The organism is Pseudorhizobium halotolerans (assembly GCF_902153235.2).
Lineage (GTDB): Bacteria > Pseudomonadota > Alphaproteobacteria > Rhizobiales > Rhizobiaceae > Neorhizobium > Neorhizobium flavum.
In genome coordinates this window covers 253,175-367,361 of record NZ_CABFWE030000011.1, presented here as the reverse complement: position 1 = coordinate 367,361, position 114,187 = coordinate 253,175, and the positions used below count along the sequence as shown (strand labels likewise).

The 114,187-nt window shown below is 62.5% G+C and carries 103 protein-coding genes, 1 pseudogene and 1 riboswitch (2 of these 105 cut by a window edge); of the genes and pseudogenes, 50 read left to right on the top strand and 54 right to left on the bottom strand.

The features are described from left to right. Window positions 1-54 carry the 5' end (the start) of a sugar ABC transporter ATP-binding protein gene (locus FN060_RS17130; protein ID WP_142589140.1) on the bottom strand. It extends 1,497 nt beyond the left edge of the window, so 54 of the gene's 1,551 nt are visible here — the first part of the coding sequence; the start codon lies at window positions 52-54; the stop codon falls past the left edge of the window. 722 nt (window positions 55-776) lie between these two features. Between FN060_RS17130 and FN060_RS17125 the strand changes: the two genes are divergently transcribed. The 5 genes from FN060_RS17125 to FN060_RS17105 all read left to right on the top strand — a co-directional run bounded on the left by FN060_RS17125 (window position 777) and on the right by FN060_RS17105 (window position 6,452). Continuing rightward, the gene (locus FN060_RS17125) at window positions 777-1,700 is read left to right on the top strand and encodes an ArsR/SmtB family transcription factor (protein WP_142589139.1); all 924 of its coding nucleotides are present in this window, start codon (window positions 777-779) and stop codon (window positions 1,698-1,700) included. Window positions 1,701-1,798: 98 nt separating this feature from the next. Further along, window positions 1,799-3,310: an arabinosylfuranosidase ArfA gene (arfA, locus tag FN060_RS17120; protein WP_142589138.1), complete on the top strand. Its 1,512-nt coding sequence runs from the start codon at window positions 1,799-1,801 to the stop codon at window positions 3,308-3,310. A 53-nt stretch (window positions 3,311-3,363) separates the two neighbouring features. Continuing rightward, window positions 3,364-4,638 carry an extracellular solute-binding protein gene (locus tag FN060_RS17115; protein WP_142589137.1) on the top strand — a complete coding sequence of 425 codons (1,275 nt, stop codon included), beginning with the start codon at window positions 3,364-3,366 and terminating at the stop codon, window positions 4,636-4,638. A 90-nt stretch (window positions 4,639-4,728) separates the two neighbouring features. Further along, complete coding sequence (locus FN060_RS17110) at window positions 4,729-5,613, top strand: carbohydrate ABC transporter permease (RefSeq protein ID WP_142589136.1); 885 nt, start codon at window positions 4,729-4,731, stop codon at window positions 5,611-5,613. Beyond that, window positions 5,610-6,452: a carbohydrate ABC transporter permease gene (locus tag FN060_RS17105; RefSeq protein ID WP_142589135.1), complete on the top strand. Its 843-nt coding sequence runs from the start codon at window positions 5,610-5,612 to the stop codon at window positions 6,450-6,452. The genes FN060_RS17110 and FN060_RS17105 overlap by 4 nt, the downstream gene beginning before the upstream one ends. Window positions 6,453-6,498: 46 nt before the next feature. Here FN060_RS17105 and FN060_RS17100 read toward each other — a convergent pair whose 3' ends face one another. The 4 genes from FN060_RS17100 to FN060_RS17085 all read right to left on the bottom strand — a co-directional run bounded on the left by FN060_RS17100 (window position 6,499) and on the right by FN060_RS17085 (window position 10,770). Next, window positions 6,499-7,584 carry an ABC transporter ATP-binding protein gene (locus FN060_RS17100; protein ID WP_142589134.1) on the bottom strand — a complete coding sequence of 362 codons (1,086 nt, stop codon included), beginning with the start codon at window positions 7,582-7,584 and terminating at the stop codon, window positions 6,499-6,501. 164 nt (window positions 7,585-7,748) lie between these two features. Next, a complete protein-coding gene (locus tag FN060_RS17095; RefSeq protein WP_142589133.1) occupies window positions 7,749-8,390 on the bottom strand; it encodes a ThuA domain-containing protein in 642 nt (213 codons plus the stop codon). Between the two features lie 31 nt (window positions 8,391-8,421). Then, complete coding sequence (locus FN060_RS17090) at window positions 8,422-9,522, bottom strand: Gfo/Idh/MocA family protein (protein ID WP_142589132.1); 1,101 nt, start codon at window positions 9,520-9,522, stop codon at window positions 8,422-8,424. A 36-nt stretch (window positions 9,523-9,558) separates the two neighbouring features. Continuing rightward, complete coding sequence (locus FN060_RS17085; RefSeq protein WP_142589131.1) at window positions 9,559-10,770, bottom strand: ROK family transcriptional regulator; 1,212 nt, start codon at window positions 10,768-10,770, stop codon at window positions 9,559-9,561. Between the two features lie 179 nt (window positions 10,771-10,949). Here FN060_RS17085 and FN060_RS17080 point away from each other — a divergent pair, with 179 nt between their 5' ends. The 4 genes from FN060_RS17080 to FN060_RS17065 all read left to right on the top strand — a co-directional run bounded on the left by FN060_RS17080 (window position 10,950) and on the right by FN060_RS17065 (window position 15,200). After that, window positions 10,950-12,254 (top strand): ABC transporter substrate-binding protein, encoded by a 1,305-nt coding sequence (locus FN060_RS17080; RefSeq protein WP_142589130.1) that lies wholly within the window; start codon window positions 10,950-10,952, stop codon window positions 12,252-12,254. 79 nt (window positions 12,255-12,333) lie between these two features. Then, window positions 12,334-13,269: a carbohydrate ABC transporter permease gene (locus tag FN060_RS17075; RefSeq protein ID WP_142589129.1), complete on the top strand. Its 936-nt coding sequence runs from the start codon at window positions 12,334-12,336 to the stop codon at window positions 13,267-13,269. After that, window positions 13,262-14,110, top strand: coding sequence for a carbohydrate ABC transporter permease (locus tag FN060_RS17070; protein ID WP_142589128.1), 849 nt, complete (start codon window positions 13,262-13,264; stop codon window positions 14,108-14,110). The genes FN060_RS17075 and FN060_RS17070 overlap by 8 nt, the downstream gene beginning before the upstream one ends. A gap of 13 nt (window positions 14,111-14,123) precedes the next feature. Then, on the top strand, window positions 14,124-15,200 hold the full coding sequence (locus FN060_RS17065) for an ABC transporter ATP-binding protein (RefSeq protein ID WP_142589127.1): 1,077 nt from the start codon (window positions 14,124-14,126) through the stop codon (window positions 15,198-15,200). Here FN060_RS17065 and FN060_RS17060 read toward each other — a convergent pair. Continuing rightward, a complete protein-coding gene (locus FN060_RS17060) occupies window positions 15,197-15,556 on the bottom strand; it encodes a DUF4174 domain-containing protein (RefSeq protein ID WP_280514342.1) in 360 nt (119 codons plus the stop codon). The genes FN060_RS17065 and FN060_RS17060 overlap by 4 nt on opposite strands. A 264-nt stretch (window positions 15,557-15,820) precedes the next feature. On the opposite strand from FN060_RS17060, the pseudogene FN060_RS17055 reads away from it, so the two are divergent. Beyond that, window positions 15,821-16,072: pseudogene (locus FN060_RS17055) on the top strand (mandelate racemase/muconate lactonizing enzyme family protein); the annotation flags it as partial. Between the two features lie 420 nt (window positions 16,073-16,492). On the opposite strand, the gene FN060_RS17050 reads toward FN060_RS17055, so the two are convergent. The 4 genes from FN060_RS17050 to FN060_RS17035 form a co-directional block, all read right to left on the bottom strand. Then, the gene (locus FN060_RS17050) at window positions 16,493-17,113 is read right to left on the bottom strand and encodes a nucleoside/nucleotide kinase family protein (protein ID WP_142589125.1); all 621 of its coding nucleotides are present in this window, start codon (window positions 17,111-17,113) and stop codon (window positions 16,493-16,495) included. Continuing rightward, window positions 17,110-17,892, bottom strand: a complete 783-nt coding sequence (locus tag FN060_RS17045) for an ATP-binding cassette domain-containing protein (protein ID WP_142589124.1) — start codon at window positions 17,890-17,892, stop codon at window positions 17,110-17,112. The genes FN060_RS17050 and FN060_RS17045 overlap by 4 nt, the downstream gene beginning before the upstream one ends. Further along, window positions 17,892-18,974 (bottom strand): ABC transporter permease, encoded by a 1,083-nt coding sequence (locus FN060_RS17040; RefSeq protein WP_142589123.1) that lies wholly within the window; start codon window positions 18,972-18,974, stop codon window positions 17,892-17,894. Before FN060_RS17040 ends, FN060_RS17045 begins: the two co-directional genes overlap by 1 nt. 160 nt (window positions 18,975-19,134) lie before the next feature. Beyond that, complete coding sequence (locus tag FN060_RS17035) at window positions 19,135-20,160, bottom strand: sugar ABC transporter substrate-binding protein (protein ID WP_142589122.1); 1,026 nt, start codon at window positions 20,158-20,160, stop codon at window positions 19,135-19,137. 199 nt (window positions 20,161-20,359) lie between these two features. On the opposite strand from FN060_RS17035, the gene FN060_RS17030 reads away from it, so the two are divergent. Then, window positions 20,360-21,598, top strand: coding sequence for an ROK family transcriptional regulator (locus FN060_RS17030; RefSeq protein ID WP_142589121.1), 1,239 nt, complete (start codon window positions 20,360-20,362; stop codon window positions 21,596-21,598). 83 nt (window positions 21,599-21,681) lie between these two features. Here FN060_RS17030 and ehuA read toward each other — a convergent pair whose 3' ends face one another. From ehuA to FN060_RS16975, 11 genes are all read right to left on the bottom strand, one after another. Continuing rightward, entirely contained in the window at window positions 21,682-22,461 is a 780-nt protein-coding gene (gene ehuA, locus FN060_RS17025) for an ectoine/hydroxyectoine ABC transporter ATP-binding protein EhuA (RefSeq protein WP_142589120.1), read from the bottom strand. Continuing rightward, a complete protein-coding gene (gene ehuD / locus FN060_RS17020; RefSeq protein WP_142589119.1) occupies window positions 22,458-23,150 on the bottom strand; it encodes an ectoine/hydroxyectoine ABC transporter permease subunit EhuD in 693 nt (230 codons plus the stop codon). The genes ehuA and ehuD overlap by 4 nt, the downstream gene beginning before the upstream one ends. Window positions 23,151-23,162: 12 nt before the next feature. After that, a complete protein-coding gene (gene ehuC, locus FN060_RS17015; protein ID WP_142589118.1) occupies window positions 23,163-23,828 on the bottom strand; it encodes an ectoine/hydroxyectoine ABC transporter permease subunit EhuC in 666 nt (221 codons plus the stop codon). A 55-nt stretch (window positions 23,829-23,883) separates the two neighbouring features. Next, window positions 23,884-24,735 (bottom strand): ectoine/hydroxyectoine ABC transporter substrate-binding protein EhuB, encoded by an 852-nt coding sequence (gene ehuB / locus FN060_RS17010; RefSeq protein ID WP_052640923.1) that lies wholly within the window; start codon window positions 24,733-24,735, stop codon window positions 23,884-23,886. Between the two features lie 69 nt (window positions 24,736-24,804). Then, the gene (gene doeB, locus FN060_RS17005; protein WP_142589117.1) at window positions 24,805-25,812 is read right to left on the bottom strand and encodes a N(2)-acetyl-L-2,4-diaminobutanoate deacetylase DoeB; all 1,008 of its coding nucleotides are present in this window, start codon (window positions 25,810-25,812) and stop codon (window positions 24,805-24,807) included. Between the two features lie 4 nt (window positions 25,813-25,816). Continuing rightward, window positions 25,817-26,995, bottom strand: a complete 1,179-nt coding sequence (gene doeA, locus FN060_RS17000; protein WP_142589116.1) for an ectoine hydrolase DoeA — start codon at window positions 26,993-26,995, stop codon at window positions 25,817-25,819. Next, window positions 26,992-28,005 carry an ectoine utilization protein EutC gene (gene eutC, locus FN060_RS16995; RefSeq protein ID WP_142589115.1) on the bottom strand — a complete coding sequence of 338 codons (1,014 nt, stop codon included), beginning with the start codon at window positions 28,003-28,005 and terminating at the stop codon, window positions 26,992-26,994. Before eutC ends, doeA begins: the two co-directional genes overlap by 4 nt. After that, window positions 28,002-29,021, bottom strand: coding sequence for a hydroxyectoine utilization dehydratase EutB (eutB, locus tag FN060_RS16990; RefSeq protein WP_183949767.1), 1,020 nt, complete (start codon window positions 29,019-29,021; stop codon window positions 28,002-28,004). The genes eutC and eutB overlap by 4 nt, the downstream gene beginning before the upstream one ends. A gap of 66 nt (window positions 29,022-29,087) precedes the next feature. After that, entirely contained in the window at window positions 29,088-30,536 is a 1,449-nt protein-coding gene (gene ehuR, locus FN060_RS16985; RefSeq protein ID WP_142589113.1) for a MocR-like ectoine utilization transcription factor EhuR, read from the bottom strand. Between the two features lie 166 nt (window positions 30,537-30,702). Next, entirely contained in the window at window positions 30,703-32,106 is a 1,404-nt protein-coding gene (locus FN060_RS16980) for an aspartate aminotransferase family protein (RefSeq protein ID WP_142589112.1), read from the bottom strand. A 13-nt stretch (window positions 32,107-32,119) separates the two neighbouring features. Continuing rightward, on the bottom strand, window positions 32,120-33,598 hold the full coding sequence (locus FN060_RS16975) for an NAD-dependent succinate-semialdehyde dehydrogenase (RefSeq protein ID WP_142589111.1): 1,479 nt from the start codon (window positions 33,596-33,598) through the stop codon (window positions 32,120-32,122). A gap of 117 nt (window positions 33,599-33,715) precedes the next feature. Here FN060_RS16975 and FN060_RS16970 point away from each other — a divergent pair, with 117 nt between their 5' ends. Further along, a complete protein-coding gene (locus FN060_RS16970) occupies window positions 33,716-34,183 on the top strand; it encodes an Lrp/AsnC family transcriptional regulator (RefSeq protein WP_142589110.1) in 468 nt (155 codons plus the stop codon). A 52-nt stretch (window positions 34,184-34,235) separates the two neighbouring features. Here the strand turns inward: FN060_RS16970 and FN060_RS16965 are convergent, their stop codons facing one another. Beyond that, window positions 34,236-34,985: an IclR family transcriptional regulator gene (locus FN060_RS16965; protein ID WP_142589109.1), complete on the bottom strand. Its 750-nt coding sequence runs from the start codon at window positions 34,983-34,985 to the stop codon at window positions 34,236-34,238. A gap of 117 nt (window positions 34,986-35,102) precedes the next feature. On the opposite strand from FN060_RS16965, the gene FN060_RS16960 reads away from it, so the two are divergent. The 9 genes from FN060_RS16960 (at window position 35,103) to FN060_RS16920 (ending at window position 45,821) form a co-directional block, all read left to right on the top strand. Next, a complete protein-coding gene (locus tag FN060_RS16960) occupies window positions 35,103-36,818 on the top strand; it encodes a thiamine pyrophosphate-requiring protein (protein ID WP_244665840.1) in 1,716 nt (571 codons plus the stop codon). Between the two features lie 52 nt (window positions 36,819-36,870). Continuing rightward, complete coding sequence (locus FN060_RS16955) at window positions 36,871-37,905, top strand: TRAP transporter substrate-binding protein (protein ID WP_142589108.1); 1,035 nt, start codon at window positions 36,871-36,873, stop codon at window positions 37,903-37,905. A 4-nt stretch (window positions 37,906-37,909) separates the two neighbouring features. Continuing rightward, the gene (locus FN060_RS16950; protein WP_127601199.1) at window positions 37,910-38,437 is read left to right on the top strand and encodes a TRAP transporter small permease; all 528 of its coding nucleotides are present in this window, start codon (window positions 37,910-37,912) and stop codon (window positions 38,435-38,437) included. Between the two features lie 3 nt (window positions 38,438-38,440). Then, the gene (locus tag FN060_RS16945; protein WP_142589107.1) at window positions 38,441-39,766 is read left to right on the top strand and encodes a TRAP transporter large permease; all 1,326 of its coding nucleotides are present in this window, start codon (window positions 38,441-38,443) and stop codon (window positions 39,764-39,766) included. Between the two features lie 177 nt (window positions 39,767-39,943). Then, window positions 39,944-40,450, top strand: a complete 507-nt coding sequence (locus FN060_RS16940; protein WP_142589106.1) for a DUF4142 domain-containing protein — start codon at window positions 39,944-39,946, stop codon at window positions 40,448-40,450. Window positions 40,451-40,667: 217 nt separating this feature from the next. Then, the gene (locus FN060_RS16935) at window positions 40,668-42,221 is read left to right on the top strand and encodes an ABC transporter substrate-binding protein (RefSeq protein ID WP_142589105.1); all 1,554 of its coding nucleotides are present in this window, start codon (window positions 40,668-40,670) and stop codon (window positions 42,219-42,221) included. Window positions 42,222-42,280: 59 nt separating this feature from the next. Further along, window positions 42,281-43,228, top strand: a complete 948-nt coding sequence (locus FN060_RS16930; protein ID WP_142589104.1) for an ABC transporter permease — start codon at window positions 42,281-42,283, stop codon at window positions 43,226-43,228. Further along, complete coding sequence (locus FN060_RS16925; protein ID WP_244665839.1) at window positions 43,225-45,021, top strand: dipeptide/oligopeptide/nickel ABC transporter permease/ATP-binding protein; 1,797 nt, start codon at window positions 43,225-43,227, stop codon at window positions 45,019-45,021. The genes FN060_RS16930 and FN060_RS16925 overlap by 4 nt, the downstream gene beginning before the upstream one ends. Beyond that, the gene (locus FN060_RS16920) at window positions 45,018-45,821 is read left to right on the top strand and encodes an ATP-binding cassette domain-containing protein (protein WP_142589103.1); all 804 of its coding nucleotides are present in this window, start codon (window positions 45,018-45,020) and stop codon (window positions 45,819-45,821) included. Before FN060_RS16925 ends, FN060_RS16920 begins: the two co-directional genes overlap by 4 nt. 53 nt (window positions 45,822-45,874) lie before the next feature. Here the strand turns inward: FN060_RS16920 and FN060_RS16915 are convergent, their stop codons facing one another. The 3 genes from FN060_RS16915 to FN060_RS16905 form a co-directional block, all read right to left on the bottom strand. Beyond that, window positions 45,875-47,659, bottom strand: a complete 1,785-nt coding sequence (locus FN060_RS16915) for a gamma-glutamyltransferase family protein (protein WP_142589102.1) — start codon at window positions 47,657-47,659, stop codon at window positions 45,875-45,877. A gap of 181 nt (window positions 47,660-47,840) precedes the next feature. Then, window positions 47,841-48,926: an FAD-binding oxidoreductase gene (locus tag FN060_RS16910; protein ID WP_142589101.1), complete on the bottom strand. Its 1,086-nt coding sequence runs from the start codon at window positions 48,924-48,926 to the stop codon at window positions 47,841-47,843. Between the two features lies 1 nt (window position 48,927). After that, window positions 48,928-50,172, bottom strand: a complete 1,245-nt coding sequence (locus tag FN060_RS16905; protein WP_142589100.1) for an aromatic ring-hydroxylating oxygenase subunit alpha — start codon at window positions 50,170-50,172, stop codon at window positions 48,928-48,930. Window positions 50,173-50,529: 357 nt separating this feature from the next. On the opposite strand from FN060_RS16905, the gene FN060_RS16900 reads away from it, so the two are divergent. The 5 genes from FN060_RS16900 (at window position 50,530) to FN060_RS16880 (ending at window position 56,597) form a co-directional block, all read left to right on the top strand. Next, entirely contained in the window at window positions 50,530-51,624 is a 1,095-nt protein-coding gene (locus FN060_RS16900) for a 5-methyltetrahydropteroyltriglutamate--homocysteine S-methyltransferase (RefSeq protein WP_142589098.1), read from the top strand. Between the two features lie 136 nt (window positions 51,625-51,760). Next, a riboswitch (TPP riboswitch) is annotated at window positions 51,761-51,864 on the top strand. A 133-nt stretch (window positions 51,865-51,997) separates the two neighbouring features. Continuing rightward, window positions 51,998-52,756, top strand: a complete 759-nt coding sequence (locus FN060_RS16895; RefSeq protein WP_142589097.1) for an ABC transporter permease — start codon at window positions 51,998-52,000, stop codon at window positions 52,754-52,756. Window positions 52,757-52,774: 18 nt separating this feature from the next. Beyond that, on the top strand, window positions 52,775-53,719 hold the full coding sequence (locus FN060_RS16890; RefSeq protein ID WP_142589096.1) for an ABC transporter substrate-binding protein: 945 nt from the start codon (window positions 52,775-52,777) through the stop codon (window positions 53,717-53,719). A gap of 101 nt (window positions 53,720-53,820) precedes the next feature. Next, window positions 53,821-55,587, top strand: a complete 1,767-nt coding sequence (locus tag FN060_RS16885; RefSeq protein ID WP_142589564.1) for a TRAP transporter large permease subunit — start codon at window positions 53,821-53,823, stop codon at window positions 55,585-55,587. Window positions 55,588-55,598: 11 nt separating this feature from the next. After that, complete coding sequence (locus FN060_RS16880) at window positions 55,599-56,597, top strand: TRAP transporter substrate-binding protein (RefSeq protein ID WP_142589095.1); 999 nt, start codon at window positions 55,599-55,601, stop codon at window positions 56,595-56,597. Between the two features lie 17 nt (window positions 56,598-56,614). Here the strand turns inward: FN060_RS16880 and FN060_RS16875 are convergent, their stop codons facing one another. Continuing rightward, complete coding sequence (locus tag FN060_RS16875) at window positions 56,615-58,780, bottom strand: DUF294 nucleotidyltransferase-like domain-containing protein (RefSeq protein WP_210310697.1); 2,166 nt, start codon at window positions 58,778-58,780, stop codon at window positions 56,615-56,617. Window positions 58,781-58,993: 213 nt separating this feature from the next. Between FN060_RS16875 and FN060_RS16870 the strand changes: the two genes are divergently transcribed. Beyond that, window positions 58,994-60,100 (top strand): NAD(P)/FAD-dependent oxidoreductase, encoded by a 1,107-nt coding sequence (locus tag FN060_RS16870; protein ID WP_142589094.1) that lies wholly within the window; start codon window positions 58,994-58,996, stop codon window positions 60,098-60,100. Window positions 60,101-60,163: 63 nt separating this feature from the next. Continuing rightward, the gene (locus tag FN060_RS16865; protein WP_142589093.1) at window positions 60,164-60,520 is read left to right on the top strand and encodes a hypothetical protein; all 357 of its coding nucleotides are present in this window, start codon (window positions 60,164-60,166) and stop codon (window positions 60,518-60,520) included. 31 nt (window positions 60,521-60,551) lie between these two features. Here the strand turns inward: FN060_RS16865 and scpA are convergent, their stop codons facing one another. The 5 genes from scpA to FN060_RS16840 form a co-directional block, all read right to left on the bottom strand. Further along, window positions 60,552-62,687, bottom strand: coding sequence for a methylmalonyl-CoA mutase (gene scpA / locus FN060_RS16860; protein WP_077548434.1), 2,136 nt, complete (start codon window positions 62,685-62,687; stop codon window positions 60,552-60,554). 639 nt (window positions 62,688-63,326) lie between these two features. After that, window positions 63,327-65,333, bottom strand: coding sequence for an acetyl-CoA carboxylase biotin carboxylase subunit (locus tag FN060_RS16855; RefSeq protein WP_183949765.1), 2,007 nt, complete (start codon window positions 65,331-65,333; stop codon window positions 63,327-63,329). Window positions 65,334-65,335: 2 nt separating this feature from the next. Continuing rightward, entirely contained in the window at window positions 65,336-65,713 is a 378-nt protein-coding gene (locus FN060_RS16850; protein ID WP_142589091.1) for a ferritin-like domain-containing protein, read from the bottom strand. A gap of 11 nt (window positions 65,714-65,724) precedes the next feature. Further along, complete coding sequence (gene yghU, locus FN060_RS16845; protein WP_142589090.1) at window positions 65,725-66,654, bottom strand: glutathione-dependent disulfide-bond oxidoreductase; 930 nt, start codon at window positions 66,652-66,654, stop codon at window positions 65,725-65,727. A 139-nt stretch (window positions 66,655-66,793) separates the two neighbouring features. Beyond that, window positions 66,794-68,326 (bottom strand): acyl-CoA carboxylase subunit beta, encoded by a 1,533-nt coding sequence (locus tag FN060_RS16840; protein WP_142589089.1) that lies wholly within the window; start codon window positions 68,324-68,326, stop codon window positions 66,794-66,796. Window positions 68,327-68,444: 118 nt separating this feature from the next. Here FN060_RS16840 and FN060_RS16835 point away from each other — a divergent pair, with 118 nt between their 5' ends. From FN060_RS16835 to FN060_RS16825, 3 genes are all read left to right on the top strand, one after another. Then, window positions 68,445-69,854: a helix-turn-helix domain-containing protein gene (locus FN060_RS16835; RefSeq protein ID WP_142589088.1), complete on the top strand. Its 1,410-nt coding sequence runs from the start codon at window positions 68,445-68,447 to the stop codon at window positions 69,852-69,854. Between the two features lie 31 nt (window positions 69,855-69,885). Further along, a complete protein-coding gene (locus FN060_RS16830; RefSeq protein ID WP_142589087.1) occupies window positions 69,886-70,929 on the top strand; it encodes an NAD(P)-dependent alcohol dehydrogenase in 1,044 nt (347 codons plus the stop codon). Between the two features lie 188 nt (window positions 70,930-71,117). After that, entirely contained in the window at window positions 71,118-71,684 is a 567-nt protein-coding gene (locus FN060_RS16825) for a transglutaminase-like cysteine peptidase (protein ID WP_183949763.1), read from the top strand. Window positions 71,685-71,728: 44 nt separating this feature from the next. On the opposite strand, the gene FN060_RS16820 is transcribed toward FN060_RS16825, so the two are convergent. From FN060_RS16820 to FN060_RS16795, 6 genes are all read right to left on the bottom strand, one after another. Beyond that, window positions 71,729-72,130 (bottom strand): hypothetical protein, encoded by a 402-nt coding sequence (locus FN060_RS16820; RefSeq protein ID WP_142589085.1) that lies wholly within the window; start codon window positions 72,128-72,130, stop codon window positions 71,729-71,731. Window positions 72,131-72,393: 263 nt separating this feature from the next. Next, complete coding sequence (locus FN060_RS16815) at window positions 72,394-73,677, bottom strand: TRAP transporter large permease (protein WP_142589084.1); 1,284 nt, start codon at window positions 73,675-73,677, stop codon at window positions 72,394-72,396. Between the two features lie 9 nt (window positions 73,678-73,686). After that, on the bottom strand, window positions 73,687-74,172 hold the full coding sequence (locus FN060_RS16810) for a TRAP transporter small permease (protein ID WP_142589083.1): 486 nt from the start codon (window positions 74,170-74,172) through the stop codon (window positions 73,687-73,689). 30 nt (window positions 74,173-74,202) lie between these two features. Next, on the bottom strand, window positions 74,203-75,195 hold the full coding sequence (locus tag FN060_RS16805) for a C4-dicarboxylate TRAP transporter substrate-binding protein (protein WP_142589082.1): 993 nt from the start codon (window positions 75,193-75,195) through the stop codon (window positions 74,203-74,205). Between the two features lie 89 nt (window positions 75,196-75,284). Then, window positions 75,285-76,322, bottom strand: coding sequence for an Ldh family oxidoreductase (locus FN060_RS16800; protein WP_425312191.1), 1,038 nt, complete (start codon window positions 76,320-76,322; stop codon window positions 75,285-75,287). A gap of 44 nt (window positions 76,323-76,366) precedes the next feature. Next, window positions 76,367-77,110, bottom strand: coding sequence for an SDR family oxidoreductase (locus tag FN060_RS16795; protein WP_142589080.1), 744 nt, complete (start codon window positions 77,108-77,110; stop codon window positions 76,367-76,369). Window positions 77,111-77,271: 161 nt separating this feature from the next. On the opposite strand from FN060_RS16795, the gene FN060_RS16790 reads away from it, so the two are divergent. After that, a complete protein-coding gene (locus FN060_RS16790) occupies window positions 77,272-78,291 on the top strand; it encodes a GntR family transcriptional regulator (RefSeq protein ID WP_142589079.1) in 1,020 nt (339 codons plus the stop codon). Here the strand turns inward: FN060_RS16790 and FN060_RS16785 are convergent. The 4 genes from FN060_RS16785 to FN060_RS16770 all read right to left on the bottom strand — a co-directional run bounded on the left by FN060_RS16785 (window position 78,288) and on the right by FN060_RS16770 (window position 83,171). Beyond that, window positions 78,288-80,417: a Wzz/FepE/Etk N-terminal domain-containing protein gene (locus FN060_RS16785; RefSeq protein ID WP_142589078.1), complete on the bottom strand. Its 2,130-nt coding sequence runs from the start codon at window positions 80,415-80,417 to the stop codon at window positions 78,288-78,290. The two genes, FN060_RS16790 and FN060_RS16785, sit on opposite strands and share 4 nt — an antisense overlap. Before the next feature lie 108 nt (window positions 80,418-80,525). Further along, entirely contained in the window at window positions 80,526-81,293 is a 768-nt protein-coding gene (locus FN060_RS16780; RefSeq protein ID WP_142589077.1) for a metallophosphoesterase family protein, read from the bottom strand. A 14-nt stretch (window positions 81,294-81,307) separates the two neighbouring features. Continuing rightward, window positions 81,308-81,964: a tetratricopeptide repeat protein gene (locus tag FN060_RS16775; RefSeq protein ID WP_142589076.1), complete on the bottom strand. Its 657-nt coding sequence runs from the start codon at window positions 81,962-81,964 to the stop codon at window positions 81,308-81,310. A gap of 121 nt (window positions 81,965-82,085) precedes the next feature. Further along, window positions 82,086-83,171, bottom strand: a complete 1,086-nt coding sequence (locus FN060_RS16770) for a DUF475 domain-containing protein (RefSeq protein WP_142589075.1) — start codon at window positions 83,169-83,171, stop codon at window positions 82,086-82,088. Between the two features lie 376 nt (window positions 83,172-83,547). Between FN060_RS16770 and rbfA the strand changes: the two genes are divergently transcribed. The 5 genes from rbfA (at window position 83,548) to FN060_RS16745 (ending at window position 88,870) form a co-directional block, all read left to right on the top strand. Further along, the gene (rbfA, locus tag FN060_RS16765; RefSeq protein WP_142589074.1) at window positions 83,548-83,958 is read left to right on the top strand and encodes a 30S ribosome-binding factor RbfA; all 411 of its coding nucleotides are present in this window, start codon (window positions 83,548-83,550) and stop codon (window positions 83,956-83,958) included. A gap of 12 nt (window positions 83,959-83,970) precedes the next feature. Next, complete coding sequence (truB, locus tag FN060_RS16760) at window positions 83,971-84,903, top strand: tRNA pseudouridine(55) synthase TruB (RefSeq protein WP_142589073.1); 933 nt, start codon at window positions 83,971-83,973, stop codon at window positions 84,901-84,903. Window positions 84,904-85,057: 154 nt separating this feature from the next. Continuing rightward, complete coding sequence (rpsO, locus tag FN060_RS16755; RefSeq protein ID WP_052641016.1) at window positions 85,058-85,327, top strand: 30S ribosomal protein S15; 270 nt, start codon at window positions 85,058-85,060, stop codon at window positions 85,325-85,327. A 303-nt stretch (window positions 85,328-85,630) separates the two neighbouring features. Continuing rightward, on the top strand, window positions 85,631-87,784 hold the full coding sequence (gene pnp, locus FN060_RS16750) for a polyribonucleotide nucleotidyltransferase (protein WP_142589072.1): 2,154 nt from the start codon (window positions 85,631-85,633) through the stop codon (window positions 87,782-87,784). Window positions 87,785-87,862: 78 nt separating this feature from the next. Next, the gene (locus FN060_RS16745; RefSeq protein ID WP_142589071.1) at window positions 87,863-88,870 is read left to right on the top strand and encodes a class I SAM-dependent methyltransferase; all 1,008 of its coding nucleotides are present in this window, start codon (window positions 87,863-87,865) and stop codon (window positions 88,868-88,870) included. 7 nt (window positions 88,871-88,877) lie between these two features. Here FN060_RS16745 and FN060_RS16740 read toward each other — a convergent pair whose 3' ends face one another. From FN060_RS16740 to fabA, 5 genes are all read right to left on the bottom strand, one after another. Then, the gene (locus FN060_RS16740) at window positions 88,878-89,273 is read right to left on the bottom strand and encodes a type II toxin-antitoxin system HicB family antitoxin (RefSeq protein ID WP_142589070.1); all 396 of its coding nucleotides are present in this window, start codon (window positions 89,271-89,273) and stop codon (window positions 88,878-88,880) included. A 10-nt stretch (window positions 89,274-89,283) separates the two neighbouring features. Next, window positions 89,284-89,466, bottom strand: coding sequence for a type II toxin-antitoxin system HicA family toxin (locus FN060_RS16735; protein ID WP_052641024.1), 183 nt, complete (start codon window positions 89,464-89,466; stop codon window positions 89,284-89,286). A gap of 77 nt (window positions 89,467-89,543) precedes the next feature. After that, entirely contained in the window at window positions 89,544-90,350 is an 807-nt protein-coding gene (gene fabI, locus FN060_RS16730) for an enoyl-ACP reductase FabI (RefSeq protein WP_142589069.1), read from the bottom strand. A gap of 6 nt (window positions 90,351-90,356) precedes the next feature. Then, window positions 90,357-91,580: a beta-ketoacyl-ACP synthase I gene (gene fabB / locus FN060_RS16725; RefSeq protein WP_077548457.1), complete on the bottom strand. Its 1,224-nt coding sequence runs from the start codon at window positions 91,578-91,580 to the stop codon at window positions 90,357-90,359. Window positions 91,581-91,622: 42 nt separating this feature from the next. Then, complete coding sequence (fabA, locus tag FN060_RS16720; protein ID WP_052641030.1) at window positions 91,623-92,138, bottom strand: 3-hydroxyacyl-[acyl-carrier-protein] dehydratase FabA; 516 nt, start codon at window positions 92,136-92,138, stop codon at window positions 91,623-91,625. A gap of 302 nt (window positions 92,139-92,440) precedes the next feature. On the opposite strand from fabA, the gene irrA reads away from it, so the two are divergent. After that, window positions 92,441-92,857 carry an iron response transcriptional regulator IrrA gene (irrA, locus tag FN060_RS16715; protein ID WP_077548614.1) on the top strand — a complete coding sequence of 139 codons (417 nt, stop codon included), beginning with the start codon at window positions 92,441-92,443 and terminating at the stop codon, window positions 92,855-92,857. A gap of 5 nt (window positions 92,858-92,862) precedes the next feature. On the opposite strand, the gene FN060_RS16710 is transcribed toward irrA, so the two are convergent. After that, window positions 92,863-93,501, bottom strand: a complete 639-nt coding sequence (locus FN060_RS16710; protein ID WP_142589068.1) for a trimeric intracellular cation channel family protein — start codon at window positions 93,499-93,501, stop codon at window positions 92,863-92,865. Window positions 93,502-93,609: 108 nt separating this feature from the next. Here FN060_RS16710 and FN060_RS16705 point away from each other — a divergent pair, with 108 nt between their 5' ends. After that, window positions 93,610-94,083: a hypothetical protein gene (locus FN060_RS16705; RefSeq protein ID WP_281977804.1), complete on the top strand. Its 474-nt coding sequence runs from the start codon at window positions 93,610-93,612 to the stop codon at window positions 94,081-94,083. Window positions 94,084-94,087: 4 nt separating this feature from the next. Here FN060_RS16705 and FN060_RS16700 read toward each other — a convergent pair whose 3' ends face one another. From FN060_RS16700 to FN060_RS16675, 6 genes are all read right to left on the bottom strand, one after another. Beyond that, window positions 94,088-94,879, bottom strand: a complete 792-nt coding sequence (locus FN060_RS16700; protein WP_142589067.1) for a YdcF family protein — start codon at window positions 94,877-94,879, stop codon at window positions 94,088-94,090. A 33-nt stretch (window positions 94,880-94,912) separates the two neighbouring features. After that, complete coding sequence (locus FN060_RS16695) at window positions 94,913-95,632, bottom strand: YoaK family protein (protein WP_077548461.1); 720 nt, start codon at window positions 95,630-95,632, stop codon at window positions 94,913-94,915. A gap of 114 nt (window positions 95,633-95,746) precedes the next feature. Next, a complete protein-coding gene (locus FN060_RS16690) occupies window positions 95,747-96,958 on the bottom strand; it encodes a TIGR03862 family flavoprotein (protein WP_142589066.1) in 1,212 nt (403 codons plus the stop codon). Between the two features lie 44 nt (window positions 96,959-97,002). Then, a complete protein-coding gene (locus FN060_RS16685; RefSeq protein ID WP_142589065.1) occupies window positions 97,003-97,185 on the bottom strand; it encodes a hypothetical protein in 183 nt (60 codons plus the stop codon). A gap of 55 nt (window positions 97,186-97,240) precedes the next feature. Next, complete coding sequence (locus tag FN060_RS16680) at window positions 97,241-98,944, bottom strand: catalase (RefSeq protein WP_142589064.1); 1,704 nt, start codon at window positions 98,942-98,944, stop codon at window positions 97,241-97,243. A gap of 149 nt (window positions 98,945-99,093) precedes the next feature. Next, entirely contained in the window at window positions 99,094-102,708 is a 3,615-nt protein-coding gene (locus tag FN060_RS16675) for a hydantoinase B/oxoprolinase family protein (protein WP_142589063.1), read from the bottom strand. Between the two features lie 199 nt (window positions 102,709-102,907). Between FN060_RS16675 and FN060_RS16670 the strand changes: the two genes are divergently transcribed. From FN060_RS16670 to FN060_RS16650, 5 genes are all read left to right on the top strand, one after another. Beyond that, window positions 102,908-103,492, top strand: a complete 585-nt coding sequence (locus FN060_RS16670) for a TRAP transporter small permease (RefSeq protein ID WP_244665837.1) — start codon at window positions 102,908-102,910, stop codon at window positions 103,490-103,492. Between the two features lie 2 nt (window positions 103,493-103,494). Next, window positions 103,495-104,811 (top strand): TRAP transporter large permease, encoded by a 1,317-nt coding sequence (locus FN060_RS16665; RefSeq protein WP_142589061.1) that lies wholly within the window; start codon window positions 103,495-103,497, stop codon window positions 104,809-104,811. A gap of 17 nt (window positions 104,812-104,828) precedes the next feature. Next, window positions 104,829-105,818: a TRAP transporter substrate-binding protein gene (locus FN060_RS16660; protein WP_244665836.1), complete on the top strand. Its 990-nt coding sequence runs from the start codon at window positions 104,829-104,831 to the stop codon at window positions 105,816-105,818. Window positions 105,819-105,872: 54 nt separating this feature from the next. Then, entirely contained in the window at window positions 105,873-106,394 is a 522-nt protein-coding gene (locus FN060_RS16655) for a winged helix DNA-binding protein (protein WP_142589060.1), read from the top strand. Window positions 106,395-106,567: 173 nt separating this feature from the next. After that, on the top strand, window positions 106,568-107,260 hold the full coding sequence (locus FN060_RS16650) for a L,D-transpeptidase (protein ID WP_142589059.1): 693 nt from the start codon (window positions 106,568-106,570) through the stop codon (window positions 107,258-107,260). An 18-nt stretch (window positions 107,261-107,278) separates the two neighbouring features. On the opposite strand, the gene FN060_RS16645 is transcribed toward FN060_RS16650, so the two are convergent. Next, window positions 107,279-108,103 (bottom strand): alpha/beta hydrolase, encoded by an 825-nt coding sequence (locus tag FN060_RS16645; protein WP_142589058.1) that lies wholly within the window; start codon window positions 108,101-108,103, stop codon window positions 107,279-107,281. Between the two features lie 220 nt (window positions 108,104-108,323). Between FN060_RS16645 and FN060_RS16640 the strand changes: the two genes are divergently transcribed. The 6 genes from FN060_RS16640 to FN060_RS16615 form a co-directional block, all read left to right on the top strand. Continuing rightward, window positions 108,324-109,952: an AMP-binding protein gene (locus tag FN060_RS16640; protein ID WP_142589057.1), complete on the top strand. Its 1,629-nt coding sequence runs from the start codon at window positions 108,324-108,326 to the stop codon at window positions 109,950-109,952. A 180-nt stretch (window positions 109,953-110,132) separates the two neighbouring features. Then, a complete protein-coding gene (locus tag FN060_RS16635) occupies window positions 110,133-111,272 on the top strand; it encodes an ABC transporter substrate-binding protein (protein ID WP_142589056.1) in 1,140 nt (379 codons plus the stop codon). Between the two features lie 9 nt (window positions 111,273-111,281). Further along, the gene (locus FN060_RS16630) at window positions 111,282-112,205 is read left to right on the top strand and encodes a branched-chain amino acid ABC transporter permease (protein ID WP_142589055.1); all 924 of its coding nucleotides are present in this window, start codon (window positions 111,282-111,284) and stop codon (window positions 112,203-112,205) included. A gap of 7 nt (window positions 112,206-112,212) precedes the next feature. Beyond that, window positions 112,213-113,187: a branched-chain amino acid ABC transporter permease gene (locus tag FN060_RS16625; protein ID WP_142589054.1), complete on the top strand. Its 975-nt coding sequence runs from the start codon at window positions 112,213-112,215 to the stop codon at window positions 113,185-113,187. After that, the gene (locus tag FN060_RS16620) at window positions 113,180-113,929 is read left to right on the top strand and encodes an ABC transporter ATP-binding protein (RefSeq protein WP_142589053.1); all 750 of its coding nucleotides are present in this window, start codon (window positions 113,180-113,182) and stop codon (window positions 113,927-113,929) included. Before FN060_RS16625 ends, FN060_RS16620 begins: the two co-directional genes overlap by 8 nt. Beyond that, window positions 113,929-114,187, top strand: partial view of an ABC transporter ATP-binding protein gene (locus tag FN060_RS16615; protein ID WP_142589052.1) — the 5' portion only. It continues 425 nt past the right edge of the window; only the first 259 of its 684 coding nucleotides appear in the window; it begins with the start codon at window positions 113,929-113,931; its stop codon lies off the right edge, out of view. The genes FN060_RS16620 and FN060_RS16615 overlap by 1 nt, the downstream gene beginning before the upstream one ends.

Below are 114,187 nucleotides of genomic sequence, written 5' to 3'. Positions count from 1 at the left end.
TTGGTGGCCAGCGGCTGGAACTTCAGCTTCTGGATTGCCAGCCGACTTCTGCATGACGTCGTCCTCCCTCTGTCGGCATTGCTCCACCCGCCAACAACCGATGGTTAAACGCTCTATCGGAAAGTGGTCAAGCCAATTTTCACTAAAGCCGTCGCGGATTCTATTGTAGGCCCCCCCGGGAAGAGCCGCGAAACAGGTAGTTCCCGCCGATCCCATCCAATGCGCATGAGAGAAAAGGATGCGACGGTAAGGCCAATATGCAGGTTGATCCAGTGTCGCTGCAGGCCCCAGCACCGGGACGTTGAACTGCAAGGCGCACAGGCCAACGCGGAACGCGGTTGCTACAACTATGGCTTCATACTCCGCAACGCGGCTTGTCGAAGCGCGTCGGGAACGCTTCATGGCGTCAGTGGGAGATCATCCGGCGAGCGGCTGGTTGCGCCGCAGTAAAGACGTGTGCTGTCGGGAACTTGAGGCTCAAAGGGGCGTGTCGCCTGACAAAGGACAGTCGCTTCCTGGGCTGCCATGATGGCAGCGAGGTGGGCCGTGGATCGAAAGGTCCGCCGACTTGCCATCGGCAGAGGGCTCGACGACCACCTTGCTGATGATCCGTCGCATGAAATCGATCCATAACAGGCTTCCACGGTCGCCGGTGTAAGATAGCCTTGCTTGCTTCTGTGTCTGTCGCACGCCTCCGACATGTCGCTACCCTACCACCAGCGTTGCGTCCATATCAAAAGATCTGATATCGATGCGTTGGAAGGATAGGTGGTTGAATGACTGGCAAAGTTCTGGTGATTGATCCTGTCGAACGCCAGGATCTGATAAAGGGGCTCGCGAGCGAGGTTCGCATCGGCATTTTAAAGCTTCTGCGGCGAGCGGGGGCAAAGAACGTCAATCAGATCGCAGAGAGCCTTGGGCTGCCGCAGTCTACAGTATCGATTAATCTCAAGATTCTGGAGGATTGCGGTCTTATCCACACGGAGAGCCAAAGGGCGCGCAAGGGAAGCCAGAAGCTCTGTCATTCCGCATTCCAGGAAATATTGATTTCTTTCGCTGAGACCGCGGCGGATGCCCATGACGATATGATCGAGGTCTCGATGCCGCTTGGACTCTATACCGAATTCGATGTCACCGGACCCTGCGGCCTCTGCTCGAAAGATGGCGTCATCGGGCTTCTCGACGTTCCGGATACTTTTCTTGATCCGGACCGGATGAAAGCCGGCCTGCTGTGGTTCACGCGGGGCTACGTCGAATACCAGTTCCCCAACAACACGCTGATCAAGAAGGCGAAGCCGAAGGCACTGGAATTCTCGATGGAGCTGAGTTCGGAGGTTCCCGGCACTGCTGCCAACTGGCCGTCCGATATTTTCCTTCAGGTCAATGGTATCGACGTGGGAACCTGGACTTCACCTGGAGATTTTGGCGACAAGCGCGGCGTCTTCACACCCGATTGGTGGAAGCTCAAGGGTTCGCAATACGGAAAGCTGAAGAACTGGCGCATCAACGAATTCGGCAGTTTTGTTGACGGCGTGAGAATTTCCGATGTGACGCTGGATGCGCTTGGCCTTGACCGCCACCGCTCGATCCGCATGCGCGTTGGCGTCAAAGAAGACGCTCAGCATCCCGGCGGGATCAACATCTTCGGAGCGGGGTTCGGAAACTACTCGCAGGACATTGTGCTCCGAATCCAGATCTGAAGCCTCAGCGTCGGCTTGACGAGAGCCTGATGCTCCGCTTTAAATAACATTAAACCGGATACAAACCGGTTTTTGTGATATGAAGGGCGGGGAGGACCATGGACGCTCGAGTCACTGCACATGCGCATTATTCCATCGGCGAAATAGACAAGCGCCTTTATGGCTCCTTCCTGGAGCATCTCGGTCGCGCGGTCTATACCGGCATCTATGAACCTGGCCATCCATCGGCGCACCCCAATGGTATGCGGCAGGATGTGATCGAACTCGTGCGGCAACTCGATACGCCCATCTGCCGCTATCCCGGCGGGAACTTCGTTTCGGCCTATAATTGGGAGGATGGTATCGGGCCGAAGGCGGAGCGCCCGACGCGGCTCGATCTTGCCTGGCGTACCTCCGAATCGAACGAGGTCGGCATCCACGAGTTTGCCGAATGGGCAGAGGCTGCCGGAACCGAGATGATGCTGGCGGTGAACCTCGGCTCGCGCGGGCTCGATGCCGCACGCAACTTCGTCGAGTACGTCAACCATCCAGGCGGCAGCTACTGGTCCGACTTGCGACGCAAGAACGGTCGCGCAGAACCTTGGGACGTCAAACTGTGGTGCCTTGGCAACGAGATGGACGGTCCATGGCAGGTCGGCCACAAGAGCGCTGCCGAGTATGGACACCTTGCTAACGAGACTGCCAAGGCTCTGCGCGCCTTCGATGACAAGCTTGAACTCGTTGTCTGCGGTTCCTCCCATTCCGAGATGCCGACCTATCCGCAATGGGAAGCAACCGTTCTGGAAGAGACATACGAGCAGATCGATTACATTTCGCTGCACATGTATTTCGAGAACTACGAAAAGAAGACAGCCGAATATCTGGCCCTTCCCCAAAAGCTCGATCGCTACATCGGCACCGTCGGCGGCGTGATCGACTTCATCAAGGCGAAGAAGCGGTCCAAGCGGGACGTGAAGATCTCGTTCGACGAGTGGAATGTCTGGTATCACGAACGCAAGAGCGACGCTCGGCGGATGAAGGAGTGGGACTGGCCCCACGCGCCGGTGCTTCTGGAGGACATCTACAATTTCGAGGACGTCCTACAGGTAGGATGCATTCTCAACACCTTTATCCGCAGGTCCGACCTAGTCCGCATCGCTTGCATTGCGCAACTCGTGAACGTCATCGCTCCGATCATGACGGAGCCTGGCGGTGGGGCCTGGCGCCAGACGATTTATCATCCGTTGCAGCTTGCCTCCCACTACGGTCGCGGCACCGCACTCAACCTTGATGTCGACTGCCAGTCATATACCTCAGATATCGCCGGATCCGTTCCGTATCTCGATGTCTCCGGCGTCCATGATGCCGAGGCAGGCTGGCTGACCTTCTTTGCGGTCAACCGTCACGGCCAGGAACACATGGACGTCGAGCTTTCGGTTGAACGGTTCGGGACAATCAAGGCGATCGAGCACACGCTGATCAAGCACGACGACCTAGAGGCCAGGAACACCAAAGACAATCCCGAGAATGTGAAGCCGCAGCAGGTGGGGGGCACGGCCAGCCTGGAGCAAAATCGCGTGGGCGTTACGGTGCCGCCCTATTCCTATTCGATGATCAGGATCAAGCTCTAGTTCGTTCATAAGTGGCGGTAGGAGGCCACTTTCAATCCAGGGAGGAGAAGAAGATGGCGAATTGGTACAGGTTGACGAAGGCGCTTGTGCTTGCGACGGGGCTGATGACCTCCGCCGCCCACGCGCAAGAAACCGTCGTGTGGTGGGACTTCCTTGCCGGCGGCGACGGGGTGCGCATGAAGCAGCTGATCAGCGATTTCAACGCCGCCCATCAGGGTGAGATCAAGATCGACGCGACCACGCTTGAGTGGGGCACGCCTTTTTACTCAAAGGTTCAAACGTCTGCTGCCGTTGGCGAGGCGCCGGACGTGATGACCTATCACGCAAGCCGCATTCCGCTTGCCGTGAAGCAGGGCATCCTGCAGGAGATCACCCCCCAGGACTGGAACACCATGGGGCTGGGCAAGGATGATTACGCAGCCGCCACCTGGGATGCGGTGACCGTCGACGGCAAGCAATATGCAGTGCCTCTCGATACCCATCCGATCGTGCTCTACTACAATAAGGACTTGCTGGCGAAGGCCGGTGTCCTTGGCGATGACGGCAAGCCGAAGGGGATGGACTCACGCGAAGGCTTTGAGGCGACGCTTCAGGCCCTGAAGGACTCCGGTGTGAAATTCCCACTCGGGTCTGTCACCGCGGACGGTAACTTCATGTTCCGCACCATCTATTCGCTGATGGGCCAGCAGGACGGAGAATTGATGACCGGCAACGAATTCCTTGCCGGAGATAATGCGGAGAAGCTGCAGAATGCGCTGTCCGTGCTGCAGGATTGGACGAAAAAGGGTCTGCAGTCCACCTATACGGACTACCCCGCAACGGTCGCTCTTTTTACCTCCGGGGAGGCGGCAATGATGATCAACGGCGTCTGGGAAGTTCCGACGATGACGGATCTGCAGAAGGAGGGCAAGCTCTTCGAATGGGGTGCCGTGGAACTGCCGGTGATCTTCGACCATCCCTCCACCTATGCCGATAGCCACACGTTCGCAATTCCGGCAAACAAGGGCGAGAAGATGACTGCTGAAAAGCGTGCGGCAGTGCTCGAGGTGATCAGCTGGATATCCAGGAACTCGCTGCTCTGGGCAACGGCAGGTCATATCCCTGCCTATGCTCCAGTAACGGCATCGGCGGATTACAAGGCGATGGAGCCGAATGCCACCTACTCCTCGCTGACCTCGAACATGATCTTCGACCCGAAGACACCGCTCGCCGGTATCGCGGGCCCGATCTTCGACGTCATGTCGACTTACTTCGTGCCAACGCTGAACGGCGAGATGGAACCAGCAGAGGCCGTGGAGGAGATAAAGCTCGGTCTCGAGGACCTTTGAATTGATCCCCTGGCCAGGCTGGACTCTGCCTGCCTGGCCAGATGGTTCGCCGTACATTGTTCAGCCGCCGGGGGGAGGATATCAGGAAGCATGCTGAGGAATAGACGCAGCGAGATGATCTTTGCCCTGGCGCTCGTCGCGCCTTTCGTGGCGATCTACGGGCTTGTCTTCATCTATCCGACCATCAAGCTTTTCATGATCAGCCTGACGGACGCTCCTCTGATCGGAGAGGGCAGTTATGTCGGCTTGGCGAATTATACCCGTCTGGTTAGTGACCGTCGGTTTGAAACGGCCTTGTGGAACACCGGCTATTTCGTCCTGCTGACTGTCATCCCAGGAACAATTGTCGCCTACGCGATCGCACTTGGTGTGAACCGGCTGTCAGGGCGAATGCAGGCGGCCGTCCTGGCGCTGTTCTTTCTGCCGTATATCCTTCCCGTTTCCGTGGTTTACCTGATCTGGGATTGGACACTGAACTTCCAGTTCGGGATCGCGATGTATGTCTTTGACCTTCTCGGGATCCAACGGATCCCGGTCTTCAAGTCCACTCTCTGGTTCATGCCGGCGGTGGGGCTGATCACCATCTGGTGGACTGCCGGCTTTTCAATCCTGCTTTTCCTGGCCGGCTTGCGCGCCATTCCAAGAGAGATTTACGAGGCAGCGGCTCTCGACAATGCGGGGAGGTGGGCGACGTTTTCGCGCATCACATGGCCTTTGATGTGGCCGGTGACTGCGCTGGTCTTGACGATCCAGCTGATCTCGCAGCTGAAGATCTTCGATCAGGTCTATCTGTTCTCGACCGGCGGGCGGCCAAATGACAACCTAGTCCTCGTCTACTACATCTTTCTGCGGGCCTTCCAGTCCGACCAGGGAGGACGTGCGGCCGCCGCTGCCGTGGTACTCTTCTTTATCGTCATTGTCGTCTCGGTTCTTAATTTCCAGCTGACGAGGCTTTCAGGAGGCCGCAGCCGATGAATGCGCAGACCGCACGCCGCCTCAACCTCGCCGGCCTTCTCATCACCCTGTTCACCGTTGTTGCCGCGATCCTTTGGGCGTTTCCCCTTTACTGGGGCGTGGTCTCGTCGCTGAAGCCGGAAGATGAAGTGGTCCGGCCTTATATCGAACTTTGGCCGGATACGTTGACGTTCTCTCATTATATCTTTGCATTGACCGAGACCGAGATCGGCCGGTGGTATCTCAACTCCGTCGTCACGGCGCTTAGCGTCACCGTACTGACGGTATCGTCTTCCTTGCTGTGCGGTTATGCGATCTCGCAGCTGGAGTTCCCGTTTCGCAAACTACTGTGGTGGCTGATCCTGGCAAGCTTCATGGTTCCGATGCAGACGTTGATCGTCAACCACTTCGAGCTGGTCGCGAACCTCGGCCTGATCAACACCTGGGCGGGGATCGTGCTGCCGCAGCTGATCCACCCGGTTATCATCATCGTCTACAAACAATTTTTCGACGGCGTACCAAAGGATTTCCGAGAAGCGGCAGTCATGGACAACGCTTCGGAATGGCGGATCCTAACTCGCATCTACATACCGATGAACTGGGGTGTCACGACGGCGCTCTGCATCGTCTGCTTCATCTGGTCGTGGAATTCGTTTCTCTGGCCGTTCCTCGCGGTCACGCGTACAGACATGATGACGATCACCGTCGGTATTACTCAGGTGAACGACGCCTTCGGCGTCTATTATGCTCGCGAACTAAGCGCAGCCGTTCTGGCCGGTCTGCCGGTCGCGCTGGCGTATCTGATCTTTCAGCGGCGCGTGACGGAGGCGATTACGCTGTCAGCGGGTATCAAAGGGTAGCGGCAGGGCGCATCCGGTCTCTCGACCACGGCAATTGCGGAGTGTCCTAGTGTGCTGCGTAGGACTTGCCTGCCGTGTCGAACAGATGAATGGCGCTCGGATCAAAACGCAGACGGACGCGATCTCCGGCGCGCACGGGAGAGCGGCCTGCATCCTGAGCAATGATTTCCGTTCCATCGTCGAGCCTGCAATAGGCAAGGGTGCGCTCGCCCAGGCGCTCGACGACGTTGATACTCGCCTCCGTCGTCTCCCCCGGAGGAGCATCCCCTCGCGTCAGCACCTGCACGGCTTCGGGACGAATGCCGAGGTCGAATCGACCTGCGCTCGGTACGGGAGCATCGACGTGTATCTCAAAGCCGTTGCGCATACGGATCGGTCCCGGTCCTGGGCGGGAGACTTCCACGGGAAGGAAGTTCATGCCTGGCGAGCCGATGAAGCTTGCAACGAAGCGCGAGGCCGGTCGCAGATAAACATCCATCGGTGCACCGATCTGCTCGATCTTGCACTTGTTCAGCACGACGATGCGGTCGGCGAGCGTCATTGCCTCCGTCTGGTCGTGGGTGACATAGATCATCGTGGCGTTCATCCGCTGATGCAGTTGCGCCAGCTCCACGCGAGTTCGCACCCGAAGCGCGGCATCGAGGTTTGACAGCGGCTCGTCGAACAGGAAGGCTTTCGGCTCCTTGACGATCGCCCGGCCGATCGCCACTCGCTGGCGCTGGCCTCCCGAAAGCTGCGCAGGCCTGCGGGCCAGCAGTTCTTCCATCTCCAGCATGCGCGCGGCTTCCTGGACCCGCGCATCGATTTCCTTGGCGGGCATTCCGATGTTGCGCAGACCAAACGCCATGTTCTCGCGAACCGTCATATGCGGGTAAAGGGCGTAGTTTTGAAATACCATTGCCACGTTGCGTTGGCCAGGCGGGAGTGTTTCACTGCGCACGCCGCCGATCGTCAGGGCTCCGCCGTCGATGCTTTCCAGCCCGGCGATCATGCGCAACAATGTGGACTTGCCGGACCCGGAAGGACCCAAGAAAACCACAAGTTCTCCCGGTTCCACCGTGAGTGACAGGTTCTCGATCACGGACACCGCGCCATAGCTCTTGGACACGTTCTCCAGCCGAATATCCGCCATCCTCTCCTCCTCCTTTACCGCCGGGATCATCTTTCCCGGTACGTATCAGAAGTCAAGATATACAGGCAGTGCGGCATTTGGTGTGTCCGCGTCGGTGAGCTAGGGGCGACATTCCGTCGCCGTTCTCAAGGCGTGTAAAGAAGGCATGGCCTCAAGGTTGGGTCTCAGCGGGCCGCCCAGTTGGCGCCGCGGCGGTAGATCTCTCTCATCTGCGGGACAGTGAACTCTTCTGCCACATGGCCGAGGGAGGAGTAGAAGACGCGGCCCTTGCCGTAGCGACGTTTCCAGACGACCGGCATAACGACGCCGTCGATCCACCAGGCGTGGTCCCCGGTGAACGTGGTCGTCGCCAGCACCTCGTTGGAAGGATCGACATGCATGTAATATTGCTCGGAGTGGTAGGGGAAATCGGCGATTCCTTCCATAACCGGATCGTTGGGCCGGGTGATGTTGACGGTATAGTCGATGATGTTACCCGGATGAGCGACCCATTGGCCGCCGACGATGAACTGATATTCCACGCATTCGCGGAACGCGTCACCCGCTCCACCGTGGTAGCCGGCTAGGCCCACGCCGTTCTCGATCGCTGTCGCGAGGTTCTTGGCCTCCTCCTTTTCGATCTTCGACATCGTCATGATCGGTACGATCAGCGACAGGTCGTGAATTGAGGGGTCGGCAAAGGCCTCGGTGCTGCGCTCGACATACACGTTGAAGCCGTCCTTCTGGAGCATGTCCTTGATGATCTCGGCGCATTGCTCCGGTTCGTGGCCGCTCCAGCCACCCCAGACGATCAGGGCTTCCCGCATGTTCTGTTCCTTTCGTTCTTGTCTCGTGATGTCAGGCAGCCAAGCGAGTTTCGGAGAGGGACCCTGAAAGAGGGGCCGGCCGCTCCGCTCTGGTCTCGATCGTAACCGTGGTGCCGCTTTCGGCCGCCTTCTGGAAGGCTTCCATCACCTCCAGAACATGGAGGGCAAGCGTACCATTGGCGCGGTGCGGCCGGTTGGAGCGGATCGCATAGGCCATGTCCGCAACACCGATCGAGCGGTAATTGCCATCCGCATAGGGCTGTGTCGTTTCCTGCGGCTCGAAGCTTCCGCCCTTCTTGAGGAGCTCCACCTGACCGCCGAAATGGTTCGGATCCGGGACGATGAGCGTTCCCTCTGTGCCGTAAAGTTCGAGCGGCACGTGCTTGTGGCCTGCCACGTCAAAGCTCATGCCGATCTGGACAATTGCGCCGCACTCAAAGGCCATCGCGCCCGCAACATGGGTTGCCACATGAACGGGGATGCGCTCGCCGTTGCGCGGTTGGCTGGTGATCAGGCGCTCACTGCGCGGCGAAAAGGCAAAGCCAGCGACTTTCGCCACCGGCCCCAGCAGATTGACGAGGTCTGTGATGTAATAGGGACCCATGTCCAGCATGGGTCCGCCGCCGATCTCGTAATAGAAGTCCGGGTTAGGATGCCAGCGCTCGTGACCCGGGCACATGAAGGTGGCCGTACCGCCGACCGGGCGGCCCAGCGCACCGGAGTCGACAATCGCGCGCGCGGTCTGATGCGAGCCGCCGAGGAAGGTGTCGGGTGCTGCCCCAATGCGCAGCCCCTTCGCTTCCGCAGCCTCCGCCAGGCGCTTGCCTTCAGCAAAGTTTATCCCGAGCGGCTTTTCCGAGTAGGTGTGCTTGCCGGCGTCCAGCGCCTGCATGGCGACGGCAACATGGGCCTTCGGCACGGTCAGGTTGACGATGATCTCGATAGCCGGATCGGCAAGAAGGTCTTCTACGGTACGTGCCTGAAGGTTGAACTCGGACGCCCGCTGTCGGGCAAGCTCCGCATTGAGGTCGGCGAGTCCCCTGATGTCGAGGATGTCGAAGGATGCCATGGCCTTCAGATATGCCGAGGAGATGTTCCCGCAGCCAATGATCCCGATCCCTACCTTGTTCATAAATCCTCCCAGATTTCAGTTGCAGCCGTCAGCGTCTCACCGCTGTGGCGTGGATGCAGGTCCCGTGGTCGACCACGGAGATTCGTACAGCTCCCAAAGGGCCACAACGGCTGCGCCTTGCGCCCACATCTCGTCGGGCGACCGATCAAAGACGAGATCTGCTACCTCGCGAATGGATGACGGGATCGCTGACCTGTAGGATTCGGAGAGCGCCTTGAGGAAAATCTCGCCGAGCGACAGGCTGGATCCAACGATCACTACCCTCGGCGGCCCGAAGAGGGTCACGATGTTGGCAACAGCAATGCCGACGGCCTCCCCAGCGCGCGTTGCCGCAAGGATGAGAGCGTCGTCTTCGGCCGCGATCAGTGTTTCGGCGACGGCCATTCCCCGTCCCAGGCGGACGGCATCGGCGAAGCGGGCATGCTGGATATGCTCTTCCAGGATAGCAGCTTCTCCGGCCAGGGCGGAGAGGCGTACGGTTTCGGCCAAGCCGCTCCCCATCATCAGGTCGCCGAGGTTGTGGCTCAGTCCGCCGGCGCCGCGGAACAGCTGACCGCCGTGCAGGACGCCCAAGCCCAGGCTGTGCTCAAGAGACACGAGCACCATGTCGTCGAGGTCTCGCCCCTTGCCGAACCAGTGGTGGGCAAGGGTGATCGCATGCGAATCGCTTTCCACGATCGTTGAAACGCCGAGGCGCTCACTCATCTCTTTTGCGAAATCGATGTCCGGCTCACTCAGAATCGGGCTCGACCGGACCAAGCCCGTACGATGTTCCACCACACCGGGAAATCCGATGCAAACAGAGCTGATGTCCTGCAAGCCGAGCCCCGCATCGACGACGCAGCGGCGGATGCCGTCTTCTACGAGATCCGCAATGACGGCAATTGGTTGGCGATTGACCCGGATCGGAAGCGATAGCGTTGAGACCGTTTCCCCGCAAAAATTGCTGACGACGAAGGTCATATGGTTGGCGGCGATCTTGACGCCGACGACGCGCGCAGCATCAGGATTAAGTTCCAGCATTACTCTGGGCCGACCGCGCGCTGCAGCGTTGCGAATGTCGCCTTCGTGACGCGTCAGGATAAGACCGTCATCCAGAAGCGAGGCAGTAATCGCCGATACCGTGGTGGTGGATAGTTCCGACCGCTCGCTGATCTCCACTCGCGAGATCGGGCCATGGCGCCGGATGGTATCCAGCACCGTGAACCTGTTGATGGCGCGCATCAATTCGGGATCGGCAGTCTTCATCGCAACACGCGCACTCGCAGAGGTATTAACTACGGCTTCCGGATAAAATAAACGTGAGAAATCGGAGGGTGTCAATCCAGAGCGCGTGTTTCTTTATTTTTTGAGTTGACAGATGCCGTCTCTTCCTCTGATTTTCTACGCGTCAGGGAATAAATGCGCAGCCTTGGGAGGAGAACAGGATGACGCATCACCAGAGGATGGCGCCGCCCCGCGCCGGAAACTTAATACGCCTCGTCGCCGCGACGGCTCTTGCAACCACATTGGGTGCAGGATGGGCCTCGGCACAGACGGTTGTCAAATGGATGCATGTGGAAACCGTCCCGGCCTATATCGAGGTCTGGGAAGAAATCGCTGCAGCCTATGAAAAGGAGCATCCCGACGTCGATATTCAGCTGCAGTTCCTGGAGAACGAGGCCTTCAAGGCTAAGCTGCCGACGCTACTGCAATCCGACGCTGCTCCGGACTTCTTCTACAGCTGGGGCGGAGGCGTGCTGCGCCAGCAGTCGCAGACCGGTGCGCTGATGGATCTGACAGAGGCGATGAACGCCGATGGCGGTGCTTGGGCGAAGGATTACAAACCGGCTGCCCTCAATGGCCTGACCTATGACGGCAAGGTCTATGCCGTGCCTTACCGCATGGGCACCATCAGCTTCTACTACAACAAGGACCTTTTCGAGAAAGCCGGCATCAACGCTGAGAACATCACGACCTGGGATGATTTTCTTGGGGCGGTGAAGACGCTGAAAGACGCTGGCATCACGCCAATTGCCGGCGGTGGCGGCGACAAGTGGCCGCTGCACTTCTACTGGAGCTACCTCGTGATGCGAAACGGTGGCCAGGAGGTCTTCGAAAACGCCAAGAACAACGAGGGCGAGGGCTTCCTCGATCCAGCCATCATTAAGGCGGGCGAGCAGCTGGCCGAACTGGGCAAGCTGGATCCGTTCCAGGGCGGTTATCTTGGTGCCACCTGGCCGCAGACGCTGGGTGTCTTCGGCGACGGCAGAGCGGCCATGCTGCTTGGCTTCGAGCACACCGAGGCGAACCAGCGGACGAACGCCGGCGACGGGAAGGGGCTTGCGCCGGAGAACATCGGTCGCTTCCCGTTCCCTGTGGTCGAAGGCGGTGCCGGCAAGGTGACGGACACGCTGGGCGGCCTGAACGGCTGGGCCATCACCAAGGGCGCTTCTCCTGAAGCCGTGGACTTCCTTCGTTTCCTGACGAGCCCAGAGCAGGAGCGCAGAATGGCGGCTGCCGGCATGATCATACCGGCCGCAACCGGAGCGGAGGAGGGGCTGAAGAACCCGCTGATGCGTGAAGCGGCGGACCAGCTTGCTGCCTCGACCTGGCACCAGAACTTCTTCGATCAGGACCTGGGCCCGTCGGTCGGACGCGTCGTCAACGACGTCTCCGTCGAAATCCTCGCCGGTCAGATGACGCCGGAGGAGGGCGCGCAGATGATCCAGGACGCGCGCGAGCTCGAGTAGCAGCGCAGCTTCGGCCAGCGGGCGGCTCGCGTGCCGCCGGCTGGCCAGCATGATGGCTTGCACGGAGGAGACAGCAAGCATGACGGACATCCCTGTCACGGCGGCAGCAGGCCCCGCGGCTCTGCCGGCGAAGGCTCGCTACAAGAGCCCCACCGCACGCGGACGGCTTCCGGTGTTGGTACTGTTTCTTCCTCCGGCGCTGCTTTTGTTCACGCTCTTCGTCATTCTGCCCATGGGGGAGGCCGCCTGGTACAGCCTGTACCGCTGGAACGGTTACGGGACGCCGACCGAGTTCGTCGGCATCCGCAACTTCACCGTCCTCTTCAACAACGGTGCTTTCTCGCAGGCCCTGATCAACAACGGGTTGATCATTCTTGTATCGCTGCTGTTGCAGATCCCGCTCGCGATCTGGCTGGCGATGATGCTCGCCCACAAGATTGCTGGTGTTGTCGCCTTCCGGCTGATCTTCTTCCTGCCTTACGTGCTGGCGGATGTCGCGGCCGGCCTGATCTGGCGCTTCGTCTATGATGGCGACTACGGTCTGTTCGCCGCGATTGCCGGCTTCTTCGGCGTCGCGACCCCGTATGTTCTCGCTGACCGGGATCTCGCCATCTATGCGGTGCTCGCCGTCATCGTCTGGAAGTATTTCGGTTTCCACATGATGCTGTTCATTGCTGGCCTGCAGGCGGTGGACAAGAGCGTCCTCGAAGCGGCCGAGATCGACGGTGCGACCGGCTGGCAGAAGTTCCGCTACGTGACCCTGCCGCTTCTGGGGTCAACGGTGCGGTTGTCAGTCTTCTTTGCCATCATCGGCTCGCTGCAGCTTTTCGACCTTATCATGCCGCTGACCGGCGGCGGACCGTCGAATTCGACCCAGACCATGGTCACCTTCCTTTACACCTACGGCGTCACCCGCATGCAGGTGGGGCTCGGAAGCGCCGTCGGCGTCGTACTGTTCGTCATCTGCATCACGCTGGCCTTCGGCTACAAACGGATATTCATGCGCCATGACTGATACGACATCGCAAGTTCGACTGACGGCGGGAACGCGCCTTTATCTCTACGTCTCGCTGTCGATTGTCGCAGCGCTCGTGCTGGTGCCGCTCGTTACCACGGCACTTGGCGGCTTCAAGTCTCTCGGCGACCTGCGCACGAGCCCCTTCGGACTTCCATCCGACTGGGTCTGGTCGAATTACACCGATATCCTGTTTGGCGAACGCTACTGGCGGCAGATGGCGAACTCGCTGTTCATTGCGGTGGTGACCGTGTTCCTGACGGTCGTCGTGTCTGCCATGGCCGCCTTCACCTTCGCCCATGTCAGGTTCTTCGGCTCCGGCCAGCTGATGAACTATTTCCTGATCGGCCTGATGTTCCCAGTGGCAACGGCGATCCTGCCGCTGTTCATCCGGATCCGCGATCTCGGCCTGCTCGATTCCTACTGGGGCGTGATCCTGCCTCAAGTTGCCTTTGGGCTGGGAATGAGCATTCTCCTGTTCCGCAACTATTTCCGCAACCTGCCGCACGAGCTGTTCCAGGCCGCTTTTGTCGACGGCTGCGGCTACATCCGCTTCTTCTGGCACGTGTCGCTGCCACTGTCGCGACCGATCGTAGCCACCGTCAGCATTGTCACCTTCGTCAACAGCTGGAACAGCTATATCCTGCCACTGATCATGTTGAACACGGAGACGAAATATCCTTGGCCGCTCGGCATCATGGTCTATCGCGGCGAGTTCGGCACCGAATGGCAACTCGTACTTGCCTTCATCACGCTGACCATTCTGCCGACGGTCATCGTCTTCTTCCTGGCGCAAAAACATATCATCGCCGGCCTGACCGCCGGTGCAGTCAAGTCATGATACGGAGAGCGAGATGGCATCTGTCGAGCTGAGAGACATCCGCAAGGCCTATGGCGCGGTGGAAGTCATCCACGGCGTGTCGCTGTCGATCGAGGACGGTGAGTTCATCGCTCTTGTCGGGCCGTCAGGCTGCGGCAAGTCCACCCTGTTGCGCATGATCGCGGGCCTGGAGGAGATCACCGATGGAGAAGTCCATATCGGCGGCAAAGTGGTCAATTCTCTGACTCCGCGCGAGCGCAACATCGCCATGGTGTTCCAGTCCTACGCGCTTTACCCGCACATGACGGTCGCGGAAAACATGGGCTTCAACCTGAAGCTTTCCGGTGTGACGAAGCCGGAGATCGAGCGGCGCGTCGGGGAGGCGGCGCGCATGCTGGCGCTCGACGAGCTTCTGGACCGCAAGCCAAGCCAATTGTCTGGCGGGCAGCGCCAACGGGTGGCCATGGGCCGTGCGGTCGTGCGGGATCCGGCCGTTTTCCTGTTCGACGAGCCGCTGTCCAACCTGGACGCCAAGCTCCGGGTGCAGATGCGCACTGAGATCAAGACGCTGCACCACAAGGTTGGTACCACCTCCGTCTACGTCACTCACGACCAGATCGAGGCGATGACGCTGGCGGACCGGATCATCGTTCTCAACGGTGGCCGCATCGAGCAAATCGGCACACCGCTGGACCTCTATCGCGACCCTGCCAACATCTTCGTTGCCGGCTTCATCGGCTCACCGGCCATGAACTTCCTTGACGCTTCCGTGGACGGAGATGCGGGCGGGCCAGCGGCACGACTTTCCGACGGGACGGTCATCCGGCTTGCTCCCTCAAGCAAGGTGAAGCGCGGACAGGAGGTGAGGCTCGGGCTTCGGCCGGAGCACATCGTTGCAGGCGGCACCGAAGGTGACAGCATCGTCGGCGGGCAGACACTGGTTGTCGAGCCGACGGGAGCGCAGACCCATGTGGTATTCATGCTCGCGGGTGAGGCAGTGACGGCCGTTGTTGACGGGGCCTTCCCGGCTCGGCATGGAGCGCCGTTCGAAGCCGGCATCCCCGCTGAGCGGGTACATATCTTTGACCGCACGAGCGGCTTGGTGCTTTAGCCATTTTCCGCTCGCCGCATCGGCATGCGGTCGATCAGGTCGAAGATCTCCACATTCGCGACGACCTGATTGCTGCGCAGCTTAATGCCGCCGTCCTTGCCCACGAGGATCACCTGGAATTCGTCCCCGCTGGCCTCGGCGCCCGCTCTCAGCGCGTCCGCATCAAGATCGGGGGCAGAACCAAAGATCGCTGAAACGGTATCGCCGGATACCTGCAGCACGATCATGTCCCTGTCGGCCAAGTCATCGGTCTTTTTCATCAGGAGTGTGATCTGCTGGCGAAGTCTTCCGTCCGTCGCGCCGCCGAAGACCGCAAGCACCCGGTTCTTCCTCGTCAGTTCCGAGAGACCATCCATCGAGAATCCTTGACTGACGGTTGAGAGAAGAAGAAGGGCGACAGCTAACATGATCTTCATGACGTGCTCCCGCTGGCGTAGTAAGCCGGCCGCTCATGATGCAGGTTGGCCGCCAGCTGCCGGCACCGCTCGAAAACCTGCAAAACCTGCCTATCATCCTCTCGCTCGCCATAGGCCTCATCTCGCCGCCGGTGGGGGTCGTCCTGTTCATCCTGATGAAGATCGGCAATATCCGGCTGACCCCTCTGATGCACTGCCGCTTCGGTTCATCTCGGCGCAGCCGTTGCCAATTTCGGCTGGCTCGAATGCAGACAGAGCCCTGCAGAACAGCACTGGGGTTTCGACAACAAGACGCTCTTCCCCGGCCAGATCGAGATGGATGGCGCGTTCTACGTCGTGCCGGATGCGCCTGGGCTGGGCGTCGAAGTGAACGAGACGGAGCTGCAGAAAATGCCATTCGAATACTCGGAGCCGCCGCACCTCCGCCGAGCCGATGGGTCATTCACCAACTGGTAGCATCCGGCGGCTATGTGCAAGCTGCCGCCGACGGTAGAGAGAGCGATGATGCCACGAAACGCTTTTCGATATCGCTCATGAATGGCTGCGGCGCATCCCATCCGCCATGAGCTCAGATCCGAAAATTCCTCCAGCCGGGCGGACCAAAATCCGGGAGCACCTCATAAACGGCCGAAACGCTAATTGCCGCTGGATGAAAGTTCAGTGGCAGGTCCTCCTCTCCAAGGCGCGATAGCCGACTTCAGCGAGGAGCACTTTTCAGAGGGCGGTCCGACTCCCGCATACTGTCTTTCGGAACCCGTTGTGACCGATGATGCGAAGGAAGCCGGCCCGCTCATGATGGCAGTCGCGGAGCTCGAGCTTGCCGCAGCGGCTGCAGGCAGCCCCGCAGCCGCTGCGGCGGGCGGTTGATGATGACGTTCAAGAAAGGATGATGTCGGCGCGGCGGCTGCAGGTTCGCACCAGCGATCCGTTCGGCAGGTCGTTCTCCATGACCTTTGCACGTGCCTGCGCCTGCGACATTCCAAGCCCCAGCCACCTTTCCATCAGTCTTCCCTCAAGGATGTCCGCCGGCGGCATCAGCATGATTGAGAAATCGACAAGGCCAGACAGCAGGCGCCACGGGTGCTGGTCAAGCAGCAGGTAGTTTCCCTCCAGCAGAACGATGCGGTCCGCAGGCGCGATGGCGCGCGCCGCGGCGACTGCGAGCTCCCGTGATCGGTCGAAGAGAGGGACGAATACTTCCTCCTGTGCGGATCGGATGGCGCGAACAATATCCAGAAGCCCACGGACGTCGAAGGTTTCCGGTGCGCCTTTCCGCCCCAACAATCCCCGGTCGCGCAGCACTGAATCGTCCAGATGGAACCCGTCCATCGGAACGATCGCCGCGGATGCACCCTGCCGAGCCAACGCCTTCGACAACTCATCGACAAAGGTGGATTTGCCGGCACCGGGAGGGCCTGCAATACAGACAACGAAACGCGTGCGTCCGACAGCTCTGGCAAGGAGATCCGCAGCGACGTCCTCGATAGGTGGCGTCATGCAGCGGCAGCTTCCGTAGGGGGTGCCTTCGCACCCGTCATGAAGGCCACCGCGTCGGACATGCTGTGTTCCTTGGGATCGATGACGCAGAGGCGGCGTCCAAGGCGATGGACATGGATGCGATCGGCCACCTCGAAGACATGCGGCATGTTGTGCGATATGAGCACGATCGGGATGCCTCGGCGGCGGACGTCCAGGATGAGTTCGAGGACTCGGCGGCTTTCCTTGACACCCAGTGCCGCCGTCGGCTCATCCAGGATGATGACCTTGGAGCCGAAAGCCGCCGCCCGGGCGACCGCCACCCCTTGGCGTTGACCGCCGGAAAGGGTTTCGACGGCCTGGTTGATATTCTGGATCGTCATCAGGCCAAGCTCGGAAAGCTTGTCGCGCGCAAAGCGTTCCATTGCGGTACGGTCGAGCTTTCGGAACCACTTTCCGGCAATTCCCGGTTTCCGCAGTTCGCGTCCGAGAAACATGTTGTCGGCGATGGAGAGAGCAGGTGATAGCGCGAGGTTCTGGTAAACCGTTTCTATTCCTGCCTTGCGCGCGTCGATCGGTGAGCGGAAGTATACCGGTTGCCCTTCGAGCCGGATTTCTCCCTGATCCGGCGAGATGGCACCGGAGATCGCCTTGATCATCGAGGATTTGCCCGCGCCATTGTCGCCGATCACTGCGAGGATCTCGCCCGGGTAGAGGTCGAAATCGGCATTGTCGAGGGCGGTGACGCGACCATAGCGTTTGACGAGGCCGCGGGCGCTGAGGATGGGTTCCAGGTTCATCAGCCTGCTACCTTTCTTATCCACTGGTCGATAGCGACGGCGGTAATGATCAGCACGCCGATCAACAGATAGGTCCATTGTGGGTCGGTGCCGACCAGGCGCAATCCGAGGGAGAATACGCCGACGATCAGCGCGCCGAAGAGCATGCCGAGGATTGAGCCGCGTCCGCCAAAGAGGGAGAGGCCTCCGATGACGACGGCGGTGATCGACTCGATGTTTGCGAATTGTCCGGCGGTTGGGGACACGGATCCAATCCGGCCGATGAGAGCCCATCCCGCAAAGGCACAGATGAGACCGGAGAGTGTATAGACGGAAATCAACATGCGCCGGACATTGACGCCCGCGAGCTCGGCAGCATCCGGGTCATCGCCCACGGCATAGACATGTCGGCCCCAGGCGGTCCGGTTCAGAACGTACCAGAGCAGCGCGACCAAGAGTACCATGCCGATGACGCCATAGGTGAAGACCGCGCTCCCAATCCGAAGGTTCTGGCCGAAGAACTGCAAAATCGGGGCCTGCTGCGAGATATCCTGCGAGCGGATGGTTTCGTTGGCGGAATATAGAAAGTTGGTAGCCAGCACGATCTGCCACATACCCAGGGTCACGATGAAGGGTGGAAGCTTCATCCGGGCAACGAGCTGCCCGTTGATCCAGCCGCAAAAGGCGCCGACAGCGAAGCCGCACATGATCGAGAGGGTTGGTGGGAGGCCATAGCGGAACGTAAACTGACCCATGACCACCGAGGAAAGCACCATGATGGCGCCGACGGAGAGGTCGATTCCGGCGGTCAGGATCACGAGCGTTTGTGCGGCTCCGACGATGCCGACGATCGCGACCTGCTGCAGGATCAGCGTCAGCGTGAAGGCCGAGAAGAACTTGCTGCCCAACAGGATACCAAAGACCAGAACCGAAAACACCAGAACGATCAGCGGTACCGCGGCCGGATTTGAATGCAGGTAATGCTGGCACTTTTGCAGAAGGGATTTGTCGTGCAGGTCGAACGAGGCGACCTGGCTGGAGCTCTCGGACAGCACCTTCTCGTATTCATCATGCGGATGCGCTGCAGACTGTGGCTCGCTCATCGTGTACCTCCCATCTGAGGCGTTGGCGGAGTGGGTTAGCCTTCACGCCGCAACTGCTCGTTCGCGCGTATGCGCAAGCCACCCGTCGGTCGTTTCAGCAACCGGTGCGTGGGGTGGGCGATCCGCAGACCGCCCACGATATCGCATGATCAGGCTGGCCTCAGCCCCAGCACTTGTCCGTGCCTTCCTTCGTGTCGATCGACTCCACGCCGTCCACGGGCTTGTCGGTGACGAGGGCGACACCCGTGTCGAAGAAGTTCTTTCCTTCCGTCGCTTCGGGCTTCTCGCCGGAATCGGCAAATTTCTTGATCGCCTCGATGCCCATGGACGCCATCAGCAGCGGATATTGCTGCGACGTTGCACCGATGACGCCCTCGGCCACGTTCTTGACACCCGGGCAGCCGCCATCGACAGAGACGACAAGCACGTCCCCTTCGCGTCCCACGGACTTCAGTGCTTCGTAAGCCCCGGCGGCGGCAGGTTCGTTGATGGTGTGCACGACATTGATGGTCGGATCCTTCTGCAGAAGGTTCTCCATTGCGGTGCGCCCGCCCTCCTCGTTGCCGTTAGTGACATCGTGGCCGACGATACGGGGATCCGTTTCGTCGCCGATCTTGTTGATGTCCGCGACGTCGATGCCAAAGCCCTTCATGAAGCCCTGGTTGCGCAAGACGTCGACCGATGGCTGCGACGGTGTAAGGTTGAGGAAGGCGATCTTCGCGTCCTTTGCAGCGTCACCCAGCGTTGCCGCAGCCCATTTGCCGATCAGTTCGCCGGCGAGAAGGTTGTCCGTCGCGAAGGTCATGTCGGCGGCATCGATCGGCTCAAGCGGAGTGTCGAGAGCGATAACGAGAATGCCGGCGTCCCGCGCCTTCTGAACGGCAGGAACGATGCCCTTGGTATCCGATGCCGTGAGCAGGATGCCTTTCGCGCCGTCGGCGATGCAGGTCTCGATGGCCGCCACCTGGCTTTCGCTGTCACCGTCGATCTTCCCTGCATAGGACTTGAGGGTGACACCCAGTTCCTGTGCTTTCGCGGTCGCACCTTCCTTCATCTTCACGAAGAAGGGATTGGTATCTGTCTTGGTAATGAGGCAGGCCGACACTTCCTGCGCCTGTGCAGGTGCAGACAAGGCAACGCCCAGAGAAAGGGCGGTGACGGCTGTGGCGATAAGCGACTTCTTCATGTTTTTCTCCTCCCAGAGTGCACTCCCCCGCAGGGGTTAGGGCGCCGATCATGCAGCCGCGTTCGGCGCCTGCATCTCCTCGACCCGGCAACATTAAGGATGACCAACCGGGGCCTGTCAATAAATAATTCGGATTGATTTATTTATCACGTGTGCCACTGTCACGGCGGATGCTGTATAGCGACCGGGGGAGATCACCATGTCTGTTTTCGAAGCCACAGCTCATCATTCGGTCTCGCCACATCAGGGTTCGCTGACGGGCGGTGCCAACCAGGTGCGAGTTAGGGCCTATAACGAACGGTTAGTGCTTTCCCTCGTGCGGCTGCACGGTTCCCTGTCCAAAGCGGATATCACGCGAAGGAGCGGACTTTCGGCGCAGACGGTTTCGGTGATCATGCGCTCGCTGGAGAGCGAGGGATTGCTCCTGCGCGGCGATCCGGTTCGCGGCAAGGTGGGGCAGCCGTCAGTGCCGATGCGGCTCAATCCGGATGCGGTCTACTCCTTCGGGGTGAAGATTGGCCGCCGGAGCGCAGATCTCGTTCTCATGGACTTCGTCGGGCAGATCCGTCTCCAGCACCACGAAACATATGCCTACCCGCAGCCTGACCGCATCATGGAGATCATCATCTCGGGCATCGCTCGACTGGAGGGTCAACTGGCCGCTGACGAACGTTCAAGGATCGCCGGCCTGGGAATTGCTGCGCCGTTTGAATTGTGGAACTGGGCGGACGAGGTCGGTGCGCCGCCTGGCGCCATGGATACCTGGCGAAGTTTCGACCTTCACTCGGAAGTAGCGGCGAGGGTTAGCTATCCGGTCTTCCTGCAGAACGATGCGACCAGTGCCTGCGGTGCCGAGCTGGTGTTCGGCGTGGGCCCATCCTATGCCGATTTCATCTACCTCTTCGTGGGCTCCTTTATCGGCGGCGGCATCGTTCTGAACTCCTCCGTCTATTCCGGACGGACGGGAACGGCGGGGGCCATCGGCCCGCTGCCCGTGCGGGGAAAGGACGGAGAGACCCGGCAGCTGCTGGATATCGCATCGATATTCGTGCTGGAGAACCTGCTCCGCGATAGCGGTATCGACCCGCAGCCGCTCTGGTACTCCGCGGACGACTGGATTGATTTCGGCGAGCCGCTGGAAGTCTGGATACAGGACAGCGCGGCCGCCCTGGCTCAGGCGATCGTCGCCGCCGCCTCCGTCATCGACTTCGGGGCGGCGGTCATCGACGGAGGCTTTCCCCACTGGGTGCGGCGGCGGCTGGTGAATGCGACGATCGATGCAGTCGCGCGCCTGGACCTGCAGGGTGTGATCATCCCCGATATCATCGAAGGCAAGGTCGGCGCCCAGGCGCGGGCGATCGGCGGCGCGAGCCTGCCAATCTTTGCCCGTTACCTGATGGACCAAAATGTCCTGTTCAAGGATCTCGCTGAAGCATGAGTGTCGACAAGGGGCTCGAAGGCGCCGCAGCTTGCTGAAGTCCTTGCCGCTCTGTGGCAACCGGAAGCCGCGAGATCGACCCACTAGGCCAGGATCGACGACAGAAACTCCCGGGTGCGCTCGTTCTTTGGCTGGGCGAAAATCTCTTCAGGCGCGCCCTGTTCACAGATCCGCCCCTTGTCGAAGAAACAAACCCGGTCCGAGACCTCGCGCGCAAATCGCATCTCATGGGTCACGAGCAGCATGGTCAGGTCATGCTCGTGCGCCAGGTCGCGTATGACGGACAGCACCTCGCCGACCAATTGCGGATCGAGTGCGGAGGTCGGCTCGTCGAACAGCAGGACGCGCGGACGCATGGCCATAGCCCGGGCGATCGCCACCCGCTGCTGCTGCCCGCCCGATAGCTGCACCGGGTAGTGGTCTTTCTTGTCCGCCAGTCCCACCATCTGCAGCAACTCGATCGCCCGCGCCTCCGCCTCCGCCCGCGCCATCCCGAGGACCCGAACCGGGGCCTCGACAACATTGCGGAGAACGGTCATGTGCGGAAACAGATTGAAACTCTGGAAGACCATGCCGACGTGATTGCGGATCTGCCGCAGGTGCTTTTCTGAGGCCTGGAACGGTCCTCTGCCACCCGGCTCGTGATAGGAAGTTCCCGCAAGCGTCAGCTTGCCCTCCTGGAATGGCTCGAGCGTCATCAGAATGCGCAGCACCGTGGACTTGCCTGAGCCGGAGGGACCGATGAGCGTGACCTTCTCTCCTTTCGCCACGGAGAAGTTGAAGTTGTCGAGCACCGTCAGGATACCAAAACGCTTCGTGACATTTGAGAACTCGATGATGTGCGGATCGGTGGTTTCATTCATCGCAATGGAATTCCTGCTTTCGGAAGAGCCTTCTGCAGCCGGTGAAGGCCGGCGGAGCAAATCAGCGTCAGGAGTAGGAAGATCAGGCCGACGAGGGTCAGCGGCACGAGGTACTCGAAGGTGCGTTCGCCGATCATGTTTGCAAGCCCCATCATCTCGAGGACCGTGATGACGGAAAGCACCGGCGTTTCCTTGATCATCGCGACGAGATAATTGCCCATGGCCGGCACGATGCGCGGGATGGCCTGCGGAATGATGACGTCGCGGTAGGTCTGCATCCGGGTGAGGTTCAGCGCGGTGGCCGCTTCCCACTGGCCCCGGCCCACCGCTTCGATACCGCCGCGGTAGACCTCCGAGGTGTAGGCGGCGTATTGCAGCCCGAGTGCCAGCGCACCCGTCAGGAAGGCGGGCAGGACGATCCCGAAGTTCGGCAGCACGTAGTAGAGAAAGAAGAGCTGCACCAGGAGCGGCGTATCGCGAAGGAATTCGACGACGAACGCTGTCGTCCAGGAGATGACCTTCAGCCTGCTGCGGCGTAGCAGCGCGAACACCAGGCCTAGGACCAATGCGATGGTGAAGCCCGCCGCCGCAGCCTTCAAGGTCACCGTCAGACCGATGAGAATGATGGGAAGGATCGAGATCGTGTAGGTGAGCCAGGTGGTCGTGTCCCATTCGTAGCCGTACATCATGATGACACTTCCTCAGGAATGGGCCGAACGGGGGAAGACGTCACCGCGCCTGACGACATGTTCGATGATACGGATGGCGACCATCAACACGAGAGACATTGCGAAATAGCACAGCAGCGTGACGGAATAGATGCTTGCGCTGTCCAGGGTCAGGTTGCGGATCGACTGCGCCGTGAAGGTGAGATCGGCGATGGAGATCAGCGAGACGAGCGAGGAGAGCTTCAGCGTTTCAATGGCCAGATTGCCGAAGGCGGGCATCATCTCAACGATCGCCTGCGGCAGCGAGATCCGGAACAGGGTTTGGAAACGACTGAAGTTCAAGGCTCGGGCAGCCTCCAGCTGCTGCGTGGAGACGGAGGAGAGCGCACCGCGGACGATTTCCGCACCATAGCCGCCGACGTGGGCAGCGAGAACCAGGATCCCGGTCGTGATTGGCTCGAAGCTTAGGCCGACCAGCGGCAGCGCGTAATAGAACCAGAACAGCTGGACGAGCAGCGAGGTGCCGCGAAACACCTCCGTGTAGCACAGCGCTATCGTCGACAGCACCGGCCCGCCCTCGACGCGCAGGATGCCGAAGAAGAACGCTAGTGCCGCGCCGATCACGATTGAGGCAAGGGTGATCGTCATGGTGACACCAGCACCTTGCAGGATCATCGGCAGGTATGCACTCCAGTCCATTCGGTGTCTCCCTTGCTAGCTGGAGCGCCCGGGAGACCCCGGGCGCCGACCACCCCTACTTCCCGGCGCAGAGATCTGCGACGTTCTTCGCAGCGGCGGCCGCGATGCTCTGCTCAGACAGGCCGTATTTGCCAAGGATCGCCTTGTACTCGTCGGTCTTGCGGAACTCTACGAGTCCTGCGTTGAAGGCGTCGCGCAGTTCCTTGTCTTCCGGACGGAAGGCAAAGCCGCCATAGTTGCGCACCGGTGCACCGTCGACGATCGGATCTTCGAAGGGGGAAACTTGCTCGACCTGTTCCTGGCCCTTTGCGAGCTCGGAGACGGTGAGTTCGGTGGCCGCATAGGCATCGACCCGGCTCTGGACGGTCGGGATGGCGTCCGCATTCGCCTGGATGAAGACGATCTGCTCGTCCTTGACACCCACGGCGCGCAGGAAGTCGACATTGTTGGCACCGGACACCACGGCAACCGTCAGCGAAGGATCCTTGGCAATGTCGGCATAGGTCGTCAGTCCCTTGGGGTTGCCCTTCTTGACCAAAAGCCCTTCACCGTAGGACGAGTTCGGCTCCGTGAAGGCAACCTGCTTGCAGCGCTCCGGAGAGATATTCTGCTCTGCCGCGACGAAGTCGAAACGCTTCGCCTTGAGGCCCGGAATGAGCGTCCCGAACGGCGTGACGGTCCAGTTGACCTCCTCGATGCCCATGGATTTCAGGACGGCATTCGCAACGTCCGGTCCGATGCCGGCAGAGGTGCCGTCGGGCTGCATGTAGGAGTAAGGGACTTCGTTCGCCGTAGCGGCGCGGATATACCCCTGCTCCTTCACCTCTTCGACGGTAAGGGCGTTGGCAGACGTGAAGCCCATGATGAGCGCAAGGGCGGATAGCCCGGAGAGTCTTGAAATCTGCATGTCTATTCTCCTCTGGTTAGCGTTTTTCCGTGGCCCGTTTTCGGGTCTCACGTCGTACTTCCGGTCAATCTACTCCGTGATCGTTGCGATGACGGAGAGGCAGTCGCCAGCCTTGATGAGGCCTGGGACGTGTCGGGCCGCGAGCACGCCATCCATGGCGGCGCGGTAATCAATGGGGGGGACGCCGGTCCTGCTGACGGGGTAGACGCGGGCGATGACGTCCCCCGCCGCGATCGGATCGCCTAGATTGCGACCGAATGCGACCAGCCCGTCGTCCTCCGCAAAGGTGAAGCAGTCGCTCGACGGCATATTCAGCCAACGGGTTGGCCGGATCTCTGGCGCGCCCTTCAGGATTCCGGCGTGGCGCAGCAAGTTGAGGGTGCCCTTGCGAGCGATGTCGATGGAGCGGGCGCTCGCCGTGCCGGCACCACCGAGCTCGGTGGTGACGAACACCTTGCCCATTTCCTCGGCTGTCGTATCCAGCATTCCGACCGCATCGATCTCCAGCATCTTCATCGAGTATGGCGCAGAGAAGGCCGCGACTGCCTCGAAGCAGCGTGCCTCCTGCGTCTTGTCCGGCAGTTCGTGCGCTGCGGCATAGGGCAGGAAGTCGAGGGTTTTTCCACCCGAATGGAAGTCGAGCACGATGTCCGCCAACGGGATCAGGTGACGCGTCACGTAGTCCGCGATCTTCTCTGTCACCGTGCCATCCGGCCGGCCGGGGAAACTGCGGTTGAGGTTGCCGCGGTCGATCGGCGAAGTCCTTGTGCCGGCCCTGAAGGCCGGATAGTTCAGCGCCGGCACGAGGATGATGCGCCCGCTCACCTGCGACTGATCAAGCGTCTGCGCCAGTTCGAAGAGAGCGGCCGGGCCCTCATACTCGTCGCCATGATTGGCTCCGGTGAGAAGCGCCGTCGGGCCGCTGCCATTGGCGATGACGCAGATCGGGATCATCACCGAGCCCCAGGCGCTGTCATCGCGGCTGTAGGGCAGCCGCAGATGGCCGTGCTGCACACCCTTCATGGCGAAATCGACTGAAGGAGCGATAGGAGAGGGACGGGGCGCGGTGGTCAGCATCACGTCATGCCTTTACGAACAACTGGCGCGGCACGTTCGAGAGACATTCGACGCCTGTTTCGGTGATTGCGATGCTTTCGGTGATTTCCAGCCCCATATCTTCGAGCCAGAGACCCGTCATGAAATGGAACGTCATGCCGGGCTTCAACTCCGTCCGGTCGCCAGGGCGCAGACTCATCGTGCGCTCGCCCCAATCCGGCGGATAGGAAAGACCGATCGGGTAGCCGGTGCGGTTGTCCTTGATGATCCCGTATTTCTTCAACACCGCGAAGAAGGCATTGGCGATGTCCTCGCAGGCATTGCCGGGCTTTGCAGCCGCAAGGCCCGCCTCCATCCCTTCCAGCGTCGCCTGTTCCGCATCGAGGAAAGCCTGCGTCGGCTTGCCCAGAAAGACGGTGCGCGAGAGCGGGCAGTGGTAGCGCTTGTAGGCGCCGGCTATCTCGAAGAACGTGCCTTCGCCCAGGCGCATCGGCTTGTCGTCCCATGTCAGGTGCGGCGCCGACGCATCCGCCCCCGACGGCAGAAGCGGGACGATCGCCGGGTAATCCCCACCGAACTCGGCGGTGCCGCGTATGCCCGCATCGTAGATCTCGGCGACAAGGTCGCACTTGCGCATGCCCGGCTCAACGACGTCGACGATCCGCTTGTGCATCAGTTTGACGATCTTGCCGGCCTTGCGCATATAGTCGAGCTCGGTCGGGCTCTTCACGGCGCGCTGCCAGTTGACGAGGCCCGCCGCATCCTTGAAGCGGGCATTCGGCAGATGCGTCTGGAGGGAAGCGAAGGCGGCCGCTGAGAAGTAGTAGTTGTCCATCTCGACGCCGACAGTCAGGCCGGACCAGTTGCGCTCGTCGATGATCTGCGACAGCAGATCCATCGGGTGGCGCTCGGTCGACTGCACGTAATGGTCGGGATATCCGATGATGTTGTCGTGCTCGATATAGGCGGTGCGCTTCGCGCCATTGGCATCCTGCTTGCGGCCATACCAGATCGGCTCGCCGTTCGGCGGCACCAGCACGCATTGATGCACGTAGAAGGACCAGCCGTCATATCCGGTCAACCAGTGCATGTTGGAGGGATCGGTGACGATAAGGAGATCGATCCCGGCCTTTTCCATGGCGCGACGGGTCTTGGACAAGCGCTCGGCATATTCCTCGCGCGTAAAGTTCAGCGTCACGCTCACGCCGCATCTCCCATGTTCACGTTATTCTCGATTGTCTGGCCGCATCCTGCATCTGCTGCGCGGGCGAGCGCGAGATTGGCGATTGCGGTATCCTGCACGCCGGTCCCGGTAAGATCGGCGAAGGTGATATCCTTGGGTCCGATCCGCCCCCTGGCCTTGGCGGCGATGACGGCTCCAAGTTCCGTGAACGGCTGGTCCAGGGTTGCGGTCCCAGCCTCGATGGCATGATGCAGTTCGCCGAGGATGCGCGTCTGCGTGATCCGGTCTGCCACATAGGTTGCCCGAGCAAAAACAGCCGGATCGATCTCGTTCTTGTGCTCGGCGTCCGAGCCCATCGCCGTCAGGTGCTGGCCCGGCTCCAGCCACTCTGCCATCAGGATCGGCTTCTCCGCCGGCGTGGTGGTGACGATGATGTCGGCGCCGTGTACCACCTCGCGCGGATTGGCCGCCGCAGTGACCTCAATGCCGTGCTCGCGTGCGAACGCATCGGCAAGTCCTTGCGCCTTTCCGGGATCACGCGCCCAGATGCGGGCCGACCGGATCGGCCGCACCAGCGCCAGAGCTTGAAGCTGCAACCGCGCCTGCATCCCCGCGCCGAAGATCGCGGCAACCGAGGCATCTTCGCGCGACAGGTGGCGTGCCGCGACAGCACCCGCGGCGGCCGTGCGCACGTCGGTGAGATAGCCATTGTCGAGCAGCAGGGCTTCGACCAGCCCGGTTCTGGCGCTCAGCAGGATCATCAGTCCGTTGAGGCTGGGCAAGCCGAGCTTGGGATTGTCAAAGAACCCGGGGCTGACCTTGAGGGCGAAACTGTCGAAGCCCGGCACGTAGGCGGTCTTGACGTCCACCTCGCCGCGAAATTGGGGGATGTCGAGGCGCAGGATCGGTGGCATCGCCACAGCCTTGGTGGCAAGCGCCGCAAAGGCCTGTTCGACGCAATCGACAGCAGAGCCATCAAGCTTCACGATGGCGCGGAGATCCCCTTCCGTCAGTATGCGGATACGGCTCATCGGGTGCTCCTCCCGATGAGGTTGCGGTGCACGGCAGGGTCAATGTTGCTACCCGAAACAATAACGGCGGTGGGGCCGGAGAGTTTAACCTTGTCCGCCAGGATAGCGGCGATGCCGACTGCTCCCGCCCCCTCAACGACCTCTCCTTCGTCGCGGGCGGCATGCCGGATACCAGCGGCGATCTCGGCCTCGGTCAGCAGGATGACATCATCGAGAAGGTCGCGGCAGAGCGCGAGGGTGACGCGGTTTGACAGCCCGATGCCGCCGCCGAGCGAGTCTGCCAGCGTCTCCTCCTCGCGGACCGCGACTGGCTTGCCGGCCGCGATGGCGGCATGCATGGCCGCACCGCGCTCCATGGAAATGCCGATGATGCGCGCCTGCGGCTTCAACGCCTTCACCGCCACGGAAATGCCACCCGCCAGCCCGCCGCCGGAAAGGGGAACGAGCACGGTCACGAGATCCGGCAGGTCCTCTATGAGTTCCAGGCCGATCGTGCCCTGACCAGCCACCACGTTGACGTCGTCAAAGGGCGGGATCGGAGTGAGGCTCGAACTCTGCACCAGACGCTCAACCTCATCCTGTGCATCGTCCTGGGAGGCGCCGACGATGCGAATGTCGGCACCGAGCGAACGGATAGCCTCGACCTTGTTCGCCGGAACCAGCGATGACATGCAGATGGTGGCCGGTACGCCGAGCTCGCGTGCGGCATAGGCGACGGCGCGACCGTGATTGCCGGTCGAGGCAGTGACGAGGCCGCGCCTCCTTGCGGCGTCGTCAAGCGATAGAATGGCATTCATGGCGCCGCGCAGCTTGAACGCACCTATCGGCTGCCGTGTTTCGAGCTTGAGACGGACGGGCTGGTCTGAACGTACGGACAGGCTGGGAGAGGGAACGAGAGGCGTGCGCACTACCCGGCCCTCGATGCGTGTGGCGGCCCGCTCCAGGTCCGTCAGGGAAACCGGCAGAACAGTATTCTCGATCACTCTGGACGGGCTCGCGCTCTTCATGATTGTCATGTTGCGAGCGAAGAAAAATCATGTCAATTATTATATTGTCATGATTCAATGTTTCCGTTTCGTGGATCAGCCGATGGAGCCTATGTCGTAGACGGGCGGCAGTTGCTCAAAGGTGTTGCGAACGGTCGTCAGGGCGTTGCTGAGCGTCGCATGGCTCATCCGTCCGCCAAGGCAGATGCGGATGCCACCGCCGTGACCGGCGCCAGCGATGAACGGTTCCGATGGCGAGACGGCGACGTTCTGATTGGCAAGCGCGCGCACCAGCCCGTCTTCGGTCCAGTGAGCCGGAACCTTCAACCAGGCACAAAGTGCGAGCGGGTGGCTGGAGGCGACGTGACCTCCAAGGACTGTAGTCGCGATAGACTGGCGCGCACGGGCTTCCCGGCGTTGGATCTCAAGCAGCCTCTGGGCCGTACCGTTCTCGATCCATCGGGTCGCGATCTCACCGCTCAGATAGGTGCCGCTCCAGCTCGACACGCGCAGGATCGACGCAGCGCGGATCGAATAGGACGGGGGGACGACCAGATAGCCGGCGCGCAGCCCCGTCAGCACGGTCTTGGTAAAGCTGGTGACGAAGAAGCCAAGCTCCGGCAGCATTTCCGCGACGGACGGGAGATCCTCGTCGATCATCGGGCGGCAGACTTCATCCTCGACGACGAAGATGCCGTAGCGAGCGGCTATGGCGGCGATTTCCTGCCGCCGTGCCGCCCCCATGACGTGTCCCGTCGGGTTGTTGAGAGTCGGGATCAGGACCATCGCGCGTACGCCGCCGGCAGCACAAGCCGCCTCCAGCGCGTCAGGCAGGATTCCTTCGCTGTCCGTGGGCAGGCCCTTCAGGCTGAAGCCAAGGACGTTGGAGAGGCCGATGATGCCGTGATCGGTCAGGTTTTCGCACAGCACGACGTCGCCGGAGCGCACGATGCAGCTGAGCGCGAGAAAGACACCGTGGGCCGCGCCATTGGTGACGAGGATGCGATCGGCACCGGCCGTGACGCCCAGTCTGCGCAGCCAGAGGCGCGCCGTCTCGCGATGCCGCTCAAGGCCGGCAATCGGCCGACAGGGGCGCATGAAGCTTGCAGTGTCGCTTTCGGCAAGCTCGTGGAAGATCTCGCGGCAGGCCGCCTCATGCTCGTCGAGATAGACCCCGCGGATGATGGAAAGATCGAGCACCTCGTTGGGGCTGTGATCGAGCATCATGCGCCCAGCACGATCGGTCACCCGCGCCTTGACGAAGGTGCCGCGGCCGATCTCACCGCTGAGGAAGCCCAGCCGTTCCGCTTCCTTGTAGGAGAGGCTGACGGTCTGGACCGAAAGACCGAGATCGCGCGCCAGGTCGCGATGCGTCGGCATACGATCCATCGGCTTCAGCACGCCCGCATCGATATCGGCGATGATGCGCTCGGTCAGCGCCGCGTGCTTCGTCACACCCTTCTGCTTGGTGAGGTCCGGTCGCCACGGCACTTGTCTCGTCGCGAGAACTGGACCGGTGGCGAGCGGATTGGCTTGGCGACGCATGAAATTGACTCGTTATTCGAGAGCATGATTTCATGACATTATGCATGCTTCAGTGCAAAAGATGAAGCACTATGCAAGTTGCACGCTGCCTTTGCCTTCAGCATAGGCACGGCGCTGTAGACGAGACCAGCAGTGACCTAGGGCAAAGGCCGCCGAACCAGACAGGTCAAACGACCTCTCCGGCTCGCACCAGATCGTCCATGACGGCACGAACCGCGGCTTCGGCAATGGAGACGATCTCGTCGACCTCGGCCTTCGTCGTCACCAGCGGCGGCGCGAAGCCGAGGATGTCGCCATGCGGCATGGCGCGGGCGATGAGGCCGCGCTCGCGCGCCGCCTTCGACACGCGTGCTCCGACCGTCAGGTTCGGCTTGAACCGCGTCTTCTTCTCCCGGTCTGCGACGAACTCAATCGCCCCCATCAGTCCCACGCCGCGTACTTCGCCCACGATCGGGAGCTGTGCGAACTTCGCTTTCAGCTGCTCCTGGAAATAGCTGCCCACCGTGCGGGCGTTGCCCGGAAGGTCCTCCTTCTCGACAATGTCGAGGACGGCGTTCGCCGCGGCGGCGCCGATTGGGTGGCCCGAATAGGTATAGCCATGGGAGAATGCGCCGACGCGGTCGGCGCCGTCTTCCAAGACCATGAACACCTTCTCGCCGACGATTGCGCCCGAGAGCGGGAAATATGCCGACGTCAGTCCCTTCGCGACGGTGATCAGGTCGGGTTCGATGCCGTAATGCTGCGATCCGAACATGGAGCCGGTGCGCCCGAAGCCGGTGATGACCTCGTCGGCGATGAGCAGGATGTCGTACTTTCCGAGCACCTTTTGCACTTCCTCCCAATAGCCCTGCGGCGGCGGCGTGATGCCTCCGGTGCCGAGAACGGGTTCGGCGATGAAGGCACCGATCGTGTCCGGATCTTCGCGCAGGATCAGAGCCTCGAGCTCATCTGCGCGGCGCTTGGAGAATTCCTGCTCCGTCTCGCCTGCTTCCCCGCCCCAGTAGTGATGTGGCGCTCCGGTATGGAGAATGCCGGCGCGCGGCAGGTCCATGTGGTCGTGATAGAAGCTCATGCCGGTCATGGAGCCGGAAACGACGCTGCAGCCGTGATAGCCACGCTCGCGGGAGATGATCTTCTTCTTGTTCGGCTTGCCGCGCAGGTTGCTGTAGTACCAGACGAGCTTGGCTTGGGTCTCGTTGGCGTCCGAGCCGGACATCCCATAGAACACCTTGCTCATCTTGCCTGGTGCCATCTTCACCAAGCGATCGGAGAGGATCGCCAGTTCATCTGTCGTGTGGGCGGCATAGGAGTGGTAATAGGCGAGGCGGTAGGCCTGGCGCGAAATGGCCTCGGCGACTTCCGTCCGGCCATATCCGACATTGACGCAGTATAGCCCGGCGAAACCGTCGATCAGTTCCTTGCCGTGTGCATCCTGGATGCGGATGCCCTTGCCGGTCTCGACAATTGTCGGGTCGCCCATCTTGCCGGAGGCGAAGTCCTTGAGCTGCGTGAAGGGATGCAGGACCGAATTGCGGTCCATCTCGGCGATCTGGTTAAGGTTCATGGTCATGGGGAGGCTCCTTTCATGCAGCGAGGTTGCCGAAGCAGACGTATTTTGCCTCGAGATATTCCAGCAGGCCGTGGCGTGATCCCTCACGGCCAAGGCCCGATTGCTTCCAGCCCCCGAAGGGGATCGGCGCGCCGGTGAACTTGGGTGTGTTGACGGCAACCATCCCGTATTCGAGCCGGTCGGTAAGACGCATCGCTCGGCCGAGATCGTTTGTGTAGACATAGGCTGCGAGTGCCATTTCGCTCGCATTGGCACGCGCCAACACCTCTTTCTCGTCGTCGAAGGGAAGGATCGCGGCCACCGGCCCGAAAGTCTCCTCCCGTGCGACCAGCATGTCGTCGGTGACATCGGCAAGCACGGTGGGCGTGACGAAATTGCCGCCGAGTAGGCTGTCCTGCCCCCCGCAGACGAGACGCGCGCCGGCTGAAAGGGCCTGCGCGATCTGCTGGCGGCACTTTTCCCCGACCGAGGGGAGCGTCATCGGGCCGATATCGACGTCGGGTTCAAGGCCGTGCCCGACGTTAAGCTGGGAGGTTGCCTTGGCGAACTGCTCGACAAAGCGATTGTAGATGCTGTGCTGGACGTAGATGCGATTGGCGGCAAGGCAGTCCTGGCCGGACGTGGCGAACTTCGCCTTGATGCAATCGCTGACGGATCTGGAAATGTCAGCATCGTCGAACAGGATGAACGGCGCATGGCCGCCGAGTTCCAGCGAGGCCTTCTTCACCGTCGCGGCGGACTGGGTGAGGAGGATGCGCCCGACCTCCGTCGAGCCGGTGAACGAAAATGCCCGCACCTCGGTATTTTCCAGGAGGCGGCGGGCAAGTGGCGCGGCCTCGCCGGTGAGAACCTGGAAAACGCCCGCCGGCACACCGGCCTCCTTGGCGAGCTTGGCCAGGGCAAGCGCCGAAAGCGGCGTTTCGGGCGCGGGCTTGACGATCATCGTGCAGCCGGCCGCGAGAGCGGCGCCAGCCTTGCGGGTGATCATGGCGGAGGGAAAATTCCAGGGCGTGATGGCGACGGTGACGCCGAGAGGCTGCATCTGCACCGAAAGGCGGCTGCTGGGCAGATGGCTGGGCATCGTCTCGCCGTAGGCGCGCTCGCCCTCGGCGGCAAACCAGTCCAGGAAATTTGCCGCATAGGAAATCTCGCCCAGGGATTCCGCCAGCGGCTTGCCCTGTTCGCAGGTCATGATGACGGCAAGGTCCTGCGCGTTCTCCCGCATCAGCCTCGCCCAGGTCCGCAGGATCTCCCCACGTGCAGCCGGCAGCCAGTCGCGCCAGTCGAGGAAGGCACGTTTCGCTGTTTCCACAGCGGCGTCCGCATCCTGCAGCGAGCAGGCAGCAACGTCGGCGAGAGGTTCCTGTGTCGCTGGATCGATGACGCGTAGGGTTTCGCGGCGCTCCATCCACTCGCCATTCAAGAAGGCGCGGCTTTCGAGCAGATCCGGTCGGCGCAGGTTTTTCAGGGCAGCAATAGCGATGCCTTCCATGGGGCCTCCAAGGGGTTTACACGCAGTCTAGTCTCGGACGAAGATCGAGACGCTGCGTCACCAAGCAAGGCGATGCAGAAATTCGGCTTACTTCAGCCACAGACGCAGGAATTCTGCATGACCTCGCTTGATAGAGCTGACCGGGCTCTGCTTGAAGCCGTTCAGAAGAACAACCGGCTGACGTCGGACGAACTGGCGCAGATCATCAATCTTTCACCGACTGCCTGCCAGCGGCGATTGAAGCGGTTGCGTGAGGAAGGCGTGATCGAGGCCGATGTATCCATCGTTTCGCCCAAGGCCGCCGGACGCGGCATCACGATGATCGTCCTCGTCTCCCTTGAACGCGAACGGGCGGACATCGTCGACCGGTTCAAGGCCGCGATCCGGGCCACGAAGGAAGTGATGATCGGCTACTATGTCACCGGAGATGCAGACTTCATCCTGGTCATCACAGCGAAGGACATGGAGGACTATGAGGCCTTTACCCGCCGGTTCTTCTACGAGAACCACGACATCAAGGGGTTCAAGACCATGGTGGTGATGGACCGCGTGAAAGCCGGTTTTGCTTTCCCGATTTCTGACTGACCGCTGCACTGCGGGTGCGAAATGTAAGCGCTAGCTTACGACTGAAGACCACTCAGAGAACCTGTCTGATCTCGTCGGCGGTCGATTGCAGGAGTGGCAGGAGGCTTGCCAGGCGGTCGGCAGTCAGGCGGGCGGACGGTCCGAATATGGAAATGCCCGCCACCATGTGGCCGGCCGCTGTCTTGACTGGGACGGCGATGGCCGAGAGCCCCGTCTCTCGCTCGCCGTAGTTCGTGGCAAAGCCTTGTCGGCGGATGATTTCCAGTTCCTGTGACAGAACGTCAGGATCGGAGACGGTGTCTGCCGAAAGCGGCGTCAGATCCGTAGCGTTCAGGTAGCTTTTGAGCATGGCCGGCTCGGACATGGCCAGCCACAGCTTGCCGTTGGCTGTCGCATAAGCCTCCATGCGGGCGCCAACGCGCGCATTGAAGCTGAAGGTCTGGTCTGAATGGGCGGCCGCGATGCAGGTGATGACCGACCCATCGAAGGTCGTTGCCATTGCTCCTTCCTTGGTCTCCGCGGCCAGCCCATTGAGAAAGGGCTGGATCTGGGCCGCTAGGCGGCTGAAGCTCTTGGCCCTTTCCCCGTAGTCGATCAGCTTGCTTCCAAGTCGGTACAGGCCTTTTCGGGGGGAAGTCAGCAGGCCCGCTTCGGCCAGCGTTCTCAAGAGCCGATGAGCCGTGATGCCGTTCATATCCCCAAGTTCAGCCACATCTCGGGCTGTCAGTTCCTGCCTCTTGTCGTCGAAAAGGTCGAGTATGCTGACTGCCTTGAGGATCGAGTTGTTGAGGGGCGTACTCATGGGGTCCTGACCGTTCCTGCAAACTTGCTGGAAGCTGCTTGACACAACGTGCAAAACAGCGTGATATTGAAATTAGTATTTCAATATGTGAAATGTCAAGCGGATCGGAGGGCCTGGGTGGATGCGTTGAGGAGTGGCGATGGGCAGGTGGTAGCCGGCAGTGTTATCTTCAGCCGGCTGAAGACGCTTGGCGTCGACTACGTGTTCGCAAATTCCGGGACTGATTTCCCGCCCATCATCGAGGGCCTGGCCGAAGCGGCAGCGTCTGGCGTTGCGCTGCCGCAGGCCATCACCATTCCGCACGAGCATGCAGCCATGGGCATGGCCCATGGCTATTATTTCCTGTCCGGCAAGGCGCAGGCGGTCATCCTGCACACTAATGTCGGCCTCGCCAACGGCGCGATCGGTGCGCTCAATGCGGCCACGGATCACGTTCCGATGCTTCTCATGTCAGGCCGGACACCGACCGTGGAAAAAGGCCGCTTCGGTGCGCGTACGGTTCCGATCGGCTGGGGTCAGGAGATGCGCGATCAGACCGCACTCGTGCGGGAGGCCGCCAAGTGGGACTACGAGCTGCGGTTTCCCGAGCAGGTATCGGATATGCTCGACCGCGGCCACGCGATCGCGAACTCCACCCCGAAGGGCCCGGTCTATCTCAGCCTGCCGCGCGAAGTCCTGAGCGAGACGATCGATGCATCCGCAACCGCCGCAACGCCGACGATGATGCCCGCGCGCGTCGAAGCCTCGGCGAGCGATATTAGTCAGGCGGCGGAATGGCTGGTGGCAGCGAGGAAGCCGGTCATCTTCGTGCAACGCGGTGCAGGTGACGCCGAGGGCTTCGCAGCGCTTTCGCAACTGGCAGACCGCTTCTCCATTCCCGTGGTCCATTACTGGGCGACGCAAATCGGCCTGCCGACCAGTCATCCGATGTGGGCCGGTGCCGATCCGGCTCCGTGGCTCGAGGACGCTGATGTCGTACTGGTCATAGACGCGCTGGCGCCGTGGATGCCGGAGATCCATTCGCCGCCCGCGGCTGCAAAGGTCATTCACCTCGGCCCCAACCCGCTCTTCAGCCGCTTCCCGGTGCGCAACTTCCGCTCCGATCTCTCGATCGCGACGGAAACCTCGGCCGGTCTGGTTGCGCTGGCCGCTGCGATGGAAAAGCTGGGTGATCCCGATCCGGCAGGCCGTGAAGCGCGGGCAAGGCCCTTGCGGACAAGACTGACGGAGCAGCGCGAAACGGAGATTGCCGTTGCGCGCGACGAAGACGGGCCGCGGATGACGAAGGCCCATGTGGCCTGGTGCCTGTCCGAAGCGCTGAAGGCACATGAGGCGACAGTGCTGTCGGAACTCGGATGTCCGCTCGCTCCGATGACGCTTGATCACCCGCAGGCATGGTACCAGGAGCCGCATTCCGGCGGCCTTGGCTGGTCTCTTCCCTGCGCCATGGGAATGAAGCTTGCTCGGCCCGACAGGCTGGTGGTCGCGACGCTGGGCGACGGATCCTATATGTTCGCCAATCCCGTGGCCTGCCATCAGATCATGGAAGCCTACGATATTCCCGTGCTGATCCTGATCCTCAACAATGCGGAATGGGGGGCGGTGCGGCAATCCGTGACCATGATGTATCCGGAGGGCTATGCGGCCAAGGCGAACCAGATGCCGCTGACCGGGCTTTCGCCCAGTCCGGATTTCACCAAGATTGCCGAAGCCAGCAATGCATGGGGACGGAAGGTCACGGAACGAGCCGACCTGCCTGCGGCCCTGGAGGCTGCGGTCACGGAGGTGATGCAGAACAAGCGCACTGCGCTGCTCGACATACGGGTGGCGTGATAACATGCCGGCAATGCCGGCGCTTCAGAGGCTAAACAGGGAGGAAATGCCAATGAAAACCTTGAAGACACTGCTGGTGGCGGCCATGGCCACGACCGCGTTGAGCGCTTCGGCGTTCGCGCAGGAATTCACCCTGAAACTCCATCATTTCCTGGGCCCGAAGTCGCCGGCCCAGACCCAGATGCTGGAGCCTTGGGCGAAATCCATCGAGGAAGCCAGCGGCGGCAAGGTCAAGATCGAGATCTATCCCTCGATGTCGCTCGGCGGCGCCCCCCCGGAACTGATCAGCCAGGTTCGCGACGGCGTCGTTGACCTCATCTGGACGGTCAATGGCTACACGCCGGGGCTTTTCCCGCGCACGGAAGTCTTCGAACTTCCCTTCATCCACACCAACGACATCAAGGCGACCAATCTGGCGATCCGCGCGATGTTCGACGAGCACCTTGCCGAAGAGTACAAGGGCGTGAAGGTGATGTTCCTGCACAGCCATGCAGGCCAGGCCATCCAGATGGTCAAGGACGAAGTCCGCAAGCCGGAAGACCTGGCCGGGAAGAAGATGCGCATTCCAACCCGCACCGGCGCATGGGTCATCGAAGCCCTCGGCGCGGCGCCGGCGGCCATGCCGGTTCCGGATATCCCGCAGGCCTTCTCGAAGGGCGTGGTCGACGGCGCCCTGATCCCCTGGGAGATCATCCCGGCCCTGAAGCTCCAGGATCAGACCGAGTACCAGGTCGAGGGTCACGACATGACCCGCTTCGGCACCACGATCTTCCAGGTGTCGATGAATCTGGACAAGTGGAACTCGCTGCCCGAAGATGTTCAGAAGGCATTCGTCGATAACTCCAACGAGGAGTGGCTGGCGAAGGCCGCCGATATCTGGCGGCAGATCGACGACGGCGGCATCAAGGTCGCCACGGACGCCGGCAACACCCATATCCAGCTGACCGAGGAAGAGACACAAGCCTTCCAGACGGTGCTTGAACCGGTCGTCGATCGCTGGGTCAATGAGGTCGATGGCAAGGGGATCGACGGCGCGACCCTGGTGAGCAAGGCCCGGGAATTGATCTCGGCCAATTCGGCCAAGTAAGACGATGGCGGTCGGACGAGCCGGCAATAGGGGGGTGGGGCTGAAAGGCCTCACCCACCGCATCATCACCGCCTGGGCGCTCGCCGGTGGCGTCGTTATTCTCCTGGTGGTAGCCATTCAGACGATCAGCGTCATCACGGGTGCGTTCGGCAACCCGTTGCCCGGAGACTTCGAACTGACCGAGCTGGGTGTCGCGGTCGGCGTCTTCTGCTTCCTGCCATACTGCCAGTTGACCGATGCCAACGTCACCGCGGATATCTTCACATCGGGACTGAAACGGCGTTCGCGTGCGGTATTGATCTTGCTCTCCGCGCTCGTGGCGCTGGTCTTTGCGGCCATCATGGCGTGGAGAACCTGGATCGGGACGCTCGACCAGTTCGAATACGACTATCAGACGGCAATCCTGCAGATCCCGATCGGCTACGCTTTCATCCCGATCGTCATCTCCCTCCTGCTCCTTGTCCTGGCGTCGCTGGTGACGCTGGCTGAGAGCTATCGGGACATCGCTCACCCACAGCAGGAACGTATGTGACGCATGGATCAGAGTCTCCTACTCGGGCTTGTGGGCCTTGCAGCGCTTGTCATCCTCATCGGCATACGGATGCCGATTGCCTATGCGATGATCCTTGTCGGCGCGCTTGGGACCGTCGCCCTGAACGGCCACGCGGTACTTCTCAACCAGTTGAAGACGCTCGGTTTCAGCCAGTTCTCCAAATATGACATGTCGGTCATCCCGATGTTCGTGCTGATGGGCTACATCGCCACCCGCGCTGGCCTGTCGCAGGACCTTTTCCGCGCCGCCAACGCCTGGTTCGGGCGTATGCGCGGCGGCGTCGCCATGTCTGCCATTGCCGCCTGCGCGGGGTTCGGCGCCGTCTGCGGTTCATCGCTGGCGACGGCCACCACCATGGGCCAGGTGGCCCTTCCCGAGTTGAAGCGGTACCGCTATTCCGGCGCGCTGGCGACCGGCACGCTGGCAGCTGGTGGCCTTCTGGGAATCCTGATACCGCCTTCGGTCGTTCTTGTCGTGTATGCGGTCATTGTCGAGGCGAATATCGTCTCCATGTTCGCCGCCGCACTGTTCCCCGGTTTGATCGCGGTCGTGCTCTTCATCCTGGTGATCGCAATCTACGTGCGGGTCGTGCCGGATTCCGGCCCGGCCGGAGACAGGATCTCCTGGTCGGAGTGGATTTCGGCCACCTTGGGGGTCGTTCCCGTTCTCGGCATCTTCGTCATCGTCATCGGTGGCATCTATGTCGGTCTCTACAATCCGACTCCGGCTGCGGCCATCGGTGTAGCCCTGGTGGCGCTCTACGGGTCACTCAGGCGTGGCGTGCGCCTGTCCGATTATCGCTGGGCGCTGCTGGAGACGGCGAAAACCAGCGGGATGATCTATCTGATCCTGTTCGGCGCCGAACTCCTGAAGATCTTCATGTCCCGGGGCGGTGTGCCCCAGGCCGCCGCGGAGATGATGGTCAATTCCGGGCTCTCGCCGATGGTGATCCTCATCCTGCTGCTTCTTGCGCTGATCGTCCTGGGCTGCCTCATGGATTCGATGTCGATGATCCTGCTGGTCATGCCCTTCTTCTGGCCGGTGGTGAGCGAACTCGATTTCGGCATGCCGACAGAGGACGTGAAGATCTGGTTCGGCGTCCTGGCGCTGATCGTCGTGGAGCTCGGGTTGATCACGCCGCCTGTCGGGATGAACGTGTTTGTCATCAGCTCCTTGGCGAAGGACGTGCCGATGAGCCAGACATTCAAGGGTGTGGCCCCGTTCTTCCTGGGCGAGCTTGTGCGGCTGGCACTGTTGATTGCCTTTCCGGTGATCTCGCTCTGGCTGCCACGGCTGATCTCTGGCTGAACCGGGCTCTGCCGGTCGAGCGGTCCCCATCAACTCGGCCATGATGGGGGCATTCACGTCGCTCGCGGACGCCTATGCCCGTTGGTGGAACTTCGGAGGGTCGATCCGGTTCGCTCCTTGGGCCTCGCGCTTCGGATCGCGGGCGCGATAGCGATCGTCCCAACGGAAGGTATTCGGATGTACAGGTCTCTCCCCGGCATATTGATTCTTGTCCTGCTGTTCCTGCCGGCTGGCCTCGCGCCGGCTTTTGCCCAGCAGGATGAGAAGCGGATGTTCGCCGACCGTCTGACCAGCCTAAGCAACTTCGTGCTGAAGTCGGCAGAGGTTGCGGCGTCTCGCGGACAGGAGGAATTCGTCAAGACCTTCGCCCAGACGGTAACGGATCAGATGCGGCAGGGGTTCGGGGTGGAGCTTGTGGAAGCGATCAGACAGGAGGGCCTCGATCCCTCGCCCGAACTGTCTCAGGAATATCAGAACAAGCTTCAGGCTCTCGAGACGGCAACTGAGGAGCAGTTCAGCAACGCCTACTTCTCAGCCCAGGTGCTGGCGCTGGAAAGCATGATCCAGCTGATAGAGGAGTATCAGCAGACCGGGCAGGACGGAGCGCTGAAGGCCTTCGCCGCCAACCACTTGGGTGGGCTCAGGACCCTCTATATCCGCGCTCAGGAATTCTCCGTCCGTTGAACGGGCCTCGAGGTTGCGCACGCTCCTGCAATGAACCGAGAGCCGCAATCCCACTGCGCAACCGACCGGCCCAGAACCATGCAGGAATGACAGGCGGAGCTGGCGGCACGCTTGGGCGATAGCTGCAAGCCGCGATGCGTGGACCCTTCATCCTTGCCATCGCGGATCAGGGGGTTAAGTTACCTGCCAAACGGGCCAAATCGAAAGGATCTTCCCCATGAAGAGGCTGTTTCACCGCGCGGTCGTAGTCACCGCGCTTGCGCTGTTTGGCGTTTCGGCGGCAGCGCAGACACCCCCGAATGTTCTGGTCGTCGGGCAGATCGCCGAGCCGAAGTCGCTCGATCCTCATGCAGTCACTGCAACGAATGACTTCCGTATCCTGGTCAACCTTTATGACGGGCTCGTCCGCTACAAGGATGGGACGCTCGAGGTGGAGCCGGCGCTGGCGGAGAGCTGGACGATCTCCGATGACGGTAAGACCTATACCTTCAAGCTCCGGCAAGGCGTTAGGTTCCATGACGGCTCTGCGTTCAATGCCGAAGCGGTGAAGTTCAACTTCGACCGGATGCTGAAGGACGACCATCCCTTCCACGATACGGGACCTTTCCCGCTGTCCTTCAATTTCTCGGCTGTCGAGGCGGTCAACGTCATCGACGACAGCACCGTCGAGTTCAAGCTGAACGAACCCTTCGCGCCCTTCCTGTCCAACCTCGCCTATCCGACAGGCCTGATCGTCTCGCCGGCCGCGGTGGAGCAGCATGGCAAGGATTTCGGACGCAATCCGTCGGGAACCGGGCCGTTCAGGTTCGCAGAGTGGAAGTCCAACCAGCTCGTGGCTGCTGAACGCAACAACGATTATTGGGACGGCGCGCCGGCGCTGGAGGCGGTTGTCTTTCGGCCGATCACCGATGCCAACACGCGCATCGCGGAAATGATGGCAGGCGGCATCGACATCATGGTGGAAGTGCCGCCGGACAGCCTAGCGTCATTCCGCTCCGACGCCAACCTGAATGTTGTGGAGCAGGCCGGCCCGCATGTGTGGTTCGCCATCCTCAACACCAAGGAGGGCCCCTTCGCCGACAAGCTTGTCCGGCAGGCTGCGAACTATGCCGTCAACAAGGAAACCCTCGTCAACGATGTGCTTCAGGGCACCGCCACCGTTGCCGCGGGGCCGATCCCGCCCGCCTTCAATTGGGTCCAAAGCTCGGTGGAGCCCTACCCCCACGACCCGGCACGTGCGAAGCAGCTGCTCGCCGAAGCGGGCGTCGAAAATCCGAAGATTACCTTCTACGTGACCGAGGGCGGCTCTGGAATGCTCAACCCCGTCACAATGGGCGCCGCCATACAGGCGGACCTGCAGGCCGTCGGTTTCGATGTCGCCATAGAGACCTACGAGTGGAACACGTTCCTGGGGCGGGTGAACGAAGGGCTGGAAGGCAAGGCCGACATGGCTGAGATGGCCTGGATGACCAACGATCCCGACACGGTGCCCTATCTGACGCTTCGAACCGAGGCCTCGCCGGAAAATGGTGGCTTCAACTCCGGCTACTATTCCAACCCGGAAGTCGACGAACTGCTGGCCAAAGCCCGGACCTCCACCGACCAGGCTGAGCGCGCCGAGCTTTATGAGAAAGTGCAGGAGATCGTCCATGAGGATGCACCTTGGCTCTTCGTGTCGAACTGGGTCCAGAACGCAGTGACCACCGCAGCCGTGCAAGGCTTCAAGCTCCAGCCGTCGTTCCTGCTGCACCTGAAGGACGTCACCAAGTAGCCGTCCTGCCTTCGCCGGTTCCCGGGCGGGAACCGGCGAAACCTTTTCGGAGGCTGCTCATGCCTACCTATGTCGCAAAGCGGCTGCTTTCGGTCTTTCCCGTTCTGTTCGGCCTCTCCGTCATCGTCTTCCTGGTGATGTCGATGATCCCCGGCGATCCGGCGACTGCCATACTGGGCGCCTATGCCACCCCGGAGAATGTAGAGCGCATCAATCGTGATCTTGGGCTCGATAAGCCGTTGGTGCAGCAGTACTTCATCTGGATCGGCAATGTCCTCCAGGGCGACTTCGGTCGCTCCTTTGCCCTCAATCGTCCTGTCCTTGACGAGGTGCTGGAACGTTTCCAGGCGACGCTTGTCCTTGCCGGCGTGTCGCTCATCCTCTGCTCGGTAATCGGCCTTCTCGCAGGTGTCGTCTCGGCCGTTCGCCAGTTCGGCTGGGCCGACAGGGTGATCACCTTCCTGGTGCTTGCCGGCATATCCATGCCGTCCTTCTGGCTCGGCCTGATCCTCATTCTGCTATTCGCTGTAAAGTGGCGGTTACTGCCGGCGAGCGGCATGTATGCGATCTATGGAGGCGGTGACCTGAAGGACCTTCTGCTCCACCTGATCCTGCCCGCAGCAACCCTTGCCGTTGTCGCCGCCGGCGTCATCGCCAGGCTGACGCGCGCTGCGATGCTGGAGGTGCTCCGCCAGGATTTCGTGCGCACCGCCCGCGCCAAGGGGCTGCCGGAACGGCAGGTCATCTACCGCCACGCCTTTCGTGCCGCGCTCGTCAGCGTCATCCCCGTCATCGGGATCCAGGCCGGCTTCGTGCTCGGCGGCGCCGTCTACATCGAAACCGTGTTCCAGTGGCCCGGTATCGGCGCCATGCTCGTGAATGCGATCTCTACCCGCGACATACTCCTGGTCCAGGGCGGGGTCCTCGTCGTCGCAGCGAGCTATGTCCTCTTCAACCTCGCGGCGGACATTCTGCAAACCATGCTTGACCCAAGGATCCGCTCATGACCGACAGTCTGATGGTGGTGCCGGCGCCGAAGGCGGGGTCGCAGCGCATTTCCTCCTGGAGCCTGCTCCTCCATAACCGACTTGCGGCCATCGGGCTGTTCCTCCTGGCACTGCTCGTGCTGGTCGCGCTCCTGGCGCCGGTCCTGCCGCTGCCCGATCCGAATGCGACGGCACCGGCGGAGCGGCTGCGACCCTTTCTCTTCGAGGGCCACCTTCTGGGCACGGACGAGTTGGGGCGCGACATCCTCAGCCGCCTCATCTGGGGCAGTCGCGTTTCCATGACCGTCGGCTTTTCGGCGACGCTGGTCGCGGCGGTGATCGGTTCGGCAATCGGCCTCGTCTCCGGCTATGCGGGCGGCCGCACCGACAACCTGATGATGCGCGGCATCGACATGCTGATGGCCTTTCCCTACATCCTTTTGGCGCTTGCAATCGTTGCGGTGCTGGGGCCGGGGCTGATGAACGCGCTCTACGCGATCGCAGTCGTCAACATCCCCTTCTTCGCCCGCAACGTCCGGGGCGTGACCCTGGCACTGTCCCATGCGGAGTTTGTCGATGCAGCACGTCTGTCCGGCAAGGGCCATGTCTCCATTCTTTCGACCGAGATCCTCCCCAATGTCCTGCCGGTGATCGTCATCACCATGTCGACGACTGCAGGATGGATGATCCTGGAAACGGCAGGCCTCAGCTTCCTCGGCCTCGGCGCGCAACCGCCCCAGGCGGACCTGGGCTCAATGCTCGGCGAAGGCAGGGCGCAGCTCTTCACGGCGCCGCATGTCTCCGTCGTGCCGGGGGTGATGATCTTCCTGATCGTCATCAGCTTGAACGTCCTAGGTGACGGCATCCGCGACGTGCTTGACCCACGTCTGCGATCGGGTGCGCTTCTTCGCCCCGGACCGCGCACGGCAGTCGATCCCGCTCGCGCAAGGCCACCGTCCGGCAAGCCGGATGCCGTGCTGGATGTCCAGGGGTTGGAAACAGGCTTCACCCGCAACGGGCACTATTCGGCCGCCGTGAAGGACGTCTCGCTCCACCTTCGGCCGGGCGAGTGCCTGGGATTGATCGGCGAGAGCGGGTCGGGGAAGAGCGTGACGGCCCTGTCTGTCATGGGGCTCGTGAATTCCCCGCCCGGCATCATTCGCAACGGCGCAATCTATCTCCATGGTGAGGACGTTCTCGCCATGCCGGAGACGAAGCTGATTGCCTGCAGGGGAAGCCGGGTTGCCTATATCTTCCAGGATCCGCTGACGACGCTGCATCCGATGCATCCCATCGGCCGGCAGGTGGAGGAGGCAATCGCCGCCCATCAGAGGCTGGACCGCCGTTCCCTTCAGGAGCGCAGCATTGCGCTTCTCGAGCGGGTAGGCATTCCGGAGGCCGGCGAGCGGGCAAGGCATTTCCCCCATCAGCTTTCCGGCGGGCAGCGCCAGCGGGTCGGCATTGCCATGGCGCTCGCGAATGATCCGGATGTCATCATTGCCGACGAGCCGACCACGGCGCTGGATGTCACGGTCCAGGCGCAGATCCTCGATCTGCTAAGGGACCTGCAGAAGGAAAGGGGCATGGCGCTTCTGTTCATCACCCATGACTTCGGCGTGGTGGCGGAGATCTGCGACCGCGTCGCCGTGATGAAGGACGGTGCGGTGGTGGAGATGGGCGAAACACGCGCAGTGCTAGCCAATCCCCAGCACGATTACACGAAGCGGCTGATCGCCTGTGTTCCGGAGATCGGGCAGGGGAAGACCTTCCTGGAACGCGTATCGGTACTCTTCCGGCCGGAGAACCGCGCATGACGGAGAAGGCGCTCGAGGTTCGCCACCTGATCAAGACCTTCGGAGGCGGTCGTTCGCTGTTCGGCGGCAGGCGCCACATGGTAACGGCGGTGGATCACGTCTCGCTCGCGCTGCGGAGCGGAGAGACGCTTGCGGTTGTGGGCGAAAGCGGCTCGGGCAAGAGCACGCTCGCCCGTATGCTGGTTGGGCTCGAACAGCCGACCGCGGGCGACATGATGATTGCGGGTCAAGACGCGGGTAAATTGCGTCGACAGGGTGCGCGCGCCTTCGGTAAGGTTGTCCAGTACGTCTTCCAGGACCCGGTCGCCTCGCTCAACCCGCGCAAGACGATCGGCGAGATCCTGGAGACGCCGTTGAAACTGCTGAGCGGCTACGGCGCAGACAAGCGGCGGGCGCGGATGGCGGACCTCATGGATGCGGTCCAGATGCCGGCCGACACCCTGAGCCGCTATCCTCACGAGTTCTCGGGCGGACAGGCGCAGCGTATCGCCATTGCACGGTCGCTCGCGGCCGAGGCGCAGATCCTCATCCTGGACGAGCCGGTCAGCGCCCTCGATGTCTCTGTGCAGGCGCAGGTCCTGCTGCTCCTGCAGGAGTTGAAGCAGAAGTTCGGCCTGTCCTACCTGTTCATCAGCCACGACCTCGCGGTGGTGGAGGCGATAGCCGACCGGGTCGCCGTCATGCGCTCGGGACGGGTGGTGGAACAGGGGCCCGTCGAGGCCCTGTTCGGCAGCCCGCAGGATCCCTACACCCGGCAGTTGATCGGTAGCGCTCCGAGGATGCGCAGGACCGGCCCTTGAGGCCTCAGGCAACTGCGTCGCCGTGGTTGTGCCGTTGAAGTCGTCCGCGTCGACTATCGTCCTACGGCATAGGCCTGCATCAGCCGTGGTGTCGCCGCTGCGCGAAGAAGCCCGTCCTCGTCACGCCTTGCAGCCGTCAGGCGTCCCACCGTCCACGGGTCGGCCACGGTGACCTTGTGACCTCGGCGCCGCAGCTCGTCGAGGACATCCGCGCCGATATTGCGTTCGACCATGATCTCGCCCGGGGAACTTGTGCGCGGATAGAAGGAGCCCGGAAAGTGCGAGGTGTGGAAAAGAGGCGTGTCGATCGCCGCCTGCAGGTTCTTTCCGTGATGGACATACCGGAGAAAGAAGGGCAGCTGCCACTGATCCTGCTGGTCGCCGCCGGGAGTCCCGAAAGCAAGGGTGGGCCGACCTTGGTGAAGGGCGAGCGACGGCGTAAGGGTCGTGCGCGGCCGCTTGCCGGGCGCAAGCGATGTCGGCAGGCCGGGTTTCAGCCAGAACATCTGCGCACGGGAATTCAGGGCGAAACCGAGGCCGGGGACGATCGGTGACGACTGCAGCCAGCCACCGGATGGCGTCGTCGAGACCATGTTGCCCCACCGGTCGATGACGTCGATGTGGACGGTGTCGCCCCGCTTCTCCGACAGGTGTGCCATGGTCGGCTCGTAGACGGCGCCCTTGCCGCTCATCTCGTCGAGCATGGCAAGCGTGAGGTCGTACTGGTTTTCGTAGCCGGGAACGCGCCCCGGACGCAGTTCGTGCGACGCCTGCGCCCCGATCAGCTTGCGGCGCTCGCTGTTGTAGGTGTCCGACAGCAGATGGTCGATCGGCACTTGGGAGAAGTTGACGTCGCCGTAGTAGACTTCCCGGTCGGCGAAGGCGAGCTTCATCGCTTCCACCAGGGTGTGCACGAAATCGGGTCCGGCCGGATCCATGGACGCGATGTCGAAACCCTTCAACAGTGCCAGCGACTGCAGCAGCACCGGGCCCTGTCCCCACGCGGCGGTCTTGGCGATCGTCCAGTCGTGGTAGTCGTAGGTCTGCGGCTTCTCGATGGTTGCTTCCCAGCCTGCCATGTCCTCCGCCGTCAGGACACCTTTGTGACGTTGCCCGCTGGCGTCCATCACCTCTGCGGTCTCCAGGTAGTGGTCGATCGCCTCCGCAACGAAGCCGCGATAGAAGGCGTCGCGCGCGGCCTGGACCTGCTCCTCGCGACCGGACTTGGATTCCGCTTCGGCAATGATGCGCTTCCAGGTCTCGGCGAGCACCGGGTTCCGGAAGTTGGAGAGAGGCTCGGGAACCGAGCCGCCCGGCAGCCAGGTCTGGTAGGATGTCGGCCACTCGTTCTCGAAGAATGTTGCCATCCCCTTGATCGTCGCGGAGACGCGCGCCAGTACGGGATGCCCCTGCTCGGCATAGTAGATGGCAGGTTCCAGCACCTCGCGGACTGACATGGTGCCATAGTCGCGAAGCATCAGCATCCAGCCGTCAAACGCGCCCGGGATGACCGTCGCGAGCAGTCCGTCGCCAGGGATCAGCCGCAGCCCTTCTGCGGTGTAGTGCTCGATCGTGGCCCTTCTCGGCGCGGGCCCCTGGGCGCATATGACCTCGATCCTGTCGCGCTTCTTCGAATAGATGACGGCCGGCATGTCTCCGCCGGGTCCGCACAGGTGCGGCTCGACGACCTGCAGCACGAAACCGGCGGCCACGGCCGCGTCGAATGCATTGCCGCCCTTCTCGAGGATGCTCATGCCGACCGCGGAGGCAATCCAGTGGGTCGAGGTGAAGACGCCGAAGGTGCCGAGGATTTCGGGGCGGGTGGTGAATTCAGTCATCAGGAAGTCCCTGTCTATGTCATGCCGCGCGCCGATCGAACGAATGTGCAGCCCATAGGGGCGACTTTGAAGCTGCACGCTTCGACGTCAACCTTTTTCGTTCGGTCTTGGGTGACACTGGCGTGCCGTCCGTCCCTCGCGGGGATCGGCGACGGAACGCCCTGCCGTAAAAAGACGTAGGCTAGGCCTCGATCTCCACGTCACCCATAGGGCGGGAGCAGCAGGCGAGGATGAAGCCATCATCGATCTCGTCGTCGAGGATGCCGCCATTGTGATTCATCTCGACCTCGCCAGCTAGCTTGCGGACCTTGCAGGTGCCGCAGAGGCCGGATTCGCACGCTGCGGCGATACGCACGCCCGCAGCACGGGCCGCCTGAAGGATCGTGTGGCCCGGCTCGCAGGCCCCCTCCTTCCCGGAGGCCGAGAAGAGGATCCTGCTCGGTTCCACACCGCGATGGGGGTCGGCGGTGGCAATCGGCGGTGGCGGCGCAACCGGGTGAAACGTCTCCTCATGGTAGTGGCCCATGTCGAAGCCGGCACCCGAAAGCGACTCGCGAACTGTCGCCATGAATGGCTCAGGCCCGCAGCAGAAGACGGTGCGGTCGAGGAAATCGGGCGCCAGCAGCGCGATCTTTGCCTTGTCGATACGCCCCTTCAGTCCCGACCACAGCTGTCCGCGCGACAACTGCTCGACGATCAGGCCGAGCGTGAATTGCGGCATGTCGCGAGCCCGTGCCTCCAGTTCCCAGCGAAAGATGATGTCGTCGGGCGAGCGGGCGCAATGGAGGAAGGTGATGTCGCTGTCGGGCGACCGGTCGCCGAGGTCACGCGTCATCGACATCATCGGCGTAATGCCGGACCCGGCGGAGAGGAAGAGATATCTGTCGCCTGGATGGCGCGCATAGGAGAAGTCGCCCTGCGGCCCGAAGGCCTTCAGCGCCATGCCCGGCCGCAGATTGTCGAACATCCACCGCGTGCCGAGCGATCCCTTCTGTGCCTTCACGGTGACTGAGACCGTATACGGCCGAGAGGGACTGGAGGACAGCGTATAGGTCCGCATCAGCGGCTCCGGTCTGGCCGGGATCTCCAGGGTCAGGAATTGGCCGGGCAGGTAGCGGAACCAGACGCCCGGCCGGTCGGGCCGGAAGGTGAAGGTCATCACGTCAGGAGCTTCCGGCGTCACGGCGACGCACTCCAGCCGATGTTCCCGGTCCGACCAGGGGCGCATCTCGTCGATGTGGCGATAGGTCGGCTGCACCATGTTCATCTCATGCCACCGCCGAAAGCGGCGCCGCCCCACCCTGCAGGCGATTTGTCATGAAGGTCGTGTACCATTCTACGAACTGCATCACCCCGCCCTCGTGCTCGGGCGAATAGGGACCGGGCTCGTAGGCGGGCGAGCGGATGCCGAAGGCATTCTCCTCGACGATCCGCCGGTCCTGGTCGTTCGTCATGTTCCAGACATGCGTCAGTTCATTGAGATCGTAGTCCACTCCCTCGACTGCATCCCTGTGCACGAGCCATGTCGTCGTGACCGCCGTCTCCTCCGCCGATAGCGGCAGGACGCGGAAGGAGATCGCGTGATCGACGAGGATGTGGTTCCAGGTCGTCGGATAGTGGAAGAGCAGCATGGTCCCGATATGCGAGGTCGTCACTTCGTCCGACAAGGGCCGACGGACGGCTCTCCTGCCCGTCATCGTGTAGCTTTCGGCATCCTGGATCAGCGGCATGCGGGCGGTGCGGAACTGGCCCGAAGCGTCGATCCGGAATTCGCTGGGCAGCCCGGCCGCCTCGCAGCGTGCCCAATGCTCTGCAATGACCGGATCGTCTTTTGCGCCCTGGACGCCGGTGGCGCTCGGTGCCTCCGGATAGGTGCGGCAGAGTTCCGGATGGTTGCTGGCGCAGTGGTAGCATTCCCGGTTGTTTTCCCAGACGAGCTTCCAGTTGCCCTTTTCGATGATCGTGTTGCGATGGGCGACCTTGGCCTCCCACAGCCGGTGCGGCTTCATGTAGGGCTCGATCGAAGCGCGTACCGGTGCAAAATCGGTGGGCGTTGCGGCGAGGCAGACGAAGATATAGCCGGCGACGCTCTCGCAGGAGACAGGCTTCATCCCGAACTGTGCCTTGTCGAAGTCCTCGCCCATCTGCCGCGCGAACACCAGCGAGCCGTCGAGATCGTAGGTCCACTGGTGATAGGGGCAGACGAGCCGGGCAGATGCGCCGCGTTCCTGCGTGCAGACGCGATGGCCGCGATGGCGACAGGTGTTGTGGAATGCACGGATGACGCCGTCCTTGCCCCTGACGATCACGACGGGATAGTCGCCGACCTGGACGGTGAAGTAGTTGCCGGCGCGGGGAATTTCGCAATCATGTCCGATGAACAGCCAGTCCTTGTACCAGATCTCCTCGAGATCGACCCGATGGAAATCGGGATCGATGTAGAAGGGCTGTTCAAGGCTGAATCCGTCGGCTCGCGCCTTGAGCCGGCGAAGCATGTCGTCGCGCGCATCCATGTTCTTCATCCCTTTGCGGGACCGTTGGATGGCTTAGCTGCGCATCGGTCGCCTGTTGGCGCCGTCGCCCGATCGCCCACCGCAACAAGTCGCTCCGTATCGACTTTGGGCCGGTCATTCTCCATTCGATGCAACAACTGGTGCGGCGCCGAACACCTGCAGGCTAGCAGAGGAGGAGCCGTCCCGAGATGTTCTTCCGCGACATCGCCACTGCGCAAACGGAACAGTCGGACAGATCAACGATTTCCTCTCCGGTTCCGGCTCATCCTGTGGTATCGGCAAGGCGGTCGCCACGGAGGACGAGGATCGAGCCTTCTGATCCCGTCCGGAATGCGCGACATCAACTGGAGGATCAGCATGCCGACACCACCTTTCCGCGCCGACCATGTCGGCAGTCTTCTTCGCCCGCGCCCGATTGCCGAGGCACGCGCCGCCCGCGCCGATGCGGCGACCCTGCGCGCCATCGAAGACGCGGAGATCCCGAAACTCATCAAGATGCAGGAAGAGGTCGGCCTGAAGGTTGTCACCGACGGCGAAGCGCGTCGCGCCTTCTGGCATTTCGATTTCATGGGCATGCTTGACGGCATGGACATGGAGACCCGCGGAGAGGGCGTGCAGTTCCACGGCACGCAGATCCCGCCGGTGCATCCGGTGATCAACGGCAAGCTCGGCTTCCCGAAGGACCACCCAATGCTCGAACACTTCACCTTCGTGAAAGACCACACCAGTGTCTGCCCGAAGATTTCCATTCCCGGTCCGTCCTGCGTGCATTTCCGCACCGACCCGGCCGACGTCCGTCCTGCCGAGTACAAGGATCCAGACGTGCTCTTTGCGGATATCGCCGAGACCTATCGTCAGGCCGTTGCCGCCTATTACGCGGCCGGCTGCCGCTACCTGCAGCTCGACGATATCTTCTTCGCCTATCTCGGCGACCCGAAGCAGCGCGAGCAGCGCAAGGCCATGGGGCAGGATCCCGACTGGTTGATCGACCGCTATGCCTGGATGCTGGAAGAGGCGATTAAGGATCGTCCGTCCGACATGGTCATCGGCATGCACATGTGCCGCGGCAATTTCCGCTCAACCTACGCTGCCACCGGCGGCTACGACGCAGCCGCCGACGCCATCTTCAACAAGACCAGCGTCGATATCTATTTCATGGAATACGATACCGACCGTGCCGGCGGACTGGAGCCGCTGAAGCTCCTGCCGAAGGGCAAGAAGCGAATCATGGCTGGTTTCATCACCACGAAGACGGCGGAACTGGAATCGATCGACTGGCTGCGCAAGCAGTTCGAGGCGGCCTCCCAGTACGTGGACATGGATCAGCTGGGAATTGCACCGCAGTGCGGCTTCGCATCGACCGAGCACGGCAATGCGATCACCGAGGAAGACCAGCGGCGCAAGCTCGAGCTCGTCGTGAAGACCGCGCAGACGATCTGGGGAACAGCGTAAGGCTGTCCGCGAAGGCGGGCCCGACCGTCGAGGGCGGGTCTGCCGATCTCTTTGGCATGGAGGGTAATGAAGTCGGCACGCCTGAGCGTCGGCTTTGGACCCGGATTGACATGTCCGCGTGGTTCATGAAACATGGCGGTATTCCGAGGGGGGCATCGTAACGGTGCTGAGATGGCGGTGAGCCGGACCCTTGAACCTGATCCGGGTCATACCGGCGTAGGAACGGAAACGGCCTTTCGGCGCCAATTCTCTTCTCCGCTCTGCCTGGATCTCCGTGATTGACGTCGGGAGATCGAACCATGCCATACTCTTCAAGACCTAGCCCTCGGACAGGACGCCCGCCAGCCGCCTCATCGATGCGTTAGGTCGAGCCATGCCACCCCGTCACATGGGGATGGGACTCGTCGGGCTGCTGGTGCTCTGGCAGGCCGGCATATGGCTCTTCCATCCCCCGGCCTATATCCTGCCGCCGCCGGCGGACGTCCTTGCCGCCTTCGCCCGCCAGGGCGGTTTCCTGCTTCGCAACAGCCTGGTCACCATCGCCGAGATCGCCATCGGGCTCGCCTGTGGCGCCGTTCTGGGTGCGCTCGCGGCGCTTGCCGCCGCCGCCTTCCCCCGTGCCGGCCGGCTGATCTGGCCGGCCGTCCTGGTGCTGCAGGGGCTGCCGGTCTTCGTGCTGGCGCCGATCCTCGTGTTGTGGTTCGGGTTCGGGATCGCCTCCAAGGCCGTCATGGCGACGATCATCATCTTCTTCCCGGTCGCCTCCGCCTTTGCTGATGGCCTGCGCCGGACCGAACCTGCGATCCTCGATGCCGTTGCGCTGACCCGGGCGACCCATTGGCAGACCCTTCGCTACATCCGCGCGCCCCTGGCTCTGCCGGGCCTGATCTCGGGCCTTCGCGTTGCCGCGCCCCTTGCGCCGATCGGCGCCGTGGTCGGCGAATGGGTCGGGGCGTCGGCCGGGCTTGGCTTTGTCATGGTGCAGGCGAATGCCCGCATGCAGACCGACATCGTCTTCGCCGCCATGGTCCTTCTTGCCGTGCTCACCCTCGTGCTGCGGCTTGCGGTCGATGTCGCGACAGCCCGCATCATCCCATGGGCGCCGGAAGTCCACCACACCGATCCAAGATAGTTAGCCGGAGAAACATTCATGAGAATACATCTTCTTTCCTGGGCCGTCGCTGCCATGCTTGCCTGGCCGGTACCGTCCCACGCCGCCGATCGCCTGACGGTCATGCTGGAGTGGTTCGTCAACCCGGACCACGCTCCCATGATTGTCGCGCAGCAGAAGGGATTGTTCGAAGCGGCAGGCCTTGATGTGGAACTGATCCCGCCTGCCGATCCGTCCTCCGTGCCGCGACTGGTTGCGGCAAGACAGGCGGATGTCGGTGTCCATTATCAGCCGAACCTCTATCTGGACCACGCGGCCGGTCTGCCGCTCGTCCGCTTCGGCACGCTGGTGGAGACGCCGCTGAACACGGTGACGGTGCTCGCGGATGGTCCCGTCAAGACGCTTGCGGACCTCAAGGGCAGGAAGATCGGCTTTTCTGTCTCGGGCTTCGAGGATGCCATGCTGAAGCGCATGCTCGCCGCCGAAGGCGTGGCTCTCGACGAGGTGGAACTCGTCAACGTCAACTTCGCGCTGACCTCGTCGCTGCTCGGGGGGCAGGTCGACGCAACGGTCGGTGGATTCCGCAACTTCGAACTAACCCAGATCCGGCTCGCTGGAGGCGAGGCGCGCTCGTTCTTTCCCGAGGAGCATGGCGTGCCCGTCTATGACGAGTTGATCTTCATCGCCCACAAGGATCTCTCGGACGATGGTCGCCTGCGGCGGTTCCTCCAGGCGGTGGAAGAGGCCAGCATCTTCCTGACCAATCATCCGGATGAAGCATGGTCGCTGTTCATCGCGGCATATCCCGATCTCGACGACGAACTCAACCGCCAGGCTTTCCGCGACACCCTTCCGCGCTTTGCCAAACGTCCGGCTGCGCTGGACAGAAGCCGTTATGAGCGTTTCGGCGCGTTCCTGGCGGAGAGTGGGCTTATCGATAAGGCGCCGACCGTCGAAGACCTTGCGGTCGAAATCGGCGGATGATTGAAATGGTCTCCGGCTGCAGCGAGAGCAGGCAGGAAGTATCGGTGTCGTCGGGGCCTCATCCCGTCCCTCGGTCGCGTGCCTCCATCCATGCCACCCGGATGGCGCTGCGCGTCGAGCAGGTGCTGTCGGCAGGGGCGGGTCTGCTCCTCGCACTGCTTCTCCTGCTTGTCCTGGTAACCGTCGGCCTCCGCTATGGCGCCAGCACCGGCTTTGCAGGCACCGAGGAGGCCGCGCTCTGGCTCTTCCTGGCGCTCATCTGTCTTGGCCTGCCGCTCAGCCTGCAGGGGCCATTTTCGCTGAGGCTTGACATCCTGACCCGGCTGCTGCCGCACGAGGGGCGCCGGATTGCGGGCCTTTGCGCTGACGGGACGAGTGCGGCGGCAGGCTGTCTCCTCCTCACGGGCGGTGCCGAGGCTGCAGCGGCGCTCCGTTCCGTCTCGCCCGCTCTCGGCCTCCCTGAACATGTGCGCTTCTGGTGCCTCGCTGCAGGCGGAGCGCTCCTTCTTGCAATGCTGCTGCTGGTCCGTATCGGCGAGGGCAGGGGCTTCCTCGGCCTTTTATCAGTGGCTGCGGGTGCAGCACTTGCGCTTCTCCTGCCGCAGGCGGACCTTGGCTCAAGCATGCTGCCAAGCGCCGTTGCCGCACTTGCCGCGGGTGCGACGCTCCTGCTTGGCGCCCCGCTCGCCCATTGCCTGCTGGCCGGGGTCATGTTCGCGATCCCCTCTGGAAGCGGCTTGTCGGAGCCGGCCATCGTCTCCACCGCAGCATCCGGCATGTCGCGCTTCCTCCTGCTCGCCATTCCCTTCTTCCTGCTTTGCGGCGGTATGCTCACCCTCTCGGGAGCCGGAGAGCGCCTGGTGCGGCTGGCGCAAACCCTCGTCGGCCATAGGAGGGCCGGTCTGGCGCAGACTGCGCTTCTGACCAGCGTCTTCTTCTCGGGAGCATCCGGCTCTTCGGTCGCGAACGCCGCATTCGGCGCATCCACCTTCCACCCGCATCTCGTCAGTCACGGCTACCCCCCGGAACGCTCCGCGGCGATTATCGCGGCCACCTCTGTGCTCGACAATGTCATCCCGCCTTCGATTGCCTTTCTCTTGCTGGCAGCCGCGACGGATATTTCGGCCGGACGCTTGTTGATAGGCGGCGCCTATGCCGGGCTTCTCATGGCGGCCTGCCTGGCGGTAGCGATCCGTCTCGCGAACGGCGACAGCAACCGAAGCGCCCGGGCAACCGGCGCGGAGCGATCCCGCGCCCTGTTGGCTGCCGTGCCGGCATTGGGACTGGTGGTCGTGGTCCTCGGCGGCATCCGCTTCGGCATCGTCACCCCGACCGAGGCCGCAGCGGTCGCAGCCGGTTATGCGCTGCTGCTTGCTCTTGCAACCCGGCCAACTTGCGGAGGCCTCGCCTCAATCTTCCGGCAAGCTGGCGTCGAGGCGGCCGCAATCGGGCTCCTCATCGGCGCCGCCGCGCCTTTTGCTTTCCTGCTCGCGGTGGATGGCGTGGCCGGGACCGTCCTCGATCTCGCGGGGTCGCTTGCGGAGGCACCATGGCAGGTTCTCCTGCTCTGCAATCTCGTCCTGCTCGCCGCCGGCCTCGTCCTCGATACTGGCGCCGCGATCCTTCTTCTCGGCCCGATCCTGCTGCCGGTTGCCGTGGGCGCAGGCATCGACCCCGTCCTGTTCGGGGTGATCGCCGTGGTCAACCTGATGCTGGGAGGCCTGACACCGCCGGTCGGCATGCTCGTCTTCGTGGTCAGCGGCACGACAGGTGTTCCCGTGGGAGCCCTTTTCAGGGCGGTCATTCCTTATCTTGTCGCACTGCTCTGCGCCCTCCTCGTCCTCTGCCTTCTGGCACTGTTTTTCTGAAAGGATATCCGATGACTTCGATCACGCGCCGCACGCTTCTCGCCGCAGCCGGTCTGGCTCCCGCCTTCGCATCCCCCGCCTTCCTTCGATCGGCCTCGGCGCGCACGAGCGTCATCACGGTCGCGTCGCTTCTGGGCGAGGAGAAGCCCGAAACCCGGATCTGGCGCTGGATCGCCGACAGGGCGGAGGAGCGTCTTCCCGGACGCTTCCGCTTCCGGATCGTCCCCAATGGCGCTCTGGGCGGCGAGAAGGAGGTGGCGGATGGCGCACTTCTCGGCTCTATCCAGGCGAGCCTCTGCACCGTCTCGACCCTCACCGCATGGGTGCCGGAGCTGCAGATACTCGACTTGCCGTTCCTATACAGTGACGCCGCTCACCTGCGCCGCGTCGTCGGGAGCGACGTCGGCAGCGATCTTGTCCGCCGGCTCGCGAGTCACGGATTCGTGGCCAGCGGCTTCATCGACTATGGCGCCCGTCACCTCCTCGCCAAGGAGCCGATCACGCTGCCGGAGCAGATGCAGGGCAAGACGATGCGGGTGATCCAGAGCCGGCTCCACACGAGCCTCTGGAGCCGCTTCGGTGCGATCCCCGTCGGCATCCCGATCACCGAGACCTACAACGCCCTCTCCACCGGCGTCGCCGACGCCATGGACTTGACCATCTCCGCCTATGCAGGCCTGAAGCTGCATGAGGTCGTTCCCTACCTGACCCGGACGGCGCATATCCGCTCCGCGGGCGTTGTCTTCTACGCGGAGAACTTCTGGGATCGCCTCGAGGAAGAGGAGCAGCAGGTGCTTGCGGAAATATCCGCAGAGGCGAGCGAAGTTTTCAATGGCTGGATGGCGGCGGACGAAGAGGCCTCGCTCGACCTAGCTGTCTCGCAGGGAACGCAGGTGCTCCAGCCGGAACGGCCGGAGGATTGGCGGAAGACTGCCGAAACCCTCTGGCAGGAGTTCAGCGGCGTGGTCGGCGGCCGCGAGGTCATCGACAGCGTCCTCAAGCTCGCCTGAGCGGCACTGTCGACCACTCAAGGCACCTGCAGGAGGTCCCGCACGACATTGCGAACAAGGGCGACATGCTGGAGCGCATCGCGCAGCCGGTCCATGTCACGCCGGCTGAGTCTCGAAACGTCAACCGTGCCGCCTGGCTTCAGCCCGGCCTCGATATCGGTGATCTGCTGGGTCAGGATCAGGCGCATCAGGAAGCCGTGCATGTCGGCAAGCAAGGCCGCATCGGCCTGCGAGCGCCCGGCGGCCGCCGCGGCCTGCCGCAGACGTTCCGGAGTGGTATGGGCGAAGATGCCGTGGCGCAGGGCGACGACGCGTGCACCGGAGACGATCGGCAGAAGGGCGCCGTTCTTGAGGTCGACGCGTCCGCCATTGTCCTTACGAATGCGGCCGAACATGCCGAGCTGGCTGTAGCGTGCCGCGGCGTCCTCGCCAAGCATCCGCAGCAGATCGAGCGAGTGCCGCGCGACATGGGCGGATTCCAGACGAAGACTGTCCGCCAACCGGGTCGTCTTCGCCGACGAGACATAGGCAGGCGCAAGATCAAAGAAGATGTCGACGTTCGCCAAGCCCTGCCGCGAGGGTTCGCTCGCCCAGATACGCGCCTGCCGAAGCCAGTCCGCCTGGGTACGGCGCCAGGGACGGTTCTTCGCCATCACGCCGCCGCGACAGTAGTGGACGCCGGCGCGGTCAAGGATCTCGTTGACGCGGGTGGAAAAGCGGCTGAACCAGTCCCCGTCGGAATCGAGGTCGCCGTGGTAGTCGTCGTCGATCACGAGCGCATTGTCCTGATCCGCCGCCAGCAGGCTTTCGCCGCGGCCGGCCGAGCCAAGAACGAGCAGGGCGTACTCCGCCGGGGGCGGACCGTGGCCGGCCGCGAGTAGTTCCCCTTCGGCGATCTCCGCCGCGCGTGCCGTCATGGCCCGGCCTTCGGCAGCAATCACTGCCCCCACCGCCTGCGCATTGAGGCCATCGGAGATCAATCCCGAGGCGAGGGAAGGCAAGGCGGACTGGACCCGGGCAAGCTCGCGTGGCCTCGTCGCGGTGGCGATCTCGTCGCCCACCGTCAGCGTCGACAGCGCCCGCTCCCGCAGGAGCGTGCGCAAGGTGAAGACGCCCGCAAGATCACCATGTTCGTCGCGAACGCCGAGATAGCGAAGGTTTCGGCGGGCCATCAGGCCAAGGGCACGGTAGAGGAAGGTGTCCCCCTGGGCGGTGATGACGGGCGAGGTCATGATCGTGCCGACAAGCGTCGCCCCGGCCTCCGGACCCTTGTCCGCCAGGACCCGCAGGACATCCCGCTCGGTCAGTATCCCATGCGGCCCATCGGCCTGCCTGACGATGACGCAGCCTATGCCCTTGTCGGCCATCAGGCGGGCGGCCTCGTGCAGGGAGGCGCCGGCATCCACGGTGATCGGCGGACTGCTCATCACGTCTTCCAGCCGCTGCCGGTAAAGGAAGCTGTCGATCGCCCGCTGGCTGCCGACCTCGATCGCGGTGTGGACAAAATCCGGCTTGCCGGCCGGGCGCTCGAACCAGCCGACGCCCTGCTGCTGCTCCACGAGCGTCGTTGCAGAGCGTCCGAGGTTCTCCGCTTCGCCAAGGGTGCGGATGCCCTTGCCGAGGAGGCGCGGCTGCATTCCGGCATAGACCCCGGCCGTCGCAAGGGCGTCGCCCAGCGCCGTATGCCGCCCCTCGATCTGCACGCCATAGGTCAGCGCCAGATTGTCGAGCGACGGGCTGACCAGGCCCGGCGTGATCGCCACCGACATCAATGCGACGTCGAGCCAGCGGGGTTCCTTCCAGTGCACACCGTGGCGATGCGCCTCGTTGCGAAGCATCGCGAGATCGAAATTTATGGAGTGACCGACGACGACGCGGTTGCCGATGAAGTCCCTGAGCCCATCCAGGACTTCGGCAACACCGGGTCGCCCGGCGACGTCGGCATCCGAAAGGCCGTGCACGCGGCTGGAAGCCGGCGGGATAGGGATCCCCGGATTGACGATGACGTCGAAGACTTCGCTTTCCAGGATATCGGCGCCATGCATGCGCACCGCACCGATCTGGATGATGCGATCCTGGCGGACGTCGAGCCCGGTGGTTTCGGTATCGAGGACGACGGTGTCGAGGGCAATCAGCGGAGCGCTCGCACCGGCCACCGCCTCACCGGAAGTTCGTGGCGTCAAGCCATTGCCTCCATCCCGTCTATCGTCCCCACCATAGTTCCTGCTCGCCCGGTTGAAACCGGCTGCTCCCGTCACCAGACTCCGCCGGAATTATCCCTCCGGCAAGTAGACTTAAGACGCAACCGGGATGGCGGGAGGATAAAATGAGGGGCTTTGTCGACGATCCTTCCTTCGGTTATCACTCTGAAGCAGCATAGCATTGGAGAGGGCGACGTGGAGAAAGTGGATTGCGTGGTGGTCGGGGCGGGCGTCGTCGGGGTGGCAATTGCCCGGACGCTGGCGCTTTCCGGACGCGATGTGATGATCCTCGAGGCTGAACCGGCGATCGGAACCGGCACATCGTCCCGCAACAGCGAGGTCATCCACGCCGGCATCTACTATCCGGCGGACAGCCTGATGGCGCGACTGTGCGTCGCAGGCAAGCATGCCCTCTATCGTTATTGTGGGGAGCGCGGCCTGCCGCATCGCCAGTGCGGAAAGCTGATCGTCGCCACGTCCGCCGAAGAACTCGCAGTACTGCCGTCTATCGCGGCCCGGGCGACAGCGAACGGCGTGGACGATCTTAGACAGATTTCCGCAGCGGAGGCATTGGAGCTTGAGCCGGCGCTGTCGGCTACAGGTGCGCTGCTTTCGCCTTCGACCGGCATCATCGACAGCCATGCACTGATGACCTCGCTGCTCGGTGATGCGGAGAATGCCGGGGCACTGCTTGCCCTGCGGTCGCCCGTTCTCGGAGGGCGCGTGACGGAGGCCGGAATCGAGATCGAGGTCGGTGGCAACGAGCCCATGGCGCTGCGCTGCCGGCTGCTGGTCAACGCGGCGGGTCACGGTGCTCCTCTGCTGGCTCGATCGCTTGCCGGCATGCCGCAGGACCGGGTGCCGACGGGGTATTTCGCCAAGGGCAGCTACTTCTCGATGACCGGTCGCACGCCGTTCTCGCGGCTGATCTATCCGGTGCCGGTAAAGGGTGGGCTTGGCATCCACCTGACGCTCGACCTTGCCGGCCAAGGCCGTTTCGGGCCCGATGTCGAATGGGTGGACGGCCTCGACTACGAAGTCGATCCGACAAGGGCCGAGAGCTTTTACCGGGGCATTCGCCGCTACTATCCGGGTCTTGCCGACGGATCGCTGATCCCCGCCTATTCCGGAATCCGCCCGAAGATCGTCCCGCCGGAGATTGCGGCGCAGGATTTCGTCATCCAGGGGCCGCAGGCGCATGGCGTGCCGGGGCTCGTCAACCTGTTCGGCATAGAATCACCGGGGCTCACCTCCTGCCTCGCCATCGGCGAGCATGTTGGCGCGTTGGTGGATGCCGGCTGAGCGTGCTCCCCGGAACATTCCGTCAAGCTTGCTGTTCTTCCGGGAAGAACGGGAGAACTTTCCATGAAGACGCTGCTTGTGATCGCTGCCGCGGCCGCTGCGCTATCGATGCCGAGCCTTGTTCTGGCGCAATCCATCACGGATATCGGCGGCCGTGACTCTGGACCGCCGCCGCCGGAGGCTGAGATGCATCGTCCCGACCAAGGTCACGGACGGGATGTGGGCAAGGAGCACCGGGGCGCGCATTACAGGATTCAGGACGGCCGGATGAAGATTTCCTTCCGCTGCCCCGATGGCGAGCCAGCCCAGGATTGCGCTGATCTCCTGCTGCAGGTTCTCGACCGGCTGCAGGCTGGTGGTTCGTCGGAAGAGGGCGGCTATCGCGACTATGACCGTAGACGGCCCTACCGCGATCGCTGAGCCGAGAACTCGTGAGAACACTTTGACGGCATCAGATATTGCGGCGCTTGCCCTCCAGGAGGTCGAGCACCTTGTTCGCTGCATCCAGCACGTTCGTTCCGGGGCCGAAGACGGCGGCGACGCCATGCTGCAGCAGGTAGTCATAGTCCTGCCGCGGCACCACGCCGCCGACCACGACGATGATGTCGGCGGCACCCCGCGCCTTCAGCGCCTCCACAAGTTGCGGCGCAAGTGTCTTGTGACCTGCCGCGAGTGACGACATGCCGACCACCTGGACATTCTCCTTGACGGCGAGGTCCGCTGCTTCATCGGGCGTCTGGAAGAGCGGGCCTGCGAGCACGTCGAAGCCGATATCGCCGAAGGCCGAGGCGATCACCTTGGCGCCGCGATCGTGGCCGTCCTGGCCGAGCTTGGCGACCATGACCCGCGGCTTGCCGGAGGATTGGGCATAGCCGGAGAGGCGCGAGACAAGCGTCCTGTACTCCGGATCGTCCTCGTAAGCCGCGCCGTAGATGTCGCCGACCACTTCCGGCACGGCCGCATGGTCGCCGAAGGCCTGTCGCATGGCGTCGGATATCTCGCCTACCGTGGCCCTCGCGCGCGCCGCTTCGACGGCGGCGGAAAGCAGGTTGCCCTGGCCCGAACGAGCGACTTCAGAAAGCGTCCCGAGCGTCTCCTCCAAGCGCTTCGGATCGCGCTGCCGCCGTACCTGCTCCAGCCGCTTGATCTGGGCGGCGCGTACGGCGGTGTTGTCGATCGCCAGGATGTCGAGATCGTCCTCGTTCTCCAGCCGGTACTTGTTGACGCCGACGATGATCTCCTCGCCGCGGTCGACTCTGGCCTGCCGCTTCGTGGCCGCTTCCTCGATCAGCCGCTTCGGCAATCCATCGGCCACGGCCTTGGTCATGCCGCCGAGCTTCTCGACCTCCTCGATCAGCGCCCAAGCCTTCTCCGCCAGTTCGTTGGTGAGGCTCTCGATGTAGTAGGAGCCGGCGAGGGGATCGACGACCTTGGTGATGCCCGTCTCGTGCTGCAGGATGAGCTGCGTGTTGCGGGCAATGCGGGCGGAGAAATCCGTCGGCAGCGCCATGGCCTCGTCGAGCGCGTTGGTGTGTAGCGACTGTGTGCCGCCGAGCGCGGCCGACAGCGCTTCGTAGGCGGTGCGGATGACGTTGTTATACGGATCCTGCTCCTGCAGCGAGACGCCGGATGTCTGGCAGTGGGTGCGCAGCATCAGCGAGGATGCCTTCTGCGGCTTGAACTCCTCCATGATCGACGACCAGAGGAGGCGCGCGGCGCGCAGCTTGGCGATCTCCATGAAGAAGTTCATGCCGATCGCGAAGAAGAAGGAGAGGCGGCCGGCGAAATCATCGACGTTCAGGCCCTTGGCGAGTGCGGCCCGAACATATTCGCGGCCGTCAGCAAGCGTGAAGGCGAGCTCCTGCACCAGCGTCGCGCCGGCCTCCTGCATGTGGTAGCCGGAGATCGAGATCGAGTTGAAGCGCGGCATCTCCTTCGCGGTGTACTCGATGATGTCCGCGACGATCCGCATGGAAGGCTCCGGCGGATAGATATAGGTGTTGCGGACCATGAACTCCTTGAGGATGTCGTTCTGGATCGTGCCGGACAGCTCGGCCCGCGAACAGCCCTGCTCCTCCCCGGCGACGATGAAGGAGGCGAGGATCGGGATCACCGCGCCGTTCATGGTCATTGAGACCGACATCTCCTTCAGCGGGATGCCGTCGAACAGGATCTTCATGTCCTCGACGGAGTCGATCGCGACACCTGCCTTGCCTACGTCGCCCTCCACCCGAGGATGGTCTGAATCGTAGCCGCGATGGGTGGCGAGGTCGAAGGCGACGGAGAGGCCCTTTTGACCGGCCGCGAGGTTGCGGCGGTAGAAGGCGTTCGACGCTTCCGCGGTCGAGAAACCGGCATACTGGCGAATGGTCCAGGGGCGGCCGGCATACATGGTGGCCCGCGGGCCACGGACGAAGGGCTTGAAACCCGGCAGGCTGTCGAGGTGGTTCACCCCTTCGAGATCCTGCGCCGTGTAGAGCGGCTTGACGTCGATTCCCTCGGGCGTTTCCCAGACCAGCGTCTTCGGCGAGGCCTTCAGCTCCTTCTCGGCAAGCTGCTCCCAATCCTTCAGGGTCTTCTCCGACATTGGTCGCTCCTCGATACGCCTTTGTTCACGCGCGGAAGGCTCCGCCGTGGCTTGTTGTTCAGTTCGGTCGGGGCGCTGAAAGCTGCCTCGTAAAGTTAGTTTATGTGGCACCTCTCAGCGCCCCGTTCGGCGGTTGTTATCCGCGACTCCGGTCTCTCTGCGATGGCGGGGATTGTGGGAACAGTAGCGCCGCCTTCCGGGGAAGGGTCATGGACGCCCTCAGCTTACGAGGTCCGGGCCATGACTACCCTTGAACCTCGTCATCCACCTGCGCCGCGCGACCATCAAAGTGTTTCCACTTCTCGGACGCCGCGTGGCGCGGCCCCGTCACCCTTTGTGCCTCACAGGCACACCCGGCGCGCAATAACGGGAAATCGAAAGAAACGTCGGTCCGACTGCATTTCTTCCGCCCCGGTCGCCGGAGGGAGACCATTTTCCGCGGACCCCGATGATGAAGGTTCACGTCGTCCCTCCACCACCAGCGCCGGCCCCGCCTCGCCAGGACGCCTCCTGGTGTATCCGCGGCGGGACGGGCTTAGTCTGCATCACCTTCACGCGACGGGGACGATCTACGCCTTGATTTTTCTCAAGCTGCTGATTTTCTTCGACCCGCTACGGGAAGTCTTCCCCTTATCTATTCTATTCGAACTCCATGATCAGCTCGTCCACCGCGAGACTCTGCCCGGCGCTGGCGGCGATGTGCTTGACGACGCCCCGGCGCTCGGCCTTCAGGACGTTTTCCATCTTCATGGCCTCCACGCTGGCAAGCGTTTGGCCGGCCTCGACGGTATCGCCCTGCTTCACCACGATCGAGGTGATGACGCCCGGCATGGGGCAGAGCAACATCTTCGACGTATCCGGCGGCAGCTTGACCGGCATGAGGCGGGCGAGTTCGGCGACGCGCGGGCTGCGGACGCGGGCGGTGACGTCAATGCCGCGCCAGCGGAGGCGGATCGCCGTGCCGACAAGATCGACCTTGACGCCAAGCGTTACGCCATCGACGTGGAAGCGGGCATGGGACTGGCCGGGAACCCAGCCGCCGGTGATGGAGGCGGTCGCACCGTCGGCGAAGCGCGCGATGGTGCCATCTGCCGACATATCTACCGTCAACGGATAGTCGCGCTGTGCCAGGGTCACAACCCAGTCCCGCTCGACGACACGACGGTGATTGCCGATCGTGCCCGTTATCTGCACCGCCCGTTCCTGCAGCATCTGATTGAGGTAGGCAGCGATCGTGGCAAGCTTGCGCGCCGAATCCGCGTCAGGCGTGACGCCCGAGAAACCTTCCGGAAATTCCTCGGCGATGAAGGCTGTGGTGAGCCGGCCCTCGCGAAAGCGCGGATGTTCCATCACGGCAGACAGGAAGGGCAGGTTGTGGCCGATGCCTTCAACCTCGAAATCGTCCAGTGCATCGCTCATGGCGCCCACCGCCTCGAGCCGGCTGGGCGCCCAGGTGCAGAGCTTGGCGATCATCGGGTCGTAGTACATGGAGATTTCGCCGCCCTCGAAGACGCCGGTATCGTTACGCACCACCGTTCCGTCCGCTTGGCTGCCTTCGGCCGGCGGGCGGTAGCGGGTGAGCCGGCCGATCGAGGGCAGGAAGTTCCGATAGGGATCTTCTGCATAGAGCCGGCTTTCGACCGCCCAGCCGTTGAGCTTCACGTCCTCCTGCGCGAAGGAGAGCTTCTCGCCGGCCGCGACGCGGATCATCTGCTCCACCAGGTCGATGCCGGTGACGAGCTCGGTGACCGGGTGCTCCACCTGCAGACGGGTGTTCATTTCGAGGAAGTAGAAGTTGCGGCTGCCGTCGACGATGAACTCTACCGTTCCGGCGGAATGGTAACCCACGGCTTTCGCAAGCGCGACGGCCTGTTCGCCCATGGCGCGGCGGGTCGCTTCGTCGAGGAAGGGCGAGGGTGCCTCCTCGATGACCTTCTGGTTGCGGCGCTGGATGGAGCATTCGCGCTCGCCGAGATAGAGGACGTTGCCATGCTTGTCGCCGAGCACCTGGATCTCGATGTGGCGCGGCTCGGTGACGAACTTCTCGATAAAGATGCGGTCGTCGCCGAAGGAACTCTTCGCCTCGTTCTTCGACGATTGGAAGCCCTCACGTGCCTCCGCATCGTCCCAGGCGATCCGCATGCCCTTGCCGCCGCCGCCGGCCGAAGCCTTGATCATCACCGGATAGCCGATAGATGCGGAGATCCGCACCGCCTCATCGCCATCCTCGATCAGGCCCATGTGGCCGGGAACGGTGGAGACGCCGGCTTCCGCCGCGAGCTTCTTCGACGTGATCTTGTCGCCCATGGCCTGGATCGCGTTCACCGGCGGCCCGACGAAGGTCACGCCTTCCTTCTCCAGCGCCTCGGCGAAGGCCGGGTTTTCCGACAGGAAGCCGTAGCCCGGATGGACCGCATCGGCGCCCGTCTGGCGGATTGCGTCGAGGATCTTGTCGATGACGATATAGGACTGGGACGAGGGCGCGGGGCCGATATGCACCGCCTCGTCCGCCTGGCGCACATGCAGCGCGTCGCGGTCGGCATCGGAATAGACCGCGACGGTGGCGATCCCCATCTTCTTCGCGGTCCGGATGACGCGGCAGGCGATCTCGCCGCGGTTCGCAATGAGGATCTTCTTGATTGTCACCGTCACACCTCGAATACGTCTTCAAAGGACTCCGGGAAACTCTGCCGCGCGACCTTTTCGTTGATCATCAGCAGGGCCTCGTAGGAAGTAGGGTCGAAATCCTTTTCGGCGGGAACGATCTCGCGTCCGAACAGGAGATTGATGCGGGCGGCGTCGAGATTTCCGCGTTCGAAGGGTTCGTCGCCGAAATGATGCCAAAGGGCATGCAGGAAGGCCGCGTCGATGCGGTGCTCCTTGGTGCCGGGCCTGCGGTGGCGGGGCAGCGCCTTGATCGGCGTCACGCCCTTCGGATTGGCCCGGCGGATGGTGAACTGGACGCCGGTTCCCGGCATGCCAGAGGGAAAACCTCGGTGCTTGGTCATGTCGGGCAGGTTTGCCATCCTCGTCTCCTTCAGACCTTGGCTGCGGGGTCGCCGCCGAACTTGTCCTGGGTCTTCGTCTCGAAGTCCGAGGCGTCGTGGCGCTCGAGCAGCTGGCTTGATGGGTCACCGGAGGTGCGGTTGACCATGAAGCCGCGTTTTACGCCAGTGCGCTCGCCGACCTGCTTCGTCCAGCGCTGCACGTGCTCATACTCGTCGACGGAGAGGAAATCGCCGGCGTCGTCATAGGCATCCTTCAGTGCCAGCCGCCCGTACCACGGCCAGATCGCCATGTCGGCAATCGTATAGGTGCTGCCGGCCATGTACTCGTTCTCCGCCAGGTGGCGGTTGAGAACGTCCATCTGCCGCTTCACCTCCATGGCGTAGCGGTTGATGGCGTATTCGATCTTCATCGGCGCATAGGCGTAAAAATGCCCGAAGCCGCCGCCGAGGAAGGGGGCCGAGCCCATTTGCCAGAACAGCCAGTTCAGCGTTTCGGTGCGTACCCGCGTTTCCGTCGGCAGGAACGCGCCGAATTTCTCCGCCAGGTAAACCAGGATCGAGCCGGATTCGAAGACCCGCAGAGGCTTGCCGCCGTCCTTCGGCCGGTGGTCCATCAGCGCCGGGATCTTCGAGTTCGGATTGACCTCGACGAAGCCCGAACCGAACTGGTTGCCGTCACCGATCCGGATCAGCCAGGCATCGTATTCGGCATCCGAATGGCCGGCGGCGAGCAGTTCCTCCAGCATGATGGTAACCTTGACCCCGTTCGGCGTGCCCTGGGAATAGAGCTGCAGCGGATGCTTGCCGACCGGCAGATCCTTGACATGCGTCGCACCCGCGACCGGCCGGTTGATGCTGGCAAACGCGCCGCCGTTCCCGGGCTCCCAGGTCCAGACCTTCGGCGGGACATAGCCGGCAGGGAGGTTCTTCTCGGGCGGAAACTTCTCGGTGTCGGTCATGGGATCGATCCTTTTCTTAAGGGAGCGTCAGTGGGTGACACCGGGGATATAGGAAGGTCCGCTGCAATTAGCCGCGGGCTGTAATGCTTTTGATGCTCTCTTCAAGATTATTCAGCCATTCCGTCGTCGCGTCTGCCCTCTAAAGCGGGATCGTGTCGTGCTTCTTCCAGTGCGTCGTCACCTGCTTGTTCCGGAGTGACGCGAAGGCGCGGGCGATGCGGCGGCGGGAGGAGTGCGGCATGATCACCTCGTCGATGAAGCCACGCTCGGCGGCGACGAAGGGGTTGGCGAAGCGCTCCTCGTATTCGGCCGTGCGGGCAGCGATTTTCTCCGCGTCGGAAAGCTCGGAGCGGTAGAGGATTTCGGTCGCGCCCTTGGCGCCCATCACCGCGATCTCGGCGGTTGGCCAGGCATAGTTGATGTCCGCGCCGATGTGCTTGGACGCCATGACGTCATAGGCGCCGCCATAGGCCTTGCGGGTGATGAGGGTCACCATCGGCACCGTCGCTTCCGAATAGGCGAACAGCAGCTTGGCACCATGCTTGATGACGCCGCCATATTCCTGCGCGGTGCCCGGCAGGAAGCCCGGCACATCGACCAGCGTCAGGATCGGGATCGAGAAAGCATCGCAGAAGCGCACGAAACGGGCGCCCTTGCGGGAGGAATCGATGTCGAGGCAGCCGGCAAGCACCATGGGCTGGTTGGCGACGACACCGACCGTCTGGCCCTCCAGCCGAATGAAGCCGGTGACGATGTTCTTGGCGAAGGCCTCCTGGATCTCGAAGAAGTCGCCCTCGTCGGCGATCGCCGCGATCAGTTCCTTCATGTCATAGGGTTTTGCCGCGCTATCGGGGATCAGGCTGTCGAGCCGCATCTCGAGCCGCGACGGATCGTCATGGAAGGGCCGCACCGGCGGCTTCTCGCGGTTGTTGAGCGGCAGGAAGTCGAAGAGCCGCCGCGTCGCCTCCAGCGCCTCGATGTCATTCTCGTAGGCGGCATCGGCGACGGAGGATTTCTTTGTATGCGTGCCGGCGCCGCCGAGCTCTTCCGCGGTGACGATCTCGTTCGTGACGGTCTTCACCACGTCCGGACCGGTGACGAACATGTAGGATGAATCGCGCACCATGAAGATGAAGTCGGTCATCGCCGGCGAATAGACGGCACCGCCGGCGCACGGTCCCATGATGACGGAAATCTGCGGGATGACGCCGGAGGCCTCGGCATTGCGGCGGAAGACTTCCGCATAGCCGGCGAGCGAGGCGACGCCTTCCTGGATACGCGCACCGCCGGAATCGTTGAGGCCGATGACGGGCGCGCCGACGCGCACCGCCATGTCCATGATCTTGCAGATCTTCTGGGCATGGGTCTCGGAAAGGGAGCCGCCGAGGACGGTGAAATCCTGCGAGAAGACATAGACCTGCCGGCCGTTGATCGTGCCCCAGCCGGTCACGACGCCATCGCCGGCGATCTTCTGCTCGGCCATGCCGAAGTCGACCGCCCGGTGGGTGACATACATGTCGAACTCCTCGAAGGAGCCCTCGTCAAGCAGGACCTCGATCCGTTCCCGCGCCGTCAGCTTGCCCTTGCCGTGCTGTGCCTCGATGCGTCTTTCGCCACCGCCAAGCCTGGCTTCCGACCGGCGCTTCTCCAACTCATGCAGCACTGCACGCATTCGCAACTCCCCAGGTTATACGCTCTTCCTTATTTGCTATGCCCGCAGCGGAAAAGCATTGAACGCGTGCAATTGCCAAATTATAAAATCGCAAAGTCGAAACTGCGAAATTGCGAACATGGCGATCGGCAAGCTTTTCATCGGGCGGAAGGTACGGGAACTGCGGGCGGCGAGCAATGCGACGCAGAGCCAGTTCGCCGAACGGATCGGTATCTCGACCAGTTATCTGAACCAGATCGAGAACAACCAGCGTCCGGTTTCCGCCGCCGTGCTTCTGGCGCTTGCCGACAAGTTCCAGCTCGACCTTGCGGAATTATCGACCGGTGAATCCGACCGGCTGCTCTCGGCACTGGCGGAGGCGCTGTCGGATCCGCTCTTCGACAATTATGCGCCCAGCCTGCAGGAACTGAAGCTGGTGACGCAGAACGCGCCCGGGCTTGCCCACGCACTGATCACCGTTCACCAGGCTTATCGGCGCAACAGCGAACAACTTGCCAGCATGGACGACCGCCTGGGGCGGGCCGCAGCCGTGGAGACCACCCCCTATGACGAGGTGCGCGACTTCTTCCACTTTGTCGACAACTACCTGCACGACCTCGACACGGAGGCGGAACGGCTGGCAGGCGAGCTTGGGCTGAGGGACAACAGCAGGCATGCGGTGCTGGCAGACCACCTCGAGCGGGCCTATGGCATCCGGGTCGTTTATCAGCCGATGGCGGAAAATGCGCTGCGCCGTTTCGATGGCGAAAGCCGCATACTGACCATCAACCCCTATGCACCGGCCGAAACGCGTGACTTCCAGGCTGCGGTCCAGATCGCCCAGATGCATGCGGCCGAGAGGATCGACGCCATCGCACGGGGCGCCGGGTTTCGGACGGATGAGGCGGTGGATGTCTGCCGCATCGGCCTGCACAACTATTTCGCAGGCGCCTTGATCATGCCCTACCAGTCCTTCCTGCGGGCTGCACGCGAGCTGCGACATGATATCGAACTGCTTGCGGCGCGTTTCGGGGCGTCGCTGGAGCAGGTCTGTCACCGTCTGTCGACCCTGCAGCGGCCGGGTCTCAAGGGCGTGCCGATCTTCTTCGCCCGCATCGACCGGGCGGGTAACATCACCAAGCGCCACAGCGCGACCAAGCTGCAGTTCGCCCGCTTCGGAGCGGCCTGCCCGCTCTGGAATGCACACCAGGCCTTCGAGGCACCCGGGCGGATCATTCGCCAACTGGCGGAGACGCCGGATGGGGTGCGCTACCTCTGTCTCGCCATCCAGGTGAACAAGGGGCTCGGAGGCTTCCGCTCCCAGCAACCGAGCTACGCCCTGGCGCTCGGTTGCGAAGTCTCCTACGCGGAGGCTTTCGTCTATGCGGACGATCTGAACCTCACCGAGCGGTCGAGCTTCGAGCCAATCGGTATTTCCTGTCGCATCTGCGAACGCGTCAACTGCGCGAGCAGGGCTGTGCCGCCCTTCCGCCGCAGGATTTTCGTCGATCCCGATCGACGCGAGACGACGCCCTATCGGATCGGCTAGAATCTGCAGGGAAACAAAGAGGATCGTAACCATGCAGGCACTGGTACTGGAGGAAAAAGGCGTTCTGTCATTGCGGGACATCGACCTTCCGCTGACGGTCGGGCCAGACGACGTGAAGATCGCCATCCATACCGTCGGCATCTGCGGCAGCGACGTCCACTACTACACGCACGGAAGGATTGGTCCGTTCGTGTTGCGCGAACCGATGGTACTGGGTCACGAGGCTGCCGGAACGGTGGTGGAGGTGGGGAGCGCGGTGAAGCATCTGAACGTCGGGGACCGGGTTTGCATGGAGCCTGGCGTTCCAAACCTCTCCTCACGTGCGTCGAAGCTCGGTCTCTACAATGTGGATCCGGACGTGCATTTCTGGGCAACGCCGCCGGTACATGGCGTGCTCGCCCCTTTTACCGTCCATCCGGCTGCCTTCACCTACAAGCTCCCGGACAATGTCTCCTTTGCGGAAGGCGCCATGGTCGAGCCATTTGCGATCGGCATGCAGGCAGCGACGCGGGCGAGACTTCAGCCGGGAGACGTGGCGGCGGTGATCGGCTGCGGGCCGATCGGCATCATGGTGGCGCTGGCGGCACTCGCGGCCGGCTGCAGCCGCGTGTTCATCTCCGACCTCAGCAGCGAAAAGCTGGCGGTCGCAGAACAGTATCCGGGGATCTTGCCGGTGAACATCACGGAACGCCCGTTTGCCGGGGTCATCGCGGAAGCGACGGGTGGCTGGGGTGCCGACGTGGTGTTCGAAGCGAGCGGCAGTCCGCGGGCCTTCGATGGCCTTTTCGATCTTGTCCGCCCCGGCGGCGCAGTGGTGCTGGTCGGGCTGCCGGTAGAGAAAGTCTCCTTCGATGTGGCCGGGGCGATCTCGAAGGAAGTACGGATCGAGACAGTCTTCCGCTATGCCAACATCTTCGACCGTGCTCTGGAACTGATTGCGTCCGGCAAGGTCGACCTGAAGCCGCTCATCACGGCAACCTTCAACTTTTCCCAATCCATCGCGGCCTTCGAACGCGCGGCGGCAGGCAAGGCTTCGGACGTCAAGCTGCAGATCCGGCTGGCGGACGGGACGTGATTTTCGTCGCGACCGGGTCAAAAAGAGCCATTTCGAAACAAGTTTAGCAATCGGCTTAAGCGGATGCAGATGAGCATCGGCTAATAGTATCGGCATGGATGAGGCGCGACCTCATGGCATTATGCCCTTGCCGCCGGATGAGCCGGCAGAAGAAAGACAAGACCGGCTCAGACAGGCAAGGAAGCATCATGTTCAGGAAGTTCGCAATCGCAGTTGCGGCGCTCGCCGCCATGGCAACCTCTGCAGAAGCAATCAGTCTCGGCGCCGCGCGCACCGCCAAGCCGCAAACTTCGCGGACCGTTGCTGCGCCCATCGGATACCAGATCTTCTGCATCAAGAACCAATCGGAGTGCAGAGGCGGTGGAGCGTCCAAGGTCGCTTATACCTCTGGCACGGCGGCGCTGCTGCGCCGGGTGAACGACACCGTAAACGACTCTATCCGCTATCGGTCGGAGAAAGCGGAGAGATGGAACGTGGGCGGAAACGCGGGCGACTGTGAGGACTTTGCACTGACGAAACGGAGCCGCCTCATTCGTGCCGGCATTCCGGCAGGAGCGCTTCGCCTAGCGACGGCACGCACCAGCCGCGGAGAGCTCCACGCCGTGCTGATCGTCAAGACCGACAAGGGCGACTACGTGCTGGACAACATTCGCAAGTCGATCGTGCTGAGGGGGCAATCGGGATACCGCTACCTCAAGGTCGCAACCAGCAACCCCAAGGTATGGCAGCCGGCAAGGGCCGGCCGCGAAATTTAGCGGACGGCCCTTGCCAAATAGGTACGGAATGTCTTCCCGGCCGATCAGGTCGGGGAGGCTGGATTGGGAGCGATGCCGTCCTCGCCAGGATCGCTTCCGTCGCCACCGCCTGCTCCGCCACCGCCTGCTCCGCCACCACCAGCACCCGTTCCCTCACTGCCTGCCGCTTCGGCTGCCGCGGCGATCTCGTCGGCCGCGGTGTCGGGTGCCGCAGCGAGGGCGGCTTCGAGGATATCGTCCTCTGCTGCCGGATTGGCGAGGATCGCCACACGAACGATCTCGGCGATTTCGTCATCGGAAGCATTGCGGGCGACAGCGGCCTCGATTGCGGCCGTTACTTCTGCAGGCGTCGAAGGTACCTGCGCAATTGCCGGAGCGGAGAGGCTCATGGACAGAGCAAGCACCGCCGCCGACAATGAAAGCGTGGATTTCGAGAAGGCGCTCATTGTTACATCCTTAACTGGCTTCCGAAGGGAGCCTAAAAAACTTCAACGCCGTTGAGAACGGTCGCGGACCATGGAAGGTTCCAGGCGATGTTCGTCAACTTGACGTAATTAATGGCACACGCGGTAGTAAAACTCAATACTATAGGTCCACTAACTTTACATAGTATTAACCCGGCCCTGCTCAGATTCTGCAAGTGAATACCTAAATGATCAGGCTAATCAGCACGCGTTGACGGAGCATAGCCGGCAGTGGATTGGCATGATCAGCGTTCGAAGAGCATATTAGGCAGGAAGAGGACTACGCCCGGAACGAAAACCAGAAGCAGGGCGACAAGGGCGATGGCGATCATAAGCGGCACGGATTCCCGCGTGTAGTCGCCGATCCGGACCCTGAGGATCGAGCAGACGGCATACATGGCCGCACCAACCGGGGGTGTGAAGTTGCCAATGGTCGCCGCGACGACAAAGACGACGCCGAAATGGACCGGGTCACCGCCGAGGCTGCGCACGAGCGGCAGGAAGATCGGCGTCAGCATGATGATGAGCACGGTTGCATCGATGAAGAAGCCGCAGGCAATGATGAACAGCACGATCAGCGCCAGCACGCCGTAGAAGCTGTCGGTGACCGACAGAATTGCGCCGGATATCAGTTCCGGAACGCGCTCTAGCACGATCCCGTAGCTGAAGATCGCCGAGAGTGCGATCAGGAACATAACTGCGCCGACATCGGCGAGGCTCCCCTCAAGGGCCTGGCGGAAGGACGCGACCTTGAGCTTGCGGTAGGCGAGCACGCCGATCAGGACGGCGTAGATGACGGCGAAGGCCCCGATCTCGGACGGCGTGAAGATTCCGAAACGCAGCCCTGCGAGCAGGATGACCGGGAAGAGGATCGCCCATATGCCACCGCGAAGCGCGCCGCCAATCTCGGGAAGCGTTGCGCGCGTGGTGCGGGCTGGAGGATAGCCCCGCCGGTTGGCGACGATCGAGACCGTTATCGCAAGCGCTGCCCAGAGCAGAAAGGCCGGGACGATGCCAGCCGCGAACAGACGGCCGATCGAGACCTGCCCGATCGTGCCATAGATGATGAAACCGAGGCCTGGGGGTATGATCGGCGTCAGGATGGCTCCGAAGGACAGGACGCCGGCGGTGAAGCCTTTCGACATCCCGCGGTTGATCATCTCGTTGCCGAGCATCCGGCTCTGCATGGCGGCATCGGCGATGGCCGAGCCGGAGACGCCACCCATGAGCGCGGAGAGCGCCAGCGACATCTGCGCCAAGCCGCCCTTCATTCGCCCGGCAATGACGGACGAGAGATCGAGCAGCTTTTCGGTAATACCCGAGGCGTTCATCAGGTTGCCCGCCATGATGAACAGCGGAATGGCCAGGAGCGCGAAGTTCTGGGTGGTGGAGATCGTCTGCTGCAGCGGGATGGTGATTGGCAATTCCGGGTGCTGCAGGAAGAAGACGACGCCGGAAATGCCGATGGCAAAGGCCACCGGCATGCCGATAAGCATCAGAACGACGAAGGCGATGGTGACGAGAAGCATCCGATCACCTCAGCCAGCAGATGAGATGACGCGGCGACCATGCCGGAGGTCGAGGGTCTTGACCACGGTCGTCAGCATGAGCAGCAGCGCGCCGGATGGCAGGCTGGCCGTCACCCATGAATAGCTGATCCAGGGAATGCCCTGGAAACTGCGGGCGCGGCTCGTCCAGGCAAGCTGCGTACCGTAGATGATCACGAACGCCAGGAAGGCCAGAAGGATCATGTAGTTCAGGTAGGTCAGGGCCCGCTGTGCATGGGCGGGAAGCCGGTCGGTCAGCAGGTCGATGGACATGAGACTGTCCCGGCGCCACGCAATGTCGGCGCAGATGAAGCAGGCCCAGGCAAAGAAGCATGTCGCGAAATCCATGGTCCAGTTGAGGGGATGGGCGGCAAGCCGCGCCAATCCTCCAGCAAAGATCAGCAGGACCATGAGGATCAGCAGGATGCCGGCCACCACCGCCTCGACTTTTCCGATCATGTCGTAGAGCGTTCGCATGGGGGTCTCCTGTGGCCGGCTTTCCTCTCGTTACTTGCCGAGTTCGGCCTGAACGGCATTCTTGGCGTCGGTAATCCCCAGCACCTCGTACGCCTTCTCGCCTGCGGCCTTGAAGGCCTCGATGTCGACGTCGCTCACGACCTCCATTCCCTTGGATTGCAGGTCTGCCTTGATGGTCTCGGCCATATCGGCGATCTTTTGCGATGTTTCACGACCTGCCGCCTTGCACTCCTCGACCAGAGCCGTCTGGTACTCCGCGGGCAGCTGATCAAACCACTGCGCGCTGACGACCTGGAAGTTGATCAGCATGATGTGTTTGGTTTCGTTAGCGTATTTCAGCACCTCGTAGAAACGACCGCCGGGAATGTTGGCATAGACGAGTTCCACGCCATCAATCGCCTGCTGCTGCAGGGCAGGGTACATGTCGCCGAAGGCCATGGCGGTGGGTGCCGCGCCGAGTGCACGGACCGACTCCTGCCATATGGGCGCCGGCGGAGTGCGGATACGCAGCCCAGAGAGATCTTCCGGCTTCCTGATCGGCTTGTTGGTGAAGAAGTGCCGGAAGCCCTGGACCCAGTCGAAGCAGACAACCTTTAGCCCGTGCTGCGTTGCAAGCTCATCTTGCCATTTGGCGAGTGTCGGGGACTCGGAGAGTTTCCAGACCTCGTCCAGCGAATCGACGAAATAGGGACCGTTCATCACCGCGATACTGGGAACGTAGTTGCCGAGACGGGCCGAGTCCGTGTTCTGGCCGACATTCGCGCCCTGGCGGATCTGCTCGATGATGTCTTCTTCGACACCCAGCTGGGCGCTATGATAGACTTCCATCTTCAGGCCGCCATTGGTGCGTTCTTCGACCTTCTTGGCCCAGTTCATGAACCCCTCGTGAAAAGGCTCGCTCGGTCCAAGGACGTGGTTGAACCGCAAGGTGAAAGTGTCCTGCGCCGTTGCCACCTGCGTGGTGATGGCAGCGAGGCCTGTCGCCGCGAGCAGCGGCAGCAGTTTCTTGGCTATCCTGTTCATGCTCTCTCCTCCACTTGTTGTCGTGTTCCGGCACCCTCTCCCGGATGCCGGCAGAACCGGCCGGCCTTGCCCGCCGGCCAAGACTCCCTTCACCTATCGAAGGGTGGCGTCAGTCCATGTTTTTCGGCAAGCTCGGCAAAGGCCTGGCGTGTCGCCGGATCGAGCGGCAGGCCTGTCCGGCGCCGCTCCGCCGCGACCTTCCATTCGCGATCGCCCGGCGCCATGACGCTGGTGCCCTCACGGGCCGGCGACGACCGGAGCACCTCGACGTATCGCTTCATGCCAGCTTCAAACACCGCTCGGTCGACGAAGGCTCCCGGCTTGAGTGCCAGCACGAAGGCGCCAAGACCGCGGGGAGTCGACAGGTCCGGCCCGTTCATTGGCAGGAGATCGAAGCTCAGGCCCATCCCGGAAATGACCGCGCTGAGGATCTCGGCAACTCCGGCAAGCCCGGCACCCTTGAAGCCGAATTCGCCCCCGACCGGCGCGAGCATCTCGACCTGTTCCGGATCCCGGACGTCCCGCCCGGCTTCATCCGATGCCACACCCTCTGGCAGTTTTACGCTGAGGCTTCGGTAAAGCTGCACGCGATTGTAGGGAATGGCACTCGTCGCCATGTCGAGAAGCCATGGCTGGTCGTTCTCCACCGGAACGGCGAAGGCGATGGGGTTCGTGCCATGGAAGCGCATCGCCCCGTCGTGAAGACGCACGAAGCTGTCCGAATTACAGACCGCAAGGCCGATATAGCCTCGCTCCGCAGCCGCCATGGCATAGGCGCCGGCAGGTCCGAAATGCGAGCCGTTGCGGATCGAGACGGCGCCGACGCCGAACTGTTCGGCAAGAGCGACGGCATGGTCCATTCCGCGATAGGCGGCAAGAGCCCCGTGGCCGTGATCGGCATCGAGAGAGGCGACCGCGCCGAAGGACTGCGCGATCCGGACATTCGGCCGCCGGTTGACCCTGCCGGCCTCCATGACCTTCACGTAGTGAGCGAGAAGCCTGACGCCATGGCTGTCGACGCCCAGCCGCGACCCGTGCATCATGGCCCGGGTGGCAGCGTCCGCCGTGGCTTCGTCGGCGCCGATCGCGGCAAACACCTTCCGGCAGAAGCCGTCGGTCGCCTCGATGGAAGCATGGACGACGTCGCTCCCTGACGTTCTGACTGGCGAATTCAAAGTGTTTGGCCTCCATCGATGACCAGAAGCTGGCCGGTCATGTATGCAGTTTCGTCGCTCGCGAGGTAGATCGCGGCCGCCGCCATCTCCTCCACTGTTCCCAATCTCCCCATCGGCTGACGGGCGATGAATGCCCGGTGCATTTCCGCAGGATCGTCGCTGGCGTCGATACGGTCCTGAAGGGACGGCGAATGCGTGGTTCCCGGGCAAAGCGCGTTGCAGCGAACTCCGGTGGCGATCACGTCGCGCGCCACGGCCTTGGTCAAGCCGATCATCGCCGCCTTGCTTGCACCGTATGCAGCCCGATTGGCGACGCCGGTAATGCTGGATGCCACGGAGGCAACGTTGATGATCGACCCACCGCCACGCTCGACCATCGACGGCAATGTCGCCTTGATCGTGCGGAAGGCCGCAGTCGCGTTCTGGTCCAGGCTTCTCTGCCAGGCTTCCTCGTCGCAGTCGAGGATCGAACCATTGTGGACCCAGCCGGCGCAGTTGACGAGGATGTCCAGAGAGCCGGCAGCGCCGAAGACTTTCCTGATCGCCGAGGTGTCGGTGACGTCGAGTTCTGCAATCGTGATGCGAGAAGAGATCTCTGTCAGGTCTTCCATCTTGGCGATGCTGCGGCTGGTTGCCACAACGCTCGCTCCCTCCTCAGCGAATCGAATGGCGATCGCCCGGCCGACCCCCTGTCCGGCCCCGGTCACGAGAGCATTCTTGCCCGCGAGACGACCACCCATGCTTCTTCTCCTTAATGTCCTCTGTGTACACTATACGTTAGATCCTGGTTTTATCAACCCCGCTGCTGCATCTGCGAGCCTCCGTCGTTTGATGGCGGTCGCGCAAGCTGCTAAGCTCGATGTCGTGACAACCGTAGCTTGAACGATCCGGAGGAGGGGACATGGCTTCGGAGGGCGAGCCTGGCTCGCAAGCCCAGGGGGCAAAGACGGTGGCTGGGACAGTCCCCCGCCTTTACCAGCAGGTGTTTGAGATCGTCGCGGGACAGATTGTGCAGGGCGTGCTGGCGGAGGGCACACGGCTCAGCGAGTCGGGCCTGGCGGAGCAGTTCGGCATAAGCCGCGCACCCGCCCGGCAGGCGCTTTGCGAACTGGAACGGGAGGGCTTGCTGCTGAAGTCGTCCGGGCGCGGTTATCGGGTTGCAAAGCCGAAGGACAAGACCTTCGGTGACGGTGCGGCTGTCCCTGGCTCGGGTGACGAGATGCGCCTGACGCAGCTGGCGACCTGGGCCCGGATCTATGGTGAGGTGGAGAGCGAAATCGCGGCTCGGACGTCGTTCGCCGGGTGGAGGGTCAACGAGACGGAACTTGCCCGTTACTATGACGTCAGCCGTACCGTCGCACGGGACGTGGTCGCGCGGTTGCAGCAGAGGGGCCTGGTGCGAAAAGACGATCGCTCCCGGTGGATCGCCCCGGCGATGACGCCGGAGCATGTGGGTGAACTCTATGAGCTGCGCTGGCTGCTCGAGCCGGTGGCCCTGGAAAAGGCGGCATCCCGCCTGCCTCCGGAGCTTCTTCCGAAGATCCGGGAACGGCTGGAAGCTGCGATCAGCAGCGCGGAGACGTTGACCGGCCCGGACCTGGACCGGCTGGAGGAGGACCTGCACGTCACGATGCTTGGCTACTGCGAAAACAGCCCGATGATGCAGGCGATCAGCCTGCCGCAGGCCCTGCTGATCGCGCACAGATTCCTCTATCGGTGGATGCCGCGACTGTTCGGCGCCGAGCCATTCCTGCCCGAACATCTCGACATCGTCCAGAAGCTGGAGGCCGGCCACGTTACTGCTGCAGCAGACGCTCTTCGCCGGCATCTGCAGGTTTCGCGTGACCGCGCCATCGATCGGATCCACCGGGTGACCCAGGAGGTTCATCCGGAGGACCTTCCTTACCTGGAGAAGCTCTAGTCCACGTAATAGTCGGAATAGGAATAGTAGCCGAAGAGCTTGGCGCGCTCCTGCTGGTTCAGGACGGCAAGGATCGGTGTCCCTTCAGGCGCACTCTCGCGCAGCGCTGCCACGGCATGCTTGGCGCTGGCCTGAGGCGTAACAGCCCACCGAACGATGAACGTGATGACATCCGCCTGCCGCGCGAGATAGAGCCCGTCGACGACCGGTTCTACCGGCGGGGTGTCCAGGATGATGTAGTCGAAGTTGCGGCGTGCGACGGCGATCAGGCGTGCGATCTCCGGCCCCATGAACAGGTCGTCGGTGGGGAAACTGCTGCGTCGCCCGGACAGGAGCACGGTCAGGCCCGTCGGCTGATCCGTGACCGTGAGCTTGGGCAGCGAGGCGCCGGTTTCGGCACCCCGGAGAAACTCAACGAAACCGGTGCTCGGCTCCAGCCCGAGGTGGCGGTGGAGACTGGGCTTTCGCAGGTCACAGTCGATGAGCAGCGTCCGCTTGCCTGACAGCGCATAGGTCCGCGCCAGCGAAAGCGCCATGGTCGACTTGCCTTCATTGGGAAGCGCAGAGGAGACCATGATCACCGTGCCACCGCTGCCCTCCTCGCGGATCCCCTGCTTCTTGAACAGGTGCTGGTCGATCGCGACCCGGATGCGTCGCACCGACTCCGCAAACATCGAGAGGGGTGATCGAATGATGATGTCGGACAGGGTCTGGGCGCCCGTCTCCGCCTTGGTTTCCTCCGCTTCCCGCGGGGTGACGGATACAAGTGGCAGCCGCAGAACGGTCTCCACCTGGTCCTCACTCGTCAGTCCGCCCACGAAGTATTCGCGAACGAATGCGAGGCCGACGCCTAGGCCAAGCGCCATCATGAAGGCCAGGGGCAGGATCACGCCCTTCCGCGGATAGGACGGTTCGCGAGGCGGCGTGGCATTGGAGATGACGCCACTATCCGGAAGCTGAAGGGCAGCCAGGATGTCCATTCGGCCGGCCTGCATCGACAGGTCGTCAAAGTTCTTTTTCGCGCTCTGGACCTGATTGGCAAGGCTGTAGAGATCCCCGACCGCGGTGTCGGGAAGGTTGCTCCCCATCACGGCGTTGAGCAGGTTCGAGCGGATCGACGTCTCCTGCTGCTCGGCCGTTGCAAGCTGGCCACGGTACTGGTCCATTGCACGGGCGGCTTCGTTCCGGATGGACTCGGTGACGCGCTGCAGTTCGGCGCGCAGTTCGATCGCCTCGTTGGCGTCCGCCTGCGCAATCTGACCCGCAAGCTCTTCCTGGCGCTGTTGCAACTCCCTTGCGGCATCGGATTGAAGGTTCTGGAAAAGCGAAGCGTAGTCGTTCTGCCGGATGGTCTGGTCCAACGTCTGAAGTCGCTGGAAATCCCGCTCGCGCTGGCTGCGGATACGGGTCAGCTCGTCGTAGAACATGCCGACGCTGGGCGACCCCTGCTCTCGCAGCAGTTCGATATTCCGATCGATGAAGGTGTCGATGCTGCGGGAGGTGGATGTAAGCGTCTGCCTTGCCTGCTCAAGGGCCGGCTGGACGCGATCGCGCGCCTCCCGGATGGCTGCGACCTTGGTGTCCATCTGCTTCTGGATCGATGCTTTCGCCACCGCATTGGCGAGCCGCGCTGCCTTTGCCGGGTCCTCGGACGTCACGGTGACATCGATGACATAGGTCATGCCACGCCGGCTCACCCTGACGGAGTCGCGAAAATTGTCCAGAACGTCGGCCGCGGCCTCCTCCGGTGCAGGCGCTGCGGCGGACTTGAGCCTGAGCAACTGCAGGGCGCGGTCGGTCAAGGAAATCTTCACGCCGAACTCGTCGTCGGCCACGAGATTTTCGCTGTTGATGACGGAAAGGAGGATTTCGTCCGTGCGGGTGATGACCACTTCGGTATCCACCCGGGCATTGTCGGAGCCCGAGTTTCGAGTAGGCTCTTCGGCATCGAGGATTCCCTTGGCCGCCGTATCGACGAAGACCTGTGCCGAGGCCGAGTACCGTGGCTCGAGCGAATAGGTGATGATGGCCGCCAGTGCCGTCAGCCCCACCACGATCGAGAGGATGAGCCAGAGCTGTCGGCGGACAATGCCGAGGAGGCTACGGAGATCGATATCGCTTTGCATGCTCTTTCCCGAATGCGCGATGAATATGTGTCATCGAATCGAATGGCTTTTCAGGCGTTATCAATACAGGAAAGAGAAAACAGCACCATGCTTACTCGCCTTGTTTAGTTAACTCGCCGCAAGCTTAACTATGCTGTTGTTACGATCAATTCTGACGCACGACAATAGACCGGTGGCGTAAGCTCCCGTGTCGACATTGATCCTGCCCGGCGAGATCTCGACGTCATCGACCGGCGTATGCCCGTGTACTACGATGACGTTCGCGGGCGATGTGGTCTCGGGCGACGGCCGCAGCCACAGGAGATCCTCGTCGGCCTGCTGTTCCAGCGTGACGCCGGACCTGATGCCGCCGTGGACGAAAACAAAGCCGGGGACAGCCAGCAGCGATGGCGCCGTCTGGAGAAAGTCGACATGCTCGGACGGCACATGGCTTTCGAGCAGTGCCTTCATCGACGAAGATCGCTCGGCCATTTCGTAGAGGCCGTAGGAGCGAAGTGTGTCGTGCCCGCCAAGGCCCAGCCAGAAGTGGTTGGGATCGGGAGCCCCCAGATAGGACAGCATGAGTTGTTCATGATTGCCTGCGAGGCAGAAGCGCCTGAAGCCGGCGGGTGGCCGAGCCAGCAGGTGGTCGAGCACCGCGGCGCTTTCCGGTCCGCGGTCGACATAGTCTCCAAGCAGGACGATCCACTTCTCTCCCTCACACGCCTCGGCATCTGCGGCGATGATACTTTCCATCTTGCGCAGGAGCGACATGCAGCCATGGACGTCGCCGATCACGTAGATCAACTCGGGACGCCGGTCGAAGAAGAGCTTCTGCCGTCCTTGGGGTCGATCGTTCCTGGCAGGGAGAAGACGCCGGAAAAGTTGCTTCACCATCGGACCTCCCCGGCCTAGCGCAGCACGCTGCGAACGTTCTGGAGGAATGCCCGTTGCCGATCGGGAGGCAGGCGCTCGACGATCTGGATGATGCGTTCCCTGAACTCCTCATTGGACGCATAGCGCGCCGCGAGCGTTCGCGTGCCGCGGGGGCTGTTCGCCAGCAGTGTCAGGTCTGCCTCATGAAGGCGGCGGCTATCCTCGTCGAATTCCGCGTACATTTCCTCCGCCAGGCGTGTGCGGTTCTCCGCCAGCCACTGCTCGTTCGGCCCCAGTTCGCGAGACTTGCGATAGCTTGCGAGGAACTCATCTGTGTCTCCCAGGCGAGCATGGGCCAGAGCATTGACGTACCACGCATGTGCATTGGTCGGCATGGTCGCCGTCATGCTGTCGCTGAGCCTTTCGCAGGATCGCGCGACGGCAGCGGCCTTCTCCGGTGTTTCGACCCGGCGCAGGTTCAGCAAGGCATAGGTACAGTCGATAAGCGTGATCTTCTTCGAGTAACTTGAAGGGCCGTATGGCGGGGGCCGCGAAGCCATCTGATTGAAGAAGCTCGGCTCCGTCCGCTGTGGCTGCAGGAGGACATCGATCTCCTGCGAGAATATGGCAAGGCTGCCCAATGCGGCGATGAGGCAGGCAAAGGACATGGAAAACAACTTGAGCTGACGCATCCGGGCCCTTTGGGAGGAACTCGCGACCTCTAGTGCCGTAATCCGCCGGGCCCTGTCAAACCAATAGTTGTCAAAGCTGCGTGAAGCAAAGGCGGAGGTCCTTTGCTTCACGCCTTCGCCGTCAGATTTCGCCGCTTGCCCAGTCGGTTTTTTGGACACGTTCCTGCCGGTTGTGCCGGATCGAGGACCAGAGCGACAGGCCTATGAGGCTTGCGCCGCCGAGGCCGGTGATGACTTCCGGGATGTGGTAGAGCGTCTGCACATACATGATCACCGAAAGAATGAGGATGGCGTAGAACGCGCCATGCTCGAGGTAGCGGTAGTGTGTGAGCGTCTGCTTCTCCACCAGCATGATGGTCATCGAGCGGACATACATGGCGCCGATGCCAAGCCCGATCGCGATGATGAAGAGGTTCTGCGTCAGCGCAAACGCACCGATCACTCCATCGAACGAGAAGCTGGCGTCGAGCACCTCGAGATAGATGAAGGCACCAAGGCCGCCCCTTGCCGCTTCAGACATGGCTCGCTGCGAGGCATCGAGCAGCCCGCCCAGCAGTTCGACGGCTAGGAAGGTGATCAGGCCATAGATTGCCGAGGTCAGGAAGGTGTAGGAATCCTCCCCATCGAGAATGTTGGAGAAGATCAGGATCAGGGCCAGCACGAAAGCGATTTCCACGCCCTTGATGGTCGCATAACGCGACATGTACTTCTCCAGCACCACCACCCAGTGGATATCCTTCTCGTGGTTGAAGAAGTAGGTCAGCCCGACCATCATCAGGAAGGTTCCACCGAAGGCTGCGATGGGCAGATGGGCGTCGTGCATGATGCGGGCATATTCGTCCGGTTGGGCGGCAGCCAGCACGATGGCATCGATCGGTCCGATGCCCGCGGCGATCACCACGATCAGCAGCGGGAAGACGATGCGCATGCCGAAGACCGCGATCAGGATGCCCCAGGTCAGGAAGCGCTGCTGCCAGACAGGGGTCATGTCCTTCAGCTTGTTGGCGTTGACGATCGCATTGTCGAAGGAGAGCGAGATTTCCAGCACCGCCAGAACGGCACAGATGAAGAAGACGGTCAGCATGCCGCTGACCGTTCCCGTTGTCTGCCAGCCAAGTATGCCGCCGAGAAGAAGGCCGACAACGGTAACGATGATCGACCACTTCAGATAGCCGAACAGGGAAGTATGGGATTGCGCCTGGTTCATTTGCCGGCCTCCTTTCGGAAGGCCGCGTAAGAAGGCAGTCGAGCAGCCGAAGCCATTCCGGCATCGCTGCAGGCTAGAAGCACATGTGTCATGGACATTAAAAATCCGCCGGCTTAATTGCAGGCGGTACCGACATCGCGAGAGCGCCGTAGTACTCTCGCCAGAGGGGCCCGGCACCGGGTTCTGATCCGCGCCGCTTTTCTGCCGGCACGGAGAAGCAGACGTAGTTGGACATTTCTTGCGCCACGTCAAGAGCGGAGCGGACGGCAGTCCTTGACCTTTGCGGCCTGACGATGCATTTGAGCCTGGAAAACCGTGAAGCGCGGCGCGACAGGCCAGGAGCCAGACGCCAGAGCCGCGCGAAAGAGATACAAGAATGGCAAAAGCAACCTCCCCGGCGCCGTCCCAGCGCATGCTTCGCGTTGGTGAGCAGGTGCGCGCCGCAATCACCCAGGTGCTGCAGCGGGGCGAGGTGCGCGACGATCTTCTGGAGAAGACCGTGATTTCGGTTTCCGAAGTTCGGATGTCGCCCGACCTCAAGATCGCCACCGCCTATGTGACGCCCCTCGGCCTGCCGGATCACCAGGCGGTCATCGACGCGTTGAACCGCAATGCGAAATTCATCCGTGGCCGGCTCGGTGGCCAGCTGCGGCAGATGAAATACATGCCGGAAGTCCGGTTCCGGGACGATACCAGCTTCGACAACTACAAGAAGATCGACCAGCTGCTGCGATCCCCCGAGGTGAGGCGCGACCTCGACGCACCGGCCTCCGAAGACGAAGAATAAGAAAAGCAATCGATGTCAAAGCCTCGCAAGCCCAAGGGCCGCCCGGTATCGGGCTGGCTCATCCTCGACAAGCCCGTTGACTTCGGTTCGACCGAAGCCGTCTCCAAGATCAAGTGGCTTTTCAATGCCCAGAAGTGTGGTCATGCGGGAACGCTCGACCCGTTGGCGTCGGGGATGCTGCCCATTGCGCTCGGCGACGCCACCAAGACCGTTCCCTATGTCATGGATGGTCGCAAGGTCTACGAGTTTACAGTGACCTGGGGCGAGGAGCGGTTGACGGACGACCTGGAAGGCGAGGTCACGCATACGTCCGACAAGCGGCCGACCGAGGAGGATATCCTTGCCCTGCTGCCGCGCTATACCGGCACGATCAGCCAGGTGCCGCCTCAGTTCTCGGCGATCAAGATCTCCGGGGAACGGGCCTATGACCTCGCCCGCGATGGGGAGGTGGTCGAGATTCCCTCCCGCGAGGTGGAGATCCATCGCCTGACCCTGATTGGCTGCCCGGATGCGGATACCGCCCATTTCGAGGTCGAATGTGGCAAGGGGACCTATGTACGGGCGCTGGCACGCGACTTCGGCCGTGATCTCGGATGCTTCGGCCATATCTCCGGCCTGCGGCGCACCTTCGTCGCACCGTTCGGGGAAGACCGCATGGTGCCGCTCGCCGACCTCGTGGCGCTCGAGAAGATCGAGGACCGGGAGGAACGTCTTGCTTCGCTCGACGCCTACCTGATCGATACTGCCGAGGCACTCTCCAACCTTCCGCATCTTGCCGTGACGGACGACCAGGCGCATCGCCTGCGGATGGGAAATCCGGTGATCGTTCGGGGACGGGATGCCCCGCTTGCCGAGCCGGAAGCCTATGCGACCGCCCGGGGACGGCTCGTTGCGATCGGCGAGATCGGGCAGGGTGAGTTCCGGCCCAAGCGCGTCTTCGGCTGAGACGGTGCTAGGCCCTTCCATTTGCGGGGCATATGGAGTATAGGCACCGCCAGCATCGGGTGCCACAGGCATCCCTTTTGCTTTCACGGCCATGGCTGGACGACATCCCGGCCACAGGCGACCCCATGATCCTCACCAAGAAAGGACCTGTCCGATGTCGATTACTGCCGAGCGCAAGGCTGCGCTGATCAAGGAATACGCAACCGTCGAAGGCGACACCGGTTCTCCGGAAGTCCAGGTTGCGATCCTGACGGAGCGCATCAACAACCTGACCGAACACTTCAAGGGCCACAAGAAGGATAACCATTCCCGCCGTGGTCTGCTCGCGATGGTCTCCAGCCGCCGCTCGCTTCTTGACTACCTCAAGAAGAAGGACGAAGGCCGCTACACCAAGCTGATCGCCAGCCTGGGTATCCGCCGCTAAGACGCTTCATGGCGGGCGCCTCGCAGGAGACGCCCGCCATGCCTATTTCCGCATGATCGGAAATCCTGGCCCCGAAGGGGTCAGACTGGCAGGCCGGATGGGCCGGACCCGCCAAATCAACCGATGACCTGCCATGGGGCAGGATTGCCGGATGCTTTCGCCAGGCACATCGCCTAGCTCGACAGGATCGAGATGATCCGCCGGACCGAAAGCCTCCCGTTGTCTTGCCCGTGTCACGTCACCACACGCGCCGGCCGTACCGTCCTCGGACGCTTCGAGGCCGCGCCACGAAGGACACGAATAATGTTCGATACGCATTCTGTTGAAATCGAGTGGGCCGGGCGTCCGCTCAAGCTGGAAACCGGCAAGATCGCCCGCCAAGCGGACGGTGCCGTCCTCGCCACCTACGGCGAGACCGTCGTTCTTGCGACCGTTGTTTCGGCCAAGTTGCCGAAGCCGGGCCAGGACTTCTTCCCGCTGACCGTCAACTATCAGGAAAAGACTTATGCCGCCGGCAAGATTCCTGGCGGCTACTTCAAGCGTGAGGGTCGTCCGTCGGAGAACGAGACCCTCGTTTCCCGCCTGATCGACCGCCCGATCCGTCCGCTCTTTCCGGAAGGTTACAAGAACGACACGCAGGTCGTCGTCACGGTCATCCAGCATGACCTGGAAAACAACCCCGACATCCTCTCCATGGTTGCTACCTCGGCAGCACTGACGCTCTCCGGCGTTCCCTTCATGGGCCCGATCGGCGGCGCGCGCGTCGGCTACATCAATGGCGAATACGTGCTGAACCCGCATCTCGACGAGATGGACGAGTCGACACTCGACCTCGTCGTTGCCGGCACCCAGGACGCCGTCCTGATGGTCGAGTCCGAAGCCAAGGAACTGCCGGAAGATGTGATGCTCGGCGCCGTCATGTTCGGCCATAAGGGCTTCCAGCCGGTCATCGACGCGATCATCAAGCTCGCAGAAGTGGCTGCCAAGGAGCCGCGCGACTTCCAGCCCGAAGATCATTCGGCACTTGAAGCCGAAATGCTGCAGCATTTCGAGGCGGAACTGCGCGACGCCTATAAGATCACCCAGAAGGCCGACCGCTATGCCGCCGTCGACGCCGTCAAGGCCAAGGTGAAGGCGGAATTCTTCCCGGAGGGCGTGGAGCCGAAGTATACACCGGAAGTCATCGGTGCCGTCTTCAAGCACCTGCAGGCAAAGATCGTCCGCTGGAACATCCTCGACACCAAGAGCCGCATCGACGGCCGTGACCTGGAAACCGTCCGTCCGATCGTTTCGGAAGTCGGGATCCTGCCCCGCACGCACGGCTCCGCACTGTTCACCCGCGGCGAAACCCAGGCCATCGTGGTTGCGACGCTGGGCACCGGCGAAGACGAGCAGTATGTCGACTCACTGACTGGCATGTACAAGGAGCGCTTCCTGCTCCACTACAACTTCCCGCCCTACTCGGTTGGTGAGACGGGCCGCATGGGTTCCCCGGGTCGTCGCGAGATCGGCCACGGCAAGCTCGCATGGCGCGCCATCCGCCCGATGCTGCCGACCGCCGAGCAGTTCCCCTACACGCTGCGCGTGGTTTCGGAGATCACCGAATCCAACGGGTCGTCCTCCATGGCAACCGTCTGCGGCACCTCGCTTGCGCTGATGGATGCCGGCGTTCCGATCGCAAAGCCGGTGGCCGGTATCGCCATGGGTCTGATCCTCGAAGGTGAACGCTTCGCGGTTCTCTCCGACATCCTCGGCGACGAGGACCATCTCGGCGACATGGACTTCAAGGTGGCGGGTACGGCCGACGGCATCACCTCGCTGCAGATGGACATCAAGATCGCCGGCATCACCGAAGAGATCATGAAGGTCGCTCTCGGCCAGGCGCAGGGTGGCCGCAAGCACATCCTCAACGAAATGGCCAACGCCATCACGGAAAGCCGTGGGCAGCTGGGCGAATTTGCTCCGCGCATCGAAGTGATGAACATCCCGGTCGACAAGATCCGCGAAGTCATCGGCTCGGGCGGCAAGGTCATCCGCGAGATCGTGGAAAAGACCGGCGCCAAGATCAACATCGAGGACGACGGCACCGTCAAGATCGCCTCGTCCTCCGGCAAGGAGATCGAGGCAGCCCGCAAGTGGATCCATTCGATCGTTGCGGAACCGGAGGTCGGCGCCGTCTACGAAGGAACGGTCGTCAAGACCGCCGATTTCGGCGCCTTCGTCAACTTCTTCGGTGCCCGTGATGGCCTCGTGCACATCTCGCAGCTCGCAGCCGACCGCGTTGCCAAGACAACCGACGTCGTCAAGGAAGGCGACAAGGTCTGGGTGAAGCTGATGGGCTTCGACGAGCGCGGCAAGGTTCGCCTGTCCATGAAGGTCGTAGACCAGACGACCGGCCAGGAGATCCCGCAGGAGAAGAAGGAAAAGAAGAGCGAAGGCGGCGAAGCTGCCGAGTAAGGTTCTTCTTTCCTGAAGCATCGAGGCGCGGGATGGTTTCCGCGCCTTTTCTTTATCCATTTTCGAAGGTCAGCCGCGATGAGCCGAGATGCCCTGAAGACACTCTTCCATCCTTTTGCCACCGGAGCAGTCCCGGTCCCGCTGGCGGGCGAGCGTGTTCTCTTCCTGGGGGCGGAAGCCGGGCTGGGCTTTCCGGAAGGCTTTGCGGCAAAGGTGACGGCGGTACAGCAGTTCCGGCCGATGTTCCGCTTCCTGCCGGAAGGGACCCTTCCCGAAGCCGAGGGGCACGACTATGACATGGCTCTTGTCCTGTGCGGCAAGCACAAGGGCGAGAACGAGAACCGTGTGGCGGAAGCGCTGGAGCGCGTCAGGCAAGGCGGGATGATCATCATTGCCGGCGGCAAGGAGGACGGTATCCAGCCCTTGCGAAACACGCTGCTCAAGCTCGGCATACAGCTCGACTATACCCCGAAATATCATGGCGTGGCGATCTGGCTGGCGCGACCGCAGGATGCGACGGCTGCCATCCAAGCGCTGAAGAAGCTCCCGGTCACGGTGGAAGGCCGCTTCCAGGCCGCACCGGGAATGTTCTCCCATGACCGCGTCGATCCGGGCTCCGAGCTTCTCGCGGAGCGGCTCCCGACCGACTTCGATGGCAATGCCGCGGATTTCGGCGCAGGCTGGGGCTACCTGACCGTGCGCTTGGCGGAGCAGGCTCCGCGGGTCAACCGCGTCGATCTCTTCGAGGCGGACTACAGGGCGCTGGAGTTCGCGAAGGGCAACGTCGCCCGCAATTGTCCGAACCTCAACGCGCGGTTCTTCTGGCAGGATCTTGCCGTGGAGCCGCCCAAGGAGAAATACGACCTGGTGATCATGAACCCGCCCTTCCACGAGGCGCAGGCGGCGGATCCGGAACTGGGCAAGGCAATGATCCGCACCGCCGCATCGGCGCTCAGGGGCAATGGAAGGCTGATGCTCGTCGCCAACCGCGGCCTGCCTTACGAACCGGTCCTGAAGGAGGAGTTCAGGGAGAGCGGCGAAACCTGCCGCAACGCGCGCTTCAAGGTGCTGTGGGCGAGGAAGTAGAGACCTCTCAGGCGGCCTCGATCTCTTTTCTGGCCGCACTCGCGAGAAACGCCGAGCGAGTCAGGCCTCGCTCTCTTGCTGCAGTGTCGATGGCATCCAGCATGCCCTTTTCGAACGTCACATTCGCCCGCACGACGCGTGAATCATCCTCTATGAAGGGTACGCGGATCAGGAACGCACCCTGAGCCAACTCATCTCGGACGGTGTCCCGGGAGACAATCTCTTCATAGGTCGATGGTACCGGCAACACCTCGTCTTCCGACCAGAGCCTCAGCGCCTCCGTTGCATTGGCAACCAGATCATCCTCTCCATCCGCGGCGGAAAAGATTGATGGCAGATCGGGAAAGCTGACGCCGAAGGCGCTGTCGTGGTCCTTGTGAACAAGCGCTATAAAGTGCTTCATCCTGTCCGTCTCACACCCAGCCGGCCTGTTTGGCGATAGCCTTTGCAGTGCCCAGCGGCAAATCCTTCTTCGGATGGGGAACGATGATTGTCACCGTCCCCTTCCGCAGCTTGTGATGAGATCCCTTGACGGAAACCAGCTCGAATCCTTCCCGTTTCAACCGGGAGAGAATCTTCTGGCTATTTCGCTCCATGAGGCCACCTTAGCTTCCTTGAAGGATAGCTCAATAGGCGTCACTTCGCAAGATGCGCACTATGATGCGCATCGGAATCATTCAACGTCCGCCTTTCGGAGTCGCTCGAGCGTCGGCAGCGACGTGATGTTGTAGCCGGCGTCGACAAAATGGATTTCGCCCGTCACGCCGCGCGAGAGATCCGACAGCAGGTAGAGCGCCGATCCACCGATGTCCTCGATGGTCGCCGTGCGCCGCAGGGGTGCGTTCTTCTGGTTCCAAGAGTACATGGCGCGGGCGTCGGAAATCCCGGCGCCGGCGAGGGTGCGGACGGGGCCGGCGGAAATCGCGTTGACGCGGATATCCTGGGGTCCGTAGTCGGCCGCCAGATAACGCACCGAGGCCTCGAGCGCGGCCTTGGCCACACCCATGACATTGTAGTTGGGGATGACGCGTGTGGAGCCGCCATAGGTAAGCGTCAGCATCGAGCCGCCCTCGGTCATCAGACCCGCGGCGCGTTTGGCGACCTCTGTGAAGGAGAAGCAGGAAATGACCATGGTGCGCGAGAAGTTGTCCCGCGTCGTATCGGCGTAGAGCCCCTTGAGCTCGTTCTTGTCTGAAAAGCCGATCGCGTGGACGAGGAAGTCGAGCCTGCCCCAGCGCTCGCGGATGGCCTCGAAAGTTGCGTCTACGGAGGCGATATCTTCCACGTCGCACGGCAGCAGGAAATCAGAGCCGACTTCAGCGGCGAGCGGCTTTACCCGCTTGCCAAGGGCCTCGCCCTGATAGGTGAAGGCGAGTTCCGCGCCCTGCGACGTAACTGCCTTCGAGATGCCCCAGGCGATGGAGTGATTGTTCGCGACCCCCATGATCAGGCCGCGTTTCCCCTGCATGAACCCTGTCATGAAATTCTACCCGTTGTAGCGCTGGAAGACGAGCGTGGCGTTGGTGCCGCCGAACCCGAAGGAATTGGAAAGCACCGTGTCGATCTTTGCATCGTCGATGCGCTTGCGCACGATCGGAACGCCTTCGAATTCCGGATCCAGCGTCTGGATATGCGCGCTCTCGCCGATGAACTTCTCCTGCATCATCAACAGGCCATAGATCGATTCCTGGACGCCGGCGGCACCGAGCGAATGGCCCGTCAGCGACTTGGTGGACTGGATGTGGGGGATGCGGTCGCCGAAGACCTCGCGGATGGCACCGATTTCCTTGGAATCACCCACGGGCGTCGAAGTGCCGTGGGTGTTGATGTAGTCGACATCTCCCTTCACCGTGGACAGCGCCTGCCGCATGCAGCGGACAGCGCCTTCGCCGGAAGGAGCCACCATATCGTAGCCGTCGGAGGTCGCGCCATAGCCGACGATCTCGGCGTAGATCCTGGCGCCGCGCGCCTTGGCATGCTCCAGTTCCTCGAGCACGAGGACCCCTGCACCCCCTGCGATGACAAAGCCGTCGCGGTCGACGTCATAGGCACGCGAGGCGCTCGCCGGCTGGTCGTTGTACTTCGTGGACATCGCGCCCATGGCGTCGAAGAGGTTCGACATGGTCCAGTCGAGGTCTTCGTGGCCGCCGGCGAACATCAGGTCCTGCTTGCCCCACTGGATCATCTCCGCAGCATTGCCGATGCAATGGGCCGAGGTGGAGCAGGCTGACGAGATGGAATAGTTCACGCCGTGGATCTTGAACCAGGTTGCAAGCGTCGCCGATGCAGTCGAGGACATCGCCTTCGGCACGGCAAACGGGCCGATTCGCTTCGGGCTGCCGTTCTTGATGGTGATGTCGGCCGCTTCGATGAGGGTGCGGGTCGACGGGCCGCCTGACCCCATGATGATGCCCGCGCGCTCATTCTCGCTGTAGTCCTTCTCATCGAGACCGGAATCCGCAATCGCCTGCTTCATGGCGACGTGGTTCCAGGCACCGCCTTGCGACAGGAAGCGCATGGCGCGACGGTCGACGAGATCGGTCGGATCGAGGTCGGGCCGGCCCCACACCTGGCAGCGGAAGCCGTGGTCGGCGAAATCCTGTGAGAAGGAGATGCCCGACTTTGCCTGGCGGAGAGATTCGGTGACTTGGGAAGCGTCGTTTCCGATGGAGGACACGATGCCGAGACCCGTGACAACAACCCGTCTCATCTTGATGACCTTTTCTGCTTTATGCCGCGCCGGTGCCGTAGCTCAGGCGGCCTTTTCCTTCGACAGACCGACACGCAGGTCGGTTGCCTGATAGATGGTTTCCCCGTCCGCCTTGACCCAGCCGTCGGCGATGCCGAGCACCAGGCGACCGCGCATGACGCGCTTGAAGTCGATGCCGTATTCGAGAAGCTTCGTGTGCGGACGAACCATGCCCTTGAACTTCACCTCACCCGTAGACAGGGCCATGCCGCGACCTTCCTCGCCCAGCCAGCCGAGGTAGAAACCGGTAAGCTGCCACATGCCATCCAGGCCGAGGCAGCCCGGCATGATCGGGTTGCCCTGGAAGTGGACGGGAAAGTACCAGTCGTCCGGATGGACGTCGTACTCGGCGCGGATGTAGCCCTTGCCGAACTCGCCTCCGGTCTCCGAAACATCGGTGATCCGGTGCACCATCAGCATGGGGGGCAGGGGCAGCTGGGCATTGCCCGGCCCGAACAGTTCCCCCCGGCCGCAGGCGAGGATTTCATCGTAAGAGAAGCTTGACTGTCTTTCCGTCATCAAAGTTTGGTTCCCTCGTGCCGAGCCAGATCATTATGACAGGGACGGCGGAAATTGAAGCACAACCATGTCCGTAGCGAAAGCGTATACGGTGGGCCGGACGATCTCGACGGACAGCATTCATGGGACCGCATATAGGAAGCTTGGCCCGCAAGCCAGAGGTCGACGACGAAATTGCTCGTTTTTGGAGGACCTCTGCCCGGGTCGGAGCGCTGCGCACCCTATTGAAAGCCGGGCCGGCAAAAGTTATATCCGAAACTCAAGATAGTATGTCACAGACAGTGATGGGGCGTGTTGGCAGTATGGCAGGGGCTTTGTTCAGCATAGAGACGAAGTTGCGCGATTGCGGCTTGCGGCCGACGCGCCAGCGCATTGCCCTCGCCGAGCTGCTTTTCGCCAAGGGCGACCGCCACCTGACGGTGGAAGAGCTGCACGAGGAGGCAATTGCCGCCGATGTGCCGGTCTCGCTCGCCACGGTCTACAATACGCTGCACCAGTTCACGGAAGCCGGGATGATCCGCGTGCTGGCGGTCGAGGGCGCCAAGACCTACTTCGACACCAACGTCTCCGACCACCATCACTTCTTCATAGAGGGTCGCAACGAGGTCCTGGACATCCCCGTCAGCAATATCGAGATCGGCAACCTGCCGCCCGCTCCGGAAGGGATGGAAATCTCCTATGTCGACGTCGTGATCCGGCTCCGCGAGAAGAAGAGCTAGGTTTCTCAGCGTTTGCCAATGGCATCTTCCGGATCGCGCCCGGCTCTCGGCCGGTACCGCGGGATGGTCCACCCGTAGCGAATCCCTCCGCCACGCAGCCCAAATGCAACGACGAAACCCGCGGCCGAGCTTGCAAGCGACGGCATGCCTAGGACTTCGAGCAGGGTGAATGCCCCGGCGCCGGCAAGTGCGGCGGAAATATAGACCTCTGAGCGCAGGAGAACGGAAGGCTCGTCGGCCAGCGTGTCGCGGAGGATGCCGCCGCATGTGGCCGTCAGGACGCCTGTCACGATGGCGATCGATGCCGAGCCCGTCGAGGCAAGCCCGATGGCGGCACCCATGACGCTATAGGCCGCAAGTCCGACGGCGTCGAGCCAGAGCAGCAACCGGTATCGCCACTCGACGAGATGGGCCGCGAAGAACACGACGACACCGGTGGCGACGCAGGCGAGGATGTAGGCCGGATCGACGACCCAGAAGACGGGCGTCCGTCCCAGAACAAGGTCCCGGAGCGTTCCGCCGCCGACGCCGGTCAGCGCCGCAAAGAAGAGGAAGCCAATGATGTCGAGCTGCTTGCGCGAGGCTGCCAGTGCGCCTGTCGCGGCAAAGACCACCACACCGGCGTAGTCCAGTATGTAGAGCACGTCTCACCCTCCAGCGTCGCGCAAGTGCCATGCGTTAGCACGACTTCATGTATTCGGTCTTCTTACGCGCGTCGCGCGAGGAGGCGAAGGGGTAAGGAGCCAATGCCCGTGAAAAAGCATCTGATCATCGCCGCGCAGGTCCTGGCGCTGGCGCTCGTACCGACGGCAGCACCGGCGCAGCAGCAGTTGTTGAACGATCCGGAGATCTACGAAAAGGATCACTTCCGCAAACAGTGCAAGATCGCCCAGTTCGGCAGCGGCTTCATGACCCGGCTGGACATCAACAATGACGGCATTGTCGATGCGGTCAGCAATCATGGCGAGATCACCTGCGACGGGACGCGCGGCCCGGACTGCAATGAAGACGGTTGCCCCTACAACTTCTATCTGCGAGCCAAGGAGGGCGGCTACTTCATGATCGCCACCGCCCGCGTCTACGGCTACGATTTCATCAAGCGCTTCGGCAACATGGTCTTCGTGATGAAGATGCACCCGCGCTTCTGCGAGCGGACCGACGACAAGCCTTGCGAGATGACGGTCCGCGTGCGTGGCGGACGCTTCGTGACGATCTCGCGGAAATAAGCAGCTATTCGGCCGGGAAGACGCTGTCGATGCGCCCGGTGGCATAGTAGCCGAGCAGGCCCAGCCACTCACGCACCGCAGTCGACGTTAGCTGCGCGTTCGACGTAGGCTGGGTGAAGTCGAAGCCGAGGCGCAAGATGCCGCTCGTTCGGTAGTCGACCGGCCAGGGTGTGACGGGTATGCCTGCCCTTCGGAAGAGCCCCATCGACCGCGGCATGTGAAAGGCGGAGGTCACCAGGAGGCAGTCGGTGAGGCCTTCTCGCGCCAGAACATCCTTTGTCTGCTGCGCATTTTCATAGGTGGTGCGTGAAGCGTTCTCTTTCACCAGCCGGTCCGGCGGGATTCCGAACGCAGAGAACAGGCGCTCCGATGCACTGGCCTCGCCCTCGTAGGCGCCGCTGATCGACCCGTCGCCGCCGGAGACCAGGACGCGGGCTTGCGGATGACGAAGCGCGAGCCGAAGCGGCTCGACGAATCGTTCGGCCGCCTGGTTGAACTCCACGCCGCCGCGGCTGGTGGTGACCTCGTTTTCCATGGCGCCGCCGAGGATGAGGATGCAGCTCACCTCCTGCGGCTCCTCAGGTGGATTCGAAAATCTCGCTTCCAGCACCTGCAGGGCAACGCCGCCTGCCGTCGTGTAGAGGGTCACGAAAAGGACGAGAGCGGCAAGCGCTGCCGCAATCCCGCCGGTACGGCGAAAGCCGGTCAACGCCAGCAAGGCACCGAAGGTCGCGAGCAGGAAGGCAAGGGAGAGCGGCTGAACTGCGAGCCAGAAGAGCTTGGAGAAGATGAACATGGTAAGATCTGTCGCCGCATTCGATCCGCGCTGTCAACGCCGCCGGCGGCCTTTCGGCACGATCGGTTGCTGGAAATGGAGATGAAGCGGGCGCGGCAGGAAGACGGTTGCGATGGCGATGGTCACGATGCCGATCACTACGGCCCACAAGGCATCCTTGCCGAGCCAATTTGTCAGGAAGGCGCCTGAGACTGCACCGGCAGCCATGCCGCTCCATGGGATCGTCTGTATCACCCAACCCGTCGGATTACGGTCGCCGACGATCCACCGGCCGACGCCCCGCCCGAAACGGGAAAGCGCCCCGGTGATATAGGTCAGGCCGATCGGCAGGCCCTCGATATGCTCGACCGTGGCGTTGATCATGCCCATTGCCAGGATGATGAGGTAGAACTGGATGCGACGATAGCCTTCGTCGGGCATCAGGGCCGCGACCGCGACGACAAGAGCGACGCTGGCGAGGACGGCGAAGGTCCGGCGGGTGGAGAGCGTATGGGCGATGATGATCCCCAGCGCATTGCCGATGATGAAGACCCAGAGTGCCGCGAGCAGGACGATCGCATGCCCATAGTTGCCGTCGGCGAAGGAGAGCGCGGCGCGCGTCGTGTTGCCCGTCATGAAGGATACGAAGTCGCCGGTAAGCAAAAGACCGACGGCATCGGTCATTCCTGCAATGAAGGAAATGGCCGCGACGAGCATCAGCCCCGTTACGGTGCGTCTGGTGCTGACGAGATGTCGGCGTCTGGTAAGCGTCATGTGCAGTCGGCCCTGGAGCGTCGGTAAGCGTAGGTCGTTGCACCCTAGCCTCGCATCGAGGCTGGATGGAAGCCGCTTCGTCTATGACCTGTTGCCGCGGACACCGGCGCTTCCTCACCGACCGGCGAGCCACTCTTCGATACCGCGCGCGGCAGCCCGTCCGGTGGCGAGGCAGGCCGTGAGGAGGTAGCCGCCGGTCGGCGCCTCCCAGTCGATCATCTCACCGGCGACGAACGCGCCCGGGAGCTTCTTCAGCATGAACGTCTCGTCGATCGCGGACCAGGCAATGCCACCAGCAGACGAGATCGCCTCCTCGATCGGTCGTGGCCGCAGGAGCGGGATCGGCAGCGCCTTGATGCGGGAGGCGATCGTTTCTGCATCGAGGAGGGAGGCGTTCGGAACGCACTCCCGTAGCAGCGCGGCCTTCACGCCTTCCAGCCCCGTTGCCTTGCGCAGCCGGTTGGCGAAGCTCGCCTTGCGGTCCTGTCGAGCGAGGTCGCGGGCAAGCCGTGCCTCTGTTCGACCGGGCGCGAGATCGACCACGAACGCTGCTTCGCCTGTCAGCTCCAGCCGGTCGCGCAGCGCTGCGGCATGGGCATAAACGAGGCTGCCTTCGATGCCGTGCCGCGAAATCACGAACTCTCCCTGGATCGTGCCGGTATCTGATATCGCGGTCACCGACTTGACCGGGGCGCCAGCGAACCGTTCGCGGAAGGCGTCGCTCCAGGCGACGTCGAAACCGCAATTGGCGGGACGGAAGGGATTGATCCGGACGTCGCGCGCCTTCAGCCACGGCACCCAGGCGGCATCGGAGCCGAGGCGTGGCCAGCTGGCGCCGCCGAGGGCGAGCAGGCATGCGTCCGCGCGAACGAGCAAGAGGCCGGCTGCGGTGTCAAATGTATATCCGTCCTTCTCGAACCCGATCCAGCGGTGGCGTGGCATGAGCCGGACCCCCTGGTGCTCCAGCCGGCGCAGCCAGGACCGCAGCAGCGGCGAAGCCTTCATGACCCTCGGGAATACACGCCCCGAGCTTCCCACGAAGGTTTCCGTACCGAGACCTTGGGCCCAGTTGCGGATGTCCTGCGGGGGAAACTCATCCAGGGCCGGGCGCAGCCGCGCGGTGGCGCTGCCGAAGCGGGTTCGGAACGTATCGTATTCTTCCGAGTGGGTAATGTTGAGACCGGACTTGCCCGCGAGCAGGAACTTGCGGCCGAAGGTCGGCATGGCCTCAAAAACTGTGACGTCGCAGCCGCCGGCCGACAATACCTCGGCGGCCATGAGCCCCGCGGGTCCGCCGCCGATGATTGCGATCGTCTTGCCTTGCATTCGCGCCGTCTAGCATGCCAGGCGCGGCAAGGGGAGGTGGTTTGTCAGCCGGCGCCGCCAACCGGCGTCAGCACCTTGCCGGTGCCGCCGCAGTCTGGGCATTCGGAGCCATCGATCCGGCCGGAGCCCGAGCAGCGGCGGCAGGTATTTTCCGCCGCATTGGGTGTGCCGGGCGGCACAGCATCTGAATTTCTATGGTTTGCGTCGCGAGGCTCGCTATCACTCATGATCGATCCTTCCGTTGAAGAACCGGCCGGCCCTCGTGGAGCCGGCCAGCAGGGGTCATTCCGCCGCCTGGCTCCGGGTCATGCCCTCGTTCGGCAGCTTGCCCATCAGGACTTCCTCGGCGGAGGCCTTGTAGTTCTTCACCGAACTCGTCCACTGGCCCCAGACGGTCGGATCGATCCTGTCGCCATTGTTGCCGAGGTTCTGCAGGCGCCTCTGGTCTTCGTCCGTGAGGATCTGCTTCGGCAGCGGGCCGAGCTTCCTGACGTCGTCGGCACTGATGCCGAGCTTCTCGCCGACGCGACGACCGTAGTCGTCATGGACGAGGAAGAAGTGCCAGACCATGCGCTCCTGGACGTCGCGCTCGCACTGGCCGAGCAGGTCGCCCATGTTGAAGACGAGGTCGTCACGTTCCCAGTCCATCATCGTGCAGTAGCGGCCACGCGCCTGGACATAGTCGTTGCGACGCTCCAGCACGCTACGCGTCAGCCGGCCATGGATCTCGGGCGGGTTGTTCGGCTGCTCGACCGGGCTCTCGGTGAGGCCGTTATGGATCGAGGGCTCATAGTTGACATGCGGGTTCTGCCCGGGCGCCATCTCGCGGCGATAGGACATGGTGCCGCCGGAAAGGTTGGTCGCGACCTTGGCGTTCTTCGCCTGGTTGACCGGCAGCTGCAGGTAATTTGTCCCGACACGATAGCGCTGCGTGTCGGAATAGGAGAAGGTGCGACCGACCAGCATCTTGTCGTCGGAGAAGTCGAGACCATCGACCAGCACGCCTGTCCCCATGGCGATCTGCTCGTTCTCGTTGAAGAAGTCCTCGACATTGCGGTTGAGCGTCATCGTGCCGATGTGGCGGAGCGGGAAGTCCATCTCCGGCCAGATTTTCGTATCATCGAGCGGATCCCATTCGAGCTCCGGATGATCATGGTCCTCCATGATCTGCACATACATGTCCCACTGCGGGTAGTTGCCTCGTTCGATCGCGGTGAAGAGATCCTTTGAGGCGGAGCCGAAATCCTGGCCCTGCACCTTGGCCGCTTCCTCTGCGGTCAGGCTCGCAATACCGCAGCGCGGATGGAAGTGATACTTCACCAGACAGGTCTCGCCCTGGGCATTGACCATCTTGTAGGTGTTGACGCCGAAACCTTCCATGTGGCGATAGCTCGCCGGAATGCCGCGCGGTGAGAACAGGTGCGTCAGCATATGCATGGATTCGGGCGTCTGAGACATGAAGTCGAAGATGCGGTTCGGCTCCTGCCGGAAGGTCACCGGATCGGGCTTCAGCGAGTGGATCACGTCCGGGAACTTGATCGCGTCGCGGATGAAGAAGATCGCGAGGTTGTTGCCGACAAGGTCCCAGTTGCCGTCTTCGGTATAGAATTTGACGGCAAAGCCGCGTGGGTCACGCGCAACCTCTGATGAATCGCGGCCGCCGATCACGGTCGAGAAACGGATCGCCAGCGGCGTCTTCTTGCCAGCCTGCTGGAAAAGCTTGGCCCGAGTGTACTTCGAGGCCGGTTCGTCGCCGATCTTGCCGGTCGCCTCGAACTCGCCGTAGCAGACGAAGCCGCGGGCGTGGACAACCCGCTCCGGAATGCGCTCGCGGTCGAAATGGGTGATCTTTTCGAGGAACTGGTAGTTCTCGAGCGTCGCCGGACCACGTGAGCCTACCGTGCGCTGCGACTGGTTGTTGGCGATCGGATGGCCCTGACGGTTGGTGAGGACCCTGTCGCCGCCGGACATGTTCTTCTCGTCCATCGTCTTCCCTCCTGTTTTCTTGGAATTTAGGAGGACGCGACGATACCCGCACGCCCCCGTGAGGAAACACGCGGACGACCAATGGGTTCCCAGAGCGACCGGAAAACGGAAACGGGCGGCGTCGTGCCGCCGCCCGCTCAGCCTTAACGTCAGTTGGGGGTTCCATAGCCGCCGCCGGTGGGCGTGACGACGGTCACCGCTTCGCCAGCCTCGAGGATTGTCTGGCCGCAGCCGCCGAGGTCTTCGAGCTGGCCATCGAGCCGCCGGACGATGGTCTGGCCGAGCTCACCGGCCTCGCCGCCCTCAAGGCCATGCGGCCGAATTGTGCGGTGGGAAGAAAGGATCGCGCAGTCCATGTTCTCCAGGAAGCGGATGGTTCGCTTCGTCCCATTACCGGCCGACCACCTGCCCTTGCCGCCGGAGTTCTCCCGGATGTGGAAGTCCTCGAGCAACACGGGATAGCGCGTCTCCAGGATTTCGGGATCGGTGAGGCGCGAATTGGTCATGTGGACATGCACCGCATCGGTGCCGTCGAAGCCCGTCCCATCGTTGAAGACACCGGCGGGCGAGCCGGAGCAGAGCGTCTCGTAGTACTGGTAGGTTTCGTTGCCGAAGGTCAGGTTGTTCATCGTGCCCTGGCTCGCGGCGATCGCACCGAGAGCGCCGAACAGGGCATTTGTGACGTGCTGGCTGGTCTCGACATTGCCGGCAACGACCGCGGCCGGATATTGCGGCTTCAGCATCGAACCTTCCGGCACGATGATGCGGATCGGCCGCAGGCAGCCGGCGTTCATCGGGATCGAGCTTTCGACCATGACCCGGAAGACGTAGAGCACGGCGGCGCGGGTGACGGGCTCGGGGGCGTTGAAGTTGTTCGGCTTCTGCGGGCTTGTGCCGGTAAAGTCGACCGTCGCCTCGCGCTTTTCCTTGTCGACGGTGATCTTCACCCTGATCGTGCTGCCCTGGTCGGTGTCGTAGGAGAATTCGGAATCTCCGAGCTTCTCGACGACGCGGCGCACGCTCTCCTCCGCATTGTCCTGCACATGGCCCATATAGGCCTGCACCACGTCGAGCCCGAACTGCGCAATCATCTTTCGCATCTCGTGCACGCCCTTTTCGTTTGCGGCGATCTGGGCACGCAGGTCCCCGACGTTTTGGGCGACATTGCGTGCGGGATAGGGGTGATCGGAAAGAAGACGGGTAATGCCGTCCTCGTCGAAGCGTCCCCGATCGACCAGGAGCACGTTGTCGAAGAGCACCCCTTCCTCGTCGACGGTCGTCGCAAGCGGCGTCATGGAGCCGGGGGCGGTGCCGCCGACATCCGCATGATGGCCACGCGAGGCGACGTAGAAGAGGATGTTCTTGCCCTCGCCATCAAACACCGGCGTTACCACGGTGATGTCCGGAAGATGCGTGCCGCCATTATAGGGCGCGTTCAGCGCGAAGACGTCCCCGGGGCGGATCTTTCCCTTGTTCTGGGCGATGATCGATTCAACGGAACGGTCCATGGAGCCCAGATGCACCGGCATGTGCGGCGCATTGGCGACCAGCGCACCGTTTTCGTCAAAGATGGCGCAGGAGAAGTCCAGCCGCTCCTTGATGTTCACCGACGACGCCGTGTTCTGCAGCGTCACGCCCATCTGTTCGGCGATCGACATGAAGAGATTGTTGAAGACCTCAAGCAGCACCGGATCGGCTTCCGTGCCGACCGCCTTGCTGCGCGCGAGCGCCTTGACCCGCTTCAGCACGACATGGTCGAGCGCGGTGATCTCGAACGCCCAGCCATCCTCGACGACGATCGTCTGGTGCGGCTCGACGATGAGACATGGCCCTGCGGCCCGGGCGCCGGGGACGATGTCGGCGCGGCGGTAGACAGGTGCCTGGCGCCATTCTCCGCCAGAGAAGAAACGCGTTTCCTCTGTGGCAGTGGGAGCGGCGTCGTCGATGGCATTGGTAGGTTCGGTGGGTTCGGCACCGCCGCCGATGGCTTCGACTTCATAGGATTCGAAGATGATCTCGCGGTTCTCGAAGATGAAGCCGAACTGTTTGCGATGAAGCGCCTCAAAGACCTCCGTCATTTCAGAGACTGAGGACACGGGGACCGCAAGGGTCGTGTCGGTGCCCTGGTAGCGCAGGTGGGCGCGATGCAGGACATCGGTGTCGGCTTCGATCACGCCTTGCGCAGCCATCTCCTGCAATACGCTCGCTGTCAGCTCGTCGCGGACTGGCGGCAGCGCATCCAGAGCCTCGCCGAGAGCGACGGAAACTGTCTTCTGGCGGGTGGCGCGAATGTCCGCAAGTCCCATACCGTATGCGGACAGGATGCCGGAGAAAGGGTGGATCATCACGGTGGAGATGCCGAGCGCATCGGCCGTGAGGCAGGCATGCTGGCCGCCGGCACCGCCGAAGCAGGTCAGTACGTAATTGGTGACGTCGTAACCGCGCTGGACGCTGATCTTTTTCACCGCATTCGCCATGTTCTCGACGGCGATCGCCAGGAAGCCGTCTGCGACTTGTTCCGGCGTACGCCCGTCGCCGATGGTCGTGGCCATGTCCTCGAAGGCCGCGCGAACGGCAGCTGCGTCCAGCGGCTGGTCGCGGTTCGGGCCGAAGATCTTCGGGAAGAGTTCGGGCGAGAGCTTGCCGAGCATGACGTTGGCATCGGTGACGGTGAGGGGCCCGCCGCGGCGATAGGCTTTGGGGCCGGGATTGGCGCCGGCCGAATCCGGCCCGACGCGGAAGCGCCCATTCTCGAAGTGGAGGATGGAGCCGCCGCCGGCGGCAACGGTGTGGATGGACATCATCGGCGCGCGCATCCGAACGCCGGCGACTTCCGTCTCGAAGGACCGCTCCAGCTCGCCATCGTAATGGGAGACGTCCGTTGACGTGCCGCCCATGTCGAAGCCGATCATGCGGTCAAAGCCTGCAAGGCGCGACGTCTCCACTGCTCCTACCACGCCTCCGGCGGGGCCGGAGAGGATGGCGTCCTTGCCCTGGAAAAGGTCAGCAGCCGTGAGGCCACCCGAGGACTGCATGAACATCAGACGCGCCCCGCCTTCGGCGTCGGCACCGAGCTCGGATGCTACCTGCTCCACGTAACGGCGCAGGATCGGCGAGAGATAGGCGTCGACGACCGTCGTGTCGCCGCGGCCCACCAGCTTGATCAGCGGCGAGACCTCGTGGCTGACAGAGACCTGGGTAAATCCGATCTCGCGTGCCACCTTGGCGGCCAATTGCTCGTGCTGCGGGTACCGGTAGGCGTGCATGAAGACGATCGCGACGGCGCGGAATCCGGCATCGAACTGCGCCTGCAGATCCCGGCGGATGAGGGCTTCGTCGGGGGCTGCCTCGATCTCGCCATCCGCCCGCACGCGTTCGTCGACTTCCACCACGGCGCTGTAGAGCAGTTCCGGCTTGATGATCTTCTTGGCAAAGATGTCGGCCCGCGCCTGATAGCCGATCGCCAGCGCATCGCGGAAGCCGCGCGTCGTCACGAGCAGCGTTTTCTCGCCCTTGCGTTCGAGGAGGGCATTGGTCGCAACCGTGGTCCCCATCTTGACCGCACCGATCGCGCCGGCAGGCACAGGCTCGCCTTGCTTCAGCTCCAGGAGTTCCCGGATCCCCTGGACGGCAGCATCCCGGTAGGCCTCAGGATTCTCAGAGAGGAGCTTGTGCGCGATCAGCGAGCCATCCGGCCTGCGCCCGACGATGTCGGTGAACGTGCCGCCGCGATCGATCCAGAAATCCCACTTGCCGCTGGTCATGACGAGCCCCTCGTTGATTGCTTTTCCCTTACGAATACATTTCGTCGATAAAACGTCAATGATTGATTGACAGCAAAATGCTCGTTGCTGCATCATGCCGCCACAACGGGCAAAGAAGCCGCCAGAGCTTCGTCCGGCCACGGCAACCGAGGGGAGCCGACCATGTTTGACTGCCGTATTCCAGACGGGAGGGCCATCTGTGTCCTCCATTGATCCACGCCATAGCCTTTTTCCCGAGTGGCTGAGGAAGGCGCTCGACGGTCTCTACCTCGCCGCGGGCTGGCTCGCCGGCATCTTTCTAGTCGCAATCTTCCTGATTATGCTGTCGTTGTCTGCCGGACGGCCTCTCGGCATAGACGTGCCGGCTGGGGACGACTTTACCGCCTGGTGCATGGCCGCGACGGCATTCCTCGGGCTTGCTCATACCTTCCGGTCTGGGGAGTTGATCCGTATGGGACTGCTCATCGACCGGTTTGACGGCGCGTCGAGAAAGCTGATCGAGATTGCCTGCACGGCTATCGGTGCCGCCGCCATTTCCTATTTCGCCTGGTACGCGATCGAGATGACCCTGTTCTCCTGGCGGTTCAACGACGTCTCGATGGGCGTGATCGCCGTGCCGCTGTGGATCCCGCAGCTTGGCATGTCGGCTGGCCTCACCATCCTCGCAATCGCCTTCGTCGATGAACTTATCCACCTGCTGTTTGGCGGTACTCCGCGCTACGAGAAGCCGAGGGCGGAGACCAAGGAAGAGGTCATCGAACGCGTTATGGAAAGCGGGGTCTGATCATGGATGCTCTGTCTCTGATCGAAGTCTCCGGGCTTATCCTTGGCGCCCTCCTTTTCCTCCTTGTCGGCGGCGTCTGGATCGGTATTGCGCTGCTCGTCTGCGGCTTCGTCGCCATGCAGTTCGCGCCCGCCGGTATCCAGATCGGTGCGGCACTCGCCACCAATGCCTGGAGCGGGAATGCCTCCTGGAGCCTTGCCGCCCTGCCGCTCTTCGTCTGGATGGGCGAGATTCTCTACCGCACGCGGCTGTCCGATGAAATGTTCCGCGGCCTGTCGCCATGGCTGAACTGGCTTCCCGGGCGCCTGATCCACGTCAATGTCCTTGGCTGCGGGCTTTTCGGCGCCGTCTCCGGCTCCTCCGCGGCCACGACGGCTATGGTCGCCAAGATCACGCTGCCGGAGCTCAAGAAGCGTGGCTATGACGAGATGATCAGCCTTGGTTCGCTCGCGGGCGCCGGAACCCTGGGCTTCCTGGTGCCGCCGTCGATCACCATGATCGTCTATGCGGTTGCGGCGAATGTCTCCATCATCCAGATGTTCATTGCCGGCCTCATTCCGGCTGCCATCGTCATGGTGCTCTACATGACCGCCATCATTGTCTGGTCGCTCCTGAACCCGGACAAGAGCCCGCCGCCCGCGCCCAAGACCAGTCTGGCCAGCAAGCTGAAGGAGACGCTCAATCTCATTCCGCTGGCGCTGCTCATCATGACCGTATTCTCGGCGCTGCTTATGGGGTGGGCGACCGCCACCGAATGCGCTGCCTGGGGCGTGCTCGGTTCGCTCGTCATCGCCGCATGGCAGCGGGCCCTGACCTGGAAGAGCTTCACGGAGAGCGTCATGGGTGCGACCCGCATGACTGCAATGATCATGCTGATCCTGACCGGCGCCGGATACATGTCCATCGCCATGGGCTATACGGGCATTCCGGCAGCGCTTGCCTCGTGGGTGGCAAGCTTCGAGCTCAGCCCCTATGCCCTGATTGCGGTGCTGACGGTGATGTACATCCTGCTTGGATGCGCCATCGACGGCCTGTCGATGATCGTGCTCACCACGGTCGTGGTGCTTCCGATGATCCAGCAGGCGGGCTTCGACCTCATCTGGTTCGGTGTCTTCCTGGTCCTGATGGTCGAGATGGCGCAGATCACGCCGCCCGTGGGGTTCAATCTCTTCGTGCTGCAGACGATGAGCGGCCGCGACAGCCTGACGGTCGCCCGCGCGGCGCTTCCTTTCTTCTTCCTGCTTGTGGCGACTGTCGCCATCATCACGGTCTTCCCGGACATCGTGATGGTTCTGCCGCGAATGGCATTTCCGGGGTAACGCAAAGGGGAATGACAATGAACTTGCACATGCGATCGATCGCCCGCTGGGGCATGACGGCAGCGGCACTCGCGCTGGGAGCGGGCGCGGCACTCGCCCAGACGGAATGGGTCCTGCCATCCGCCTATCCGCCGGCGAACTATCATACCGAAAACCTCATGCAGTTCGCCTCCGACGTGGACGCAGCGACGAAGGGTGAACTCAAGATCACAGTTCATCCCGGCGCCGCACTCTTCAAGGCACCGGAAATCAAGCGCGCCGTGCAGACTGGTCAGGCTCAGGCAGGCGAGGTTCTGATCTCGCTGCACGAAAACGAGAACCCGGTCTTCGGGATCGACGTCGTGCCCTTCCTCGCCACCAGCTTCGAGGAATCGAAAAAGCTGTGGGAGGCGTCGAAGCCGACGGTGGAGAAGGCGCTCGACGAGCAGGGCCTGAAGCTTCTCTACACGACGCCATGGCCGCCCCAGGGCATCTACACCAAGAAGGACGTAAACACCGTCGAAGACCTCAAGGGCCTGAAGTGGCGCGCCTATAATGTCGGCACGTCGCGCATCGCCGAACTCGTCGGCGCACAGCCGGTGACGGTCCAGGCTGCCGAGCTTCCGCAGGCACTGGCGACCGGCGTGGTCGACGGCCTGATGACCTCCAGCGCCACCGGTGTCGATTCCAAGATCTGGGAATCGCTCACCCACTACTATGACACCCAGGCTTGGATCCCGAAGAACGTCATCTTCGTGAACAAGGACGCGTTCGAGGCGCTGGATCCGGCCGTGCAGACAGCGGTCACGGAAGCTGCGGCAGCAGCCGAAGAGCGCGGCTGGAAGCTCGGTGTCGAGAAGACGGCGGCATACATGGAGACGCTGAAGTCGAATGGAATGCAGGTTCTTGCTCCCAGCGAGGAACTGAAGAGCGGCCTGGCGGAAGTCGGCGCCCAACTCACTCAAGACTGGCTTTCCAAGGCCGGCGACGAGGGCAAGGCCGTCATAGACGCATACAAGAAGATGTGATCAGGAAGCGCCGCCGGGGATGCCGGCGGCGCTTTCATTTCGGGAGGAGACATCATGCCAGCCAAGAAGGATGATCTGGGCCCCATCGTATCCTCGGGCCACTTGGCGAGCGGAGCGCTGCCGGCGCTGTCGGAGATCGAGTTCGGCCTCATCATGCTGAACCATGCCTTCAACCGATGGATGGTACGGTGCATGGCGGCAGCCGGCGTGCCGGACCTTTCGCCTGTCGACATCCTGGTGCTTCACAACATCAACAGTCGCAACAAGCCGAAGACGCTTGCCGACATCTGCCTCGTGCTGAACATCGAGGACACCCACGTCGTGACCTATGCACTGAAGAAGCTGGAGCGGATGAAGCTCATCAAGTCCGGTCGGCGCGGCAAGGAAAAGCTGGTCATGGTGACCGAAGCAGGTGCGGAATCCTGTGCACGCTACAAGGCGATGCGCGAGAGCCTGCTCGTCAACTCCGTCCTGGCGACCGAGGTCTCCGCTGACACTCTCTCGGAAGTCGCTGCACGGCTGCGGGCCCTCTCCGGCCACTACGACCAGGCGGCGCGCGCCGCGGCTTCGCTGTAGGCCCGACTACTCTCACGCGGTGCCGCCAGTCACCTGTGCCTTTCCCGCAACAGCGGGCGATATTGGCGCTCCGATTTCAGGATCAGCAAGAAGCGACACAATTGGGACAGCACTTTGTGGTGCTCGGGATGCGGGAGGTCACACTGAAATGTGCCTTGCGCACGGGACGTACCATGACATTCAATACCCTTTGCCGGCGTAGTCTGGCATTCCTGATCCTCGTTGCGCCGCTTTCCGCCTGCACCACCTACTCGACCCAGCCCGCTCCTCCTCCAGTCGTAGCAGCGGCCGCGTTCGAAGCTCCCGTCGAACCGGAGGAACCCAAAGACCCTGCTGTCATGTATGGCGAGAGGCTGGATCACGGCTTCCAGATCGCCGCCGTCGACGTCTCGAAGCTGCCGGATGAGCGGCGCCGGCAGGAGGTCGACTACGCGACCACCGAGGCTCCCGGCACGGTCGTTGTCGATCAGTCCGCCCGCTACCTCTACTTCGTCATGCCCGAGGGCAGGGCGATGCGCTATTCGGTTGCTGTCGGCCCTGCCAGCCGCAACTTCACGGGAGAGGCAATCATCGACCGGAAGGCGGCATGGCCCAGATGGACACCGACGGACAGCATGATCAAGCGAAGCCCCGAACACTACGGGCGGTTCAAGGATGGTGTTGATGGCGGGCCGAGCAACCCGATGGGCGCCAGGGCGCTTTACATCCAGAAGGACGGCGTCGACACCTACTACCGTGTCCACGGCACGAACGATCCCTCCTCGATCGGCAAGGCCGTATCCGCAGGCTGCATCCGCCTTCTGAACCAGGATGTCATGGATCTCTACGAGCGAGTGAATATCGGCGCCCGGATCGTGGTGCTCTAGGCGCCCCGCGGTTCGGCTCTAAGAGAGCAGCGTCTGCGTCAGCGGGTGATGGGGATCGGCCAGCCCGTCGATCACGTTGAAGTGGTGGCGGTCCGGTTCCTCGACGACTTCGGTCTCGGCGCCAAGGCCCTTCCAGATATTGGCGAGCAGCGCGTTCTGGCGGAGGAATTCCGATCGCTCCGCGCTGCCCACCCAGCAGGTCAGCCTGGCACCTTGCATCGGCTCGAGAAGTGCCGGGCTTTCCCGCCATGCCTCCTGCCGGTCGATGTTCAATTGCCTGTTCATGGCCGTGTGCATCAGCGGCCGCAGGTCATGCAGGCCGGAAAGCGTTACGGTGTGCACAATGCGGCTGCGGACTTCTTCCGGCAAGGGAGAGGTCACGGTGATCATCCGCGTCGCGAGATGACCGCCGGCGGAGTGTCCGATCAGCCGTATGGAGCCGGCGACGATCTCTGCCGCCTGCTCGATGGCGTTGGCCACCTCAAGGGTAATCCCGCCAATGCGGATCTCGGGGCATAGCGTGTAGGAGGGAACTGCGACGGCATAGCCCAGTTCCACCGCGCCGCGGGCGAGATGGGACCAGTAGGACTTGTCGAGCCGCAGCCAGAAGCCGCCATGGATGAAGACGACGAGGCCGGCAGGTTCGGTGGCCGGAAGGAAAAGATCCATCCTGTTCCGCGCGCCATCGCCGTAGCGAAGATCAAGCTTCGCATGCCCCGCTTCCTCCAGCGCATGCCGGTACTCCCGCGCCGGACCCACCCAGAGATCCGGCCAGCGATCCCCGCCGGGAATGTTGGGCCCATTGGCATAGGCATCGTCCCAATCGGATATCCGGTGTCGCATGTGGCCCTCAGTATCATCCAGTCGCATCCATAGTTGCATCTGGCTGTCATGAGAGGAAGGGGGTGCATGGCTGCCGGTCCAAAATTATTACAAACTTAAAATTTCTCTCTTGCCAGCGCGCGGGAGCGGTGCTTTTCTGGTGAAAAGGCAAAAAATGCCACGGCCGCAGCACCGGATATCCTCGGGTTGCGGACCAAGAAGAACGCATGGGAACTCGATGATGAAACTGGGACCGACAGGCCATCTGGACACGTTTGCGCGCGACCATCTCCCGCCGCCGGACCAGTGGCCGGAGCTTCTTCTCGACGGCTTCGATTATCCCGAATGGCTGAACGCCGGGGTCGAGTTGACGGACCGGATGGTCGAGCGCGGCTTTGGCGACCATACCGCGCTGATCGGCAACGGCCGTCGCCGGACCTACAAGGAGCTTTCCGACTGGACGAACCGCATCGCGCGGGCTCTGACGGAAGACTACGGGCTGAAGCCCGGTAACCGGGTCCTGATCCGCTCGGCGAACAACCCCGCCATGGTTGCCTGCTGGCTTGCGGCGACGAAGGCCGGCGCCGTGGTCGTCAACACCATGCCGATGCTGCGCGCCGGAGAGATCGCCAAGGTGGTCGACAAGGCCGAAGTCACCATGGCGCTTTGCGACACCCGGCTGATGGACGAACTGGTGGCGGTCGCCAAGGAGAGCCGGTTCCTGGAGCAGGTGATCGGCTTCGACGGCACGGCCAATCACGATGCCGAACTCGATCGCGCCGCCCTCGACAAGCCGGTCAAATTCGAGGCCGTGAAAACGGGACGGGACGATGTTGCGCTGCTGGGCTTCACCTCCGGCTCCACCGGCGTGCCGAAGGCGACCATGCACTTCCACCGCGACATCCTGATCATCGCCGATGCCTATGCCAAGGAAGTGCTGAACGTCACGCCGGATGATGTTTTCGTCGGCTCTCCGCCGCTTGCCTTTACCTTCGGCCTCGGCGGTCTCGCGGTCTTCCCGCTGCGCTTCGGCGCGGCAGCCACACTGCTCGAGCAGGCGACGCCGCCGAAGATGATCGAGATCATCGAGACCTATAAGGCGACGATCTGCTTCACCGCGCCCACTGCCTACCGCGCCATGCTTTCCGCCATGGATGAAGGCGCCGATCTTTCCTCACTCCGCGTCGCGGTGTCCGCTGGTGAAACCCTGCCGGCCCCCGTCTATGACCAGTGGGTACAGAAGACCGGCAAGCCGATCGTCGATGGCATAGGCTCGACAGAGATGCTGCACATCTTCATCTCCAACCGGCTCGACGACTCCAAGCCTGCCTGCACGGGCAAGCCGCTCACCGGCTACCAGGCCGTGGTCGTGGATGACGACATGCGCGAAGTGCCGCGGGGAACGATCGGCAAGCTCGCCGTCAAGGGCCCCATCGGCTGCCGCTATCTCGCCGACGACAGGCAGCGCGACTACGTGCGCGACGGCTGGAACCTTACCGGCGATTCCTTCGTGCAGGACGAGGAAGGCTATTTCCACTTTGCCGCCCGCTCCGACGACATGATCGTCTCGGCCGGCTACAACATTGCCGGTCCGGAGGTCGAGGCGGCTCTGCTGAAGCACGAGGCGGTGGCCGAATGCGCAGTGATCGGAGTTCCAGACACGGAACGTGGCCATATCGTCGAGGCGCATGTCGTGCTGGTCGATCGTCGTGCGGCGTGCGATGCCATGGCGAAGCTCCTGCAGGAGCACGTCAAGAAGGTCATCGCGCCCTACAAATATCCGCGCTCCATCGTCTTCACCGATGCGCTGCCGAAGACGGAGTCAGGCAAGATCCAGCGGTTCCGGCTGAAGCAGGCAAGTGCCGCATGAGCATTTACCGACATTCTGCAAAAGCGCGTTCCAGCGGCTTCGCCAGTGGACGTTCTTTTGCAAGTATGGAAGGTATCGGGAATACCGGTCGGTGATGACATCGGGCGGATATCCGGGCTGCGAGATCGAGGGGTCCGCGCCTGGGGATGGGGTCATAAGAACAACTGGGAGTTCGAGACAATGAAGAAACTGGTTTCCGCCGCCACGCTGGCGCTCAGCATGAGCGTTTCCAGCCTTGCCTTCGCCGAGCCTGTGAAGATCGGCATGATCACGACGCTTTCGGGCGGCGGTGCCGGCCTCGGCATAGACACGCGCGACGGCTTCATGCTGGCCATCAAGCAGGCAGGCAATAGCGAGATCGAGGTCATCACCGAGGATGATGGACAGAAGCCGGAACTGGCCGTCCAGATCGCCGACAAGATGATCCAGAGCGACCAGGTCGACATCCTGACCGGCATCGTCTGGTCGAACCTGCTGATGGCGGTGGCGCCGAGCGCAGTCGCCCAGGGCAAGTTCTATGTCTCCACCAATGCGGCGCCGGCGGCGCTTGCGGGCGAGAACTGCAACCCGCTCTATTTCAACGCGGCCTACCAGAACGACAATCTTCATGAAGCCATGGGCGAATACGCCAACAAGGACTACAAGAAGATGTTCATCATGGCGCCGAACTATCCGGCCGGTAAGGATTCGCTGACCGGGTTCAAGCGCTTCTACAAGGGTGAAGTCGGCTCGGAGGTCTACACCCAGGTCGGCCAGACGGACTATGCGGCCGAGATCGCCCAAATCCGTGCCTCTGGTGCCGACGGCGTCTTCGCCTTCCTGCCGGGCGGCATGGGAATCGCCTTCATGAAGCAGTACGCCCAGTCGGGGGTCAATATCCCGATCATGGGTCCGGGCTTCTCCTTCAGCCAGGACGTGCTGCCGGCAATCGGTGATGCCGCACTCGGTGCCAAGGCCTCTGGCCAGTGGGCGCCCGACTTCGACACCGAGGTCAGCAAGAAATTCCTCGCCGACTTCAAGGCTGAATACGGCCGCCTGCCGTCGATCTACGCGGTACAGGCTTATGACGCTGCGCAGCTGATCCTCTCGGCTGCCGCCAAGGCGGACGTGAAGGATACGGAAGCCTTCCGCGCAGAACTCCTGAAGGCTGATATCCAGTCGCCGCGCGGCGATTTCAAGTTCAACACCAACCAGCATCCGATCCAGGACATCTACCTGACGGAAGTGGTGAAGGGCGAGGACGGCGTGCTGACCAACAAGACGGTGGAGAAGATCTTCGACGACCACGAGGATGCCTACGCCAAAGACTGCAAGATGTAAGGTTGGCTGGTGACTTTCGCACTTGCTCTTGAGCAGTTGCTCAATGGCCTTCAGCTCGGCGTCATGTTGTTTCTCATGGCTGCCGGGCTGACGCTGATCTTCGGCGTCATGGGGCTGATCAATCTCGCGCATGGTTCCCTCTACATGGTCGGCGCGTTCGCCTGTGCGGCGGTGGCTGCGGCGACGGGCTCCTTCTGGCTCGGCCTCGTCGCCAGCCTCGCCTGCGCGGCGGCGGCCGGTGCCATTGTCGAGCTGCTCGTCATCCGGCGGCTCTATGATCGCGACCACCTGGACCAGGTTCTGGCCACCTTCGCGCTGATCCTGATGTTTTCGGAGGGGACCCGCTGGCTGTTCGGCTCGTTCCCGCTCTATCTCAACATTCCGCCGCTCCTGCAGGGCGCGGTGGCGCTGCCCGGTGGTGCGCAATACCCACTTTACCGCCTGGCGATCATTGCCGCCGGCGCACTCGTGGCCTTCGGTCTCTATCTCCTGATCGGCAAGACGCGGCTCGGCATGCGCATTCGCGCCGGAGAAAGCGATCGCGAAATGATCGGCGCTCTCGGCGTCGACATCCGCACGCTCTATACGGTCGTCTTCGCCCTGGGTGCAGCGCTTGCGGGCCTTGCTGGCGCCATGGTCGGCGCGCTGCAGTCGGTCCAGGTCGGCATGGGAGAGCCTGTTCTCATCCTCGCCTTCGTAGTGATCGTCATCGGCGGCATCGGCTCCATCAAGGGCGCGCTCCTGGGAGCGCTGCTGGTCGGAGTCGTCGACACCATGGGGCGCTTCCTGCTACCACAAATGCTGGCGCTGTTCGTGCCGCCTTCACAGGCCGGAATGATCGGCGGTGCTGCGGCATCCATGCTCATTTACGTGATGATGGCGCTCATCCTAGCGATGAAGCCGCGCGGGCTCTTCCCCGCCGCCCACGCGTGAGGCCGCCATGCTGACCCGGGAAATTTTCGTCAACCTGATCCTGGCTGCGCTGCTGCTTGCGGTGCCGCTCATGGCCAATGTATTTGGCCAGCCTTTCTACGTCACGCTCGCCACCCGTGTCGCTATCCTGGCGCTGGCGGCGACTGGCCTCAACCTCGCGCTCGGGCTCGGCGGCCTTGTATCCTTCGGTCACGCGGCCTTCTTCGGCATTGGCGGCTATGCCGCCGGCATCCTGGCGACCCATGCCTTCTCCGGCGATCCGCTCCTGCTTGGCCTGTCCGGCACCAACCAGATGCCGGCGATCTGGCTGGTGGCCATGCTCGTTGCGGGGCTTGTGGGGCTCCTGATCGGCCTGATCAGTCTTCGGACATCCGGCGTCTACTTCATCATGATCACGCTCGCCTTCGCGCAGATGGTCTACTATTTCGCGATCTCCTGGCCGGCCTATGGCGGCGAAGATGGCCTTTCGATCCTGGTGCGCAACCAGTTCCCAGGCGTCAACACGATGAAGCCGGTGAGCTTCTTCCTGATCTGCTATGTGGTGCTGATCGTCGCGCTCGGCCTCTTCGTACTGATCCGCGGATCCCGCTTCGGCTCGGCGTTGCAGGCAGCCCGCCAGAACGAGGTGCGCGTCGCGACCGTCGGTATTGCGCCCTATCGAATCCGCCTCACGGCTTTCGCGATCTCCGCGGCCCTGACAGGACTTGCGGGTGCCCTGTTCGCCGATCTCAACCGCTTCGTCAGCCCCTCCATGCTGTCCTGGCACATGTCCGGCGAACTCATCGTTCTGATCATCCTCGGCGGCACCGGACGGTTGTTCGGGCCTCTCGCGGGTGCGGCTCTGTTTGTGATCTTCGAATACGTCCTCGGTGGCTTGACGGAGCGCTGGCAGTTCTTCCTCGGCCTGATCCTGCTCGGTACCGTGCTCTTCGCGCGCGGCGGGCTCCTCGGGCTTCTGGCCGGAAAGGCGCGTCATGGCTGAACCGGTTCTTGAACTCTCCGATGTCGTGAAGAGCTTCGGCGCGCTCAGGGCGACGGATCATGTCTCGCTCGACCTGAAGCCCGGGGAGATCCATGCCCTGATCGGACCGAATGGTGCCGGCAAGTCGACGCTCATCCACCAGATCTGCGGCACGCTGCGGCAGGATTCTGGCACCATCCGCCTCGCCGGCAAAGACATCGGACATCTCGGCGTCGCAGAGCGCTCGCGGCTCGGGCTTGGCCGCACCTTCCAGATATCGTCGCTGGCCCCCGACTTCTCGGCATTGCGCAATGTCATGCTGGCGGTACAGGCGCAGCAGGGATCGAGCTTCCACTTCTTCAAGCCGGTGATGCGCGACACGTCGTTGATAGACCGGTCGATGGCGATGCTTGAGCGGGTCGGCCTGCAGGACCGGGCGCGTATTCCCGCAGCCGAACTGTCGCACGGCGAGCGTCGGCAACTGGAAATCGCCATTGCGCTGGCACTCAATTCCAAGGCCTTCCTGCTCGACGAGCCAATGGCTGGCATGGGACCGGAAGGGTCGAAGGCGTTGACCGGCTTTCTCCATAGCCTCCGGCAGGAAGCCCCGATCCTGCTCGTGGAGCACGACATGGATGCCGTCTTCGCGCTGGCGGATCGGATTTCCGTGCTGGTTTACGGCCAGGTGATCGCCACCGGCACCGTCGAGGAGATCCGGCGCGATCCGGCTGTGCGGACTGCATACCTGGGAGACCATGCCTGATGCTGCTCGACGTTTCCAAGATAGAAGCCTCGTATGGCGCGAGCCAGGCGCTGTTCGGAGTGGATCTGGCGGTCGAGGAAGGCCAGGCCGTTGCGCTTATGGGACGCAATGGCATGGGCAAGACGACGACCATCCGGGCGATCTGCAACCTCAACCCGCCACGTGCCGGATCCGTCCGGCTTGCGGGGACCGATCTCAAGGGCAAGCCGTCACATCGCGTCGCCAAGCTCGGCATCGGGCTGGTACCGGAGGGGCGGC

Bases quoted from the DNA above. Each gene is read 5' to 3' on its own strand.
- FN060_RS17125 (WP_142589139.1), top strand. From the start codon at position 777: ATGACTGGCAAAGTTCTGGTGATTGATCCTGTCGAACGCCAGGATCTG.
- arfA (WP_142589138.1), top strand. From the start codon at position 1,799: ATGGACGCTCGAGTCACTGCACATGCGCATTATTCCATCGGCGAAATA.
- FN060_RS17115 (WP_142589137.1), top strand. From the start codon at position 3,364: ATGGCGAATTGGTACAGGTTGACGAAGGCGCTTGTGCTTGCGACGGGG.
- FN060_RS17110 (WP_142589136.1), top strand. From the start codon at position 4,729: ATGCTGAGGAATAGACGCAGCGAGATGATCTTTGCCCTGGCGCTCGTC.
- FN060_RS17105 (WP_142589135.1), top strand. From the start codon at position 5,610: ATGAATGCGCAGACCGCACGCCGCCTCAACCTCGCCGGCCTTCTCATC.
- FN060_RS17100 (WP_142589134.1), bottom strand. From the start codon at position 7,584: ATGGCGGATATTCGGCTGGAGAACGTGTCCAAGAGCTATGGCGCGGTG.
- FN060_RS17095 (WP_142589133.1), bottom strand. From the start codon at position 8,390: ATGCGGGAAGCCCTGATCGTCTGGGGTGGCTGGAGCGGCCACGAACCG.
- FN060_RS17090 (WP_142589132.1), bottom strand. From the start codon at position 9,522: ATGAACAAGGTAGGGATCGGGATCATTGGCTGCGGGAACATCTCCTCG.
- FN060_RS17085 (WP_142589131.1), bottom strand. From the start codon at position 10,770: ATGAAGACTGCCGATCCCGAATTGATGCGCGCCATCAACAGGTTCACG.
- FN060_RS17080 (WP_142589130.1), top strand. From the start codon at position 10,950: ATGACGCATCACCAGAGGATGGCGCCGCCCCGCGCCGGAAACTTAATA.
- FN060_RS17075 (WP_142589129.1), top strand. From the start codon at position 12,334: ATGACGGACATCCCTGTCACGGCGGCAGCAGGCCCCGCGGCTCTGCCG.
- FN060_RS17070 (WP_142589128.1), top strand. From the start codon at position 13,262: ATGACTGATACGACATCGCAAGTTCGACTGACGGCGGGAACGCGCCTT.
- FN060_RS17065 (WP_142589127.1), top strand. From the start codon at position 14,124: ATGGCATCTGTCGAGCTGAGAGACATCCGCAAGGCCTATGGCGCGGTG.
- FN060_RS17060 (WP_280514342.1), bottom strand. From the start codon at position 15,556: ATGGATGGTCTCTCGGAACTGACGAGGAAGAACCGGGTGCTTGCGGTC.
- FN060_RS17050 (WP_142589125.1), bottom strand. From the start codon at position 17,113: ATGACGCCACCTATCGAGGACGTCGCTGCGGATCTCCTTGCCAGAGCT.
- FN060_RS17045 (WP_142589124.1), bottom strand. From the start codon at position 17,892: ATGAACCTGGAACCCATCCTCAGCGCCCGCGGCCTCGTCAAACGCTAT.
- FN060_RS17040 (WP_142589123.1), bottom strand. From the start codon at position 18,974: ATGAGCGAGCCACAGTCTGCAGCGCATCCGCATGATGAATACGAGAAG.
- FN060_RS17035 (WP_142589122.1), bottom strand. From the start codon at position 20,160: ATGAAGAAGTCGCTTATCGCCACAGCCGTCACCGCCCTTTCTCTGGGC.
- FN060_RS17030 (WP_142589121.1), top strand. From the start codon at position 20,360: ATGTCTGTTTTCGAAGCCACAGCTCATCATTCGGTCTCGCCACATCAG.
- ehuA (WP_142589120.1), bottom strand. From the start codon at position 22,461: ATGAATGAAACCACCGATCCGCACATCATCGAGTTCTCAAATGTCACG.
- ehuD (WP_142589119.1), bottom strand. From the start codon at position 23,150: ATGATGTACGGCTACGAATGGGACACGACCACCTGGCTCACCTACACG.
- ehuC (WP_142589118.1), bottom strand. From the start codon at position 23,828: ATGGACTGGAGTGCATACCTGCCGATGATCCTGCAAGGTGCTGGTGTC.
- ehuB (WP_052640923.1), bottom strand. From the start codon at position 24,735: ATGCAGATTTCAAGACTCTCCGGGCTATCCGCCCTTGCGCTCATCATG.
- doeB (WP_142589117.1), bottom strand. From the start codon at position 25,812: ATGCTGACCACCGCGCCCCGTCCCTCTCCTATCGCTCCTTCAGTCGAT.
- eutC (WP_142589115.1), bottom strand. From the start codon at position 28,005: ATGAGCCGTATCCGCATACTGACGGAAGGGGATCTCCGCGCCATCGTG.
- eutB (WP_183949767.1), bottom strand. From the start codon at position 29,021: ATGACAATCATGAAGAGCGCGAGCCCGTCCAGAGTGATCGAGAATACT.
- ehuR (WP_142589113.1), bottom strand. From the start codon at position 30,536: ATGCGTCGCCAAGCCAATCCGCTCGCCACCGGTCCAGTTCTCGCGACG.
- FN060_RS16980 (WP_142589112.1), bottom strand. From the start codon at position 32,106: ATGACCATGAACCTTAACCAGATCGCCGAGATGGACCGCAATTCGGTC.
- FN060_RS16975 (WP_142589111.1), bottom strand. From the start codon at position 33,598: ATGGAAGGCATCGCTATTGCTGCCCTGAAAAACCTGCGCCGACCGGAT.
- FN060_RS16970 (WP_142589110.1), top strand. From the start codon at position 33,716: ATGACCTCGCTTGATAGAGCTGACCGGGCTCTGCTTGAAGCCGTTCAG.
- FN060_RS16965 (WP_142589109.1), bottom strand. From the start codon at position 34,985: ATGAGTACGCCCCTCAACAACTCGATCCTCAAGGCAGTCAGCATACTC.
- FN060_RS16955 (WP_142589108.1), top strand. From the start codon at position 36,871: ATGAAAACCTTGAAGACACTGCTGGTGGCGGCCATGGCCACGACCGCG.
- FN060_RS16950 (WP_127601199.1), top strand. From the start codon at position 37,910: ATGGCGGTCGGACGAGCCGGCAATAGGGGGGTGGGGCTGAAAGGCCTC.
- FN060_RS16945 (WP_142589107.1), top strand. From the start codon at position 38,441: ATGGATCAGAGTCTCCTACTCGGGCTTGTGGGCCTTGCAGCGCTTGTC.
- FN060_RS16940 (WP_142589106.1), top strand. From the start codon at position 39,944: ATGTACAGGTCTCTCCCCGGCATATTGATTCTTGTCCTGCTGTTCCTG.
- FN060_RS16935 (WP_142589105.1), top strand. From the start codon at position 40,668: ATGAAGAGGCTGTTTCACCGCGCGGTCGTAGTCACCGCGCTTGCGCTG.
- FN060_RS16930 (WP_142589104.1), top strand. From the start codon at position 42,281: ATGCCTACCTATGTCGCAAAGCGGCTGCTTTCGGTCTTTCCCGTTCTG.
- FN060_RS16925 (WP_244665839.1), top strand. From the start codon at position 43,225: ATGACCGACAGTCTGATGGTGGTGCCGGCGCCGAAGGCGGGGTCGCAG.
- FN060_RS16920 (WP_142589103.1), top strand. From the start codon at position 45,018: ATGACGGAGAAGGCGCTCGAGGTTCGCCACCTGATCAAGACCTTCGGA.
- FN060_RS16915 (WP_142589102.1), bottom strand. From the start codon at position 47,659: ATGACTGAATTCACCACCCGCCCCGAAATCCTCGGCACCTTCGGCGTC.
- FN060_RS16910 (WP_142589101.1), bottom strand. From the start codon at position 48,926: ATGAACATGGTGCAGCCGACCTATCGCCACATCGACGAGATGCGCCCC.
- FN060_RS16905 (WP_142589100.1), bottom strand. From the start codon at position 50,172: ATGGATGCGCGCGACGACATGCTTCGCCGGCTCAAGGCGCGAGCCGAC.
- FN060_RS16900 (WP_142589098.1), top strand. From the start codon at position 50,530: ATGCCGACACCACCTTTCCGCGCCGACCATGTCGGCAGTCTTCTTCGC.
- FN060_RS16895 (WP_142589097.1), top strand. From the start codon at position 51,998: ATGCCACCCCGTCACATGGGGATGGGACTCGTCGGGCTGCTGGTGCTC.
- FN060_RS16890 (WP_142589096.1), top strand. From the start codon at position 52,775: ATGAGAATACATCTTCTTTCCTGGGCCGTCGCTGCCATGCTTGCCTGG.
- FN060_RS16885 (WP_142589564.1), top strand. From the start codon at position 53,821: ATGGCGCTGCGCGTCGAGCAGGTGCTGTCGGCAGGGGCGGGTCTGCTC.
- FN060_RS16880 (WP_142589095.1), top strand. From the start codon at position 55,599: ATGACTTCGATCACGCGCCGCACGCTTCTCGCCGCAGCCGGTCTGGCT.
- FN060_RS16865 (WP_142589093.1), top strand. From the start codon at position 60,164: ATGAAGACGCTGCTTGTGATCGCTGCCGCGGCCGCTGCGCTATCGATG.
- scpA (WP_077548434.1), bottom strand. From the start codon at position 62,687: ATGTCGGAGAAGACCCTGAAGGATTGGGAGCAGCTTGCCGAGAAGGAG.
- FN060_RS16850 (WP_142589091.1), bottom strand. From the start codon at position 65,713: ATGGCAAACCTGCCCGACATGACCAAGCACCGAGGTTTTCCCTCTGGC.
- yghU (WP_142589090.1), bottom strand. From the start codon at position 66,654: ATGACCGACACCGAGAAGTTTCCGCCCGAGAAGAACCTCCCTGCCGGC.
- FN060_RS16840 (WP_142589089.1), bottom strand. From the start codon at position 68,326: ATGCGTGCAGTGCTGCATGAGTTGGAGAAGCGCCGGTCGGAAGCCAGG.
- FN060_RS16835 (WP_142589088.1), top strand. From the start codon at position 68,445: ATGGCGATCGGCAAGCTTTTCATCGGGCGGAAGGTACGGGAACTGCGG.
- FN060_RS16830 (WP_142589087.1), top strand. From the start codon at position 69,886: ATGCAGGCACTGGTACTGGAGGAAAAAGGCGTTCTGTCATTGCGGGAC.
- FN060_RS16825 (WP_183949763.1), top strand. From the start codon at position 71,118: ATGTTCAGGAAGTTCGCAATCGCAGTTGCGGCGCTCGCCGCCATGGCA.
- FN060_RS16820 (WP_142589085.1), bottom strand. From the start codon at position 72,130: ATGAGCGCCTTCTCGAAATCCACGCTTTCATTGTCGGCGGCGGTGCTT.
- FN060_RS16815 (WP_142589084.1), bottom strand. From the start codon at position 73,677: ATGCTTCTCGTCACCATCGCCTTCGTCGTTCTGATGCTTATCGGCATG.
- FN060_RS16810 (WP_142589083.1), bottom strand. From the start codon at position 74,172: ATGCGAACGCTCTACGACATGATCGGAAAAGTCGAGGCGGTGGTGGCC.
- FN060_RS16805 (WP_142589082.1), bottom strand. From the start codon at position 75,195: ATGAACAGGATAGCCAAGAAACTGCTGCCGCTGCTCGCGGCGACAGGC.
- FN060_RS16795 (WP_142589080.1), bottom strand. From the start codon at position 77,110: ATGGGTGGTCGTCTCGCGGGCAAGAATGCTCTCGTGACCGGGGCCGGA.
- FN060_RS16790 (WP_142589079.1), top strand. From the start codon at position 77,272: ATGGCTTCGGAGGGCGAGCCTGGCTCGCAAGCCCAGGGGGCAAAGACG.
- FN060_RS16785 (WP_142589078.1), bottom strand. From the start codon at position 80,417: ATGCAAAGCGATATCGATCTCCGTAGCCTCCTCGGCATTGTCCGCCGA.
- FN060_RS16780 (WP_142589077.1), bottom strand. From the start codon at position 81,293: ATGGTGAAGCAACTTTTCCGGCGTCTTCTCCCTGCCAGGAACGATCGA.
- FN060_RS16775 (WP_142589076.1), bottom strand. From the start codon at position 81,964: ATGCGTCAGCTCAAGTTGTTTTCCATGTCCTTTGCCTGCCTCATCGCC.
- FN060_RS16770 (WP_142589075.1), bottom strand. From the start codon at position 83,171: ATGAACCAGGCGCAATCCCATACTTCCCTGTTCGGCTATCTGAAGTGG.
- rbfA (WP_142589074.1), top strand. From the start codon at position 83,548: ATGGCAAAAGCAACCTCCCCGGCGCCGTCCCAGCGCATGCTTCGCGTT.
- truB (WP_142589073.1), top strand. From the start codon at position 83,971: ATGTCAAAGCCTCGCAAGCCCAAGGGCCGCCCGGTATCGGGCTGGCTC.
- rpsO (WP_052641016.1), top strand. From the start codon at position 85,058: ATGTCGATTACTGCCGAGCGCAAGGCTGCGCTGATCAAGGAATACGCA.
- pnp (WP_142589072.1), top strand. From the start codon at position 85,631: ATGTTCGATACGCATTCTGTTGAAATCGAGTGGGCCGGGCGTCCGCTC.
- FN060_RS16745 (WP_142589071.1), top strand. From the start codon at position 87,863: ATGAGCCGAGATGCCCTGAAGACACTCTTCCATCCTTTTGCCACCGGA.
- FN060_RS16740 (WP_142589070.1), bottom strand. From the start codon at position 89,273: ATGAAGCACTTTATAGCGCTTGTTCACAAGGACCACGACAGCGCCTTC.
- FN060_RS16735 (WP_052641024.1), bottom strand. From the start codon at position 89,466: ATGGAGCGAAATAGCCAGAAGATTCTCTCCCGGTTGAAACGGGAAGGA.
- fabI (WP_142589069.1), bottom strand. From the start codon at position 90,350: ATGACAGGGTTCATGCAGGGGAAACGCGGCCTGATCATGGGGGTCGCG.
- fabB (WP_077548457.1), bottom strand. From the start codon at position 91,580: ATGAGACGGGTTGTTGTCACGGGTCTCGGCATCGTGTCCTCCATCGGA.
- fabA (WP_052641030.1), bottom strand. From the start codon at position 92,138: ATGACGGAAAGACAGTCAAGCTTCTCTTACGATGAAATCCTCGCCTGC.
- irrA (WP_077548614.1), top strand. From the start codon at position 92,441: ATGGCAGGGGCTTTGTTCAGCATAGAGACGAAGTTGCGCGATTGCGGC.
- FN060_RS16700 (WP_142589067.1), bottom strand. From the start codon at position 94,879: ATGTTCATCTTCTCCAAGCTCTTCTGGCTCGCAGTTCAGCCGCTCTCC.
- FN060_RS16695 (WP_077548461.1), bottom strand. From the start codon at position 95,632: ATGACGCTTACCAGACGCCGACATCTCGTCAGCACCAGACGCACCGTA.
- FN060_RS16690 (WP_142589066.1), bottom strand. From the start codon at position 96,958: ATGCAAGGCAAGACGATCGCAATCATCGGCGGCGGACCCGCGGGGCTC.
- FN060_RS16685 (WP_142589065.1), bottom strand. From the start codon at position 97,185: ATGAGTGATAGCGAGCCTCGCGACGCAAACCATAGAAATTCAGATGCT.
- FN060_RS16680 (WP_142589064.1), bottom strand. From the start codon at position 98,944: ATGGACGAGAAGAACATGTCCGGCGGCGACAGGGTCCTCACCAACCGT.
- FN060_RS16675 (WP_142589063.1), bottom strand. From the start codon at position 102,708: ATGACCAGCGGCAAGTGGGATTTCTGGATCGATCGCGGCGGCACGTTC.
- FN060_RS16665 (WP_142589061.1), top strand. From the start codon at position 103,495: ATGGATGCTCTGTCTCTGATCGAAGTCTCCGGGCTTATCCTTGGCGCC.
- FN060_RS16660 (WP_244665836.1), top strand. From the start codon at position 104,829: ATGAACTTGCACATGCGATCGATCGCCCGCTGGGGCATGACGGCAGCG.
- FN060_RS16655 (WP_142589060.1), top strand. From the start codon at position 105,873: ATGCCAGCCAAGAAGGATGATCTGGGCCCCATCGTATCCTCGGGCCAC.
- FN060_RS16650 (WP_142589059.1), top strand. From the start codon at position 106,568: ATGACATTCAATACCCTTTGCCGGCGTAGTCTGGCATTCCTGATCCTC.
- FN060_RS16645 (WP_142589058.1), bottom strand. From the start codon at position 108,103: ATGCGACACCGGATATCCGATTGGGACGATGCCTATGCCAATGGGCCC.
- FN060_RS16640 (WP_142589057.1), top strand. From the start codon at position 108,324: ATGAAACTGGGACCGACAGGCCATCTGGACACGTTTGCGCGCGACCAT.
- FN060_RS16635 (WP_142589056.1), top strand. From the start codon at position 110,133: ATGAAGAAACTGGTTTCCGCCGCCACGCTGGCGCTCAGCATGAGCGTT.
- FN060_RS16625 (WP_142589054.1), top strand. From the start codon at position 112,213: ATGCTGACCCGGGAAATTTTCGTCAACCTGATCCTGGCTGCGCTGCTG.
- FN060_RS16620 (WP_142589053.1), top strand. From the start codon at position 113,180: ATGGCTGAACCGGTTCTTGAACTCTCCGATGTCGTGAAGAGCTTCGGC.